Here is a 101149-nt window from a genome sequence, read left to right as displayed (position 1 = left end):
GTTCAAAAAACCCCAGAAATACTTGGTACATAAGTATTTCTGGGGTTTTAACTGTCAAACTTGAGAATATATTTTACCACAAAATCCTATAATTAACTGCACTTTCTCCAAAATTCTGCAGAAAATTTGTCTTTTGGCGGTCATATTGTGACATTTTTTGCAGCAGCTTTTTATGAACGGGGTGAACTTCGGCGGAATTCTCCTCCCACGAGAAAAATCTGTTCCTGGGTTTCAAAATACGAAAAATTATCCTTTTAATATGCGTCGTCCGGACTGCTTTTCCGGATACGTCATGGAGAAAATATGACTGAAAGAGATGCTCGAGAAGTCGTCTCGGGCACGTCATTGAAAGGGAAAGGCACAATAACGTCCGACGGCCCTTGGAATGGTAAAGTTAAGGGTATTGGAAAGCTGAAGTATCGACTCCCGGGAAGACGCTTACTTGTCCAACCGAAAAACGTTTCGTTATAATCCCTTCATGACTAACATTCCGACTGCGGTTCGTTGTCCCTCGCCCCATCCAATGCTATTCGAAAAGCCAAAAGCTCAAGCTGTAACGGCTTGAGCTTTTGGAAGCTATTTTTCACATTTCCATCAAGAAACAGTATGTTTTACATTAACAGCGTTAGGCATCACCTCCTGAAAGTTCGGTTTTTGCCTTTTGGCCGGCTGTTACCCTACCGGTTTTGGTTCACTCTCCTTTGTTGAATCTGTCCGGTATTTTTTTCTTGTTGCTTCTCCCCCGCGCAAATGACGGATAGATTTGTGGTATTCAAGAACCTCCTTTACCTGATTTGCGAGCTCCGGGTTTACTTCCGGTAAACGTTCGGTTAGATCTTTGTGGACAGTGCTTTTGGAAACACCAAATTCTTTCGCTATCACTCGGACGGTTTTTCTTGTCTCAACGACATAATTTCCTATCCTGATAGTCCTTTCTTTGATGTAATCGTGCACACCGTTCGCCTCCCTATGTTGGATATTTCCGAGGTGCGGATGAGACAAGGTGTATTTTTAAGTCGTTGCTTCTATGCTGCTCCAGTGGATTTTATATATATGAGGTTATTATGTATTCGCAAAAATAGCTTTCCCCTTTTTTAAATACCCTGTTCAATAGTTATGGGAATTTTCTGTTTTCTATCTTTATATATATTTTCCCATTAAAAGGGTGATGGAATATGTTACACAAGCTCTCACCTCAGACAATTTGAATGCTTGGTTTGTAACATTTTATTAATCAACACCCGTGTTTATGATTAAATTTGCATCTTTCACCAAAAAGGACAAGGAGTATTTTAAAAAGAGGCTTTGGACATCAGGATTAAGTACAGATATTGGCCGCTGTTTTAGCTGATCAATACCATTAAAAAAACAAGCGGGCCTTTATTATTGTATGCAGTTACATCCGGGACAGGAATTTTTCAGCTGAAAAGAATACAGATTCATGAAGCGATCTTAGCGATCTTATGGATGAAGGTGTATAGTACCATGGGCTGTGTTTTATTGAAGAATAGCATTATTGTGATTTCAAAACAATGGAGCTCTTCGGAAGTTTTTACTATCATGAAATAATCGGGAACGCCGGGAGATATGCTATCAATCTAAAATCTAATGGATATCCAAGGTGGAATAATCCAGCTGTAAATGAAGCAAAATAAAAAGGCATCTATTTTTCAATGCCATATAAGTTTTATTATTTTATAAAAAATGGTTCAATTTTCCCTTCCGGTACCAGAATAATTCTTTCAATTTTTCCTCACTGTTATTGCTTTTATATCTGATTGAGTGTCAATCCAGTTCACCAAGCCATGGATCTTTCATCATTCTTGCTCCAGAACTGTGCCCATCCAGTTCGCCAAGCCAAGGGTCTCCCATTGCCCCTGCTTCAGGGTTATCCCCGTCAAGTTCGCCAAGCCAAGGGTCTCCCATTGCTCCTGCTTCAGGGTCATCTCCATCAAGTTCGCCAAGCCACGGATCTCCCATTGCTCCTGCTTCAGGGTCATCCCCGTCAAGTTCGCCAAGCCACGGGTCCCCCATTGCCCCTGCTTCAGGGTCATCCCCGTCAAGTTCACCAAGCCAAGGGTCTCCCATTGCTCCTGCTTCAGGGTCATCTCCATCAAGTTCACCCAGCCACGGATCTCCCATTGCTCCTGCTTCAGGGTCATCTCCATCAAGTTCACCCAGCCACGGATCTCCCATTGTTCCTGCTCCATGTTCATCTCCATCAAGTTCGCCAAGCCACGGATCAGCACTAACCATTCCAGGGGCAAAAGAAATTCCGAGTACGATAGCTGCAATTAACATCAAAGACTTGTAACTTTTCATTTTATTCCTCCTAAGTTAATTTTTTACTTTTAAGGAAAAATTGAACCATGGTCAACAATGTATTAAATCGTGCGCTGGATACCGGCTGGCTGAATGTCCACCCCGTGATTAATTCACGGGATGTATCCTTATTAGAATAACAGTTTTACTGCATATTTCTTAAAATATTCAACGGTAATTTGCTGAAGAAGTAGTCACTTCTTTTTTCTATAAAATAGCTGTAAGACTGAAGAAGAAGATCCTTATCGCGCTTTGCCTTGCCCAGGTAATACATAACAAAGGGGCTGTCGAGCGGTAATTCACTCAGGATTTCAATAGCTTTTTCATTATTTCCTTTGGCAATCTCAAGATGGGCTTGTTCACTTTTGTCTGGGGTGGTAACTCCATCAGGCTTGTTGAAGTGAGCGGACAGGAATGGAATGGTGCTTCCTTCAATTAGCTGAATCACATTTTTCAGATTATATTTCTTGCCAATTTGCAGTGCCTGCTGTATGTGGTGCATAGCCTGAAAATATGTATCAAATGTGTAGGAAAGCCCCAATCTGACATGTGTGCTCGCTTTTGTTCTCGGACTGAAGGAATGATTCAATACACGATAGCCATATTTTCTTGCCATAATAATTTCATTGCGCATTAAATAGTAGGTCATTAATATTTGGTTTAACCGTATTTTAAAGTAGGACAGCAATAGCTTGTCCCTTACAGCACCAAATAGTTCATGCTGAATATCCAAGAAGTTGCCTATTTTGCTGAATTGATTTAAGTCATAATAAATGGTAACCCTTGTAAATTCAACGATACATTTCAATTCAGGCTCACTGGTTTTGATCTGTTTAATTTGCTGGAGGGATTGATCCGGTGTATAAGATCCGAATCTGCGGTCAACATTAATCTGATAAACTTTTGCCCATAATCGGTTTGAAGCATTTTCCGATTCTTTATTTTTATTAATAAGCTGCTGGAGTTCTTTATAAAACCCATGCATATACAAAAACTCCATGCTTTTTTTCTGAATATCCAACGATTGGGATTCCATGCAATATGTTTTTACCATTTCCGTTACAGTTTCATTATCATGTTCCTGTGTCAACACTTCCATCAGTTCTTCTAATGTTAAATCCTCCTTGTTCGACAGGAAAATTGTCGGCAAGTGCATAAGGCGAACTCCTTTCTTAAGAATACGTATACACGCAGTCATATTCATAAGATGTTGGTTTATTGGACAAAAATAAAATTCGTCATAATTCAGCATTACCTTTTACTTATTGACTATTTTAACATATATTTACCTAATTTCTAGAAAAACCGTTCGACAAAATCTGCACCAGGCCTCCATCTAAAACTGGGATAAACCGCCTGGTGTTCATCAATTTTGAGTGCCGGAAGCACGATTTACCGTCTGGAACTTTTGTCGTGTTTTGGAGAGGCAGTTACAGAAGTCAATTATTAGAAGCACTCTAATCCGAGTAAAATGCGTTAGTTTCTTTTCCTTGCATCATAAAAAAAATACCCCCACCGAATGATGGGGGCTTTCTTTCTTATTCATTTTCTGATTCCGTTTCGTCAGATGGGTCTGTTGCCTCATCTTCCTCCGGATCTTGTACAGGATCCGTTACTTCATCTTCAGATTCACCATCTTCGTCTTCACTGGGGGCAGGGGACGTTCCGGTTTCTTCCTCTTCTGTTGCATCTTCATCCGGCAGGCCGGACTCTTCACTTTCTTCACTGGCATCCGTGTCTTCGGAAGCCTCTTCTGTCAAGCTGCTCAGGCTGCTTACCGGCTGTCCGAAGAATTCTTCCGGATTTACTTCCTGACCATCTTTTCTCAGCTCGAAATACACATGTGTTCCATCGTCTTTGCCAAATAGATTGTTCCCGGCTGAAGCAATCTGTTCACCTTGGCTTACTGTATCACCTGCAGAAACTTGTACATCTTCCAATGCCGCATAATAAGTCATCACATCGTCATCATGTGACATGATAACAACATTTCCTAAAAGCGGGTCTTCCTTGACTTCAGTAACTGTTCCGCTCAATGCGGCAATCACATCAAATGTTTCTCCTTCAGGGGCAGCAATTCCAACACCTGTACTTTGATAGTAGCGGTTGTTATAAAGAACCAGTGCACTTTCCTGATCCTCTTGATCTGCGTTGTAATCATAGAATTTAGTTACGATTTCTGCTTGCTCTTGATCTGCTACAGGCATCTGAATAATTTCCTGCTGGTCCACTACAGGCTGAGCTTCTTCATCATTTGGTGTCGGAGAATAATCATCCGTTTCCACTTCCTGCTCATCCTGCTCTACCTGCGGGATCTGATTATCCAGGTTTTGATACCAGATTACTGCCGTTAATAGAACAGCTGCAATAGTTAAATAAAGCGCCGGGAAAAACCATTTCTTCCGGAAAATGCGTCTCCACTTATTTTTTGAAGCGCCGTTGTTTTCCTCTTTCATATGTTATCACCTCAACAACCATTCTGATCAGAAAAAGGAAAAACTATACATCATTGCATGAAAAATTCTAGTTTTTATGTATTTTTTGAGAGAAACAGGGTAAATTAAGCGTTTATGCGGGACAGAGGAACAGCAAAAAACATCCAGTGGAGAGCTTGTGGCGCTCTTTTATATTCATTGAATGGACAGGAGACAGGGAAAAAGGAATTAACCTTTAGAGAAAGCTGCTCATTTTTATATGTTTACACAAAAGCACCCAAAACATAGTAGATTCACCCATATATACAGAAAAGTGCTCATAGTTTAGCAGGTTTCGCCCATATATACAGCAAAACGTCCATAACATAAATAATTCGCTCATATACCAAAAAATGCCCATAAATTGGTACTGCACCCCGAGAGTTAGAATAAATTACTAACCTTCGGGGTGCAGTACCTCAGCCCATATCCCGTAAAAATTCTTCCAAACAGCACGATCAACTTCTCAAGCCGCTACAAAGGACATGTTTGAACGCTTCAGACCAAAAATATGAAAAGTCCCTGCTTATCTGCTGACGAGGGCTGGCGCGGAATCTGTCACCGTACTGACTTCCACATCCTTGTAGTAATATTTGACGATATCCTGATAACTGTTCCCTTCCTCTGCCATACCATTAGCACCGTACTGGCTCATTCCGATGCCATGGCCATAGCCTTTGGTCGTAAAAATTAAATGATTATCCCGCTGTTTAATTGAGAAATCACTTGATTGCAGCTCCAGTTTCTCTCTTACCTCTCTGCCGGAAAGTTCGTTTCCATTTAATACTAACTGGTCAACCCGCTCACTATCTGTACGGGTAACTTCAATATCAAATGATTCATTGTTTGGAAGTTCAATTTCCAAGGCTTCTTCGACCTGTTCCATGGAAAATGTTTTTTGATCCCTGAATTTTGGGGAATCCTCGTCCCAGCGGCTTTCTACACTTCGCAAATATGGCAGTTCATCTTCCCAGTAATCCTCGGAGTTTTCTGTATAGCCATTACTCGTCGAGAAAAATGCCGGGGTGATCGGCGCATCATTATATGTCAAAATTTCCCCCTGTGTATCATTTACCGCCTCTTTAATTTTGTTGATTTTCCAGTCATAATCGCTTCCCCATTGCTTCTGCAGTTCATAATCATCTTTATACACCTGATGCATCACAGTATCGGTCACATCATACTCATCTGTTTCATCCGTATACAATTTATGGTTTACAATATATGTTCTTGCTGCAAGCGCCTGTGCTTTTAGCGCTTCTGTTTCAAATTCTGCCGGCATCTCGGAGGCTACAACCCGTACGACATATTCTTCCAGGTCCACATTTTCCACCTCATCGTAGGCATGCCGCATTACTGAGACAGAAACAGGGGAAGATGCCAATTCTACAGCCGGTTCTGCCTTTGTTTCCACGGTAGTCGCTTCATGCTGCTGATCTTCGCCAAAAGGGACGACGATTAAAGTTGGGATTACCAGAATAATCAACATTAATGCAGATACGAAGAAGAAAGACGGTATTTTCCAGTTCATTCTTCGTTTCGTTAACATGTGACGGGGTTTAAATTTCCGGGCCGGCTTCTTTCTAGGGATGTCTGCCGTTTTTTCAGCAGGTGTTATCGTTTTTGCTGCAGCCTGCTGCTTTTCTTTAATCTTTTTCAAAACATCGGTTTTCTTCTTCTTTGCTGGATTGATTAAATATTTTCGTTTACTCATCATGGCCCCCTTCTTGGAAATAATCTAGCATTCCTACTATTAACTATATACACAAAAATAAAGTAATAGAACATAAAATTCAATTAAAAAACAGTGAAACAGCGGGACGGTTCCCCTGTTGCAGTGCAAGAGGAGAACCGTCCCGCTGTTCCATTAGACAAGTACTTCCGGGTTATGCTGTATTTTTGCTTTTTCTTTATCCTCCAGTGTTTGGTCATATAAGTGGCATGCTACATAGTGATCCTGGTCTACTTCCTGCCATACCGGTCTTTTTACGGAACAGACTTCCATAGCGAATGGGCAGCGGGTCCGGAATACACATCCGCTTGGCGGATTAATCGGACTTGGCAAATCACCTTCCAAAATAATTCGCTCCCTGCTCTCTTCAATATCCGGATCAGGAATCGGTATGGCAGACAGCAATGCCTGTGTATATGGATGCAGCGGGTTATCATATAACTGGCCGCTTGAAGTCAGTTCCACCAGATTGCCCAGATACATGACACCGATTCGGTCGGAAATCTGTTTAACCATAGATAAATCATGCGCAATAAACAGGAAAGTCAGTCCCTTGTCTTCCTGCAATTCTTTTAAAAGATTGACCACTTGCGCCTGCACGGAAACATCCAATGCCGAAATCGGTTCATCGGCAATAATGAAATCCGGATCCAATGCCAGTGCACGAGCAATGCCGATACGCTGCCGCTGTCCTCCGCTGAACTCGTGCGGATAGCGATTGGCGTGATCCCTGTTAAGTCCTACCTCTTCCAGTAATTGATAGACTCTGTCCATTTGTTCTTTTTTATTTTTATATAAACCATGGACTTCCATCGGTTCCGAAATGACTTCTTTTACAGTGGAACGCGGATTTAACGATGCATAGGGATCCTGAAAAATCATTTGCATTCTGCGGTAGTAATTGAATTTCTCTTTTTCATTTAATGCATGGATATCATTGCCGTCATAAAGCACTTCGCCGTCTGTTTTATCATAAAGACCAAGAATGGTACGGCCGATAGTTGATTTTCCGCAGCCTGATTCTCCCACCAGGCCAAATGTTTCTCCTTTATTCACATGAAAGGTGACACCATTTACTGCCTGAAGAACCTGACCTTTTCCCATCACAAAATGTTTCTTCAGATTTTTGACCTGTAATATTTTCTCGTGCATGATTTTTTCTCCCCTTTATTTCTGCCAGTATCTTCTGGCTGCGCAGAGTTCTTTTTCATATTTTGTACCTTTTAGTTCGGTAATTTCGATGCCTTTGCCGGTTTGCGGAGAATGCAGCATTTTTCCATCACCATAATAAATGCCTACATGATGGAGAGCTCCCTTTCCTTCTTCATAGGCAAAGAAAAGCAAATCCCCCGTTTCCAGTGCATCAAAGGCTACTTCTTTTCCGGCTGCTGCCTGGTCCCCTGCATCTCTGGCAATGTTATATCCATTGGCTTTATGAACTGCGTAGGACAGCCCCGAACAGTCGTAGCCGAAAGAACTCATGCCGCCCCAGAAATAGTCCAGGGAAAGAAAGGGTTCTCCGGCCTTGACGATATCCAACCCGTTTCCTTTTCTTAAACCATCTTCCGTCCGGAAAAGTTCTGCATTATCCCTGGAGATGTAATGATTCCCCAGGGGAGTTACTACTTCTATCCGGTTATCATCCGTGCTTGCTGCCGGCAAAATTGTCATATAGCTGAGCTTCATGACCTTTTCTTTATTTTCATTTTCCAGCCATGCCTTATCCGTGTTCACTGCTGCTGTCTGATCTTTCTGCCAGTCTGATTTTTTTACTTGGCTCAGCTGGTTTAATGGCACCCATCCGGGATAGCCCCGTTCATCCTTTTTAGAAGGCTGGGAAGGGATGACGACATGTGCCCAATCCCCCTTTGTTTCCGTCACAATCACCGGTTCACCGAACAGCAGCTGGGATTGGACCCGGTTTTCCGTGCATAATGCGAGATTCATTTCATAAGAGAGTCCATCAATCCATGCTTCTATATTTGTTGGGTTGGCTGTGCCTGACCGGTCTATTTCTCTGGCCGATGCCGGCTCCGTCCAGACGGTTGCAACCTGAACTGCGGCAACCCACATCTCTTCCGGGAATTGGTCAAACATTTGTTTAGTCATTATAGACACTCCTTTCCGTACTGGAAAATCTGCTTTATTAAAATAAGCAATGATAAAATTAAATCGGATAGATCTTTATTGCCTCTAATTCGAGGAAACTATAAAATCATTATTCAATTTTTCTATTCCCAATCCGGGTCGGCTGCCCCAAGTTATTTTATTCTTTTGGTAGCTGATGCCGCCTTCGATGGAATCGCCCGTAAGCATGAGCGGGGCATCGAAATCATACCTTGTTACATTGGGCTGGCTTGCTGCAAAATGGGCGGCTGCCGTGATGCCAAGCTTTGTTTCTATCATGCTGCCGACCATGCATTTCACCCCATACACTTCCGCCAGCCCGGCAATCTTTAATGCCTGATGGATACCGCCTGCTTTCATTAATTTTATATTAATGAAATCCGCCGCTCTCTGTTCCAGAACATGTCTGGCATCCAGTGGAGAAAAAACACTTTCATCAGCCATGATCGGTGTATCCGTGTTGTCTGTTACATATTTCAATCCTGCAATGTCATATCGCTTTACCGGCTGTTCTATGAGCTCAATATCTAACCCGAGGTCTTCCATTTTCCGTATGGCTCTTACAGCTTCTTTTCTTTCCCAGCCCTGATTTGCATCCAGCCGGATGGTAATCTCATTTCCTGCACGCTTGCGAATGGCCTGAATCCGCGCTATATCCTTATTAATATCGTCTTTTCCTACCTTGATCTTTAAAACATCGAAGCCATTATTATTATAAGTTAAGGCATCCGCTGCCATCTGCTCCGGACTGTTTACACTGACGGTGTAGTCTGTTTCGATTGCATCGGTATAGCCGCCAAGAAGTTGTACAAGCGGCATGTCTGCTTCTTGGGCAATGCAATCATAAACAGCCATGTCCACGGCAGCCTTCGCGCTCATATTTCCTACTAAACTCGTATGTATTTTTTCAAAGACCTGCTCATAATGCAGCAATGATTCTCCCAGCAATACCGGTTTTAGAATTCCATTAATTGCGTATTGAATGCTTGCCAGGCTGTCTCCTGTAATAACATGTGTCGGTGGGGCTTCCCCCCATCCGGTAATACCATTGTCTGCCGTTATTTTTACGATAATGGTTTCCGCTACAGTAACCGTGCGCAGCGCTGTTTTAAATGGCGTATGCAGCGGGATTTGCATATGGTATGTTTCGATTGCTTGTATGTTCATCACGATGGTCCTCCAATTTGCCGGGTATATTTGACCAGAGATAAAACTTATCCGGAAATTTCCGGTTTAATTTATATTTAATGTGCCAGTATCGGAACGGGGAGCGGATTTCCGGCATGCTCGCGCGGGCTGAAGTTGTACAAGCGTAATTTATCCTCTTACTCGAATCGATTTGAAACCAGCCTCGAGCGGTTTTTCGTCATGCTCGATCGATTTGATGTTCCTCCCGATCGATTTTTCCTTCTGCTCGATCGACTCGATGTTCCTCCCGATCGATTTTTCCTTCTGCTCGATCGATTTGATGTTCCTCCCGATCGATTTTACCTCATGCTCGATCGATTTTTCCTTCTGCTCGATCGATTTGATGTTCCTCCCGATCGATTTTACCTTCTGCTCGATCGATTTGATGTTCCTCCCGATCGATTTTTCCTTCTGCTCGATCGATTTGATGTTCCTCCCGATCGATTTTTCCTTCTGCTCGATCGATTTGATGTTCCTCCCGATCGATTTTACCTTCTGCTCGATCGATTTGATGTTCCTCCCGATCGATTTTCCTCTTGCTCGATCGATTTGATGTCCCTCCCGATCGATTTTCCTCTTGCTCGATCGATTTGATGTCCCTCCCGATCGATTTTACGTCATGCTCGATCGATTTGATGTTCCTCCCGATCGATTTTCCCTTCTGCTCGATCGATTTAAAGCCGCATACTCGTATGACTGAGCAAATTATTTTACACCTGGAGCAATTTTTAATGTTTTATCCTTTGCCTGCAGCTGGCCTTTTGCACCAAGCGGTACGGAAAAGTGCGGGAAACAATGACCTATTTTAAAGCCGGATACAACCGGACATGGCAGGTCCTCAAAGTAATCTGAAAATACCTGTGAAACAGTAAGTGTTGTTTTTAAATTGGATTCGGTTTCTGCAAAGTCCCCAATAATAATCCCTGCTGCTTCCTCCAGTTTTCCGGCCAGTTTCAGCTGGTTCAGCATGCTGTCCAGTCTGTATGGTTCTTCTCCAATGTCCTCCAATAATAACAGCTTATCCTTCGTATCAATTTCATATGGGGTGCCGAGCGTACTGGCAATAAGTGATAGATTGCCTCCAACGAGTTCTCCTTCACCTTCACCGGGTACGAGCACATCAAGCGGGGAGATTTTTTCCGTGTAGATAAGTTCAACCGGCTGAAACAGCTGCTTGAAAAGCTTTGCGGATAGTTCATCAAAACCATCCTTAGCAATATCAGATACTGCCATTGGGCCGTGAAATGTGATGAGACCAGTCTTTTGCCTGATAGCGGTATGTAAATAGGTGATATCACTATATCCCCAAATAATTTTTGGGTTGTTTTTCACCAGTGAATAATCAATAGATGGGATAATACGGCCGGCACCATAGCCGCCCCGGGCAAATATGATTGCTTTTACACTATCGTCTGCCAACATAGTATGGAAATCCTGAAGACGTTGGTGATCAGTTCCGGCAAGATAGCCGTTAACTTGATCTATATGCTCACCCAGTTTTACGTGCAGACCCATATTCTCGAAAAACGGCACTGCTTTTTTAAGCTTATCTGTATTTATCGGCCCTGATGGTGTGATAATCCCAATCATATCGCCTTTTTTCAGCCTTTCGGGTAACATCATGGATACTTCCTCCTGACGTAATATAAGAAAAAGGAGCGGCCCATGCAGGAAGATGGGCCATTCTCCCATTTTTATACACCTGAAAATGATTACTGCCTGTTATTCTACATCTGCATATTTCAGATCGAAATAGCCTACCGGGTGGCGCAGAATGCCTGATACTTCATCCGATTCCAGTGCTACTGTATTGTAGTAACGGATTGGCATGGCAATCATTTCATCTGCCAGCATTCTTTCTGCCTCATACAAATACTCCCAGCGCTGTTCTTCATCTGTTTCCGATTTTCCATTTTCAATTAGTTCATCATATTCCTCACTGGAAAAACCGGTCCGGTTCATATAAGAGTCGGTTACAAAGCTTTCCAGGAAGTTTACCGGGTCATTATAGTCATTAATAAATGAGCTCCGGGAGAATTGAAGCTCCAGGTTTTGCTGTGATTCGGCAAAAACGTTCCACTCTGTATTTTCCAGTGTCATTTCCACACCAAGATTTTCCGAGAACATGCTCTGCATTGCTTCTGCCACTTCCTGGTTCAAGTCACTGGTGTTATAGGATAATACAATGTCAGGAAGCTCATCATAGCCTTCTTCTTCCATACCTTCTTCCAGCAGCTGCTGTGCAAGCTCCGGATCAAATGTAACAAGATCTCCATTTTCATCACGGAAATCTGATCCGTCCGGTGCGGTAAATCCTGGTGAAATAAAGCCATATGCCGGCTCTACCCCGTTTTTGACTACATACTGGGCAATGTCTTCCCTATTAACTGCATGTGCAAATGCCTGCCTGATTTTCTTATTCTGGAAAGGCTCTTCCGTTATATTGAAGCGGAAAAACTCCAGACCGCCGTAATCGCCAATAAATACATTATCCCCATCAATCAGCTCATCCGAAAGTTCGGGCGGAATTTCAGCGGTGTGAAGATCTCCGCTTTCAAACATTTGATACTGGGTATTTAAATCATTTACCATGGCAAAATGTACGCCATCCAGCTTAACAGAATCCGCATCCCAATACTCTTCGTTTTTCACAAAAACCATTTCACTGTCATGTTCCCAGGATTCAAGATCAAATGGACCATTGGCCACAAATGTATCTGCTTCTGCATGCCAGGAAGGATTTTCTTCCGCCACCTGATGGTTAACAGGGAAGAATGCCGGATTGGTTAATAAGTCCAGGAAAAATCCTGTTGGAGAATGAAGCACTACTTCCAGTGTTTTTTCATCTACGGCCGTTACCATTACGTCATCCGCAGAACCATCTCCAGTGTTGTATTCCTCTGCGCCTTCAATAAAGTAAGCAAGAAATGCTGCCGGAGAAGCTGTTTCCGGGTCCAGCATATACTTCCAGGCAAATTCAAAATCTGCAGCTGTCACCGGATCCCCGTTGGACCAGTTTGCATCTTCCCGAATATGAAAGGTGTATGTTAACCCGTCATCAGAAATATCCCAGCTTTCTGCAGCCCCTTCCTGTGCTGTATGGTCGTCACCCAGACGGGTTAATCCTTCCATCAGGTTGTTCAACGGATCCCAGGATACCGCATCGAAACCGATGGACGGATCCAGTGAGGATGGTTCTGAAGTATTGTTCAAGCGTAAAATTTTCTCTCCTGAACTCTCAGTATCTGCTGCATCGCCATTCCCATCATCTGTTTCCTCTGCTGCATCGGCATCCCCGGTGTCATCCGGCTCCTGCCCTGCTTCCTCATTTGCCGTACACGCAGCCAAAACCAGTGCCACAAATACGGCAAACAAAACAAGTAAAAACTTCTTCATGCTTAAAGCCCCCTTTAATTATTTTGCTGCTGTTGCAGCTAATAGTTGTTTTGCCCGCTCATCCTGCAGCCAGCAATCCACACTGTGCGAGTCACTTAATGCAGTATTTGCGGGATATACTTTATCACACACCTCCATGGCAAAAGGACACCTGGCTGTAAACGGACATCCTTGGGGAGGTGAGAATAAATCAGGTGGTGTTCCATCGATCGGCGTCAATTTTTCCCCTTCTGTGTCAAGCCGCGGAACAGATTTCAGCAAACCTTGGGTATACGGGTGTTCGCTTTTATAAAAGATTTCCCGTTTTGTTCCTGTCTCGATGATCTTCCCTGCATACATTACAGCAATGCGATCAGCTATTTTTGCAACCACCCCCAAATCATGTGTAATTAAAATAATAGCTACTCCTGTTGCTTCCTGGATTTTTCCAAAAAGCTCAAGGATTTGTGCCTGTATCGTTACATCAAGCGCTGTTGTCGGCTCATCTGCAATCAGCAGCTCCGGTTCACAAATTAAAGCAATTGCGATTACAATCCGCTGCCGCATCCCGCCGCTGAATTGGTGCGGGTATTGTTTCAGCCGTTCTTCGGGGTTGGGGATGCCAACCAAATCCATCATTTCCAACGCTTTTTTCTTCGCCGCTTTCCCGGTAATATTCTGATGCTGTTTCAGCCCTTCCATCAACTGGGTCCCAATCGTCAATGTCGGGTTTAACGCTGTCATCGGGTCCTGAAAAATCATGGAAATATCCACACCGCGAATAGCCCGCATTTCTTTTTCTGATTTTTTTGTTAATTCCTGTCCTTTAAACATGATGCTGCCATTGGATATTTCTCCAGGCGGGCTCGGAATCAGCCGCATAACTGCATTGACAGTTACACTTTTTCCACATCCGGATTCACCTACGATGGCGAGGGTTTCCCCTTTATTCAGGGAAAAATCAACACCGCGAACCGCCTGAACAGTACCGCCATATGTTTTAAACGTGACATGCAAGTCTTTGACTTCCAAAAGTTTTTCCAAGTTTTTCACCTACTTCCTTAACTTCGGATCCAGGGCATCCTGCAGTCCATCACCCAATACGTTAAAAGCAAACATCGTAAAGGAGATGAAGAATGCCGGGAAGAATAATGTCCACCAGTTACCGGATAAAATGGCTCCGAGGGAGTCATTCGCCATCACGCCCCAGCTCGCGTGCGGGGCCTGAATTCCCAGCCCGATAAAACTTAAAAATGCTTCTGCAAATATGGCCGTCGGCACGGTGAGTGTCATTTGCACGATAATCGGCCCCATCGTATTCGGGAGCAGATTTTTCCGGATGATCCTTGGTGTCTTTGTACCAAATGATTGAGAAGCGAGGACAAATTCATAGTTCTTGATTTGCATTACCTGTCCCCGCACAATTCGCGCCATTCCTACCCAGCCCGTGACGGTTAGCGCAATAATGATTGTCGTCAGGCTTGGTCCAAGTACAACAAGCAGCAGAATAACTACAAGCAAATACGGCAATCCGTAAAGTATTTCAATAATACGCATCATGATCCCGTCCGTACGGCCGCCTTTATATCCGGCCACACCGCCGTAAATGATCCCGATGGATACATCAATCAGTGCTGCCATAAAGCCGACGAATAATGAAATCCTTGCTCCGTACCATGTCCGGGTGAACACGTCCCGCCCCAGATTATCTGTACCAAACCAATGCTCCGAGGACGGCGGCTGATACTGATTGGATAATTCCTGTTTATTTACTTCGTACGGTGAAAGGACCGGACCAAATATCGCCATAAAAATAAGTAATATTAAAAATACCAGTCCAAGCATCGCCATCTTATTTTTAACAAGCCTTCTCCAGGCGTCCTGCCAGTAAGAAAGGGATGGTCTGGAAACTGTCTCGCCGGCATCTTTGTCTTTTTCCTTCCAGTCAAACCAATCGTCAGGGACTTGGGAAGGTGAACCGGGAAGGCTGCCCGTTTTATTTGTTTTCATGTTATTTGCCTCCCTTTCTGCCAGCTTTAATTCGCGGATCCAAAATGCCATAGGCCACATCCACTAAAAAGAGCATAATGATCAAAAAGGTACTGTAAAATACAGTAGTTCCCATGATCACCGGATAATCCCGCTGGTTAATGCTTTCTACAAAATATTTGCCCATTCCGGGTATTGCGAAAATTTCCTCAATAACAAAAGTACCGGTTAAAATACTTGCCAAAAGTGTCCCCATAATAGTCACTACAGGCATTAGGGCATTTCGGAGCGCGTGTTTGATAATTATTTTCCATGGTGACAGTCCTTTCGCCCTCGCCATTTTGATATAATCCTGTGTTAACACTTCCAGCATGGTTGACCTTGTCAGCCTGGCAATAATCGCCATAGGCCCCGTGGCCAGCGCAAGTGTCGGCAGCACCATATGGGCCGGACTTGACCAGGTTGCGACCGGAAAAATGGAGAGATTCACCGCAAGCTGCTGAATGAGTAACGTTGCCAAAATAAAGTTGGGTATCGATATCCCGAGAACGGCAAAGCCCATTGCAAAATAATCAATAATGCCGTTATGCCTTAGTGCGGCAAACACACCAAGCGTCACCCCTGAGAGGACTGCTACCAATATTGTGACTATACCCAGCTCGGCTGAAATCGGAAAGCCTCTTCCCAGCAGATCGTTTACCGATTGATCCGGTTTTTTTATGGAGGGGCCAAAGTCGAAGGTAACGATTGATTTAATGTAAAGCAAATACTGGACGTAATATGGTTCATCCAGATTATAATGTGCTTCCAGGTTCGCCTGGACAGTTTCATTGGATGCCCGCTCACTATTAAATGGAGATCCCGGTATGCTGACCATCAGGATAAATGTCAGTGTAACAATGATCCATAATGTAGCAATCATAATGAGCATGCGTTTTAATATGTATCGCAGCATAAGTATGCTCCCCCTTTGGAAAACCCGGCCTGCCTCCCAGCTAACGGGCGGTCAAGCCTTCGTTTCAGCAGACAAGTAATCTTTCCTGCCGTGCTTTGTTATCTATTTTTCTATGAAAATTTGGTTTGCAATGCAAGCTCGATCATCACAAGCATGGCTCGGTATGCTTCCAGTATATCTTTTGCCTGAAACCGGACCGTTGTGGTACCGGGTATAATTTCGGTTCCTGGCATTAAATGTGCCCATTCCGCTTGTCCGTAATTATTGAATTCAATTTTCAGTTCCGGATTTATTGGCGGTTCCAGAGGCTGTATGTTTGCACGATTTTCCAGTGCTTCCTTAACTTTTCCCGCCAGCAGCACTCCCGCTTTTTTCGGTGTCAGGCTTTTAGCAGCAGACCTGGAGATCGATTCTTTTACAACAGCCGTGGCTATGCCCGGTATTAATTCATTGGCCTCTGCTGCTGTTTGTTCATCACCGCTGACGAGAACGAGCGGTACGCCGAAGTAGCCGGCAAAATATGCATTAAAACCCATTTCTCCAATGGCATGATCATTAATAAAAAAATTGCGGACGGCATGGATCATGGAATGGGACATCACACCAGGCTTTCCTGCTCTGGAATGATAACCAATAAACATAGCAGCATCATATGTCTCATCCAGCCCCTGCACCATGGAAAACGGTTTCACATCTCCGGTAATTAAAGCGGCCTCTTCATGAAGATGATCAATTAAGAGATTGTTCATTTTGGAGTGGCTGTCATTTACGAGTATTTCTTTGCAGCCAAATTGATGGGCCGCATCAATGACATAGTTTGTTTCTTCTGTCATAATTTTTCTTGCTCGTTCATAATTATGTTCATTTGCAAGCACATATGTATAATCGGGCATGCCTGTGATTCCTTCCATATCTACCGAAATATACAGTTTCATAAGGTTTACTCCTTTTTATATGTTATAAATTTTTAAAAAACTCTTGTTTGCTTGTCCCTTTTAGTAAATACATTAGTTTTGTTATACTTAAGACTTAAAAGTTTTAGCTTACCCGAATTCAATTATTTACAATTCCACTGTCCCACAATCCGCCGTACTTTGCATCCCCAAATGTGCAAAAAATCTGTAAATTTATGCAAGGGCATACATTGGCAGTCCATTCAAGGGACGTATCAACTATTTATTTGGCAAAACTTCTTAACTGACAGGTTATCATTCTGTAATTTTCATTCAATATTACCATAGATTTATCGTTATGAAAAGTCAATAAATGATAAAAATCGTCATATCTTTTTGGATTTTATGACCCTTGTCATGGGAAGTTTACAATATATTCAGCTAGAAGTGGTACATAGGACACTATCGTTATATACGATATCCCGGGAATCATATCAATTATTGTGTACAATTTTAAGAAAAATGACGTTATTCTTTTATCAGGATGTTTATATTATACTCTGATTTGCTGAATTTGGCTATATGTTTTTGTAATTTTAATATTAGGAAATATTATTTTTGACGATTTTTGCAGAAATAAGGGGGGATCTGCTTGATAATGAAATAATTATCTGCCACATTTATTAACTTATTATAGAAAGTTAAATTTCAATTTGGAGATTATTTTTAGCGGGGATATTCAAGGTGCGTCATAGAGACAAATTTTTTACAAGATTTGCTGTATATGCGCATTAAAAAACAGGCAGAAAAAACTTACCGCCTGTTTTATGCATTATCATAATATACATGTTTTATGAAAGCTCTGCTACAATTCGCTGCGGACGATAATCTACTTGTACAAAAGGTTCAACCTTTTTGCCATTTTCATCCACACGTTCAATATCTGCTCCAAGGGATGCCAGCTTTCCTGTAATATTTACATAGCCGCGGTCAAGATGTTTTAATTCTGTAACGCGGGTAATTCCTTCTGAGCGCAATCCAGCCAAAATAAGAGCTGCTGCTGCACGTAAATCCGTTGCTGCAACCTCAGCACCCTGCAGGTTACTCGGCCCTTCAATAATGACGCTGCGTCCTTCAATTTTTAAGCTGGCATTCATGCGGCGGAATTCCTCCACATGCATGAAGCGATTTTCAAATACGGTTTCGGTAATGACACTGGTGCCATGGGCACTTAACATTAGCGCCATCATCTGTGACTGCATATCTGTAGGAAAACCTGGATGCGGCAATGTTTTAATATCTGTAGCTTTTAACTCTTTCGGTCCGATCACCCGTAAACCATGCTTTTCCTCTGTAACTATAACACCCATTTCTTCCAATTTGGAAATAACGGAACGCAAATGCTCACTTTCTGCATTTTCAATCAAGATATTTCCCCCGGTAATTGCCGCAGCTACCATAAATGTACCGGCTTCCACACGATCAGGTATAATCGCGTGCTCCGTACCTGTGAGCTTTTCTACCCCGTCAATCCGAATGGTTTCTGTTCCGGCCCCTACGATTTTAGCGCCCATTTTATTTAAATAATTGGCCAAATCAACAATTTCCGGTTCCTTGGCGCTATTTTCAATAATGGTTCTTCCTTCAGCCAATGCAGCTGCCATCATGATATTTTCCGTAGCTCCGACACTCGGCATATCCAAGTAAATTTTTGCACCTTGAAGACGCCCATTTACATGAGCTTCTACAAATCCATTTCCTACATGTACTTCTGCTCCCATTGCTTCAAAGCCTTTTAAGTGCAGGTCAATAGGTCTGGAGCCGATGGCACAGCCGCCCGGCATGGCAACGTTTGCGTGTCCGTACCGTGACAGCAGCGGGCCCAGCACCAGTACAGATGCACGCATTTTCCTAACATATTCAAAAGGGGCTTCTGTTTTCAGTTTTGCCGAAGCATCCACATAAACTGTATTATTTTCAAATTCAACATCTGCATTCATATTGCTTAATACTTGATTTATTGTATATACATCAGCTAACTCAGGTACATCAGTAATAACGCTTTTTCCTTCGCTTGCAAGCAAGCTTGCTGCTATAACTGGAAGAACTGCATTCTTTGCACCCTCCACCTTGACGGTACCTTTAAGTTGTTGTCCGCCTTTCACGATGATTTTTTCCATATTTTCAAATCTCCTTCAGATCCAGTTTCACATTATATTAATATTCATTATTCAGGATAGGTGTTCCAATCATGTATGTAACTCTTACGTAGTATCATTTTAGTTACTTTTCGGCATACTGACTGGTTTTAATTTTCTTTCCAGTTGATATATACCCGATAAAAGTTATTGTATGCATGGAAGTACCAAAAATGTCGAATTGTGTCTTTTTTATTCATAAATTTAAGTGCTATACTATCCTTTTTTTTAAAATAACCAATAACCATTATATCATCATAACCAGATGTCAGACAAGCACAATTTTATATTGCCCGCAGTTAAGTGTATTAGCATTTTTACCTATCGAATTTACTGGTTTAACGCTCGATGAGCTTATGATGCTTTTATGCAAACAAATAAATTGGCCTGTGCGCAGTAAATTTTACGGGTCAATATATTATTCGATCATTTCCCTGTGTTTTCGACTAGCTTATCTATAGTTTACCTTATTTTTTGTTTTTATGACAATGTATTGTACTTTTTCTATATAAATTCTCCACCTGCCGTCATTCTGGCTTGAATTGGAATATGATAATAATTTCATAACATAAGCACTTGAAGGAGAAAATATCTGGAGGCTGTAAATTCAGGGTAGAAAAATTTGCATCAGCTTTAGTGAAGGCGTCCGATTGCCTATACATCAGATTTGAAAATTATTCATTGTTTTAATGAAAAATAAAAAATCGGTTATAATAACCGATTTTTCCTTAAAACAAATAAATAAGATCCCTGGACCATTGAAGGATGTCCAGGACAAATCTGCTGACACCCGTACCAATGACGATTGCAATGAACAGGAAGAAAATCCTTGCTTCCTTTGTACGTCCTTTACGGATGATTGGTTCAAAGTTTATACCCAGCATCACTTTCCATGTTATGTAGATGAAAATTAAATGGGATACCATGCTAATGATTGCTAACTGTCCTATTGGAAACATATAAAGCCACCTTTATTTCTTGCTAATTGCAACTTTGCCATGTATAAGGCAGTAAGTCAACTAATAATATAATTGAAAGCATTTTCAGCATGACAATATTAATAATAATATGGCATTATTTATCATTTCCCGGGAAATATCGACAATGATATTGATTTCTCATGGAAAAAATTTACATACAATGCGTTACTGCTTTCAAACGCAATATCCAAAATACAGACGGAATTAAAAAAACTACAGCCTCTTATCAATAATTACTAAAAATCCCTTCCCTTTAGGGATAATATCATAGTAAGAAAACCCGGCGTCATGAGGTAATAAATAAATAATGATGATGGGAAATAATTATAGGGGATTTCTGAACCAATTGTATATCTCTGTCTCTTGTGGCATTTTCCCTAGTTCTTCCCAAATTTGACCTTGAGTTCTCTTATTAAAGACACTTTTACCGGGGTCTTGCTCATTTCTGTCCGCGATAACTCTCCTCAAAGACACTATTACCGAGGTCTTGCTCATTTCTGGCCACGATAACTCTCCTCAAAGACACTATTACCGAGGTCTTGCTCATTTCTGTCCGCGATAACTCTCCTCAAAGACACTATTACCGAGGTTTTGCTCATTTCTGGCCACGATAACACTTATCAAAGACACTTTTACCGAGGTCTTGTTCATTTCTGGCCACGATAACTCTCCTCAAAGACACTTTTACCGAGGTCTTGCTCATTTCTGTCCATGATAACTCTCCTCAAAGACACTTTTGCCGGGTTCTTGCTCAATTCTGTCTACGATAACACGCCACATTCCTTTGCCTTCCTATAAGCTGATGCATTCAAATTTGGCTGCCAAGTTATCCGCAAAACTAAAACATGTAGCGTGCCGAGCACAAGCATAAAAAAATTGCAACAGGAGAACCGTCCCCTTGTTGCAATTTTTTAGTTTCCTACGTTTAGGCGATTCATCGCTCTTTTGAGTGCTAATTCGGCCCTTAGAAAGTCGATATCGTCTTGTTTGGATTGCAGCCGGCGTTCGGCGCGCTTTTTAGCTTCTTGTGCACGTTGAACGTCAATGTCTGCCGGTTTTTCTGCAGACTGGGCAAGAATGGTTACTTTATCAGGCTGAACCTCCATAAAACCGCCATTTACAGCTAATTGCTCCACTTGATTTTCCCGTTTTAAACGAACGGCACTGATGGTTAATGGAGCAACAAGTGGAATATGGCCCGGTAAAATACCAAGCTCTCCGCTTTCTGCTTTACAGCTGACCATATCAAATGTATCTTCCAATACAGGGCCATCAGGAGTAACAACACTCACTGTTAGTGTTTTCATGTAACCCCTCCTCGTCAGGCATGAAGGTGGCTACTGATTACAGACAAAGATGCCTTTACGTAACCACCTTTATTTTTAGGCTGGAATTATACTTCCATTCCTTTTGCTTTTTCAACTACTTCTTCAATACGGCCAACAAGACGGAATGCATCTTCCGGCAGATCATCGTGCTTCCCGTCAAGGATTTCCCTGAATCCTTTTACAGTTTCTTCAACAGGTACATAAGACCCTTTTTGTCCCGTAAATTGTTCGGCTACGTGGAAGTTTTGCGACAGGAAGAATTGGATACGGCGGGCTCGTGCCACGACAAGTTTATCCTCATCCCCAAGCTCATCCATACCGAGTATGGCAATGATATCCTGCAGTTCCCTGTAGCGCTGAAGTGTCTGCTGCACTTCTACAGCTACTTGGTAATGATCCTGACCGACTACTTCCGGGTCAAGTGCACGGGAGGTCGATGCAAGTGGATCCACTGCCGGATAAATACCTTGCTCGGACAGACCGCGGTCCAGGTTTGTTGTTGCATCCAAGTGAGCAAACGTTGTTGCCGGCGCAGGGTCCGTATAGTCATCGGCAGGTACATAAATAGCCTGGATGGATGTTACGGAACCTTTGTCCGTGGATGTAATACGCTCCTGTAATTGTCCCATTTCCGTGGCAAGTGTCGGCTGATAACCAACCGCAGACGGCATACGTCCAAGCAGGGCGGATACCTCTGAACCAGCCTGTGTAAAACGGAAAATATTATCAATAAATAATAACACGTCCGCACCTTTTTCATCACGGAAATACTCAGCCATTGTCAGCCCGGTTAATGCAACACGCATACGTGCTCCAGGCGGCTCGTTCATCTGACCGAATACCATGGCTGTTTTTTCAATAACACCGGAATCTTTCATCTCATAGTAAAGGTCATTTCCTTCACGCGTTCTTTCTCCTACCCCGGCAAACACGGAAATACCGCCATGCTCCTGGGCAATGTTATTGATTAATTCCTGGATCAAAACGGTTTTACCAACACCGGCACCACCGAACAGTCCAATTTTACCACCTTTAATATATGGGGCCAATAAGTCAACGACTTTAATTCCTGTTTCCAGAATTTCAGTTTCTGTGGACAGGTTTTCAAAATCAGGTGTTGGACGGTGAATCGGATCGCGGCGGATATCATCAGCCAGATCCTCATCAAGGTCAATTTTTTCACCCAACACGTTAAACACTCTTCCCAATGTTACATCACCGACAGGGACAGAGATGGGGTTACCCTGGTCCACTACCTGTGTGCCTCTTTGTACACCATCTGTTGAAGACATGGCAATTGTACGTACACTATTATCTCCCAGATGAAGTGCTACCTCCAGAGCAAGCTCTTTTGTACCTTCATCTGATTCAACCTGGACAGTTAAAGCGTTATAGATATCCGGGAGCTGGCCGTCTTCGAATTTCACGTCAACGACAGGTCCCATTACTTGTGTAACTTGTCCTTTGCTCATGGCTTTCCCTCCTAACTAGCTATTCTTGGCAGGAGTTATTCCAATGCTGCTACTCCGCCGCTGATTTCTGTAATTTCCTGTGTAATCGCCGCCTGGCGTGCACGGTTATATGTTAATGTCAGGTCATCAATCAGCTCACCGGCATTGTCTGTAGCACTGCGCATTGCTGTCATACTCGCTGCATGTTCACTTGCTTTTCCATCAAGTAGTGCTCCATATATTAAGCTTTCGGCATACAATGGCAAAAGCACTTCCAAAATCTGTTTTTCATCTGGTTCATATTCATATTCGCTTTCACTTGCTTCATCCTGCATGTTTTCTATCGGAAGTAACTGCGTTGAAGTTACCTTCTGGGAAATAGCACTTACATAATGATTATAAATGATATGCAATTCATCTATTTCCTCATCTGCGTATAATTGTACCGTTTCTTTTGCAAGGTCTTTTATATCGGAAAATTCCGGCTGATCTGCAACTCCAATTATGCTTTTGGCAACAGGCAGGTTTCGTTTTTTACAGTATTCATATCCATTGCGTCCTACCGCAATGATCGTGTATTGGTCAGTTGAACTGTGACGTTCATTGATTGTCTGCTGCAGTTTTCTCAGAATGTTACTGTTGTACGCACCGACAAGCCCCCGATCTGTCGTGATAATAAGGTATCCTGTCTTTTTCACTTCCCGCTTTTCAAGCATGGGGTGGGTAACATCTGTCGAGCTGCCTGCAATATCAGCAACCACTTCCTGTATTTTTTTACTGTATGGAACATAATTTTTTGCATTTTGCTCTGCCTTTGACATTTTGGAAGCAGATACCATTTCCATAGCAGAAGTAATTTTTCTCGTTTTCTTTGTCGAGTCAATTCTTCCTTTAATATCTCTTAGTGATGCCAAGCTTTTCACCGCCCTCTCTTGTTAAAAGGTCGTAAATCAAAGATTAATTATTTTTGCCGGGCAGGAATGTTTTCTTAAATGATTCAATTGCATCATTCATATCATTCTCTTCCGGAAGGTTACCTGTTTCTTTGATTTGATTCAGCAGTTCTTTCCGGTTGTTATCCAGCCATATATTCATTTCCTCTTCAAAACGGGTAATATCCTCTACAGCTACATCATCAAGGAAACCTTTTGTCAATGCATAGAAAATCATTACCTGTTTTTCTACATCCAATGGTTTGTTTAATCCCTGTTTCAGCACTTCTACGGTCCGCTCCCCGCGGTTCAGTTTTGCCTGTGTTGATTTATCCAGGTCGGAACCAAACTGGGCAAATGCCTCCAGTTCACGGAAGGATGCCAGGTCAAGACGCAATGTACCGGCAACTTTTTTCATCGCTTTAATTTGCGCGGATCCGCCGACACGGGATACAGACAACCCGGCATTAATCGCCGGACGCACACCGGAGAAGAATAAATCCGATTGCAGGAAGATCTGACCATCGGTGATGGAGATTACGTTTGTCGGAATGTAGGCTGCGATATCGCCTGCTTGGGTTTCGACAAAAGGCAGGGCTGTTAACGATCCGCCGCCTAAATCATCACTTAATTTTGCTGCACGCTCCAATAGACGTGAGTGAATGTAGAATACGTCACCGGGGAACGCTTCACGGCCCGGCGGGCGGCGCAATAGCAAGGACAGCTCACGATAAGCAACCGCCTGCTTGGATAAATCATCATATACAACAGTAACGTGCTTGCCGTTATACATGAATTCTTCACCCATTGCTACACCTGCATATGGTGCCAGGTATAAAAGAGGGGCAGGATCTGAAGCTCCCGCAGATACTACAATTGTATAATCAAGTGCTCCATGTTTCCGTAAAGTTTCCACCGTGCTTCTTACTGTTGATTCCTTTTGACCAATCGCAACATAGATACAAATCATATCCTGGTCTTTTTGGTTTATAATCGTATCGACAGCTACAGTTGTTTTACCTGTTTGGCGGTCCCCAATGATTAGTTCACGCTGTCCGCGGCCAATTGGCACAAGCGCATCAATCGCTTTAATACCGGTTTGCAGCGGTTCGTGAACGGATTTACGATCCATTACACCAGGTGCCTGTGCTTCGATGGGACGTGCTTTCGTTGTTTCCACCGGTCCTTTTCCGTCTATCGGCTGGCCAAGCGGGTTTACCACGCGTCCCAATAATTCTTCACCGACCGGCACTTCCATAATCCGTCCGGTACGGCGAACTTCATCGCCTTCTTTTATTTCCAGGTATGGGCCAAGTATTACAATCCCGACGTTGCTTTCTTCCAGGTTTTGTGCAAGACCCATGGTACCGTTTGAGAATTCCACCAGCTCACCGGACATGACATTATCCAATCCGTGAGCGCGAGCAATACCGTCACCGATTTCAATAACCGTGCCGACATCACTAACTTCAATTTCTGAATCGAATGATTCAATTTGCTGTTTGATCAGCTTGCTTATTTCTTCAGCTTTTATGCTCATCGCCGTTCACCCCTATCGTCATTTGTTTGCAGTTACAATCTTCCGTTCTATTCTTTTCAGTTTTCCGCTGATAGAGCCGTCAAATATCGTATTGCCCAGGCGTATTCTGATTCCGCCCAAAATAGAAGGATCCACCTTGTTTTCAAGGTATAGCGCATTTTTATTAAAGCGTTTCGCAAAAGCACTTTCCAGTTCCTTCAATTCGGCTGAATCCAGCTCACGTACGGAATAAACGGTTGCTGCTGCAATTCCTTTTGCATCATATACTAATTGGATAAAATGATCAATAATGGATGGTAGGATCTCGCTGCGCTGCCGTTCTACAAGGAGTTTAATTGTATTCACGACATCCGCTGACAGACCTTGAAACACTTCATCAAGAAATTGTTTCTTTTTCTCATTATGAACACGAGGATGCTTCAGGAATGTATTAAAATTGGCATTTGTTTCAAAAACTTTCTTTACCGTACGGAACTCTTCCAAGAGGGAGTCCAGTACCGCTTTTTCATTTCCGAGCTGGAAAAGAGCATCTGCATAACGTTTAGCAACTACAGCTTCACTCATAGCTCTTCTCCTACCTCTTTAATATATTCATTAATCAGTTTCTCCTGATCCTGAGCACTGATTTCTTTTTCAATCACCTTGCTTGCAATGAGTACAGATAGTGATGCCACTTTGTCCTGCAATGCCTGCAGTGCTTTTTCCTTCTCATTTTGTATATCAGCCTGTGCAGCTTCTTTTAAGCGGTCTGCTTCCGTTCTTGCGGATGCAATTATTTTCGCTTCCTGCGATTCCGCAGCTTTCTTTGCATCTTCAATGATCTGTTGTGCTTCCTGTTTTGTCTGATTTAATTGCTCTGTCGCTTTTTTAGATGCTTCTTCTGCTTCCAGACGACTTTGTTCCGCCTGCTCTATTTCGTTTGCTACGTAATTTTCCCGTTTTTCCATGATGTTCATTACCGGACCCCAGGCCACTTTCTTGAGCAAGTACAGCAATAAAATAAAGAAGAATAACTGTACAATCATGTCTCCTACCTGAAACCCGCCCACAGTCGCACCGATTGTCAGAAAATCAATGTATTGGTGCACAGCTTTCACTCCTTTCACACTTGGATAGAGCTTTTTATCTTAAATGAAGTTTCGTTTATCTATCATATGGTTATAGATACATATACGGAATATTTTTCCCATTGCCACACTACATAAAGGAATGGCGAAGATTTCATACGAATGAACTTCGCCACCTTGTGCTTTCAAAAACCTTTATTACATTACCATAAATGCGATAACTACTGCGAAAATCGGAATCGCCTCAACAAGCGCTACCCCGATAAACATGGTAGTTTGAAGCGGACCGCGGAGTTCCGGCTGGCGCGCAATCCCTTCTACTGTTCTGCTTACGATCATACCGTTACCCAGACCCGCACCTAATGCGGCCAAACCAATTGCTATTGCAGCTGCTAATGCTCCCATTTTAAAATTTCCTCCTTTTATAGTAAACCTTTTAATTTTTTCTATTATTAATGGTCTGTGTTCACTTTGTGTGACATGTAAACCATTGTTAACATAACAAAGATAAATGCTTGGATTGTACCAATAAATAGTTTGAAAGCCATCCAGGCCATCATTGGCACTGCAGATATGAGGAATCCTCCAACTCCTGCCATTGCCAGGCCGACAAGAAGTGTCAGCAGAATTTCTCCGGCAAACATATTCCCGAATAAACGAAGACCTAATGTCAATGTGTTGGTGAATTCTTCGATAATTTTCAGCGGGAACAGAAATGGTACCGGCCGGAAATAATCCTTTCCGTATTCTTTAAATCCTCTCAATTTTATTCCATAGAAATGGGTTAATAAAACGACCATTCCGGAGAGGGTTAAAGTGATTGTCGCGTCTGCTGTCGGGGATTTCCACCACAGGTCGTGATCATGTACTACCATCGTGGCTACACCGGATACGTTTCCCACAAATATATAGAGGATTAAGGTTAGACCCAATGGAAGGAAGAGTTTTCCCGTTTTCCAGTCCATCGTATTGCCAATAACCCCTTTAATAAAATCAACAAGCCACTCAATGGCATTTTGCATGCCGGTCGGCTTCATCTGCAGGTTTCTCGTTGCCAATGTTACTAATACAAACACGATGGCGGATACAATAATGATCATCATGACGTTGGATAAATTAAAACTGAGCCATGGAATTCCGAAAACATTTTCAACTATTGGTGCTGTGTGATCCAAATTCTTCACCCCTTTTCAACAAGCATCCTTTTTTTGCAGTGGCCTGAATAAATATCTGCTGTAAGAGCCCCGGGCCAATGTTTGCCCCAGCTGTCTCGAGGCCATTCGCCTTCAAATAAGAAGACAAACCAGGTTTTCTCAGGGAAAATATTCATTTCCTGCTTCCGCTGTCTGATTTGTCGGATTTCATATCATTGCGCAGTGAAAATAAAAGATAGTCCAGCATAATGATAACATAGGAAGTCCCCAGTCCAACAACTACGGCAATAATATGAAAATTTTCTTCAAATCGAAGCGCGATGACTACAGCTAACGCGGCGGCAGCCAGTCTTGAAAAGGTCCCGATGCCCATCATCGAACCCCGTTCGGCGGCAGCCCGGCCAAATTGGCTTGTTTTGCGCTGCAGCAGCCAAAGATTATAGAAACTTACGACACTCCCTAAAAGGAGCCCGAGGAAAACTCGCGGATATGGTGTGAAGCCGGCTCCGAGTACCAATATCGAAAGAAGATACAGCATCCATTTTCGCTGACGTATTGTCATCTTTTCGTATTCCGACATCTTGTCCACTACTCTCATCATTTTTCCCAAATAGCTATTGTGATCGAATGATTGTTTTTCATAGATTCGAGGGTGTAAAGATGATCATATCTTTTTCCATTTTGGCCTTTACAAAAAGGCTTAATCTGTCAGCATTCATTCCGGCAATTGTTTAATGATTTTCAGCTATTTGTTTTAAACTCATTACGAAAATCTTCCTATTAAATGGACCCTTTATCACTGCCATTGCTTCATGCTATTAGAATGATATGTATCAGCTTTATATAGCCCCTTTCGTTTGAAGCCCTTACCATTCCACACTAAGATAGTTTACAATAGCCGGTAGGTGTTGTCAATTACAATAAAGCATGTTTTCTCTTTATTCTACCGGCTTTTTCCGGAACCCCGATTTTCCTGGTATTTTGCCCGTTTCATACAGCCGATTGCATTAGCGGTCCAGTCACAAAAACAACAGTCTTATTTAACCATTTTACTGGATATTCATTATGAAATTAAGTGACATTTTTGTGAACATTGCATGTAATAATTTCCGGGACAGAGTAAGTTTATTCCCTGTCCCGTCAAATGTTATTTTCCGCTTGTCCACGTTATTATTCCGGTTCCATATACAGCTCCATCTGGTAGCTCTCATAGGTGCCGTCTTCCAGTGAAACAGTAATGATTGCGGCATAGTGCCCCGGCTCTCCTGCTTCTGATTTTTTCAGCTGTCCTTCGTTATTTCCAACCTGCACATCTTCCGTGTCCAGTAAATTACGCTCAAACATCAGTGTGTCCGGATCATATAAGTCTATTCTGACCCGTCTTGCCGGATCTGTAATATACAGCTGATAGGCAAAGACTTCATCAGAAAAGGGTTTCAGTGAAAACTCAAAGCCCATAACTTTTGGATTATCTGCTTCCTGATTTACAAATAAATAAGGCAGGTGATAGCTTTTTTCTCTTTCATTCAATGTAAGCCAGCCCTGATGTACACCTTCACTTAAATTGGGCGCTGTCACTTTCACGCGGACCGGAACCTCTCTTTTTTCCTTTGCTTCCAATGTGATTTGCTGCGGCAGTTCCCATGTGATTCCCTGCTGTTTATCCGGATAGGAAAAGTAATACGTCTTTTCTTCCTCTGACATATTTTCGATGGTGATTGTTTCTGATAATTCTTTCGTATACGTATCTGTTTTTCCAAAAGAAAGTAAAGGGTCGTAAATAATTGTATTGGTTTCAATGGCAGCTTCCGGACTAATCTCGCCCATCCCCTGGATAATCGGTTCCAGCGGGGTATGGTCTTCTCCTTTCATTCTGAGGGCGGTTGTTTTTAATGCACCGTGTATTTGTTCATTTGTCCAATCAGGACGGGCTTCTTTAATTAAAGCAATTGCCCCTGTGACATGGGGAGCAGCCATGCTTGTCCCCTGAAGCGCCTGGTAACCGCCCGGCACGGTGCTGACAATATTTGTGCCAGGTGCTAATATATCCGGCTTGATTTTCCAGTTTACCGTGACAGGTCCCCGTGAGCTGAAGGGCGCTGCCCCGCTGGCTACCTCCTTATAATCTGTTTCCAGATATGTCGCTTCTTTATTTAACTGTTCCTCCAGCCATGCTCCATCTTCCTTGGAAATAGCTGCTGCCGGTATGGAGATGGGATGGTTATCATGCTGGACGCTGCCTTGAAATATCCCTTCCTCGTTATTATGAATAATCACCGCAACCGCCCCCTGTTCTTCAGCTGTTTTCGCCTTATCAAACAAAGAAGTTTCGCCTCTTGCTATTAAGGCAATTTTTCCGGCATAGTCATCTTCCTTATTTGTGATTGGATATGCTTTTTCCACATCCCATGGCGGAGAACCAATCATTGGAGCAAAAGATATTTCTCTGTTTTTTTTGGATTCATATAAATAAGGCACCTCCATCTCCGGACTGTATGCCCCGACGGAGAACGCCCCGGCGGCTGCTGCGGGAGATCCTACTGTCCAATCATCCGGTCCGCTGTTTCCATTCGCAGTGACGACAGAGATACCGAGTTCTGCCGCACGATTTACAGCAAGACTTGTCGGATAATCCGGCCCGTTCACATTATTTCCCAGAGATAAGTTAATTACATCTGCACCATTTTCCGCTGCCTTTTCCATGGCGGCAATCACCTGGACTGACGTTCCTCTTCCGCCGGGCCCAAGTGCACGGTACGCATAAATTTCCGCATCAGGGGCAACCCCCTGCAGTTCCCCATTTGCAGCAATAATGCCTGCAACATGGGATCCGTGACTTGTTGGAATGCCTTCTTCAGGTGTTGTTTCCATCGGATCTTCATCCAAATCCACAAGATCATAGCCGCCCCGGTAATTAAGCTCAAGGTCCGGGTGGTTATAGTCAATTCCCGTATCGATTACCGCAACCTTTACGCCCCTACCGGTATAGGAGGTTGTATTTAAATCGGAAGGAAAAACAGTATTTTCACCTAATTCGCCGGCATCTGTAACCGGAGCAGGCAGTGTTTCGTAGGATTGAGCAGTATGCATGCTTTTAATAAATTCCAATGTTTCCATTCGTTCCAGTTTATCCGGAGAGCCTTGTAAAGCCAGCCCATTCAAAAGAATATCGTACGTTGCGACGACTTCAATAAAGGGATGATATGTTTCAATGTACGCTTTATGTTTCTGTGGATTTCCTTCCACTTCAATAATAACTGATTGAACATTCTCTGTTTCCGCTTGTACAGTTTGCGGCAGCAGTGTAAAGAAAATTAATGTCGCTGCGAGGAAGTATAGGCGCATGAATAACCCTCCTTTCCCATTCTAGTTTTTGGAAAAAGCAGGATATTATACACTGATGGGTGCAGCGGCTTTTGTGCAGAATTTTCAGGAGGGTGTATGGTGGGGCACAGCTATGAATTGGTATGTCCTTTTGTTTGGATGTTATTTCGGTTCTCCCAGCCGTGCCGGGGTACTTTTATTATTTTCTTTGTCCGTGGTGCGGTGTATATAATAAATATCTGCCCCCAGACCTCCTTCGCTGATCATATTCTCAATTGCACTAGTTTCATTGCTGTTTGGCCGGGACTGCTCCTCCGTGGACATGAAATTCCTCCCTTCTCCTTTGTGGATATTATTAAAATTGTATTCATGATGGGCATTGATTGTGCTTTATGCTGCATTGATTTATTCTATCGGGGAAAGCAGAACAGGAAAGAGGCGGAAGGTTTAGAGGGGATCTGACAAAAAAGAGACACCAAATATATTATTTGGTGCCGAATAAGCGGTCGCCTGCATCTCCCAGTCCGGGAACAATATATCCTTTTTCATCAAGTCCTTCATCCAATGCTCCCAAATAAATATCAACATCCGGATGTTCATCCTTTATTACTTCCACGCCTTCCGGGGCTGCAACTAAACACATAAGCCGAATGTTTTGTGCACCGCGTTTTTTCAAGGAGTGAATAGCATCATTTGCTGAACCGCCAGTGGCAAGCATAGGATCAATGACGATCAATTCACGTTCATGAATATCAGATGGCAATTTAAGATAATACTCAACGGGCTGTAATGTTTCCGGGTCCCGGTATAAGCCGACATGTCCCACCTTGGCAGCAGGAATCAATTTTAGCACGCCGTCCACCATACCCAGTCCCGCCCGCAGAATGGGCACAAGGCCTATTTTCTTGCCGGCAAGCACTTTTGCCTTTGCTTCCATAACAGGCGTTTCAATTGTTTTTTCCTGCAAAGGCAGATTTCTTGTAATTTCAAATGCCATCAGGGTGGCAACTTCATCAACCAATTCACGGAATTCCTTTGTTCCCGTATTTTTATCACGTATGTATGTGAGCTTATGCTGAATTAACGGATGATCCAGTACAAACACATTGGCCATTGTTGATCACTCCTTATAAATTAGTAACATCTTTCAAATTGTACTTAAAAAATACACTTGTTTCAAGCAGGAGGAAAATCTAATTTTTACTCATTGTTCAAGATGGCGGCCGGTGGATATGAACATGGTACAGTAAATGGCGTTTATACCACTTATAAACTAATGATGCAGTGAAAATAATTTTGTCCGGGCACTTAACTGGGAGAATAAGGCCATTATCGCGTCACTTTTCGGATACCAAAAAAAGATGCCGCATTCGGGCATCCTTTTAAATTTATGCATATATTGGAAATTTATTTGTAAGGGCAAGCACTCGTTCTTTTGCTTCCTTCAGTTTTTCTTCATTATCATGATTTTTTAAGGTAAGGGAAATAATGCCTGCAATTTCCTTCATTTCGGACGCGCCAAATCCGCGTGTTGTCACAGCTGCTGTCCCCATACGAACACCACTCGTAATAAACGGGTTTTCTTTGTCAAACGGAATGGTATTCTTATTTGTCGTAATACCAATATCATCCAATACTTTTTCCGCTGTTTTTCCTGTTAAATCCAATGGTGTCACATCGACAAGCAGCAGGTGGTTGTCTGTACCGCCGGATACCACTCGTACCCCTTCACTTTCAAGCGCATCACTTAATGTTTTTGCATTCTCGATAATCTGTTTGCAATACGTTTTAAAATCATCGGATAATGCTTCCTTCAATGCTACGGCTTTTGCAGCAATAATATGCATGAGCGGGCCGCCCTGCATTCCCGGGAATACGGATTTGTCTATTTTCTTTGCGTATTCTTCTCTACAAAGGATCATCCCTCCGCGGGGACCGCGCAATGTTTTATGTGTGGTCGTAGTTACAAAGTCAGCATACGGAACCGGGTTTTGATGTAATCCGGCTGCAACCAGTCCGGCAATATGTGCCATATCTACTAATAAGTATGCTTCAACTTCATCTGCAATCTCCCGGAATTTTTTAAAATCAAGGGGGCGGGAATAGGCACTTGCTCCTGCCACAATCAGTTTTGGTTTTACTTCTTTTGCTTTTTCCAATACGGTTTCATAATTCAGTTCCTCTGTATCCTTGTCGACCCCATAATCAACGAAATTGTACAGCTTTCCGCTGAAATTCACCGGGCTTCCATGGGTTAAATGACCGCCGTGATTCAGGTTCATGCCCAATACCGTATCACCCGGTTCGAGTACGGTAAAATAAACAGCCATATTCGCCTGTGCCCCGGAATGCGGCTGCACGTTAGCATGTTCCGCATCAAAAAGTTTTTTTGCCCGGTCGCGTGCGAGGTTCTCCACGACATCAACATGCTCACATCCGCCATAATATCTTTTACCCGGATATCCTTCTGCGTATTTGTTCGTTAAAACAGATCCCATTGCTTCCATCACTGCTTCGGAGACAAAGTTTTCCGACGCAATCAATTCAATTTTTTGCTGCTGGCGCTTTCTCTCCGCCTGAATTGCTTCAAATACTTCATTGTCGGCCTGTTGTATGTATTCCATTATGTCCATACCTCCCATATTTGATGTTGCTTATGTTAACGATGCAACACAAGTTTTACATGTAAAAATTAGCATTTACGGCGTTCAGCTGCATGGAGGCAGAAAATAGAATCTTTTTCCCTGTCTGCCTTTTGCAGCTTGTTATTTTCGAAAAACTTCTTAATAAATTCATTTTCTTAATGATTTTATATTATACTATTCCTTCTTCCCGGACAAGGCAATTCACGAAAAAAGTGAAGTATTTTATAGATTTACACAAAAATGTTCGGATTTTACCGATATTCCAACCATTATAAACTACTTACAGCTGTTATTTGCAATTGTTTCCTTATAACGTGCCCTTTGCCCGCCGATTAATTTGGGACGGGTTCTGGCAGCTGTTAATCTGGCATTTCCGATCCAGTTTTTTTTCAGACGCACAGGAACGGCAACATGTTTCAGGTGCATTCCGATCATGGTTTCGCCGATATCGATGCCTGCATCAGCCTGGATATGCTCAGCCAAAACAGGCTCCTGCATACTTTTAAAGGCATAGGAAGCCATGGACCCGCCTGCTTCCGGCACAGGCACGGCCGAGACTTCCGTCAGCTGAAATTGCTTCATTGTTTTTCTTTCCACTACAAGTGATCGGTTTAAATGCTCACAGCATTGAAATGCCAGGTGAATGCCTGCTTTATCCCGCAGCCGCTCCAGCTGACTGTAAACTGTTTCGGCTATTTCTTCACTTCCTGAAGTCCCGATTTTTTCCCCGGCCATTTCGCTTGTGGAACAGCCGATGACAAATACCCCATCTTCATTTAAATAACCGGACTCCAGCCATTCCTCCACAATCGCATTCATATCCTCACTTATTTTTTGTTGAATATCAGCCATAAGGCATCCCTCCATGTTTTTATTTTTAACAGCGTGGCGCAGTAACAGCCGGTGGCAGGGAATGTGTAGCTCCTTACCTGTCCGATTCGCAATTTCCCCGGCACTTTTTAGCAAAGGGGTGTTAATTTCATGGCAAATGTCACTCCCCCTTTAACACATGCAGTGGTGGGGATATTATTTATCACATTGCCAATGCCTGAAAATATAATGGTTTTTCAGTCCTTTGGACAGCATCCTTCACACCGCATGGGAAGATATAACGATACGATTATAAAGCGTTTCCTAAAAGCCCTGGCAAGAAGCTTTATTTAGGAACTGCCAAAAAAGAGGCCGGGACAAAACAATTTTAGTAAGCAGAAACCCGAACATACTTATACACTATGCTTAAAATCCGCTCCGAAAATATACTACGCTTTCACCATTGGCACAAGTGCGACATCCGATCAAACTCCCTTTGGCCGTTATCCCGGTGTCTGCTTTGCCGCGCGCGGCTGGTAAGCCTCCTCATGCGCTTCGTGCTGCAATTATCTCAGTGGTGCAGCACTCCTCGAAAGTAAAGATTGCTGACTCGCTTTAGGGGGCTTACCGATGCCTTTGCTCCCGCTGGAGTCTACGTATATTTCCGGAGCAAATATGGCAGATTGTTCGTCTTTTCTATACTTACTCCGTGTTCTGACTCAGCCTCTTCTAAATATGGAAGTTATTTGTTTTCGTACTCATCTACTTTGCCCAGGCGGTTGGCGTGCCGACCGCCGTCAAAATCCGTTTCCAGAAACACTTCCGCCACTTCCCGTGCCAATCCGGGGCCGACTACGCGTTCTCCCATGGCAAGTACATTGGCATCATTATGCTTACGGGTCATTTTAGCACTGAAGGTGTCATGGGTCAGTGCGCAGCGGATTCCTTTTACCTTGTTGGCGGCAATCGACATGCCGATTCCGGTTCCGCAGATAAAAATACCCCGGTCAAATTCCCCGCTTGCTACACGCTCGGCAGCCGGGAGGGCATAGTCCGGATAATCCACTGAAGTTTCACAGCTGCAGCCTGCATCTTCGTATTCTATTCCTTTTTCTTCCAGTAATTCCTTCACCGCATTACGGATCGTCATGCCTGCATGATCCCCGGTAACGATAACTTTCATTGTTATTGCTCCCTTCCTTGTTCTATCATCATTATATCAGGAAACCTTGAATTGATTGATTTGATTGTTTAACACTTTTGCCTGCTCTTCCAGTTTATGTGCCAGCTCATCTACTTTATCAATCGTTGCAGCCTGCTCATGAATCGCCGCATTCATTTCCTCTGCTCCTGCAGACGTTTCTTCTGCTATGGCTGCCACTTCCTGGGATTGTCTTACTGTATCCTCGATGGATTCCAGCTGCTTGTCCACCAGACTGGAAATGTCATCAATCTCTGCAGCAGTATCTGTCACAGAACCGGCCATTTTTTCAATGGCAGTATTAGTTTTGGCTCCATTTTTAGCTTCTTCCTTTGCAAAACCAACCGTATTTTTCATTTTTACTGTTACACTTTCCACGTCTTTCTGAATGGTTGTCAATAGCTCGGATATTTGGTTGACTGCCTGTGCGCTTTGATCTGCCAGTTTCCGTATTTCTTCCGCTACAACAGCAAAGCCTCTGCCGTGCTCTCCGGCACGTGCTGCTTCAATGGATGCATTTAATGCCAGTAAGTTTGTCTGTTCGGCAATTTCTCCAACCATGGAAATAATCGATTCCACTTGCCTGGCATTTTGATTTAAATGCTCTACATCGGCAAGGGAAACTTCCTGATCGTCGGCAAGGTTTTGAATTCCCTCTACTAATTGGTTTACCACGTCTTTGCTTTTGGATAACGTATCAAGCATGGTAATTGACTTCTCTTTTGACTGTGCAGCTTTATTTTGTACTTGCTTTGCAAGCTCCGTAGCCATTTCAACCGACTCTGCCGTGAATTGAATAGCTTCCGAAGCGTTTTCAGCCCCATTTGAAATATCATCGACGGAGCCGCGGATGAGTGAAGAATGCCGTGCGGCCTGTTCCGATGCCTTTTTCATCCGAGTAACTGACTCATTTGTATTATCAAAATGTCTGTCAATATTATGCACCATACTTGTGAGGCTTTTCAGCATTTTATCAAATGATATGCTGAGCGCACGAATTTCATCATCCGATTTCGGAATATTCACTTTCTGTTTCAAATTGCCATCCGCCGCCTTGGATGCTGCTTCATTCAGCTTTTCCATTGGTTTGGTAATGACCCCTGCAGCAAAAAAGGCCAAAAGCCCTGACCAAATAATTCCAAGTATTAATGTAATGATGGTAAATACTTCTTCTGAAATTTGCCAATAAGCATGTACATAATCATAAATCAAATAAATGAATAATGCACTGGTGCTGTACGTAATGATTGCTAAGGCAGTTGCAAAAAATACTAGTTTTAATCGAAGACTGAAGCGGTATTTTCTTTTCCCCATTTTTGCGTTTCCCCTGTCTATTTATTTATTTTCTCCTTTAACAGATCGACATAATGGGACAACTCATGCAATGTTCTTTCGTATGTCTCCAGGGCACCGCCAAATGGATCGGAAATATCATAATTAATCAGGCTTGCTTCCAGCCTTTTTATTTGTTCCATATCCTCAGCCATATGGTTTTGCAGCTCCTGATTCAGCTGATTATTATCAAGTTTATGCTCATTATCCCTGATAAATAATGCCCTTTTTTCTTCATAATCTGCATAGATCTGTTTTAATTCATCCCATACTTTTTTATCGGCTTCGGAAACGTATTCTTTTAGGGTAAAATATTTATCCTGGTAACCGGGAAACTCCATGATGAGAGATTGTTTGTGCTGTGTTGTCATGGTTAAAACAATATCCGCCCAGGTCAGCAGTGAATCAGTTACAGGCTGGGACTCGTGTTCCAGTTCAATATCATAGTTTTTTAATGCCTCTACCGCTTTTTGACTTGCCCGCTGATGATGCACAGCAAAAATCCCGGCTGACTTTACTTCAGCTTCCGGGATTCTATTCTTTACCAATGCTTCCGCCATGGGACTCCGGCAAGTATTCCCTGTACAGACAAACAATATTTTCATTCATTGAACCTCCACATTTTTTCTCTAAAGTTAATATATCATATTCCTTTACGGTTGTCAGAGTAAAGCTGCAGGTACAAGTAACCCTCAAAAATACAGGAAATCATTAAATCATTGAGGCAGAAGAGGAAGGAGGAAAGCTGCTAACTTTTCCGGATGAATTTCTTGCGTATTATTTGATGAGGGCGGTCCGGGACGAAAGACATATCCTTAACATTCCCCGCTTAGTTTATCTTCCGGAAATATTTTCCGATGTCAGTACGGGCAAAAGGGGCTGGGACAAAAGTATTTTTATCAAAGTAAAATCCGAACAATAATAATTAGCGCCTATAACCCGCTCCGGAAATATACTTAGCTTCAGGAATGCTCCAAAGCTTTAAAGGAAAAACATTTTTTAAGGCGTTTGCAATATTTCCGGCGCTGAAAAGGTGCATTTGCATCATTGCGGATATACGCTTACCCATTTTCGTTATCCATTCCTTTGATCATCTGTAAATGTCCAGGCAATACTGTAATCTCTTTAGGGGTGGTGCCGGAAATTTCTCCGTCCATATCAATATCTTTTTCCGGAGAGGTTATTATTTTTAATTTACTCGTCTGAAAGTGTTCCAGTTCCGTAAACTGCTCCCGGTCTGCATTCGGACTTCTCATGGATATTAGTTCCCGGAAAGCTGCCAGATTGGACTCCTTAATGATTAAAACATCAAACTTACCATCGTTGGCACGTATGGAGGGGACCGGCAATTCCGTTGTTCCGAGAAATTTTCCGTTCAATACCATTATCATTACCGCTTCCCCTTTAGGACTATGTTTTTCGGATATGACTTCATAATGAAAAATTTCCGCTTGATTTACAGTACGGATCGTACTCATCACATAACTGAGCACACCAAGATTTTTCTTCCGATCTTTATCAATGTTTTGTGAAGTTTCCGCAACTAGACCAATGCCCCAGAAATTGAGGAAATACCGGTCATCCGCTTTGCCTATATCCACTTCCGTGACATTTCCTGCTGCAATCGTTCGGGCGGCCTGTTCCAGTTCCTGGGGGATTTTCAGCATCCGGCTGAAATCATTTGCTGTGCCGGCAGGCAAGATGCCGATCACCGGGCGCTTTTTTAAAGGAGCAACTGCATTGATGCATGCATGCAGCGTTCCATCGCCGCCAAATATAATCAACAGATCTATTTCCCCCGAAAATTTCACGCACGATTCTGTTGCTTCTTCAACGCTGCTGGTTTGAATAATCGTCATTACTTTGATGCTTTGGGATAATATAGGCAAAGTTTTAGCAAGTTTTTCTTCCAAATCTTCGCTTCCTGCCCTGCTGTTAAATAAAAATAATGCTTTCTGATACCTTGGCATCTTCATTTCTCCTGACATTTTTATATAAATATTGCCTTTTAGTTGCGTTTGGAAACCTTTTATGATGAAAAAGGGGGAGAAACAATGCAGCTTAATTTTATGTAAAGATTTCCCAGCTCATGATTTACTGTTAAACAGCCTGCAAGCATGGGTGGGGAATAGGTTTTTAAGGGACAGGCTCAATCAATCGGGGAATTTCCTGCATTAAAATATTAAATGCAGTCCAAAACCGATGAGAATGCTTCCTCCAAGCATTTCGCTATAGGCGCCGAGAAAGCCGTACATTTTTCGGCCTGCAATCATTCCCGTCCAGGACAACAGCATACTGGCTGCCCCAATCAGAAGTAATGCCATTACTGTTTTTACACCGGATAAGCCCAGGCTCAAACCAACCGGAAAGCTGTCAATGCTTACCCCAAAAGCCAATAGTAAAAGACCGGTACCGATCGGCTGTATAATTTTTTTCGCTTCATGATTAAAAGCCGAAAATAGCATTTGCGCCCCAATCCCCACCAACAACAAACCGCCTGCCAATACAGTTAATTCATTGATTTGCGTGGAGATGACTTTTCCAAGCATAATTCCCATAAAAGGCATTATAATATGAAATATTCCGATAACAAAACCAATTAACGCCACCCGTTTGAGCCGCAGCCGCTGCATCCCCAGTCCAAGACTGACGGAAAAAGCATCCATTCCCAATGCTAAGGCTAAAAAAATATATGAAACAACCTCGCCAATATATACTGACATCTGCGCATCCCCCTTGGACATACTTGTAAAATATATGCATGTCCAAAAAGGATTATGATGTGCAAGCTAACGTCCCGTGAAAATACCTCATAGAAACGATGGAGGAGTCAAACCCCGATATGTTTCGCTGCCGCTTTTTTCAGTCTGTTCATGATAGCCTGCCCGATGCCTTTTTCGGGCAATGCTTCACATATAATGAGGTCAACATCCCCTTCTTTAAATGTTCTTAACGCATCATATAATTTGGCTGCGATTTCTTCCGGCTGGTTTCCAAGATCAAAAACCTGATCGGCATGGAGTTGAGCTGCCACATTGGTTTGCGCCATCACCCCTATCATTTTTGCATGACTTTTTTCCTTATCTATCATTTCCTGAATCTGCTCTGCCGTCCCTTCTATTAACCACAGGTCTACTTCGGGAGCATAATGCCTATACTTCATTCCGGGTGATCTGGGTTTGCCATGCTCATTCATTATACCGGGGTCAAGCAGCACCTTTCCTGCAGCTTTCTCCAGTTCTTCTTTGGTCACTCCGCCCGGCCGCAAAATAACAGGGATGTCCCCTGTACAGTCCAAAACTGTTGATTCCAATCCAACCCCGGTAGCTCCTCCATCAAGAATGCCGGCAATTTTTCCATTTAAATCAGCCCATACATGTTGTGCGGTTGTCGGGCTAGGTTTTCCGGAAGCATTGGCACTGGGGGCTGCCAGCGGAACACGGCAGGCTGTTAACAAGTCGCGTGCCACAGGGTGATCAGGTATTCTTATAGCGATAGTGGATAACCCGGCTGTCACATTACCTGCACATTTTCCATTATGCGGCAGGATAAAAGTAAGCGGACCCGGGGTAAACTGATCAATTAACTTATCCACATATCCAGGTGTTGATTCGACCAGTCCGGCTAATTGTTCCTTTGCTGCCACATGAGCAATTAAAGGATTATCCTGCGGTCGTCCTTTTGCCTCAAATATTTTGCTTACAGCTTGTTGATTTGTTGCATCAGCGCCTAACCCGTAAACTGTTTCCGTCGGGAAGGCAACGGTTTCTCCCTTTAACAGCAATTCCGCCGCCTCAGAAATGGCACTTTCCGTATATAATGTATCATTTAAGTCCCAATACTTTGTTTCCATTGCTGCAACCTCATTTCTCTCTATTAGTTTAATGGAAAAAAGCAGAATTCGCAAAAATAGCGGAAATGTTTATCCTTGTTTGTGGATAACTTTACCCTTTCCTTCTGAAAATCGATTTTATTAAGAAAAAAGTTATTTATAATAATCTATCCACAGGTTCTACACAATTTATCCTATCTTGGAAAATATATAAAGAATAAATGTCGTTAATGGAAAATCAGTATTAAAACCCAAACAAAGCTGACTTTCCGCTCAATAAAGATGCTTTAAGACAGGTGATATGCCATAGAGCTGCACACGGGCTTTCCCACAGAATATATTTGCTCAAATGCTTTATCGCCATGTTTTCTTACCGCAGTCTTTGCCCCAGCCCCTTATTTGCTGTGGACTTTTCCGTTCTTTCCAGTTCCCCCGGCACCGCTTCCGCTTTACGGTTATTTAATTAAAACAGGCAGTTATAGTTGAACATAAAAAAACACCTAAATAACGCTTTGAATAAATGCTTACTCAGCGTTATCTAAGTGTTTATAGACTTTTTGGAATGAGAGAAAAATGATACAGAAGTTATTCACAGAAATATCGTTTTACACACAAACCTTCCACAGTTTACCCACAACATTTCACATGGGAGTGGGGCCTATTATGAAACTTGGTAAGACCACCAATTTCCTTCCTGATTTGTATGTTTATCCACAAACAGCTTCCCCTTTTGTGGATGAAACTGCAGTGCATCCAAAATAATATCAACAACTGGCTGATGACTGTGCACATATACTTTTTTTGCATGCTGTTCTTTAGCAAGTACCAATATAGATTCCAATAGTACCGGCAATTTTGCTGCTTCATTTTTTGTTATGTACAGCTGCTTCAGCCAATACATTTCATTATCCATTTCTTCCAGTACAAAACACCCTTCGATTTTGTCGTTCAATTCTACTACATATCCATGCTTCATCAGTCCGTCTTTTTTTACATTTTCATTATTCATCAGAAATGCTTCCATTTTTTCTACAGAAACTTGATTCGCTCGGATTAGATTCATCATTTGGTGCGCAGATATGTCTGCACTTTCCTCCTTTCCCTATGTCGCTGGAAGTTTAACTGCCTGCTCTAGCAGCTATGATAGTATCGGCAGCTTTTCTATATTCTATGCATTTTAAGAGGAATTATGACCAGCCCAGCCATTCAAATAAGAAAAATTTCACTTCGGTTTCTTCCGTTTCTTCGGTTTCTTCAGTGCTCTCAGCTTCTTCGGGTTCCTTTGCAGCTGCACTTGCCTCATTGGAAAAATCGAGAAAACATAATGGCGGAAACAGTACACACCACCAGTTGGATCCGCTGCCCTCCCCAATGGTAATCAATACGGCTTCATATTCACCTGCCGGATAAACATAGGGACCGTATTGTCTTGTTGGAAAATCCACATTTTTTCCGTAGTCAACGCTATAATCTCTATCTTCTCCTTTTTCTGCCAGAACATCTTCTACTATATTTTCAATTTGAGGTGTGCGGGACTCTATTAAATTTCTTGCTTGATCAATATCAGTAATATCTTTTACCCATTCCGTAATTTCTTCATTAACTTCATCTCTTACCATATATTTAATTTGCTGATCCTTCTCACTGTCACTATTGGCAAGGATGCGCAGTCTGATTGCTTCATCGGGAATGACCTGATATTCTTCGTCAGTGCTTGCCTCATGGCTCACAGTTTGGGAAGGCAAAGTAAAGAATAATATAAAAGATATGAATACGAATAAAAGAAGTTTCTTCATGATTCCTGCTCCTTTGTTTTTCTGATTTAACATCAGTATGGGCAGGCAGTAAATATTTTAAACTAGCAATCTCTTATTTATTTTTAAATTGTCTTCTAAACCAGATGGAAAGGGTTGGCCAAACACCTTGAAATATAGAAAAGACCGGATTATTCGGCAGAGAGTTTTGCCGAAACAATCCGGTCTTTTCCGTTAATATCTTTGATTACATTCACGGTGCTATTCGGATAAACCTTTTTAATCAGTTGCCGGACTGCTTTTCCCTGCTCATGGCCAATTTCAAATACAAGAAGACCATTTTTATTCAATACAGATGGGGATTGGGCTATGATTTCCTGAAATGCCAAAAGCCCATTTTCACCGGCAAATAATGCGATTTCCGGATCAAAATCCCTAACCGTATCGGCCAGCATCGGTCTTTCCTGTTTGGCAATGTAAGGCGGGTTGGAAACAATCACGTCAGCCTTTATGTCTTGTTTCATAAATGGAAGTAAAAAATCACCCTGTACAAAGGTTACATCCGATTGCAGTTTTTCAGCATTTTCTTTTGCTGTTTTCAGTGCTTTTACGGAAATATCTGCTGCAAACACCGATGCTTTTTCAAGCTCCAGCTTTAAGGTAATGGCAATGATGCCACTTCCTGTACCAACATCTATGATAGAAAGTGGGCGGTTTTTGTTTACCGGCGACTGTTTCATATTTTCCGCTTCCTTAATCACGTGTTGCACAAGCTCCTCCGTTTCCATCCTTGGGATCAATACATTTTCATTCACAAAGAAGCTTCGGCCATAAAATTCCGCATTACCTGTTACATGCTGTATGGGCACTCCGGTTTCTGCATGTTTCCTTATGTCTGCTTCAAATTGGCTTAAAATGTCTTCCGGCACATGCTCCTGCATCTTCGTAAAAAATACCGCTCTTGATACATTTAAATGATGCTGGAGGAGTAATTCCGCCACGCGTGCTTCCCGCCGGTGCTTTTCTAAAAAAAGAGAAGCCCGGCGAAGGACTTCATATTGTCTGGTCATTTTATTCACCTATTTGTTCCAGCTTTTTCGCCTGTTCTTCCAGCAGCAGGGCATCAATAAATTCATCCAGCTTTCCCTGTAAAATCTGGTCCAGCTTTTGGATCGTCAAACCAATGCGGTGGTCTGTCACCCGGTTCTGCGGGAAGTTATACGTGCGGATCCGCTCTGAACGGTCACCGGTACCTACCGCTGATTTTCTGTTTTCATCATACTCCGCCTGTGCTTCCTGCTGGTATTTGTCATAAATGCGCGCACGGAGCACTTTCATTGCTTTTTCCTTATTTTTAATCTGTGATTTTTCATCCTGGATGGATACAATAATCCCGGTCGGCTCATGCGTCAGCCGTACAGCAGACATTGTCGTGTTTACACTTTGCCCGCCGGGACCACTGGATGCGAACGTGTCCACGCGGATATCTTTTTCATTAATATCAACTTCCACTTCTTGTGCTTCCGGCAAAACAGCTACCGTTGCCGTCGAAGTATGGATACGCCCTCCGGATTCCGTCTCAGGCACACGCTGCACACGATGTGCACCATTTTCATATTTCAATCTGGAATAAGCGCCATTGCCATTAATCATAAAAATAATTTCCTTATAGCCGCCTACACCTGTCGTGCTCGCTTCCATTACTTCTGTTTTCCAGCCATATTGCTCTGCATAACGGGAATACATGCGGTAAAGATCGCCGGCAAATAATGCAGCTTCGTCCCCGCCGGCAGCCCCGCGGATTTCCATAAAGACGTTTTTATCATCATTCGGATCCTTCGGCAGAAGCAGAATTTTCATTTTATCTTCCAGTTCATCTATCGTTTCTGTGAGCGCTGCTATTTCTGTTTTTGCCATTTCATACATTTCATCGTCAAGATCATCTTCCAGCATTTCTTTCGCATCTTTTAACTCGGAATCCGCTTCTTTGTATTGACGATAAGCCTGCACCACTTCTTCCAGGCCGGACTGCTCCTTCGAATACTCGCGGAGTTTGTTTGTATCGTTTATGATTTCCGGATCACTCAGCAGTTCATTTAATTTGTTGTAACGATCTTCCAATGATTGCAAACGTTCCAACATCACGATCACCTCTTTCAGACTAACAGTATAATTATAGTATACTCGAGGGGCCAGGTCAAAATTATATTGGAGAAGGTACGGGCTAGTAATAAGCGCTTTTCCTGACTTAATAACGTTTAAAACGGGAATAAAAAGGGGCAGCCTGAAATTTGAGGCATTTCGGGCTGCGGGATATTTCCGATTTACGCACGGTCACCATTGGGTTCAGCGGGAAACGTATTTACTCATTTTTACTGGAGCTTATTTTTTACATTCTCTTTAGACCTTTCTTCCGCTGGAATTTTCCTGTATTTCCGGAGCGGGTTTTAGCGCAAATTTAAGAATGTTTGGATTTCTATTTACTAAAATTGTTTTGTCCCGCCCGCCTTATTCAGTTACAGTTTCTGTCAAACCTTTTGTTATTTTTTTTACTGGCTTATTCGGTACTTCATGATGGTGGCGGCATCTTGGCTCGTAGGATTCGGCCGCGCCGACCAGAATAACAGGGTCATTGTAGGAGGCAGGCTCACCGTTAATGAGACGCTGGGTGCGGCTTGCCGGCGAACCGCATACAGGGCATATGGCGTTTAGCTTTGTGACTGATTCACTCAGCGCCATTAATTTTGGCATCGGTCCAAATGGTTCTCCCCGGAAATCGGTGTCCAATCCAGCAGCAATTACAAGGATTCCCTGATTCGCCAGTGATTCTGCAACGCCGGCAATATTTTCATCAAAAAACTGTGCTTCATCAATGCCAATAATATCAATGCTTTCATCCACATTGTTCAGTATTTCTTCTGAAGATATGACAGGAAGAGCTATGATGGAATTGCCGTTGTGTGAAACAACTGCTTCTTCATTATATCGATCATCGATGGATGGTTTAAATACGCGTACGGTTAAATTGGCAAACGTCGCTCTTTTAATGCGGCGGATTAATTCCTCTGATTTTCCGGAAAACATACTTCCGCAAATTACTTCTACCCATCCATTCTGTTTCATGACGTACATGGTCAAGGTACTCCCTTCCCCTATTCTTTTTTCTGTCAAATAAATGCTGTTTTATGTATTATCGGAAAGTCCGGCACCATAACCCAGTGGTGCCTGCACTTTCCTGATATAACTATCCTGTATACAAAGTAAAAAAACAGGCAAAATATAGACGTTTTGCCTGTCTTCCCGGACTTCGCTAAAAGTCCTTTATTCATTTTGCTTCAGCGTTTGAAAGCGGCCGTCATCAGACAGCAGCTTTTCTGCCGCTTCCGCACTTTATTTCATGTTATATTTTTTCTTGAATCGATCAACACGGCCGCCGACTTTATCGGTTTTCTGCTTCCCTGTGTAGAATGGGTGCGAATCAGAGCTGATCTCTACTCGAATTAATGGGTACGTGTTGCCGTCTTCCCATTCAATGGTTTCTTCAGATGACTGTGTAGAACCGCTTAAGAACTTAAAGTCTGAGCTCGTGTCCAAAAATACAACTTTTCTGTACTCCGGATGAATATCCTTTTTCATGTCTTCCACTCCTTTTTGCCCTGATTCCTTTTGAACCAGAGTTATTGTAAGAGCCGTCACAGGTGAAATACCTTATCAAAACTCACATAAAAAGATTATAACAGTCTCAAGTTTTGAATGCAATAGATGAAATATAAAATAAGTCCTATCCAAACATTTCCTGTTCCTGTAACAAAGCTCCTCTTTTTGCTGCTCCAAAGGTGCCGGCTTATAGAACGGATGCTATCTTTTCATTCCTCTGCGCTTCATTTCCTCTTCCATTTGTGCCAAAAACTCCTCGTTGCTCTTGGATGCTTTCAGCCTTCTCAGGAAGCGGTCAAGAAAATCGTTGGAATCCTGCATTGTTTTGCGGATTGCCCACATTTTATCGAGGTGGCTTTTATCAACCAGCAATTCCTCTTTCCTTGTACCCGATCGTAAAATATCGATAGCAGGAAATATTCTTCGTTCTGCCAGGCTGCGGTCCAAATGCAGTTCCATATTCCCCGTTCCCTTAAATTCCTCGTAAATCACATCATCCATTCTTGAGCCTGTATCAATAAGCGCTGTGGCAAGAATGGTGAAACTGCCGCCTTCTTCAATGTTTCTGGCTGCCCCGAAGAATCGTTTTGGACGGTGGAATGCCGCAGGGTCAATACCGCCGGAAAGTGTCCGTCCGCTTGGCGGGATAACCAGGTTATACGCCCGGGCAAGACGTGTAATACTATCCATCAGCACGATTACATCCCGCTTATGCTCAACAAGCCGCATGGCCCTCTCCAGTACAAGCTCGGAAACTTTAATATGGCTTTCCGGCACTTCGTCAAAAGTGGAACTGACTACATCCACGTCTTCATGAACAGAACGTTCGATATCAGTTACTTCCTCCGGCCGTTCGTCCACCAGCAAAATAATCAGCTTGGCCTCCGGATGGTTTTCGGAAATGCTGTTGGCAATTTCTTTTAACAATGTCGTTTTCCCGGCTTTTGGCGGAGCTACAATTAACCCCCGCTGTCCAAAGCCTACCGGTGTCATTAAATCGATAATGCGTGTCGATATTTTTCTCGTATTCGTTTCCAATGTCATCGCACGTTCCGGGTATAGCGGTGTCAATGCCGGAAAGTGAACACGCTCCTTGGCTGTTTCCGGATCATCCCCGTTCACCGCGTCCACATGCAGCAGGCCGTAGTATCTTTCATTTTCTTTTGGCGGTCTTACCTTTCCGGACACCTTATCTCCATTCCGCAAATCGAATCGGCGGATTTGCGAAGCAGAAATGTAAATATCTTCTGCACTTGGAGAATAATTAATCGGACGCAGGAAACCAAATCCTTCTGAAGGAATGATTTCCAGGATCCCATCCATGAACAGGAATCCGTCTTTTTCCGCCTGTGCTTTTAATATAGCAAATATCAATTCTTTTTTTGTCAATTTGGCATAATAGGAAACTTTATATTCTCTTGCCAATGTATAAATTTCTTTCAATGTTAAGGTTTCCAAATGAGAGATTGTAAATGCCATAAAATCACCAACCTATCTAACTGTTATGTTTTTTAATAATAATTTGACTACAATTCAGAAGCGGCCCAACTGTAACATCTTATCTTTGCTGAGATTCCTTACTGCTATGGAAGGTCATTACAGGATCAGGCAAGAAGAAAAATTTAGAAGCTAGATTAGAAGTCCGTCGTTGAATAAACCGGGCTTTTTGCTGTCAGGTTCAGACTGTGCGCATTCAGACCGGGCTGGCTGCGCAGCTTAATTGCATTAATGCAGGCAAAAAATAAATATATCTTTTATAATGGCGGGTTTCCTCTCTGAACAGACAGGAAATATTGTAAGTAATTAAATCTTACTCTTTTATTTAGTAATATTCAACTCTATTTTAAAATTTAATAGAAAAGGAAGCCAGAAATAAATGGAGGCTTCCTTTTCCTCGATTTACGGCAGGTACTTCGTAAAATAGGAATACTGGGGGATATACTCAGTGTACCCAGTCAAAATGTATTCCATACCTTTTGCCAACTTTTACCCAGGTACCACGGCCGGTAGAAATTATGACTTCATCACAAGATCGGGCTTTTTCTGGAGACTGTGTTCTCCATCGATAAACCTGACTGTTCCGCTTTTAGCGCGCATAACTACTGTTTGTGTTGTTGCTTTGACGCCTTTAAACTGGACTCCCTTTAATAATTCACCGTCTGTTACACCAGTGGCGGCAAAAATGGCATCATCCCCGCTGCAGAAATCATCCATGTAAAACACCGTATTTATATCAGTAATCCCCATGCTTTTGCAGCGTGCTTCCTCTTCTTCGTTTGAAGGCACCAGTCTGCCCTGGATTTCCCCGCCAAGGCATTTCAGTGCAACAGCTGAAATAACGCCTTCAGGGGCACCGCCGATTCCCATTAATATATCAACACCTGTCTCTTCAAATGCAGTATTAATGGCTCCGGCCACATCACCGTTTGGTATTAACTTAATTCTTGCACCTGCTTCACGGATTTCCTCCACCAGCTTATCATGGCGGGGACGGTCAAGCACCGTGACAACAATATCCTCTATATTTTTATTTTTCGCTTCTGCCACTGCTCTCAGGTTATCAATAGTAGGTGCATTGATATCAATTTTGCCGACGGCTTCGGGCCCCACAGCAATTTTATCCATATACATGTCAGGTGCATGCAATAATGTTTTTTCATCTGCAATTGCGATGACCGATAGTGCATTCCAGGTTCCCTGGGCTACAATGGAGGTTCCTTCCAATGGGTCGACAGCTACATCTACGCCGGGGCCATCTCCTGTACCGAGCTTTTCCCCAATATATAGCATTGGAGCCTCGTCCATTTCCCCTTCCCCGATTACTACAGTGCCTTTCATGGGGATAGTGTCAAATACAGTACGCATTGCCGAGGTTGCCGCATCATCTGCTTCCTCTTTTTTTCCTCTTCCCATCCATCGGGCTGATTTTAAAGCTGCAGCTTCCGTCACACGCACTAATTCCATTGTTAAGCTTCTTTCCATGTTTTCCCTCTCCTCGTTAGTAGGCTTTCTTTATGTTGAGCACTGGTAATTAAGAGTTTTGAAATTGAATGATTTCTTCCTCTGTCATTTCTTCATGCCAGACTTTTGCCCCAAGATTGTTTAATTTATCGGTAATCTTCTCATAGCCTCTTTCTATGTGCTCCAATCCGGTTATTTCCGTAATCCCGTTTGCCATCAGTCCGGCAATAATCAAAGCTGCTCCTGCACGAAGGTCGGTTGCTTTCACCCTGGCACCTTCCAGCTGCACCGGGCCGGAGACTATGGCGGAACCGCCTTCTACTTTTATCGATGCATTCATTCTTCTTAGTTCATCAATATGTTTTAAACGGGCGGAATAAATGGTATCGGTCACCACGCCTGTGTTGATTGCTTTAGTCAATAGTGAGGTGAATGGCTGCTGAAGATCGGTGGGAAAACCGGGATAAACGAGCGTCTTAATATCAACACTTTTAAGAACCTTTCCAGGCTTGACCAGTAATTGTTCATCGCTTTCTTCTACAGACACTCCCATTTCGCGCAGTTTCGCCAGAAGTGATTCCAAGTGCTGCGGGATAACATTATCAATGATCACTTCTTTTCCCTGGGCTGCAGCGGCAATAGTATATGTACCAGCTTCAATCCGGTCGGGTATAATCGTATGTTTACAGCCGCTTAAAGATGGCACACCTTCAATTCGGATTACGTCGGTTCCCACACCTTTAATTTTTGCGCCCATGTTGGTAAGAATAGTAGCTACATCAATAATCTCCGGCTCTTTTGCTGCATTTTCAATAATCGTTTTTCCCTTGGCTTTTACTGCAGCAAGCATAATATTAATTGTCGCGCCCACACTTACCACATCAAGGTAAATTCTCGCCCCTTTTAATTCATCTGCACGCAAATAAATAGCACCCTGTTCATTTGTTACCTCGGCACCAAGTGCTTCAAACCCTTTAATATGCTGGTCAATGGGACGCGGCCCTAAAAAACATCCTCCTGGAAGTCCGATTACAGCTTTTTTAAACTTCCCGAGCATGGCACCCATAAAATAATAGGATGCACGGAGCTTCTTGACTTTGCCATTGGGCAACGGCATGGAAACCATATTTTCCGGATTTATATGAACAGTTTGCCCGTCCCAGGAAACGGAACCGCCAATTTCTTCCAGTAATTCGCCAAGTGTGTACACATCGGAGATATCCGGCAGCCCTTCAATCGTCACGCCAGAATCAGCCAAAATAGCTGCCGGCAATAAAGCAACCGCACTGTTTTTCGCTCCGCTGATCCTCACCTGGCCATGAAGTAAATGGCCGCCTTCCACTAGCATCTTTTGCATCTATTATACCCCGCTTTCATGGGGGCTGACCCCTCATTTCAGGTTTTTCATTAAAGAAAATGCCCCATTATGCATTTTGGATTTATCTATAGTTTGGTCATGTTTTCCTTAATTTATGAGTGTTTATGCCTTATTCCAGTCAGCAAGAAATTTTTCAATCCCCTGATCGGTCAGCGGATGTTTAACAAGCTGCTCCAGCACTTTAAATGGAATCGTTGCAATATGTGCACCATTAACTGCGGCATCGATGACGTGTAATGGATGCCTGATGGACGCGGCAATAATCTGGGACTGGATATCATGCTTATTGAATATCTCCGAAATCGTTGCAATCAGTTCCATTCCATCATGGCCTATATCATCCAGACGGCCGAGGAATGGGGATACATAGGATGCACCTGCACGGGCAGCAAGCAGTGCCTGATTGGCATTAAAAATAAGTGTGACGTTTGTTTTTATGTTTAAATCACTAAAAGTCTTCACTGCCTTTAATCCTTCCAGTGTCATTGGCACCTTCACCGTAATATTAGGGGCGATGGCAGCCAGTTCTTTCCCTTCGCTGATCATTCCTTCTGCATCTTCGGCGATGACTTCCGCACTCACAGAGCCTGATACTTCATCGGTAATTTCGCGCAGGCGGTCATGGAAGGAGACGCCTTCTTTTGAAACAAGGCTTGGATTAGTGGTTACACCAGCCAAAATTCCAAGTTCATTTGCCTTTTTTATCTCTTCAATATTTGCTGTATCTATAAAAAACTTCATAGGGAAAATCCTCCTTTTAAACTATGTATGGGCACGCAGCACATGCCATATGAATATAATTTTCCTTTAGGCTACGCGGCGAATTCCATTCTCCTGTGACAGTCCGCATATGTCCCAATATTAGAATACCAACAACGAGGCGTATAAGCAACAGTCCCGGAAATCATCCGATTATTTTTTTGACGTTTCCCACCAGCTGCTGAATGTCAAAAGGCTTTCCCAGGACTTCTTTTACAAGTTGAAATTCACTCAGTTCCTTCTCTATTTCATCAGCCAGTCCGCTCATGACAATGATCGGTACATTTATATTATCCTGTTCAAGCTTCCGCAGAATTTCCACCCCGCTTATGATTGGCAGTTTATAATCCACAAGCACTGCATCGTACCTGTTTTCATATAGTTTTTTTATTGCTTCTTCCCCATCGGCCGCTGTTGTTACTTTATATCCTTCATTTTCAAAAACATCTGTTAATAGCATTCTAATTCCAGGCTGGTCATCAATGATCAGTATTTCTTTATGCATAGCCAAGCTTCTTCCCCCCAAATAACTTCCCCTGCTGTTCCCCCAAGTATATGGAGAATTATACTATCCTTTTCTTATTTTTCTTTATATATCTATTCTATATCTTCAGGGAAAAATCCTGCCAGACTGATTAATTTAGCATAAAAACGAAAGACTGCTTAATCAGATTTAAACAGTCTTTCGCAGCCAACTATTTATTTGTTTGCCGATTCGCGATGTGTTACTGATGCACCGATAAACCCTTTAAATAAACCCTGTGGTCTCGTTGGGCGTGATGTAAACTCAGGGTGAAACTGACAAGCTACAAACCATGGATGTCCTTCAATTTCTATTGTTTCCACGAGCCTGCCATTCGGACTCAGACCGGAAAAAATAAATCCATTTTGTTCCATTTGATCCCTGTATAAATTATTAAATTCATACCGGTGGCGGTGCCTTTCATGGATGACGTCCTGTTCGTCATAAGCAGCTTTTGTTTTTGTTCCATCCTTCAATTCACATGGGTAGATGCCCAGCCGCAAAGTTCCGCCCATATCTTCCACATCTTTCTGTTCCGGCAGCAGATCAATGATAGGATGTGCAGTAGCCGGGTTTATTTCAGTCGAATGTGCTCCCTCCAGCCCGAGTACATTTCTGGCAAATTCTACGGTCGCAAGCTGCATGCCAAGACATATGCCCAAAAATGGGACATTATTTTCCCTTGCATACTTGATAGCGGAAATTTTCCCTTCAATTCCCCGGTCTCCAAAACCGCCCGGGACAATAATGCCATCAACTTTAGAAAGTGCTTCGCGAATCCCGTCTTCTGTTAATTTTTCCGAATTAATCCAATGCACTTTAATATCTGCATCAAAATCAAATCCTGCATGCTTTAAGGCTTCCACTACGGAAAGGTAGGCATCAGGCAGTTCCACGTATTTTCCGACAAGCCCGATCTCCACGCATTTGGACAGATTATCCACTTTTTTCACAAGCAAATTCCACTCATCCATTTTCGCTTCATGGCAGTCAAGATTAAAGTGGTCGCAAGTAATCTGGTCCAGATGCTGCGCCTGCAGGGAAAGGGGAACCTGATATAAATTTTCTGAATCCTGCATTTCAATGACGGATTGCTTGTTGATATCACAGAACAAGGCAATTTTTTCTTTCATTTCTTCACTGATTTCCTGTTCTGTGCGCAAAACGATAACGTCCGGCTGGATTCCCAGAGAACGCAATTCTTTAACACTATGCTGGGTTGGTTTTGTTTTCATTTCACCTGCTGCTTTAATAAATGGAACCAATGTACAGTGAATGTACATCACCTGTTCTCTTCCTGCATCATTTTTAATCTGGCGGATCGCTTCCAGAAATGGCAGAGATTCTATATCCCCAACCGTGCCGCCGATTTCTGTTATAACTACATCAGCATTGGTTGCTTCACCGGCACGAAATACCTGCTCCTTGATTTCGTTTGTAATATGCGGGATCACCTGGACGGTACCGCCAAGATAATCGCCGCGCCGTTCTTTTCTGATGACACTGGAATATACTTTTCCAGTTGTAATATTGCTGTATTTATTTAAATTAATATCTATAAAGCGTTCATAATGTCCTAAATCCAAATCTGTTTCCGCACCATCTTCGGTGACAAATACTTCGCCATGCTGATAAGGACTCATGGTGCCGGGGTCGACATTAATGTACGGATCAAACTTTTGAATCGTTACTTTCAACCCCCGATTTTTTAATAAGCGGCCCAGAGATGCAGCTGTAATTCCTTTTCCCAGTGATGATACTACGCCACCTGTTACAAAAATATACTTCGTCATGATTCATCCTTCTTTCCTGCCGTATTCTATTTTCGTATTCCTTTTTTAAAAAAGCGCATGATAATTGCAGGGTGCTATTCACCTTTTACTATAATTACTTCCTGTCCTATTAAAAGGATGTGCAATAACCCAGGTAAGCATGAAGATTTTATTAAGGATTCTTCAAATAAATGCCGGAGGCGCCCGGATACTTCTATTTTCGTAGACTGAAAAAGTTTTTCTTTCCCAGAAAAACCCCGGGAATACGAAAGGCTTTATGTTCCAGGTAAATACTACATGCTATAAAAGAGCTTCTGTATAATACGGTAAGGAACGCGTTTGTTTGCTTTTTCATCTTTTTACATTTTTACTATGTTTCCCGGGTTAATGTAAATAGAAAACCATTTTATGCTTGTCCTGTGTCAACCGAATGTATTAAAGGTTTTTTGCATGAAGAAGATACATAGTGCAAGGTCTTTTTAAAAAATAAAAGCGTCTCCCCCTCATACCATGGGGGAAACGCTATAATTACACTTATAGAGCCCAATAAAAATTGTACTCATCCTGCCTGTAAAAGTCAAGCCGGCTTATTATTAAATTTTATCTTCTTCTTCCTCTTCAAATTCAGCATCTGCATCCAATTCATCGACGACTTCTTCTTCCTCTTCATCATAATCATCAATGATTTCATCCATCTCTTCATCCGGAATATCCAATTCTTCCTCTTCCAGTCCTACATCCTCTTCTACCGCAGCTGCTGCTTTTTTCTTTTTCTTCTTTTTCTTTTTTGGAGCAGCTGTTACTTCTTCATCGATTTGGTCTACCGGATACCAGCGCTTAAGTCCCCATTTGTTGGAACCAATCGTGAGAAAGCGGCCATCCACATTTAGATCTGTATAAAATTGGGAAATTCCTGTTTGCTTATCTGTTTCGGATAAATTTTTCACTTCGGCAATTTTTTCAAAAATCTCTTTGAAATCCATTGCTTTTTTCTCTTCCATCAGTACTGCATTTGCCAGTTCAATCATGGACATTCTTTCCAATTCATCGTGGCTGTAATTTTTCAAGCTCACGGTCATGCACTCCCTTTACTCTTATATTGAAGGCTGTTGCCATGGTTATTCATAAAAATATTTTTCTCAAAGTATATTATTTTCCCGGACTTCAGCTAAACCATACCATACATTATAAACAAATACTCGCCGATTATGCCAGAAAAAAATTTAAAAAATCGGCTTTTTTTAGCATGTTTTTTACATGGGAGGATAAGAAACGCACTTTGTTTGTTCCGTTTGCAGGGTCCGGCAGCTCAATCCTGCTTAAATGAAAGCTTCCTGGCACGCTGCCTTCGCCGTAAAAAATTACCCTCGATGATAAAAACGTATCCGCACACTGAAATTAACTTTCCCCAGGTGCAAAAAAAGTTGAGAAAACCACTTTCCTCAACTTTTTTTGTTTCATTTTTTTTTCCGCAGTTCGCTGCCGTAATTCGTAGCATCCGCTTCAGCAAATAGAATGTGGTTCTATTTCATGTACAGCTGTGGAACTGCACAACCACTCTTTTACATATTCCTTCGGTACTGTCCGCCAACTTCATAAAGCGCTGTTGTAATCTGGCCAAGACTTGCCACTTTTACCGTTTCCAGCAATTCGGCAAAAATATTTCCTCCGGAAGCCGCTACTTCTTTTAATCTGTTTAAGGCTTCTTCTGTTTCGTCTTTATGCGTTTCCTGGAATTTACGCAGCTCGCTGATTTGATGTTCTTTCTCCTCTTTTGTTGCCCGGGCTAGCTCCATGGAATTAATTTCATCCTCGGATGGCGGATTCGGGTTAAGGTACGTATTCACCCCGACAATCGGCAGTTTACCGGAATGCTTTTTGCCTTCATAGTAAAGGGATTCTTCCTGGATTTTTCCGCGCTGATACTGCCGTTCCATCGCTCCGAGCACGCCGCCGCGGTCGTTCATTTTTTCAAATTCCTGCAGTACAGCTTCTTCCACAAGGTCTGTCAATTCTTCAATAATAAACGAGCCCTGCAGGGAGTTTTCGTTTTTCGTCAGGCCCAGCTCTTTATTGATAATCATCTGGATGGCCATCGCTCTTCTTACCGACTCTTCCGTTGGTGTTGTAATCGCTTCATCATATGCATTTGTATGCAATGAATTCGTATTGTCCTGAATGGCCAGGAGTGCCTGCAATGTCGTACGGATATCGTTAAAATCAATTTCCTGTGCGTGCAAAGAACGGCCGGAAGTCTGAATATGGTACTTCAATTTCTGGCTGCGCTCGTTTGCCCCGTATTTATCACGCATCGTAATCGCCCAGATTCTGCGGGCAACACGGCCGATTACGGAGTATTCGGGATCAAGCCCATTGGAAAAGAAGAAGGACAGGTTTTGCGCAAACTTATTTACATCCATGCCCCTGCTCAAATAATACTCCACATAGGTGAACCCGTTGGCCAATGTGAATGCAAGCTGGGTAATCGGATTTGCCCCCGCTTCTGCAATATGGTAGCCGGAAATGGACACGGAATAATAGTTTCTGACATTTTTATCAATAAAGTACTCCTGAATATCCCCCATCATTCTTAAGGCAAACTCAGTGGAGAAAATGCAGGTGTTTTGTCCCTGGTCTTCTTTTAATATATCTGCCTGCACCGTACCGCGGATGACAGAGATCGTTTCCTCTTTAATTTTTTCATATTCTTCCTGTGTCGGTTCCCGATCCTGTTCTTCTTTAAATTTAGTCACCTGCTGATCCACAGCCGTATTGAAATACATGGCCAGAATAATCGGTGCCGGACCATTGATGGTCATGGAAACCGATGTGGTTGGACTTGTCAGATCAAAGCCATCGTACAGCTTCTTCATATCCTCCAGCGTACAAATGTTTACACCGCTTTCCCCGACCTTTCCGTATATATCCGGACGGTGTGCCGGGTCTTCCCCGTACAGTGTTACCGAATCAAAGGCAGTGGACAGGCGCTTTGCCTCTCCATCTTTCGATAAATAGTGGAAACGGCGGTTCGTGCGTTCCGGTGTCCCCTCTCCGGCAAACTGGCGGGTAGGATCTTCGCCTTTCCGTTTAAACGGAAATACACCGGATGTGAACGGAAATGCACCTGGCACATTTTCTTTCATCAGCCACAGCAAGCGTTCTCCCCAATCCTGGTACTTCGGAAATGCCACTTTCGGGATTTTCAGGCCGGATAGGGATTCTGTTACAATATCCATTTCAATTTCTTTATCCCGCACTTTGAATGTCATCTTTTCCTTCCCGTAGCTTTTCTTTGTTTCGTCCCATTTGTCAAGCAGGTTTCTCGACCGGGCATCAAGGCGTTCTTCATATTGATCAATCGTTTGATCAATAATTTCTGTGCCGTCTTCTGTGCCGATGGCTTCTTTGGCTCCTTCCAGCTGATAAAGCTTTCTGGCCGCATCACTCTGTTCTCTCGCATGTTTATGATAGTTGCGCACGTGAGCTGCAATTTCCCGCAAATAATGTCTGCGTTCATTGGTAATAATCATATTATCCTTTTCGGCAATGACATGCCTTTCGAAATCAACTGCTTCGTTCCAGTCATATTTTTCATTTAATGTATCAATGATGGAGGCAAATAAAGCATTTGTCCCTGCATCATTGAATTGACTCGCAATTGTACCGAATACAGGAAATTTCGTTTTGTCCTCATGAAACAGCATATGACTGCGCTCATACTGTTTACGCACCTGGTTCAGTGCATCCTCAGAGCCTTTTTGTTCGAATTTATTAATGACAATAAAGTCCGCAAAATCAATCATATCAATTTTTTCCAGTTGGGTCGGCGCACCAAATTCTGCTGTCATCACATACATGGAAAGGTCTGTGACGTCGGTAATTGCGGCATCCCCCTGACCGATCCCGCTTGTTTCCACGATGATAAAATCATAGCCGGATGCGCGTACAACATCAATAACTTCCTGAATGGCTTTGGAGAGCTCATCCCGGGAATCCCTTGTTGCAAGGGAACGCATATAAACGCGGTCGGTGAAGATGGCATTCATGCGGATACGGTCCCCGAGGAGCGCGCCGCCTGTTTTCTTTTTCGTCGGATCGATGGAAATAATCGCAATTTTTTTATCGGGAATTTCGTTGATAAACCGGCGGATCAATTCATCTGTCAGGGAACTTTTCCCTGCACCGCCTGTACCTGTGATGCCTAAAACGGGAATGTTTTTATTTCCTTTTTCCCGCAGGTCGCTAAGTACCTTCTGTTTATCTTCCTCACTGACCGATTCACTTTCCACGTAGGTAATAAATTTGGCAATGGTTTTTCTGTCTCCTTTTGCCAATTGCTCCTGGTCTTTTACGACATCAATTGGCGGTACAAAATCACATTCCTCCAGCATGAGATTAATCATGCCCTGCAGACCGAGCTCACGGCCATTATCCGGTGAAAAAATACGGGAAACGCCGTATTCCTCCAGCTCTTTAATCTCCCTTGGGATGATGACCCCGCCGCCGCCGCCGTATACGTTAATATGGTCAGCTCCCAGCTCTTTCAGCAAATCGACCATGTATTTAAAATATTCGACATGCCCGCCCTGATAGGAAGAAATCGCAATCCCCTGCACATCCTCCTGTACGGCTGCATGGACAACATCCTCCACACTGCGGTTATGCCCGAGGTGGATGACCTCTGCTCCGCTTGACTGAAGAATTCTCCGCATAATATTAATGGATGCATCATGTCCGTCAAACAAACTCGATGCGGTTACAAACCGCACCGGATTTTTCGGTTTATAAATGGTTGGCTTCTCCATTTTATGCCCCTCCTTTGTTAGTTTCCGTCATGTTCTCTGACTCATTCAGACCGACCGCTTTTAAAATAAATTCAATCTGACTGTCCATATATTCTTCCAGTGTAAATTCTTTTTGCAATATCCAGCGGCGGAAGCCCCACATTTGCCCCTGTACAAAAATATTATTTGCCAAAAGAACGGCATCCTGACTGTTGATCCTGTCGGGCAGAGATGTGTTGATCGCCCGTTCCAGCATCTTTACCATGTCGCGTTCTTTTTCCATCACATAGTCTTTCGTTTCTTTTTTTAGTGATTTCACTTCCTGATACATAATCAGGATCTCTTCCTGCATTTCATCCATCAGGTGAAAATAGGATTTAATCAGGGATACCAGATTGTTTACAGATGGCTTTTCCAGGTTGATCGCTGACCCAAGTCGTTTTCTGACCTCTTCATAAATGGAGTCGCAAACTAAAAAAAGCACATCCTCTTTCGTACGGATATATTCATATAACGTGCCAATGCTGAAACCGGATTCTTTGGCAATTTCCCTTGTGGTTGTCCGGTGGTAGCCTTTTTCTTTGAAAAGGGTAATCGCCCCCTGGATCATTTGATTCCGCCGTTTTTCCACGAGCTCCCTGTCTTTTATGGAGGATAGAATTTGATCTTCGCTCATGTAGCATCCCCCTTCCATTTTTCAAATAATACTCTCGCCAACTGGTAAGGGTCACTGTCTGCATCAATTGACGGCAGCCCTTCCTCATTTTCTATATATGCTTTCACCTCACGCCAGATTTCTTCCCGGATCAGTTCGTATACTTCCAGTTCCTGCTGCTGGGTTCTTTTCCGCGTTCCTTCATCTGTGCTGTATAAATAGCTGTGGTGTTCTTTGACTTTTTCCCATAGCTTGTCGATACCTTTATTTTCCGTTGTAATTGTTTTGACAATAGCTGTTTCGTGTTCTTCGTTTTTGGACATCATGACAAGCTCTTTGAGCAGGGCTTTTAATTTGCCAAAACCGGGCAGATCAGCCTTGTTAATGACGAACAGGTCTGCAATCTCCATGATCCCTGCTTTAAAAATCTGCAGTACATCCCCGCTGTTTGGGGTTAATACAACTGCTGTCGTGTCGACAATTTTCATAATATCCAGCTCAGATTGGCCCACCCCGACCGTTTCAACGATAATAACGTCAAACCCGTAAGCATCGCATATCCGGACTGCGTCTTTTGTTGCCCGAGCCAATCCGCCAAGGCTTCCGCGCGTTGCCATACTGCGGATATATACACCGTCATCGGTAAAATGCTGATTCATGCGGACACGGTCCCCAAGCAATGCACCGCCGCTGAATGGACTGGTCGGATCCACAGCGATAACCGCAACGGTTTTCCCTTCATTGCGGACATGGGTAATTAGCCGGTTGACGAGTGAACTCTTTCCGGCACCCGGCGAGCCGGTCAGCCCAAAATAAAGCGCGTGTTTCTTCAGGGAAAATACATCACTCAGAAGCTCCAGTTTTTCCGGGTGATCATTTTCCACCATGGTAATCGCCCTGGCTAAAGCGCGTATATCTTTATTTCTCATCCGATCGACGATCTCGTGCATGGTTATGCACCCCTTTCTGTTGCTCCAGAGTAAAATTATTTTGGAATCGCTCTGACTTGATTGCTTTCCCGATCGATTTGGTGCCGGTCCCGATCGATTTGACGCTTTCTCGATCGAATTTGCGCCGGTCTCGATCGATTTGACGCTTTCTCGATCGATTTGGCGCTTTCTCGATCGATTTGGTGCGGTTCCCGATCGATTTGGCGCTTTCTCGATCGAATTTGCGCCGGTCCCGATCGTTTTGGCGCTTTCCCGATCGATTTGGCGCCGGTCTCGATCGATTTGACGCTTTCCCGATCGATTTGACGCCGGTCCCGATCGATTTGGTGCGGGTCCCGATCGATTCGAATTTTCCGCATACAAATCGCGCCGGTTCCGGGTATGATGCAGCCGGTTTATTTCGTCAGCATGCGGCCGATGACGAGCCGTTGTACTTCGTTCGTTCCTTCGTAAATTTGTGTGATTTTGGCATCCCGCATATACCGTTCCACCGGATAGTCCTTCGTATATCCGTAACCGCCAAATACCTGCACAGCCTCGACAGTAATCCGCATTGCCGCATCTCCCGCAAATAATTTAGACATGGCAGAAGCTTTTCCATAAGGCTGACCCTGTGACTCCAGCCATGCTGCCTGGTAAGTCAAGAGTCTGGATGCTTCCACTTCGGTCGCCATATCGGCCAGTTTAAAAGAAATACCCTGATTCGCCGCAATTGGCTTGCCGAATTGCTCACGTTCTTTGGCATAATCGACGGCAGCATCCAGTGCCCCCTGTGCGATGCCGAGTGCCTGGGCGGCAATTCCGTTACGGCCGCCGTCAAGGGTCGTCATGGCAATTTTAAAGCCTTCTCCTTCTTTTCCGAGCATATTTTCTTTTGGGATACGGCAGTTTTCAAAGATCAGTTCTGTTGTCGGAGAGGAACGGATTCCCAGCTTCTTCTCTTTTTTACCGAATGTAAAGCCTTCTGTTCCTTTTTCTACAATAAATGCACTGATTCCTTTATGTTTTGCGTCTGCATCTGTTTTGGCAAAAACAATATAAATATCCGCAACACCGCCGTTGGTAATCCACACCTTGTTTCCATTTAATACATATGCATCGCCATCTTCTTTTGCCGTCATTTTCATGGATACCACATCACTGCCTGCGCCGGGCTCGGAAAGTGCATATGCGCCTAGCGCTTCCCCTGTTGCCAGACGGTAGAGAAAGTCCTTCTTCTGTGCTTCATTGCCATATGTGTAAATCGGCCAGCTCGCCAAAGAGAGATGTGCCGATAACGTCACTCCGGTGGATGCACAAACACGTGACAGTTCTTCTACGGCAATGCAATAGCTGACATAATCTGCACCGATTCCGCCGTATTCCTCCGGCCATGGGATCCCTGTCAGGCCAAGTTCACCCATCTTATCAAAAATCTCCCTGTCAAACCGTTCTTCTTCATCCCGCTCTGCAGCGGTCGGTTCCACTTCTTTCGCGGCAAAATCACGTACCATTTTACGCAGCATTTCCTGTTCTTCTGTCAGTTGAAAATTCATCTTTCTTCCTCCTCATCGGATTCCTAGTTATTCAGTAAATTTTTTGCGATAACAACATGCTGAATTTCATTGGATCCTTCATAAATTTCGGTGATTTTCGCATCACGGAAAAACCGCTCTGCCGGGTAATCCTCTGTATAGCCATAGCCCCCGAATACCTGAACTGCTTCAATTGCTGTATTTACCGCGGTTTTTGAAGCATACATTTTGGCCATGGACGCCTCTTTCCCGCATGGAATTCCTTGGTCCACCAGAGAGGCAGCATGATATACGAGCAGCCTGGAAGCTTCTGTTTCAGTTGCCATGTCTGCCAGTTTAAAAGAAATACCCTGATTCGCTGCAATTGGTTTTCCAAATTGTTCCCGTTCTTTGGCATAGGCAGTGGCATGTTCAACTGCCGCTTCGGCAATTCCAAGCGCCTGGGCAGCAATACCGATTCTGCCGACGTTCAAGTTTGCCATCGCGATTTTAAAGCCTTCCCCTTCCTCGCCGAGCAGCTGTTTTGCAGAAACTTTGCATTGGTCAAAATTCAAGGAAACCGTATTGGAACCGTGGAGCCCCATTTTCCTTTCTTTTTTGCCGATGACAAGTCCCGGGGTATCTTTTTCAACAATGAATGCACTGATTCCTTTTGTACCTTCTCCTGTCCGTGCGAAGGTAATGTATGTTTCCGCTTCTCCGCCGTTTGTAATAAAAACCTTTGATCCGTTTAATATATAGCTGTCCCCTTCTTTAACTGCTTTTGTCTTAATATTGGCGGCATCCGAACCTGCACCGGGTTCTGTCAGGGCAAAAGCACCCAGATATTCTCCGGAGGCAAGCTTTGGAAGATACTTGTTTTTCTGTTTCTCATTTCCGAAATAAAGGATGGGATTGGTCCCGACAGAGGTATGTACAGAAAGTATAACACCAATTGTCGCACTTACTTTGGAAAGTTCATGGATGGCGGTAATGTAGGATGTGAAATCCATGCCGGTTCCGTCGTATTTTTCCGGGAGCGGGATCCCCATGAGGCCGAGTTCGCCCATCTTTTGGATAATCTCTCTTGGAAAACGGTCCTCTCGTTCCATCCGTTCGACTTTCGGTGCTATTTCTTTCTGGGCAAAGTCCTGTACCATTTTCCGCATCATATTCTGTTCTTCTGTAAAAGTCATGTTCATCGCTGTAATGCCTCCTTACCTATCTTAGCTGTAAGTTTAATTGTATTGGTAAAAACCTCTGCCTGACTTTTTGCCCAGCCAGCCGGCTTTCACATACTGACGAAGCAGCGGACATGGACGGTATTTGCTGTCGCCAAAGCCTTCGTGCAGCACTTCCATAATGTAGAGGCAGGTGTCCAGCCCAATGAAGTCTGCCAGTGTCAGCGGTCCCATCGGATGGTTAGTACCAAGCTTCATAACGGTATCAATATCTTCCGGGGATGCAACGCCTTCATATACAGTATAAATCGCTTCGTTGATCATCGGCATAAGCACGCGGTTGGAAACAAAACCTGGAAAGTCCTTTACTTCTACAGGTGTTTTGTTTAATGATTTGGCCATATTTTCAATTGCCTGATAGGTTTCATCACTTGACTGGAGCCCCCGGATAATTTCCACCAGTTTCATGACAGGCACCGGATTCATAAAGTGCATACCGATAACCTGACTCGGACGATTCGTTGCTGCAGCAATTTCCGTGATCGGCAGGGATGATGTATTGGATGCCAGGATCGCATGCGCAGGTGCGAATTTATCCAAATCGGCAAACACTTTCGTTTTTACATCCATATTTTCTACAATGGCTTCAATGACGATATCACAGGAGGATGCATCACTCAGGCTCCCTGAAGCCGTTAATCTATGTAACGTTTCCGTTTTCTCTGATGCTGTCATTCTCTCCTTCTCTACATTCCGGTTTAACCGTTTTTCAATATTTTTCATGCCTTTATCCAAAGCCTCTTCATTCATATCATGCAGCAGGACATCATACCCCGATTGCGCACACACCTGTGCAATCCCGGAACCCATCTGCCCCGCACCAATAATCATCACCTTATTTATCTCCATAAAAATATATCCTCCTTGCTTGGAAACAGCGGGACGGTTCTCCTGTTGCAAGAGTCTTTTTACATAGAACAGGAATTTCTTTGCTAAACCGCCACCGCGCTTCTTTTTGTAAATCTTCCAGCTTCATTCATGATCGTTCGGTATTTCCATTAAAACCCGGTTTCCGGTACCAGTAAGCTCAGGTGAGCTTTCCTTCCCTACTGTTTCGGCACTTCTATTAACACGGCATCCCCCTGACCGCCGCCACTGCAGATTGCAGCAATGCCGAGACCGCCGCCGCGGCGTTTTAACTCATGAACCAGTGTAAGAATGATACGTGCTCCGCTCGCACCGATCGGGTGTCCCAGTGCTACCGCTCCACCATTTACGTTTACTTTTTCAGGGTCAATGCCGGCAATTTTTCCGCTGGCTAAAGATACTGCTGCAAATGCCTCGTTAATTTCAAACAGGTCAATATCTTCTTTTTGGTGTCCTGTTTTTTCCAGCAGTTTATTGATTACAAGACCAGGCGTTTGCGGGAAATCCTTTGCTTCCACAGCTACCTCGGCATGGGCATGAATGGTTGCCATTGGTGTTTTTCCAAGTTCTTCCGCCTTTTCATCGGACATGACTACAAATGCACATGCGCCGTCATTTACACCTGGTGCATTTCCCGCAGTGATCGTTCCATCCTTATCAAATGCCGGACGGAGTTTTGCCAGCTTCTCCACGCTCGTATCCTTCCGTGGTGCTTCATCTGTATCAACAACAATCGGTTCTCCTTTGCGCTGCGGTACCTCCAGCGGCACAATTTCCTCGGCAAATTTGCCTTCATCTATCGCTTTTCCGGCACGCTGATGACTCCGGTATGACCATTCATCCTGTGCTTCTCTCGTCAGTTCAAATTCTTCTGCCGTGGAGTTGCCATAGGTGCCCATATGAACACCTTCAAAAGAGCATGTAAGACCATCATGCACCATCATATCCACTACTTTCCTGTCTCCCATGCGATGTCCCCAGCGGGCATCCGGCAGAATATAAGGCGCATTGCTCATGCTTTCCATGCCGCCTGCTACAATCACATCTTCATCTCCAAGGCGAATAAGCTGATCCGCCAAAGTCACACTGCGCAGTCCGGAAGCACATACTTTATTAATCGTCTCCGTTTTTACATTCCATGGGATGCCTGCTTCACGCGCTGCCTGGCGTGAAGGGATCTGGCCCTGTCCTCCCTGCAGGACATTTCCCATAATAACTTCATCGATTTCCGAGCCTTCCATGCCGGCCCGCTCGAGTGCTTCTTTGATCGCCTTTCCGCCTAATTGCGATGCTGTAAAGTTCTTAAGTCCTCCGCCGAATTTTCCGAATGGGGTTCTTGCACCTGAAACAATTACTGTTTTTCTCATTGTTTAACTCCTTTTTATTTTATTAAGGGGAGGCCCCTATTTTTAATAGTTTAAAAATCCGGAGTTGCTTTGTTTGCTGAGATTAGAAATGCTCGCATTCGCGCCCTCTAGCAAATCCAGCTCTTTTTATACTTGACATTTAAAAATTTGATGCTTTCATAACGTATAAAACAGCATTCCTATGTATCTGTTAACCGTTGTGGAGGCATCTGCTGCAAGCTTGAAATGTACCCTTCATTGAGAACGCTTACCTTTTGGTTTGCAGCAAGGGAACCGTCCCGGTGTTGCAGTACGCTGATTGAACGCTCGCTCAATTGCTGTTTGAGAAAGAAGAGGGGTATGTTTTTACCCCTCTATGTTGTTATTATACTGGAAATCTCCTTTGGAAGGAAAGTATTATATATTATTCTATTGATCTATTATGCTGTTTTCTGTTCATCTTCCACCAATACAGACAGCGCCAGAATTTCTGCTACGTCCATGGTGCTGATATCTTCTTCCACTTCTTTCGCTTTAGTTCCGTCACTTAACATTGTTAAGCAGAACGGGCAGGCACTTGAAATCATATCAGGTTTTACTTCCATGGCCTGTTCTGTGCGGGCTACGTTAATGCGGTTCCCTGTTGTTTCCTCTGTCCACATCAACCCGCCCCCTGCACCGCAGCACATGCCGTTTTCCTTGCTTCGTTTCATTTCCACCAGTTCAAGTCCCGGAATGGATCTCAGGATTTCCCTTGGCGGATCATAAACGCCATTGTATCTTCCCAGGTAACAGGAGTCATGATAGGTTAAACGCTGATTTATTTCACGCTGCGGCTTCAGTTTGCCGTTCATCACCAGGTCAAACAGCATTTGCGTATGGTGATAGACTTCTGCTTCAAAGCCAAAATCAGGATATTCGTTTTTAAAAATATTATATGCATGCGGGTCAATCGTTACAATCTTTTTCACGTCATGCTTGTTGAATTCTTTAATGTTTTTCTCTGCAATTTCCTGGAACAGGAATTCATTTCCGATGCGGCGTGCCGTATCCCCGGAGTTCATCTCTTTATTCCCAAGGATGGCAAAACTTACACCTGCCTGGTTCATTAATTTTGCAAATGCCAGCGCAATTTTCTGGCTGCGGCTGTCAAAGGAACCCATAGAGCTTACCCAGAAAAGGTATTCGAAGTCTTTTCCTTCTTTTTTAAGCTCTTTGACTGTTGGCACATAGGCAGTTTCATCTTCTTCGCGCCATTTGATGCGGTCTTTTTTGGAAAGCCCCCAAGGATTTCCCTGACGCTCGATGTTCATGACTGCACGCTGAATTTCCGGATCCATTTTACCTTCTGTCATCACCAGGTAACGGCGCATATCAAGGATTTGGCTGACATGTTCGTTGCTTACCGGACATGCGTCTTCACAGTTTCGGCAAGTGGTACATCCTGCCAGTTCTTCTTCAGTAATGACATCGCCGATCATGCTTAAGTTTTGTACAGTTGCTGCTGCTTCCCCGCCGGCACTTGCCTGATTTCCTGCAGTGCCTGCAAATGCATAAGATGGCACCCAGGCTGTTTTTCCTGTAATGGCTGCACCTTTTTCCGTTAAGTGGTCACGAAGCTTAATCATAATGTCCATCGGAGACAGCATTTTTCCTGTGCCTGCAGCCGGACATACGTCTGTACAGCGTCCGCATTCCACACATGCATAGAAATCCAACATTTGGAATTGGTCAAAGTCTTCTACTTTTCCAACGCCAAAAGATATATCTTCCTCATTCTCTGCAGCGTCTTCATCGATATCAAAGTCAATTGGCTTCAGTTTCCCTGGTACACGCTTGCTCAAAAACACGTTGATTGGTGCCGCAATTAAGTGAGCGTGCTTGGATTGCGGGATGTATACAAGGAATGCCAGTATGGTAAGTGTATGAATCCACCAGAATACATAGTACAATACCATTGCAGCTGTTGGTGATAACCAGCTGAATGCTGCGGCTATTAAACTTGCCACAGGCTCTGTCCATGTCAAAGCTTCCCCGTGCCAAATGATGGCCATACCATTTCCAAACAGCACGGAAATCATTAATGTCCCGATAAACAACAGGACAACTCCTGCTTTAAAGCCGCGCTTTAAGCGAACGAGCTTTTCCATGTAACGGCGGTAAAATGCCCATGCCACTGCTACGAGGATCATTAATGTTACAAGTTCCTGGAAAAATGTAAACCCTGGATAGAAAATGCCCAGCGGCAGGTGATTTCCCGGTGAAAGTCCGGCGATAAACATATTAATCGCGCCAAACTGCACCAGAATAAACCCATAGAACATCATCACGTGAATAATGCCCGATTTCTTATCCTTTAATAGTTTGGACTGGCCGAAAACGATGACTCCGACTCGTCTGAACCGTTCTTTAAAGTCCCGGTCAAACTCCGGCTTTTCCCCAAGCCGGATATAAGCGACGCGTGTAGCGACTACTTTAGCGAATAAATATATCCCATAGATGGTGACTGCAAGAAATGCAATCCAGTTGACCAATAAAAACGTTTCCATTATCCGCTCCCCCTTTTTCCTTTAAAACTTGCAAACTATTATACTTAAACTCTTGCCCTGAGGCAATATAACACCGATTGCATTCTGTAGTAATAGTAAGCTTCTTTCTAACTGTATATCTATACTTTAAATCATGAATGATCATTCAGTCAACTGATATTCGACAATTTTCTTCAGTTAAAATACCGATAAAAAAGGCTGATTCCTATTTTTTATAATATTTATGCGCTTACAACATGTCCTTATACAAAGTCAGCCTGTCTATTTTACAAGTGGCAAATACCTTTTGCTTCACTGGCAGGGAGCGTTAAAATCATACTCCCTGCTAGCTGCATTTGTATATTACATTTTTTCGGGTGCTGTTACTGCAATCAGCTGCAGCGCATTTGCCAGCGTTATTTTGACTGCTTTCATTAAAGCAATTCGCGCATTTGTTCTTTCCCTGTTATCCTGATCAAGCACCTTTTCTGCATTATAAAAGCTGTGCAGCAGGCTTGCCAGTTCAAATACATATTGGGTCACTTTATGCGGGGTGGACATTTGTGCTGCATCTGCCACCATCTGCGGAAACTCACCCAGTTTCTTCATCAAGTCCATTTCTTTTTCCGTTGTTAGGTGTTTTGCATCAAATGCCGCGTTCAAATCAAATCCTTTTGCTTCCGCCTGTTTCAGCATGGTGCATATCCGCGCGTGAGCATACTGCACATAGTAAACAGGGTTATCGTTTGATTCAGAACGTGCGAGATCCATATCAAAGTCAAGCTGGGTATCGTTTGATCTTGTAATAAAGTAATAACGGGCTGCGTCCACGCCAACTTCATCCATCAGCTCCCTTAACGCCAATGCATTTCCCGTGCGCTTGCTCATCTTTACTTTTTCTCCCTTTTCAAAAAGGCTCACCATCTGAATCACTTTTACTTCAAGCGTGTTTTTGTCATAGCCCATCGCCTGAATCGCAGCCTGCATTCTCGGAATATAGCCATGATGGTCCGCTCCCCATACATTAATCAGCTTGTCAAATCCCCGGTCCAGCTTGTTTTTATGGTAAGCAATGTCCGGGGTCAGGTAGGTATAGCTCCCATCCTGCTTTATTAATACACGGTCTTTATCATCGCCAAAATCCGTGGTTCTGAACCAGGTTGCCCCGTCTTTTTCATAGACGTAATCATCCAGTTTTTTCAGTGCTTGTTCAATTTGACCATCTTCATATAATGATTGTTCGGAGAACCACTGGTCAAACTCCACACGGAATTCCGATAAATCTTTCCGGATCTTGCCGAGTTCATATTTTAATCCGTACTCCCGGAAAAATGCCACCCGTTCTTCCCTGTCCTTCTCCTTCCATGCGGTACCATATTCCGCTGCCAATGTTTTTCCGATTTCTATAATATCCTTCCCGTGATAGCCATCCGCAGGCATTTCCGCATCCTCGCCAAGGGCCTGCAAATAACGGGCTTCCACCGATAAAGCCAGGTTGTCAATCTGGTTGCCGGCATCATTGATATAATACTCTCTCTTTACATCATAGCCGGCCGCTTCAAGTAAGTTGGATAAAACGTCGCCATATGCTGCTCCGCGGCCGTGTCCGAAATGAAGGTCCCCGGTCGGGTTCACAGATACAAATTCAACCTGCACTTTCTCGCCTTTGCCTGCATCTGTATGGCCATATTTCTTTCCCGCTTTTAAAATCGCCGGAATAATTTCACCAAGAAAATCATCCTTCATAAAAAAATTGATAAATCCGGGGCCGGCAATTTCCACTTTTTCAATCGAAGCCTTTGTTTCATCAAGCGCTTCGACAATATCTTCCGCAATTTTCCGTGGAGCTTTTTTTGCTATCCGGGCCAGCTGCATGGCGATATTGGCGGCAAAATCTCCATGCGCCTTATCCTTTGGCTTTTCCAAAATAATTTCCGGTAATTCTTCTGCTTCTGCAAGTCCTGCTCTGGTAACTGCTGAAGCAATTTCCTGTTTAAGTGTTTCTTCTGTTTGCGCCAACACATTCATTGGGGAATTTCCTCCTTTATTGTTAACATCAAATCATGTTTGCGGTTCTTTAAACCATTTAATTTTACATGATAGGAGATTTGCAGGCAGCCATCTTTCTTTTTTCCCGGGGGCTGATAACGGATGGAATCAGTAAATGTTTCCATATGTATCGTGCCGTGGGGGTGATGGTACACATTTTCCGTTATTTTATTTGCCTGAAACTTTTGGTTCATTGAAACAGCACCTGTCCGTTTAATCGTAACTTTCTCTTTTTGCAGTGTTATCAAGTTACGGACCTTCCCGCCCGTTTCCAGCTGCTCATCAAACTTGATGACATCAAAGGTCTGATTACGATAAAAATATCCATGATGAGAAAGTTCATTTTTTTCGGTATCACCTTCATCGGTAATAATGGTGCGGAGAATCATTCTTACTTTTTTATGTTCAGCTTCCATAATACCGCCTCTATCTGCGTCTTCATATAATTTCCTATTATAGCTAACATTGTTCGCTAAGCGCAATAATATTTGCGAATAATGCCGAATAAGCTTCATTGTAACATTTTTTCCTTCCCCAGCCAGACACATAAACAAAAATATGGTTTATTTCATCAAAAATTCTCCCATAATGTTAATAACCAAAAATGATGGAGCAATCAATAATGAAAAGCATATTTTCTTATATAAAACACCCGCTGCCGGTCAAAATTGCGGTAAGCATTTGTCTGGCTGCAGCAGGGGGGATTTTCAGCGTTTATCTTATCAGCTTTCTTATGGGACCGCCGAGTCTTGCGAATGACCAAAATACAATCTATTACAGCAGGCACGGTGAAATGATCGGAGAAGAGCGCGGCACGGAGTACAGGAGATGGGTGCCGCTGGAGGATATTTCCGAAGATGCCATTGATGCGACATTAGTGGTCGAGGATCAGCATTTTTTTGATCATTCCGGTTTCGATTTTAAACGGATTATCTCTGCACTTATCACAGATATCAGAAACTGGTCCCTGAAAGAAGGAGCAAGTACATTATCCCAGCAATATGCGCGAAATCTATATTTAACACATGAAAAAACCTGGACACGAAAAATAAAAGAGGCATTTTATACGATTCGGCTGGAGATGTTTTACTCCAAAAAGGAAATCCTGGAAGGCTATCTAAATACAGTTTATTACGGACATGGATCCTATGGGATTGAAGCTGCCAGCAATTATTTTTTCAATAAGCCTTCCTCTGATCTGTCACTGGCTGAAGCAGCTATGCTGGCAGGAATCCCAAGAGGTCCCAGCTACTACTCCCCTCTTGCGGACAGACAGCGGGCAGATAATCGCCAGAAGCGGATTCTAAACTTGTTGAATGAGCATGGGAAAATTAACGATCAGGAGCTGTTTCTTGCAGCCAGGGAAAACCTTGCTTTTCAAAAAGTGAAAAGCAACAGCGAGACGATGATTGGAGGCTATTTTCAAGATGAAGCTTTAAAAGAGGCTGCAGAACTTTTGGAACTTGACACGGACGAAATCCGGTCGGGCGGCTATGAAATACACACCACTTTACATGAATCTTTTCAACAAAATCTGGAAGACGAAATCAAGGATACAATCCATACGGAAAGTGATATTGAAGCAGGTGCTGTCGCCATTGAACCACAGTCAGGGGAAGTGCTTGCCATGATTGGCGGACGCGATTACAGGGAAAGTCCGTTCAACCGGGCTTTTCAGGCAAAGCGGATGCCCGGTTCCGCGTTTAAGCCGTTTCTTTATTATGCTGCCCTGGAAAATGGCTATACCGCAAATACGATGCTGATGAGTCAGCCGACTGCCTTCCAGCTTGACGATGACGAGGTGTACCAGCCGAGCAATTTTAACGGATATTATGCAAACGATTCTATTACTCTGGCACAAGCCATCGCTCTCTCAGACAATGTGTATGCGGTGAAAACCAATATGTATTTAGGTGCAGAAAAACTCGTGGAAACCGCCCGGAGCTTTGGCCTAACGAGCGATTTGCCCGCCGTCCCATCACTGGCTCTCGGAACAGCCGCTGTATCTGTGAAAGAAATGGTAACAGGCTACGGCACACTTGCCAATGGCGGCAAAGAAATTAATGCCCATTTGGTGAAAAAAATTGTCGATCGAAATGGAAAAACTGTTTTTGAGAGAAAAGAACAAGAAGGTAAATTGGTACTTGACCCTAAAAAGACATTCATTTTAACACATCTTTTAACTGGAATGTTTGACAGTGAACTGGATGGTTATATGGCCGTAACAGGTTCGACCATAGCGGATAATCTCACCAGGCTGTATGCCGGCAAATCAGGAACAACCACTTCCGACAGCTGGATGATCGGCTATAGCCCCTCCCTGGTGACAGGGGTCTGGCTCGGTTATGACGATAACCGCCCGATGGAACTGACAGAGGAAAAGGATTATGCCAAAATCATCTGGGCCAACTTTATGGAAAGAACACATGAAAACCTGCCACAGGAAGCATTCCCGCAGCCACCGGGACTGGTTGCCGTCCCGGTAGATCCGCAAACAGGCCAGCGGGCAACTCCCTATTGTGAACAGAGCCGTGTCATGTATTTTGAAAAAGGCACAGAACCATCCGCTTTCTGCACGGATCACTTTCATGAAGAAAATCAAACAGATGACAAAAGCATGGTTGAACGACTGTTTGAAATGTTTGGCGGATGATTGCAGCAGGAAGATTTTCTGAATGATGAGTGATCTTCCCGGAATATAAGGGAATACACGGGATTATAGGCAATTTCCCAGGGGTTACAAGTGAATTACCTTTCGTTTTGTCCGCTTTTTCCTATCAATTAAAAAGAAGCCGACCCTGCAATGAAAGGTCGGCTTCTTTTTTGTCCTAGTAATACATGAGTAGCCCATGTACTCATATTTTACAAATTAATCATCCAAAGTACAAGATATTCCCGTTCAGTTTTCATTACGTCACAAAATGTTCATAATTTAACTTTATTCCGGCAAGGCCGTTTTCAGTTCTTCGGTAGAGTTATTCCACATATCCTCATCAAATTCTACGAGAAAATCTTTCAGCAGCTTTTTTGAGTGTTCATCCATATGCTCGACAACAATCTTGCCTTTCAGGGATTTCTCCATATGTGTAACATGCTCCGGCATGGATTTATAGGCCCGTTTAATGGAACGGTCCACCCTCAGTTCACTTCCTGCCACTCCTCCATAATAAGGACCATGCTCGCCGCGCTCCACATTGACCCAGACGATCCAGTACAATTTTCCGTTCGGTACTTCCTCTTTATTCGGCAGGTATTTCACCCTGCGTTCAATTTCACTGCGGGCATGCATTGCTGCCATATCGACATATGCTTTATTTTCATTCGGGTCAACAATGACAGAGGACATATTTTCCAGGCTGATGGCTCCGCCTCCATAGCCGCCATGACCGTCTGTAGAGTCATCTTTTATAATCGTAAATGTATTTTTCTTTTTTTTGTTTGGAGATTGATCTGCACTCATCTCATGGATCCTCCTTCTTCTCTTTTGTTTCCCATTGTAGCATAGTTGCATCGTCTTTTTCATTTTCCGACTTTTATCTGATATTGGTGTTCCGTATTTAATTGGATGCCTTTCCTGCAAGCAGGTGAATAAAGTCCCAGGCCTGCTCGATTTCTTCTTCTGAATAGTTCTGCTTCGATTTAACCTTATGGATTTTTTCGGCCACCTCAGACTTTGGCAGTTCATCAAAATACATTATCGTTGCAACCAGTTCCAAAAATCGGGAACTCTGTTCGTTCAAGAGATTCACTTTTTCTTCCAAACCAGGCAAGTGGGAAGCAAACTGCTGCAAAAAAGCTTCGCCATCCCCGGTAATACTGTAATGATATTGAAAATAACTGCTTTTCTCTTCCTTAAGTTCCTCTAAAAACCCTAAATTACACAGTTCTTCCACCCTTAGTGTCAGTTCTTCAGAGTACGGGCCATAAAAATGATATTCAAATTTCTCTTCAAAAGGAAGCCTGCATTTTTTCAGGATATAAATCATTTTCTGCAGTTTTTTTCTCCCGGTAATTTCCCCTGCAATAGAAAAAAACTCCATCAATTTAGCATGTTTTGTCAACATTTCACACATCTCCCGTTACGTTAAAAAACTTGGCTTGCCACTACAGGATGCTTAAAAACGGCTGTTGCCTTCTTCAAAGCCCTTACACTTTGGAATGCAAGCTTGTTTATCATATGCCCCCTGCTTCGGCGCTGCGTGGCTGTAAAGCTTTATACTTATTATCTTTATTCCGGCAGTCCTAAAATTTCCGAGATCCGCTTTTTTACATGTTTATCCGGCAGCTTCTCCACGAAATCATTTGGAAAATACAGTTTATGATCTGTCCGTTTTTTTCCGGAAATGGATTCGACAATATCCGAATTTCTTGATAACTCTTTTAAACTGCCATCCGGCATGAGCAGATGAATCGGCAAACGCTCTTCTTCTTCCCCGGGACGGTAAAAGTCATACGGCAGATCTGAAGAGGAATCGACGACAAGATAATAGTCCGGGTCGATTCCAGCCTCCTTAAATAATCCATACAGTTCCATCCACGTATTCATCTGGAGATTCGGATTAAATTCAATATATTTAAACAGGCGGCGATTGACAAACCGTTCACATAAATCCCGCAAAATGGCATCATCTTCTTCCTGCCATAACTGAAAATAATAAGAAACAATTCCTTCATCGAGTTTCAAGTATTCCTCCAATTGTACGTCTCCGGTAAAAAAAGACATAAAATGGGTGGGTTTCAGTTTAAATGTAAATGCATCCGACTCAAACAAATATTTGGCCCGCTGCAGAATTTTTGATAGAATTACCTCTGCGCTGCGAGTGACCGGATGGAAATAAACTTGCCAATACATCTGATAGCGGCTCATAATATAATCTTCCACTGCATGCATGCCCGTTGATTTAATCACAACCTGGTCCTCCATCGGCCGCATAACACGCAGAATCCGCTCCATATCGAAATGTCCATAGCTTACACCGGTAAAAAATGCATCCCGCTGCAGATAGTCCATCCGATCTGCATCGATCTGGCTGGATATCAGACTGACCACAAGCTTATCTTCATACGTCTTGGCAATGACATCTGCCACTTTCTGCGCGAATCCGGGCTCTACCCGTTCTAAAATGGCATTTATTGTTGTATCCCTGAGAATGATTTCCCTTGTAAAATGTTCATGATCCAATTTAAACACTTTCTCAAAGGAATGGGAAAACGGTCCATGTCCCAAGTCATGCAGGAGTGCTGCACATAAACAAAGCAGGCGTTCATCGTCATTCCAATTCGGCCTGTTCTTGAAATTATATAGTATCCTTCTGACAATCTCGTAAACACCAAGAGAGTGATTAAACCGGCTGTGTTCTGCACCGTGAAAGGTTAAATAGGTCGTGCCGAGCTGTTTAATCCGCCGCAGCCGCTGAAATTCAGGTGCCGCAATCAAATCCCAAATCACCCGGTCCTTTACATGCACATAGCGGTGTACCGGGTCTTTAAACACCTTTTCCTCATGCAGCTGTTCATCTTTATAAGCCATTTGCTTCATCCGTTCTTTTCCCCAATTTGTTTTTATTATATAATAGTTGAAGCATAGACGAAAAGAAATGTCACTTATGATTTTGTCAAGGAGTTATTATGAAAAACTGGAAAGAAATCATTCAGCAACAAATATTTCGTTACGTGGATCATACAAACATAGCGTATTTCAGAGACGAGCCCTATACGGCAATTACTTCATTTGCGATAGATGATGCTCTCGCCATCTCTGTCAGTGATCAGCTCTCCCCTCCCGTCATGCGTTTATGGGTTCACCCCAAAACGATCGTATTGGGCATACCAGATGCCAGACTTCCGTTTATTGAAGCGGGCATTGAACATCTCAAAAAACAGGGCTATCATGTTATCGTCCGCAACTCCGGCGGTCTTGCCGTGGCACTTGATGATGGGGTGCTGAATCTATCCCTCGTGCTGCCGGACGTAAAGCAGATTTCCATTCATGACGGATATGAAGCGATGGTCCGTTTTATTCAGCATATGTTCCGGGATCTTACCGGTCAAATCAAAGCCTATGAAGTCGTCGGGTCCTATTGTCCGGGAGATTATGATTTAAGCATAAACGGGAAAAAGTTTGCGGGTATTTCCCAGCGCCGTGTAAAAAATGGAGCCAGCATACAGATATATTTGGATATAGAAGGAAACAGCTTTGAGAGAGCCGCACATATTCGTGATTTTTATCGTACAAGCAAACAAGATAGGCCGACTAAATTCAATTACCCCGATGTAAACCCGGAAGTAATGGGGTCCCTGTCAGATTTGCTCAATGTGCCTTTAACTGTGGAAGAAGTGAAGCAGAGGGCATACCAGGCTTTAACAGATTTTTCTGTTCAGATTGCCAGCAGGGAGTTTTCCGCTGAAGAAATTTCCTTCTTTAATAAACGGCTGGAACAAATGAAAAAGCGGAATGAGAAAATAGCAGCATTGTAATAAGTACAATACCTGAAAGTCCATTTGGCTAAGTCCGGGTCACGCCTTTGGATCTGCGCGTTTTCCTTCCACAGCATAATGGCCCGGACTGCATAAAATGCCAGGCCCTCCGTAAAGGTATGCCAGTTAATGGTTAATGACCGATTACGGTTAATATCTTTGACCGTATCCGCGGTCACAAAGTTTAAATATAAATACCTTGCAACAGAGCTGCTTTTCCTCTATTGCAAGGTATATTATTTATACATCTGATTGTACAGCTGTAATTAACGCCAATTTATAAACATCGTCCACACTGCAGCCGCGGGAAAGATCATTTACCGGTTTTTTCAAGCCTTGCAAAACGGGACCGACCGCTTCAAATTCCCCTAAACGCTGGGCAATTTTATAGCCGATATTCCCCGCTTCCAAACTTGGGAATATAAAAACATTTGCATCCCCCTGTAATATGGAATCGGGCGCTTTTTTTCTGGCAACATCAGGAACAAATGCCGCATCAAACTGAAATTCTCCGTCAATCACAAGGGATGGATTGCTTTCTTTGACTATTTTTAATGCCTCCACTATTTTTTCCGTTTCCGCTGATTTCGCTGACCCTTTTGTAGAAAAACTGAGCATGGCAATTCGCGGGTCTATACCAAATAGCCTGCCTGTTACTGCGCTTTCCGCTGCAATTTCTGCAAGATCCTGGCTGTCAGGGCTAATGTTAATTGCACAGTCTGCAAATACATATTTTTCTTCACCGCGAACCATGATGAATACCCCGGAAGTTTTTTGGATGCCTTCTTTTGTTTTGATTATCTGCAAAGCCGGACGAACCGTATCAGCTGTAGAATGTGCCGCTCCGCTTACAAGCCCGTCAGCCTGATTCATATAAACAAGCATGGTGCCAAAGTAATTTTCATCCTGCAAGATTTTTTCCGCGTCTTCCCGCGTCACTTTACCTTTCCTGCGTTCTACAAATGTCTCCGCCATGAGAGGAAAGTCGGGATAGCCGGATGGATCCGATATGACACAGGAGGATACATCCACACCTATTTCTCCTGCCTTGCTCATTATTTTATTTTCATCTCCAATAAGGACAGGTGTAAGTATACCTGCTGCACTCAATTGGCTCGCCGCTGTTAAAATTCGCTCATCTGTCCCTTCCGGAAAAACAATCCTTTTATTTTTGCCCGCAATGCTTTTCGTCAAGCCCTCAAATAATCCACTCATTTTTACAAACCCTCCTAGTTGGTTATAATCAATTATAGATGAATGATGGCAAATATGCAGGTACCAGGGCAAAACCAGTTTTGCCGAATTTGTGACAAAACATTGGAATGCGGCCTGTTTTTCACGCTGCTGAAGATACATGTTTCATGAATATCATACCCTATTTATGCTATAGTAAAAATGAATGTATTCCTGAGAATTTACCTTATAGCCGAATTTTTTAAATCAGCTTAAAGCTAAAGTAAAAGAAGGAGAGATAACGATGGTAGAACCGGTAGAAACAATGGATGGCTGGTACAGCCTGCATGATCTGCGGACAATCGATTGGAACTCTTGGAAAATGGCTTCAGAAGAAGAGCGGAAGAATGCATTGCACAGCTTTGAACAATTGCTGACAAAGTGGGAAGCGGTGGAAGAAGAGAAAAATGGCAGCCATGTGTTATATAAGGTGGTAGGACAGAAAGCGGATTTGATGTTTATGTTTTTACGTCCAACGATGGATGAGCTGTCCGATATGGAAACAGAACTAAATAAATCAAAAATGGGTGAGTTTTTACTGCCTGCCCATTCCTATGTATCTGTTGTAGAGCTTTCCAAATACCGGCCGCAAAAAGAAGGGGAACCAGATCCTGAAACCCTGCCGGAGACACAGGCCCGTCTAAAGCCGATCCTTCCAAAATGGGAGCATATTTGTTTTTATCCCATGGACAGACGCCGTGAAGGTAATGAAAACTGGTATACCCTTGAAAAAGATGTACGCGGCAAGCTGCTTTATGAGCATAGTATGACAGGACGGAAATATGCCGGTAAAGTGAAGCAAATCATCACGGGTTCGATCGGACTTGATGATTGGGAATGGGGAGTTACCTTATTCGCCCATGAACCACTGCAATTTAAAAAGATTGTTTATGAAATGCGCTGGGATGAAGTAAGCTCCCGCTACGGGGAATTCGGGGAATTCTTCGTTGGAAATCATTTTCCAAAAGAAAAGCTTACAGATTATTTTTCTGTTTAAATAAATCAGCTAACAGTCGAAAGTAACTTGATCATCACTAAACAGCACGTGGAATCTCCTTGATTTCACGTGCTGTTTTTTTTCCGTAACATTTCCGGATGATTTCCTTGTCATCTTTTCCGGGCGAATTACATACATATAATTAGAATGTTTTGCATCCAGACTGAACAGAAATGAGGAATGTTTTTATGGCTGTTGTTGCACATACGGAAAATGATGTTGCATTGCTGGCAAGGCTGATGCGTGCTGAAGCTGAAGAAGATGGGGATTTGGGTATGCTTATGGTTGGCAATACGGGAGTCAATCGTGTCATTGCAGCCTGCCTGGATTTTACCGATATCCGCAATATCAATGATATGGTATTTCAAAGTCCCGGAGGATTCGAAGCAACACAAAAGGGTTATTTCTATCAGCGGGCCAGGGAATCGGAAAAACGATTGGCACGAAGGGTAATCCAGGGAGAACGCCAGCATCCTGCCACCAATTCTCTGTGGTTCTTTCGGCCTGAAGGAGCCTGCCCTGCCCAATGGTTTGATCAATGGAACACCGGAAGGTTTAAAGCGCATTGTTTTTACAGTCCTACTATGTCCGATTGTCCGCAGGTTTTTCGTTAAGACTATTATCAATTAATAGGAACAGATATGAGATGGAGCATTTAGCGATATTTTAAATTTTTATAAGGAGGCTTTTATATGAGCGAAAATGATGACAGGCAAAATCAGCAGCAGTCAGCCAACCCTTATCAGGCTTATCCGTACTACTATTATCCAGCAGCATCCCCAGCATATTATCCCATGTATCATTACCGTCAGGATCCCCAGTCCCAGCAATTTACACAGCAGCAGCAGGCACAGCAAATCCCGCAATTTCAGCAGCAGGATCACGGAATGCTGCCGCTGCAGCAATCATTCATCGAAAATATTCTGCGGCTGAATCGGGGGAAACTGGCTACAGTCTACATGACCTTTGAAAACAATAACCAGTGGAATGCCAAGGTTTTCAGGGGTGTGATCGAGGCTGCAGGAAGAGATCATTTAATTTTAAGTGATCCCGACACGGACAGAAGATACCTGTTATTAATGGTATATCTGGATTATGTTACATTTGATGAAGAGATCAACTACACATATCCTTTTGGAGCAGGGAACCAGCAATTATCATCCTACGATCCGCGCTGACAAGGGGTGATTTGACAGAGGAAAGGATGACACACAGGTACTGGTGTCATCCTTTTCCATATGGGAAAGGGGCAGTAATGTGAGACATCCTTACGAAAAATACATCCGCCTGGAATTCATTACCATCGTTTTAGTCGTTATATTAGCTTTATTTGCCATCATCCAAAGCTATCTGCTTTTCATATTTCTTGGACTCTACCTTTTGGCAATCAGCTATATTTTAACTGCCCTGATTGAATTTCATACATACCGCACACAGGTAGCGATGAAACATGCTTTGCGTGCTGCACTCCTATTTGTTTTAGCAACATATCTAATCTTTACGATGTAATATGTATTACAGGTTTCTGACGATTACCGTGCCAACCAGCACCCAGCCGATTAAAAAGGCAACACCGCCAAGTGGTGTAATCATAGCAAAAGTGCGAATGCCGGTTGTCGCATAAATATAAAGACTTCCGGAAAAAAGGATAATACCTGTCAAAAACATCCATCCTGCCCAATTGAGGCCCCCTGCATTCATTTTTGCCAGCAAGAGACCTGTGAAGAGAAGTGCCATGGTATGGAACATTTGATAGTTTACTGCTTTTTCCCATGTTCCAAGAGACTTTTCCGAAATTCTCCCCTCCAAACCATGCGCCCCGAACGCACCTAAAGCTACTGCCAAAAATCCATTGATTGCACCGAGCAATAAAAATATTTTCATTTTTGTTCACCTCAATTAGAATTGCTTATCCAAAAATACGGGCCTTCCCGGTAACGGGCTAAAAATCAAAAATGGAATCCCCATTCGCCCCATCATGATCGATTTGTGCATTTTTATCCTGCTGTTTGTATTTCTCCGCCTTATATGCCCTTTCCCCGAGCATGGCCTTCATTTCCGCCTCTTCTATGCCGGCAGGTTGTATTTGCGGTTTTACCGCTGCCTGGGCATCATCGTCCAAAAACAAATCACAAAGCAGGCGAATGTGCCGAATATGCTTTAGCATGGCTGCATCGTCATCTTTCAATTGTTTGGCCAGCTGCAGCTCTGTCATCATTTTTTGTAATACTTTCCCATTATCAACAGCCATTTCGTCCGCTCCTTTGCATTTTTGACTGGTTTCATTGTACATGATAATAGTTTTGGAGGGCAATATTCTGCCTGTAACAACTGCGCGGGGAGCTCTGTTTTTCACATGCAAAAACGCATGGAATACAATTGGTCCATGCGTGAGCCTTTCATTGCAACAAAAGAACCGTCCCCCATGTTGCGTTTATGCTTTTATATTTGCTCTTCTTCCGAGCAGGCCGATTATTAGTGAGACTACAGCTGCACCGAGGGCTGCCGGAAATATGTAGTAGCCGCCGATTGCCGGTCCGAGTTCCCGGATCAGTACGTCACCTATCCATGCGCCTAACAGACCTGCTACGATGGCACCAATCCATTTACCGGGATATTTGAAGCCAAATAACGCTGCCATGATTAATCCTACAACGATAGCCACAATGATATAGACTAAGAGCTGCATTGCAATTAATTACCTCCTATACAATTATTGGCTCGTTGCCCCCTGGATTTTCTTCTTTTCTTCGTCTTTGTAGTTTTCATACATCCATTGCAAAAATGCTTTTTCGTTTTCCTGCAGCTGCCGACCCAGTTTTTCCCTTGTGTTTTCACAAAGTTGTACAAAACTTTTCATTTTGTACATCCCCCCATACCAACACCTGTTGTATTTTTATACATTGTAACGTGTAGAGAGGCAGAAATCAACTAAATTATATAAAATAAGCTGAATTTACAGATAAATACCTTTTTTGACATTCCATAAAATAATTTTCCGACAGGTAACGTAGCTTTGGATACTATTGACTCCATTTTTCTCTGTTTATCGCTATATTTCAATAATAGGAGATACCGGATGAGAGATTCCTTATTTTGTCCTTTCCGGAAACGGGGCTTCAATCCGGCAAACTCCGGGTTCTCTTATAAATCGTTTTTATCCAGCATTGCTTCAAGCTGGGTAATTCGTGCACGCAATTCATTAATATCCTCTTTTGTAGCCAGCCCGATATCTTTTGCGAATTTTTGAGCCTGCTCATATTGTTTGGAATTCCATTCATCTTTTTTCATTTCGCCTTTATCCATAAAACCCTGCATCACTGATTTTGCTTCTTCCTGGGTCAATTCATTCTGGTCCACCAATTCCTTCAATTTTTGGTCAAATTTCTCTTTGCTTGTTACAGCCGCTCCCAAACCAAGAAGAAATCCTTTTTTTATTAAATCATTCATCAAAAACACCCTTTCCATTATTTTATCGAAGCAAAACATCCTATATTATAAGTATAACAAATATAAGGCACACAATGGAGTAAATGACAGATGTGCCAGAAAAAAATCATTAAAACCCCTAATTTCCATTACAAAAATTTCATGGTTATTTTTCAATTGTTCCCCATTTTTTTGACGGTTTAACATGTAAAAAAACTTTCATTTGCATAACTTTTTAAAAAAATAGATGGATATATACCGTTACTTCACTTATAATAAGAAAAAAACACATTATTTTTTAGGATGGGGGTTTACGATGAAAAATAACTATAGCGCCGGTGATCATTTGCGGTTTATTATACCTTCTTTAATAGGAATTTTTCTATTTATTACACCGGTCAGTACAGGGGATGGATACACGATACCAATTGCTATCCTGGCAAACTTTGTCCAGGATCTTCTGGCGGGGCAGCTGTCAGCAATTATGATGATTATTATTTTAATCACAGCAATTATGACAGTGATCGCAAAGGTTAGAGGAGAAGACGCGTTTAGTAAGACACCATTTTTCCATAACTTATTCCATACGAGTACATTCTGGACGATAACCAGAGTAATTGCAGCTGTTTTTGCTGTCATGGTGTTTTTCCGTTTAGGGCCGGAAGCGGTACATGGCCCCAATACCGGCCAGCTGCTCTTGGATGATTTACTTCATGTTTTATTTGCTGTATTCTTATTTGCCGGACTATTTTTGCCTTTACTGATGAATTTCGGTTTGTTGGAGTTTTTCGGCAGTTTGATGACAAAAGTGATGCGGCCGTTATTCCGCCTGCCGGGACGTTCTTCGATTGATTCCCTGGCCTCCTGGGTCGGAGATGGAACGATCGGGGTACTATTGACAAGTAAACAGTATGAGGACGGGTTTTATACAAAACGCGAGGCTGCTGTCATCGGGACGACTTTCTCGGTCGTTTCGATCACGTTTTCCATTGTCATTATTTCAGAGGTTGGACTTGAGCATATGTTTGTGCCGTTTTACTTGACTGTCATTGCATCCGGACTCATTGCTGCACTGATTATGCCAAGAATCCCGCCGCTTTCCCGTAAGGCAGATACCTACTATAATGAAAAGGCGGAAGGGATTAAAGAAGAAATTCCGGCAGGCTATAATGTCGTTACATTTGGCTATGAAAAGGCACTGGAAAGAAGCAGCAAACAAAGAAGCGTGTACCGTTTCTTTAAAGAAGGCGGACAAAATATTTTGGACATGTGGATGGGTGTCGCACCGGTTGTGATGGCGATTGGTCTGGCCGCCCTGATTATTGCCGAATATACACCATTGTTTCAATGGCTCGGAATGCCATTCGTTCCATTGCTTGAATTAATGCAGGTGCCATTTGCCCAGGAAGCATCAGAAACAGTTCTAATCGGATTTGCCGATATGTTTCTTCCTGCCATTTTTGCATCAGGGATTGAAGCGGAGATGACCCGGTTTATCATTGCCGCCCTGTCGGTAACACAGCTGATATTCATGTCTGAAACAGGCGGTTTCCTGCTGGGCTCGAAAATTCCGGTTTCCTTTAAAGATCTGGTACTGATCTTTCTATTGAGGACCATCATCACCCTGCCTATCATTACACTGATTGCGCATATGATATTTTAAGGTGATCGTGGATTGCGCTGCATGCTCTCCACGCCGAGTAGAATTTGGAATTTTGGGAAGAAGCATTTCCAAATCCCGTGCGTTTAAGAAAAAAACCAACAGACGGCCTGAAATTGGCCGTCTGTTTTTAAATTAAAAGGGGGTAATTATAATACGTTTCAACCTCTGTTTTTGTTTCAGTCTTTATGATGTTTTCATCAGATAATATATCTTCTTTCTTATGACTCTGTTTTCGGCTGGTTTTTCCATTTATTCGTGAATGCACGTTTCAAAATCGAGAATCTACCTTCAATCAATGGCTGCCAGATCCCTACAATCGGTCTGCTGGATAACAGGAAAACAAGTGCTGCCGATAATGCAGCAAGCCCCAGAACATCAATCAAATTGTTCACCTCAAACAATTCGGCCTGGCGAAAGAATTGAATAAAAAATCCGTGCAGCAAATACACATATAATGTCCGGGTGCCAAGTTTTGTCCATTTATAATGCTTCTCAGGGATCCACGCAAAAATACTTATTACCATAAGGGCGGCAATAGTATATACAAGCAGCCGCATCAGGCCGCCGTATTCCGCCATCCCGAGATCGCTGTAGGAACTCGACGCAAGCAGCCATCCTGTTTGAAAATCAGGCAGCACATAAATGGCAGCTGCCAATACAGCCATAATACCGATGGACATAAATTTCACTTGTTTATTTTTAACCACCTTCAGCAGCTGTTTTTCCGTCACCCAATAACCAATCAGGAAAAACGGAAAAAATACAAAAGTCCGGGATAAACTGAAGGTATGTCCAATTTCTCCAAAATAACCTACTATTAAACCGATCTGCACCGCAATTGTAATGCCCAGGGCCGGCGGAATTTTTTTAAACCAGTACAGCAGCATATGCCAGCAGAATAAGCTGAATAAAAACCATAACGACCAGTGGGGGCTGAATAGTTCTGTCTGCCAGCCCGGCTTGCCGATAAGATAATAGTACCCGGAGTAAATAATTTGAAAAATTATATAAGGTACAATTAATTTTTTCATTAAATTAATAATATATTTAAAATTGCCGTATCCCTTTGCATATAGTCCGGCCAGCAAAATAAATGCCGGCATGTGGAAAGTATAAATCCACATGTACAGTGTGTTCATTGGAGCAGATCCACTGACAAAGGGCTGGATCATGTGTCCAAACACAACAAGAAAAATTAAAATAACTTTCGCGTTATCAACAAATGCATTTCGTTCCACAGTTTCTCATCCCTTTACTTGGTATACTCCTTCCATACCCTATTCTACATGCAAAACAGTCTAAAATAAGCCTATTTCACTGACTTGTAAGTAATTTGTAAATTAAATGTAAAAAGTGTGGCAAAATTAGGGACACCCCTCCCGTTACAGTGAGCCAGGTGACAGGTGGAAATGGTTCCCGTGCTGCAAAAGGCGAATAATCCCTATAAATGCGGGTATTGGACAAAAGCCGCCAATAGTAATTGTTGAATTTCTTCGAGAGGTGATTTCCCGGAATAAAATTACGACAAACGCGGTGTAAAAAAATGACTACGGCTGCAGTCATTTTTTTACCTTTACGTGCCTGTTTGTTTCTTGCGGGAGGTGGTTTTTTTCTTTTTTTTCTGTGGCTGTTTTGGTTTCGGCTTTTCTTTTTTCGCCTTATCGAGTGAAGCCTGCAGGGCATCCATTAAATTATCGGCACCGGTTGGAGCTTTTGGCTTAACATCTTTGGCGGTAGTGATTTCTTCATTATTTTTCTTCTGTTCGATCAGCTCAAGCAGTGCTGTTCTATATTCATCCGTATACTTTTCAGGTTCGAATTCCGTTGTCAGCTGATCAATCAGCATTTTTGCAGTATCTATTTCCTTTTTGGCCGTCTCCACTTTCTCGGGAACATTCGGCACCTCCTGAACATCGCGGACTTCATCAGGATAATGGATCGTTTCCACTACGAGTGTATTTTCATAAACCCGGATGACCGCAAGCTGCTCTTTCGAACGGATCATCATCTTGGCAATGCCGATTTTCCCTGTATCTTTCAGGGCGGTTCTCAGCAATCCGTATGCTTTTGATCCCCCATCATTTGGTGATAAATAATAGCTTTTTTCAAAATAAATCGGGTCAATTTCCTCCAATTTAACAAAGTCCATAATCTCCACTGCCTTATCCCCTTGTTCTTTCTGTAAGGCTTTCAATTCCTCTTCATCCAAAATGACAAATTTATTTTTGGCATATTCATACGCCTTTACAATTTCATCATTTTCTATTTCCCGGTCACATACCGGACAGACTTTTTCGTATTTAATCGGTGACTCGCATTCCTTATGCAGCTGTCTAAGCTTCACATCTTTATTTTCAGTCGCCGCATGCATTTTCACAGGAATATTGACCAGCCCGAAGCTTATCGTTCCTTTCCACATCGTATGCATATTTCCAAACCTCCTTTTTTATAGTTTGCCGGCACATTGGCATTTTATCCTTTTCCTCCGGGTAATTTTTTTCAATTGAGCCATGTTAAAAAATGAGGTGCTTTTATGAAGATCATGAAACCAATCAGAGCAGAGGTAATTCCAACAGGGGATGCATGGATATATGAGATAAAGTATGACGGATTCCGCTGTATTTTGGACTGGGAAAAAGATAATATCCGGCTTATCAGTAAAAATGGAAAAGAGTTAACTTCCCGTTTTCCGGAAATTGTGGAGGAATGCCTTAAAAAGCAAAAGGACTTGAAATCTCTCTTGCCAATCAAGCTTGATGGAGAGCTGGTTGTCTTGAACAATGATTTCCAGGCCAACTTTTCCTGGATACAAAAGCGCGGCAGATTAAAAAGCAAAACATCCATTGATCAGGCTGCCAAAGTCAGGCCGGCAAGTTTTATGGCATTTGATTTACTGGTGATGAACGGGAAACCCCTGGATCAGCAAAAACTTATGGAAAGAAAGAAGCAGCTGCAGCAAATCTTTCAAAAATGGCATGACCATAATTATGTCCATTCAGTAAAATACTATGAAAGCAAGGATGAGTTAAAAGACATTGTTTTTTCATTTAAGGGAGAAGGGATTATTGCAAAGCGGAGGGACAGTCGTTACGTTTCCGGAAAAAACCATCATGACTGGCTGAAGATAAAAAACTGGCGGAATGTACAGGGATTTTTGACAGCATATAATACGGAAAATCAATACTTCACCGTGGAAGTGTTTGATGACTCTTCTACGCTGGAAATAGGAAAATGCAAGCACGGAATGGATGAGGACACACGGCAAACAGTGAAAAAGTTATTTACCGGACAAGGAAAAAGACATGATAACACCTATACTTTGCCTCCTGCCATCTGCGCTTCCATTCGTACGCTTGACTTGTATGAAGATGAATTCCGTGAGCCGGAATTCCTGAAGCTTCTTCCCGAGACTGCACCGGAAGCATGTAATTTGAAACAAATGGAGCTCGATTTGGCAATGCTGCCTTCTCATGTGGAATATACAAACACGGACAAGGTGTTCTGGCCGGAAGATGGCTATACGAAGGGGAATTTATTGATCTACATACGTGAGATTTTCCCTTACATGATTCCCTTTTTGACGCATCGCGCCTTAACTCTTATCCGTGCCCCGGATGGAGTGGAAGGTGAATATTTTTTCCAAAAACATTTGCCTGACTATGCTCCGGACTTTATGGAATATGTGGAAACAGAAGACGGCAAACTAATTTTGGCTGATGATTTACCCGCGGTTGTCTGGCTGGCAAACCATGGGACAGTGGAATTTCATATTCCATTCCAAAAAGCGGAAAGCACGAACCCGCTGGAAATAGTCTTTGATCTCGATCCGCCCGACAAAAGCAAATTTCAGCTGGCTGTAAAGGCAGCCCGGTTAATTAAAACATTATTGGATGAATTAGACCTTGTTTCTTTTGTTAAGTTATCCGGCAATAAAGGACTCCAGGTTCATATCCCAATTCCGGCGGGAAGCATGCGTTATGAAGAAACCGGCTTGTTTACACAAGCCATTGCCTATACCGTGGAAGGGGCTTACCCGGAAATATTTACTACCGAACGGATGAAGAAAAAAAGAAACGGCAGGCTTTACATTGATTATGTACAGCATGGTAAAGATAAAACATTAATTGCACCTTACTCCCCGAGAAAAACGAAGGAAGCTACCGTCGCTGCCCCTTTGTTTTGGAAGGAAGTGGAAGATGAACTGCGCCCGGAACAATTTACGATAAAAAATGTTATGGATCGGGTACAATCACTGGGATGTCCATTTGCAAATTATATGGAAACAGGGGAAAAGCAAAACTTATCCAAGTTAAAAAAACTGATTCAGGGATGAGCTTACTTCTGCCATTAGAAAAGAAACATTATTGGGGAGTAAATAATAAAGCATTTGATCAAATACCAGCCCCTCCTTCCATTCTATATTCGAGACCCGGGATCACTGTCGAGGACTTCATTGTAGATTTTTCCAGCTTTGACATACCTGAGATATTCCCTCGGGTGCCTCATTTTCATATTTTACGGCGGTGACATACCTGGGACATTCCCTCGGGTGCCTCATTTTCATATTTTACGGCGGTGACATACCTGAGACATTCCCTCGGGTGCCTCATTATCATATTTTACGGCGGCGACATACCCGAGATTCCCTCGGGTGCCTCACTTTGGTGTATCTTTTTCATAAAAATGCTGCCCCAATAGGAGCAGCATTTTTTATTAAAGCGATGCTGATTCTTCAATTGCATTTTTATCTTTGAAAATTTTCATATTAAAATTTTTCAAGATGCGTGATGTTAATGTGCCGGAAACCATGGATCCATTAACATTGACAGCAGTACGCCCCATATCAATGAATGCTTCAATGGAAATCAAGAGACCAGCCAGTGCTACCGGCAGGTTCATGGATGACAGCACGATAAGCGCTGCAAAGGTTGCCCCGCCGCCGACACCTGCCACCCCAAAGGAACTGACCCCAATAATTAAGACAAGCGGGATAATAAATCCAGGTGTAAGCGGGTCAATACCAACAGTGGGGGCAATCATAACCGCAAGCATAGCGGGGTAAATTCCCGCACAGCCATTTTGCCCCATGGTGGCACCGAATGAAGCTGACATATTGGCAATTCCCTGTTCTACCCCAAGGGATCTTTTCTGTGCCTGGATATTCAGCGGAATCGTTCCCGCGCTGGAGCGTGAGGTGAAAGCAAAGCCAAGTACAGGTATGGCCTTCCGCAAATACGTCATTGGATTTAATCCGGATACACCAACCAATGCCAGCTGAATCACAAACATTATCAGCAATGCCACGTAAGATGCAAGAACAAATTTACCCAGTTCCATAATGCCGGCAAAGTCCGTACTTGCCACCGTGTTGGCCATCAATGCCAGTATGCCAAATGGCGCCAACCGTAAGATTAACGTAACGATCCGCATAACTACAGCGTAAACCGCATTGACTATATTGGTAAACCTCTCTGCCTGTTCCGGATTCTTTCTCCGAAGCCCCAACACAGCAATACCGACGATAATAGAAAATATCACAACCGCAATGACAGAAGTGGAGCGTTCACCCGTCATATCGAGGAAAATATTATTAGGGATAAAATTAAGAATTCGCTGTGGCATGGATTGTTCTTCCACCTCCCCCAGCCTTGTCTCCATCATGGTACCCCGTTCTGCCTCTGCCTGCCCTGCTTCAATTTGATCTGCGTTTAAGTCAAATATAAACGCCGCACCAATGCCAATTAACGCTGCTACCATGGTAGTCGAAATTAAAATACCGATAATCCAGCCTGACATTTTGCCGAGCTGAGCTGTTTTTTCCAAATTTATAATGGATTGAATAATCGATACCATAACAAGCGGAATAACAATCATCATTAGCAAGCGAATGTATCCGCTGCCGACGATACTGTACCAATCCGTAGTCCGAGTCAATACTTCAGCCCCGCTGCCATAAATCATCTGCAATGCCGCACCAAGCAAAATCCCGGCTCCAAGACCTGCAAATACCCGTTTCGTAAATGAATAATGCTTTTTCTGCATCCAAATAAGTAAACCTATAATCGCCAATAAAACCGCAATATTCAGTACGATATAAAATATATCCATAGTAATGCCTCCTTTTAGTTTTCAGCAATACCGCTTCATATTAGTATATGTAAGCATGCGGTCATTTGCCCCAATATATTATATTATTCCGATATAACTTATATGAATTAACCTTGTATACGATTTTTAAAAGTGTGTCAAGATTATAATTTAGTAACATTATAGAATGGATGAATTTTTCGGAAGTGCGTCCGGAACATAAGCGTACCGCCCATTTAGGGAAGTAACGACTTTGCCGAGCCCCGCAGCGAAGAGAGTGCCATTCCTTAAGACGGATAAATAACCCGGTCAAATTATCACAGGCTTGATAGTTTGTTATGCAAGAACTTAGGTGCAAGCTGCCGGTCAATGACATATAGTATGCGCCTGACCATACAAGGCGGGTCAGTTTCAGGACTGCGGTACATTGTTCCTCGTCCCACCGTAAAAATTCGCTGCCGCCGGCCGCTGAAGCTCAACGAGGCTAAAAACTTTGTCAACTTACATACAGCTTATTTTTCCAAAGCTAAAAAAACGATTTCACTGCTCGGGTTGAACAATGAAATCGTATAGATGATCAGGTTCTCAGTCATTAAACTCCAATATTACTTCCACATTTCCCTTGATTGCACGGGAAATCATGCAGCTTTTTTCTGCTTTTTCAATCAGTTTTCGGAGTGTTCTATGTTCCTTGTCCGTTGCTCCGGATTTTAAAGAAACTGCAGGTCTGTGAATAATTTTTTTGTACGTAAACACGCCATTGGTTACATCTACAATGCCTTCCGACTCCAGGCCCATTTTATCCAGGGGCAATTCCGCACGCTCAATCATTGCGGCCAGCGTAATAATATAGCAGGTAGCCGCTGCCCCAAGCAGCATCTCATCCGGGTTGGTACCGATTCCCGGCCCATCCATTTCCGGCGGGATGGAGATTTTCGTTTTTAAATTTCCTGCTTCTATATAGCCGTCACTGTTTCTCCCTCCCGGCCAGTCTGCTTTCAAATGAAAATGATGCTCTGCCACAAAATCACCTCATTCCAAAAATTTCATTGCAATAACATGCCATAGTATCACCTAGTATAACGCCTTTGCGGACGATCATCCAGACAGGCACCTGCCGGATGTGCACCTGGTCAAATAAATCGCATACCAAATCAGCTGAACAGTTTACATAAATTTTTTACTGCCTGTCCAAAATTTCTTTTAGTACGGTCGCCTGATTGTATTTTTCTTCCTTGGCAGCAAATAGCAATGTCACTTCTTTATCATGTTTTTTCGTCAATGTTTTCAGCTTATCCAGTGCTTTCTTCTGCTCTCCACTTTCCAATTCCTTTTTGTACTTCTCCTTGAATACTGGAAATTTTTCCGGGTCATGGCCAAACCATTTTCTTAATTCATTGGATGGGCCAGCCTCCTTCACCCATTCATCCAGGGCAGCATCCTGTTTGGACACTCCCCTCGGCCAGACCCTGTCAACAAGTATCCGAATACCGTCATCTTTATTTTTTTCCTCATAAATGCGTTTAATTTGTACAGGCATGACCTATCACTCCTCGTAAATTTGCTGACTAAAAAAAGAAGAAGCAAACATCTGTCTGCTTCCCCTTGTCAGTTAGCCATTTTCTTTTACCTTTTTCAAGCTGCGTCCTGATAAAAACCAGCCCGCTGCTGCGATAGCAATTAATACAATATAGAAAGTGAGCTTCCATCCAATGGATTCCGGGAAGCCATGCGGAATCCAGGCAATATCCGGATGGGCAAGCACAATCATGGTTAATTTCACACCTACCCAGCCAACGATTAAGAAGGCAGCAATTTCAAGACCGGGCCTTTTATGCAATAATTCCACAAAAATATTCGCTGCAAAACGCATGATGATCAAGCCTATCATTCCACCGGCAAATACTACAAAAAACTGGCCGGAATCCAGACTTCCTATCGTTCCCAGTCCGGTAGGCGGCAATGCAACAGCTAATGCCACAGCAGCCAGTATCGAGTCCACAGCAAAAGCCAAATCGGCAAATTCAACTTTTACCACAGTCATCCAAAACCCGCTTCCTTTTTGTTCCTTCCCTTTCATATCCTCCTGCACTTCTTTGGCAGGTTTCAATTTATCATATAAATGCTTGAAGGCAATAAACAAGAGATAGGCCGCCCCCAGAGCTTGTACCTGCCATACGTCCACAAGAAAGGAAATAACAAATAATGAACCCAGCCGTAATACAAAAGCTCCCGCCAATCCGTAAAACAATGCTTTTTTACGCTGTTTTTCCGGCAAATGTTTTACCATGATGGCGAGTACCAATGCATTATCCGCAGCCAAAAGACCTTCCAGACCAATTAAAATGATAAGCACCCATAAATATTCAATAAGCAATGCGCTGTCCATTGTTTCTCTCCTCACTAAAAATGGTCTCACCCACGGGCAAGACCAATAAAAAAGAGACCTTACCCGCTCGTGGTAAAGGTCTCGCAAACAACGTGAGTTGCCAATCAAGCCGGAGATCTATTATCCCGTGAAATGACGACTTGGATTGTACAGCTACTCCCCTTTAATCTACTCTTATTAAACCGCGAATAAAGGAAAATGTCAACAAAAACTTATTTATTCTTCCATAGTGAATCAGCACTTTAACTATGAAATAATCTGCTGAATGATTTCATCCATGGCTTTTTTCAGCAAAGCAAGTTTTTCTTCACTTTCCTTTGCCGTTTTTCCGCGGACACCATAATAATATTTAATTTTCGGTTCTGTTCCAGATGGACGGAGACAAACCCAGCAGTTATCTTCCAATAAGAATTTCATCATATTTTCTTTTGGCAGATCAATCATCTCTTTTGTTTGCTGCCCGCGAAGGAATATCCTCTCCCCTGCTGCATAATCCTCCATGATTTCTACCGTCATTCCCGCAATCTCCACTCGCGGCGTCTTGCGAATTTCCGACATAATTTGGTTGATTTGTTCTGTGCCTGCCTTCCCTTCCATCTTCAATGATGACAGACCTTCCAGGTAATATCCGTGCTTTTTGTACAATATATTCAAAGCATCAAGCAGGGTTTTCCCTCGTTTTTTCCAAAAATATGCCATTTCTGCAGCCATAGCAGCAGCTTGAACCGCATCCTTATCTCTTGTAAATGCATCGATTAAATAACCGTAGCTTTCCTCATAGCCAAACAGAAAGTTTTCTCCAGTAGTTTCAAAATGGCGGATGTTTTCGGCAATATATTTAAAACCTGTCAGCGTGTTGATCGTTTTTACGTTATATTCGTCGGCAACAGCACAGCCCAGTTCAGAGGTTACCACTGTTTTTAGCATTCTTCCGTTCTTGAGTGATTGCTCTTCACTATGGGATAAAATATAATCAAGCATTAGCGCCCCCAGCTGGTTGCCTGTTAAAACCCGATATTCGCCATCCGCATCTTTCACGGCAACACCCAGCCTGTCTGCATCAGGATCTGTTCCAAGCAAAATATCCGCATACATTTGTTTTCCCTGTTCAATTGCGAGAGTAAAAGCCTGGTGTTCCTCCGGATTTGGCGAGGAGACCGTGGAAAATTCCGGATCGGGCCTTGCCTGCTGTTCTACTACTTCCACACGGGAAAATCCGAGCTGTTGGAGTCCTTGCGTTACCAAATACAAGGCAGTACCGTGCAGCGGAGTAAAGATAATATTTATATTTTTGTCTTTTGATTGCTCTTGTGCACTCATTTTGGAAATGTTCTTTAACTGTTCCAGATATGCTTGATCGACTTCTTTTCCAAGCCAAATAAGCTGTTTTTCTTCCTCCAGCTCTCCAGCATCTTTAAAAGGAATCGTTAATTCATTCTCTATTTCCTGAATGGCTGCAATAATATCCCCCGCCTCATCAGGTGTAATCTGACCTCCTGCTTCATTGTAGACTTTAAATCCATTATACTCCGGTGGGTTATGGCTTGCGGTAATCATAATCCCTGCGGATGTCCCCAGATAACGCACTGCATAGGAAAGCAGCGGGGTGGGTCTTAAAGTATCAAACACAAACGTGCGGATACCGGATGAACCAAGCACTTTCGCCGATTCTTCGGCAAACTCTTTGGACATATGTCTGGAATCATATGCGATCACTACCCCGCGCGCCTTTGCGTCAATTTTTTCATTCAGCAAATATTTTGCCAGACCGTGCACCGCTTTTCTTACTGTATACACATTCATGCGGTTTATGCCAGGTCCAAGAATCCCCCGCATGCCGCCGGTCCCAAATGCCAGTTCTTTATAAAAAGCATCTTCAAGTGCCTCTCTGTCATTTTCGATTTCCGTTAAATGCTGCTTTAGTGATGGATCCAAATTTTGAAATGTCCGCCATTTTTGATAAACTTTTTCCCAATCACTCATAATCTATTCCTCCAACTCTATGTATGGCTTGATTTTAGCATAGCTACAGGAAATATTCCATGCCATCGTTTACTTTGTTCAGTTTCAGGTAAAGATAGATGGAGAATACTTTCTATTACGTTTATTTAAAGGTAGAATAAAAGAAATGAAACTTATATGGAAACATGTTCGTTATAATTATGTGGGTAAATAAGCCGAAAGTAGTGATGATATTGGTTCAAAAACGATGGTTTCAGATTATGCTCTTTTTTATTATGTTTTTTCTTCTCGTATGGCTCATTTCCATTACAGATTTTCTTTTTATCCCTGTAGCCAGGCTGATTGGTGCAGTCGCTTTGCCAATCATAGGGGCAGGTATTCTGTTTTATTTAACAAAACCATTAATGAATCTATTTATGCGGTTTAAAATTAACCGGATTGTTTCTATCATTCTTGTTTATTTGACTATTATAATTGTAGTTTCATTATTTATTGTTTATATCTGGCCGATCGCACAGCAGCAGATATCCAATATGGTTGATAATATACCCCAGATGGTCAAATGGGCAGAAGAGACATTCCAGTGGTTTCAATCAAATTACCAGACCTTTCCGGATGAGGCGGTCACCATGGTCAATGATTTCATCGGAAATATCCCGCAGCACCTGGAAACAATCACAAATAATCTTTTTGGCGTGATTGGCGGCTTCATTGGCCAAGTTGTATCTGCTGTAATTGGGATTTTTCTTATTCCTTTCTTCCTGTTCTTTATGCTGAAGGACGGACATAAATTATCACCCTTTATTACACAGATTTTCAGTAAAAAGAAGGCAGAAAACATCAAAAGCTTAATGGCAAAAATGGATAATGTCCTTTCCTCATTTATACAGGGGCAGCTGCTTGTCAGCTTTTTCGTCGGTATATTATTGCTGATAGGCTACCTGATTATCGGCCTGGAGTTTGCACTGGCATTTGCATTATTTGGGATGCTCACTAATGTTATTCCGTTTCTTGGACCTTATTTGGCGGTTATTCCCGCCTTAATTGTCGGAGGAATACAGGACCCGTGGAATCTGGTGTGGATTTCCCTTATTATGTTTGTTGCACAGCAAATTGAAAGTGCCCTCATTTCCCCCAATGTCATGGGACAGGTGCTTAAGCTTCACCCATTGACGGTCATAACGGTCGTTTTGGCAGCCGGAAGCATTGCCGGATTCATTGGCATCCTGTTTGCCGTACCATTCTATGCACTGGTCCGGACGATCATTATTCATTTTTACCAAACATACAGAAAATCGAAGAAAGATGAAGAAGATGCACTGATTTAAATTAGTTGCTGACTATAATTAACTTACACAGGGCACGTGAGGCGCGCCCTTTCTCTTTGGCTGTATATTTGTGTATCGGAGAAAGGAAGCATTCTATGGTCCGGGGGTTAGCAGAATTTCGAGACAGCATGCTGCAGTAGAGCCAGTCAGTCTATGATACACGGGGAAGCTGAAAAAATGGAGAGAGGTATATTATATAGTCACTCTATGATGATAAACAGGGAGGATGAAACCTGCAGGAACATCTCCTATAGTTACACCCTCCTCCCAAAATGGAATCGTATTATTCCCCTTCTCCAAAATGAAAAACAATGGATGAACCTACTACTTCATAGCCGATTTTTTTATAAATACTATTCGAAGTTGGGTTGGCTTGATCCGTATATAGGCTGCAAAACTGAAAACCTTCGTCAAGCAGCTGCTTGCTCAAGGCTGCTACTGTATTTGTGGCGTAGCCCTTCCGCTTGTACTTATCCGGGGTGAAAACTGCATTTATTGTGGCTCCATTTTTGGTTTTCCTTGAAATATTCGCCATGGAAACAAATTGATTGCCAACTTTCCATAAATATACGGAGCCGTTTTTCACAAATTGCCGGGCCAGATGTTCAGCTCTATCAGCCACGGTCGCTTCGTTTGCCTCCCTGGCAAATTGAATGAGCCAATCAGTAATCAAATCCTGTTCCTGTTCTGTTGCTTTGAAAAGTTCTCCATTTCCTGAAGGGGTGACATTCACTTTATCCAGCTGATAAATTAATTGATTCATATGAACGGCTGCAGTCATGTTTGTCAGGGCAGTCCATCTTTCGGTAAATTTTTTCGCAGCAGCAATGGGGCCTATTACTCCCGGGGATTCCATTCCCTTTTCATAAATATAGTCTGCAACAGCACCATTGACATCCGGGTCCGTATGATCAATATCTGCTATGATCCAATTATGGGGAGGTGTCCTCATAAATGCTGCGGCGACCCTGTCATTGTCTTCCACATGACCAAGGGAACAGTCGATATTATTTGTATGCAGTCTATGGAGTATGCCCAGCATCAAATTATTGCATGCTTCTTTTTTCATTAGTATTTTTTCCACTTTCTCCGTATAGGATTTAACAGATGTATCTATTTTTATTTGCATAGACTCTCTCCTTTTTTTCAATTTATGTTACTCGAAATGCTTGTTTTGTAAAGTACTATTCCGCTAAACTGATAGTGAGGTGATAAGAATGACCAAAAAAGAACTGGAGCAGAAACTGGATGAATTGAAATCAGACTACACCCGGATTCAAGGTGATATGGATAAATTGGAATATGTTCGCGGCAGGGTGTCCTCTGCTGAAGAACAGTTAATTCGGCTGGAAAGAGAAATCAGCGAGACAAACCGTCAGCTAGAGGAAATGAAATAATATATGGGTTCTTATATAAAAAGCCCTTCTGCCTGCATAGGCAGAAGGGCTTTTCATTAATTGCAACATAAAATCATACTAAGAAACCTTCCCGGCCATCATCGGACCTTACTCATTATTATTCTTTCCTTCCCCATTGCGCTGGACTTCTATTCTTTCCTTTATTTTAGCTTTTTCTTTTGTCGGCGGAGTCAGACTGATAATTGTATCTCCAACCGCCGGTACTGTCCGCATCTCCTCTGAATAAAATTTCAGCTGTCCGGACGGCTTGATCAGATAAAGAAAAACAGTTGAATTATCTTTATCCTCCACATATTGCATATAATTATATTGGGGGGTCAATGTCGTTTGACGAAAAACATAGCCGTTCTCCAACTTTTCATTCAAATCCTCCATAGGAAACTTCTTATCAAACAATATTCTTCCTCCTACTTTGGAAACGATCTCCGGTTTGCCGTTTTTATGTTTGCGGAATGGACTTACCTTAAATACATTCGTCCTGCCGTATTCCGGCATAAATGTCGTACAGACCAATGAGTTATAGGCATTGTCATCTGTTGCAGCCAGTAAATATTCATAAGGAACCGTGTCCAGATTATATTCCGTTTGCTCGGAAAGAATGCTTCCATGATAAAATGGCAATCCGGCTTTTCTTACTTCGCTCAGTCTTCTATAGGAGGAATCCACAATAATTGTCGGAATACCTGCTTTCCTTAATGACTTTGAAAGTTCCACAGTAAATGGATTTGCACCGACAATCAGCGCGCCGGGACGTCCCTCCATGGATAAATTCAGTTTTTTGGAAAGCCAGCCAATGGAGAAGCCATGGGCAAGGACCGTGAAAAATACCAGCCCAAAAGTAAGCGTCGTCAGGATTTCTGCATCTTCATAGCCGGCTTCCAGCAATACTCCTGCAAAATAGCCCGAAACAGTCAGGGCAACAATTCCTCTTGGCGCAATCCATCCGACCAAAACTTTTTCATTAACAGATAGCCCGGAGCTGATGGTAGATAAAAATATGGATAATGGCCTGACGATAAACATCATTAATAATACATACCCGATAATGTTCGGGCTGAATATCTGCATCAGTGTCTCCAGCTGCAATGAAGCTGTAAGCATTATAAAGATGGCTGAAATAAGCAAAACGGAAATATTTTCCTTAAAATGGCGCATATCCGAAATCGAACTGATTCCCATGTTTGCCAGTGTGATCCCCATAGCAGTAACAGACAGCAATCCAGTTTCATGCATGATTTCATCTGCAACGGTAAAACATAGGATCACTACTGTAACAACAGCAGGGGATTTTAAAAACTCCGGTATATGTCCTGTCTCAAACATCCAGCCAAGTCCCTTGCCGCATGCCCAGCCAAATACTGCAGCAAACAGGGAAGCAGCAAAGAAGAGCAGCAATTTTGTCACGTCCGGATCATTGGCAGATAAAAATGTTATGATTTCAAACGCAAATACAGCTAATAATGCACCAATCGGATCAACAATAATACCTTCCCATTTCAGAATTTTGGCCGGTCTTGGCCGAAGTTTCGCCTGCCTTAGCATTGGCATGATCACAGTGGGGCCTGTAACGATAAATAACCCCCCGATGACAAAGGCTACTGCCCATGATAATCCGGCAACATAATGTGCTGCCAAGGAACCAAGTATCCAGGCAATAAAGGCACCTACAGAGGCAATCCGGAATACGGGCTTTTCCAGCCCCCTCAGTTCCTTAAAGCTTAAGCTCAAACTTCCTTCAAATAAAATAATTGCTACAGCCGCAGAAATGATTGGACTATATAATTCCCCAAAATCCTCTTCAGGATTAATAATCCCTAAAAATGGCCCTGCAAGCAGCCCGGTAATGGACATAATCACAATGGCAGGCATGCGAAAACGCCATGCGACCCACTGGGAGCCTATTCCTAAAATGCCTATCAGCATGATTTGAAATAACAGTGAAGGTTCCACGCTTACCCTCCTTTTGAACCAAATATAGAAAACCATTTTAACTTTGCCTGCACATAAAGTAAACAATTTTTGCTTGAAAATTTTTCTCTTTTTTTTGTATGGAACGGAAAAGGCTGTATAGAGCCGGTTTATATTGTTCTCTTAAATGAGCATTTTTATTTTTTTCCCCGTGTCTTTTAACTTTATGAGGATTATATTAAATTATTGATTAAAGATTTATCCAATGCTTATGCAGACATTGTTGATTTGTCATATTATTGTCGGTTTTCACAAGCACAAGTCATTGACTTGCTCTTGAATTTTTTATAAGCTTGCTTCGCGAACTAAAAATTAGGCTGACTTGGTTTGTATACCGCTTTTATTATCTGATAATAATGAAAACGTAACTTATTTTGATTGCTTTACATTTTTGTTTCAACCGGCACTGGATATGGATTTCGGGTAAAAATTGGTTTTTTCAGCTCGCACAGTAAAATCAGGGAAATAACTTCAGACATTTTTCACTAATACATAAAACGAAGCAACATTTTGTAAGCGTTTCAGCAACTAATTGAATTGGGGGATGGCAACATGAATAGAGACATATTTATTATTGGATTTATGCTGTTTGCATTATTTTTTGGAGCGGGGAATCTCATCTACCCACCTATTCTCGGGATGGAATCAGGTACCTCCTACTTGGCTGCAATCAGCGGGTTTGTTATTACAGGGGTCGGGCTGCCAATCCTGGCTGTGACAGCTATCTCATTTGTTAAAGATGATGCAAGAGAGCTTGCTGATAGGGTGCACCCGATGTTTGGACTTATCTTCACATCGGCTGTCTATTTGGTGATCGGTCCATTTTTTGCTATACCGCGTGCAGCCACAGTAGGATACGAAATGAGTGTAGAACCATTTTTAAATGATTCTTCAGCCATAATCCTGCTGGTTTTTACTATTTTTTTCTTTGTGCTGGTATATTATGTCAGTCTAAACCCTTCCAAAATGGTGGATCAAATCGGAAAGTATTTAACACCGATTTTACTTGTTGCGATTGTAGTACTAAGTATTGGCGGGTTTTTACTGCTTACTGTCCCTTTGGAAGGACCCGTGGAAAGATATTTGGATGCACCATTTTTTACCGGTTTTGTGGAAGGTTATCTAACGATGGACGCTATTGCAGCACTTGCATTCGGTATTGTCGTTGTCAGCGCATTTAAAGAACGCGGTATTTCTGCAAGGGAAGATATGATAAAATCCACGCTAAAGGCTGGCCTCATTACTGGTATAGCGCTGATTGCCGTGTATGCCTCCATTGGGTGGATCGGAGCAAAAATGGCATCACAGGGTACATTCACCAATGGCGGGGAAATATTATCTGCTGCAGCCGATCAGATGTTTGGCGTTTATGGTGCTCTTTTACTTGGGGTCATTGTTACATTGGCATGTTTTACTACATCGGTTGGTCTGGTAGTAGCTGTTGCTCAATTTTTTGCTAAAATAACTTCCATGTCCTATAAAATGCTTGTCCTGATTGTTACGATTATCAGTTTTGCGATCTCAAATCAGGGTCTTGACACTATTATCGGCTTATCGGTGCCAGTACTTACGTTTATCTATCCGATTGCCATTATATTGATCCTGCTTACTTTCCTGCATCGCCTGTTTGGCGGTGTACAGGCTGTTTATCGTTCAGCCATCCTGGTTACAGCCATTATTAGTTTGTACGACGGTATAGTGGCGTTCGGTTTTGAACTCCCGGGGGCAGGCACCTTCATGGAAAGCCTTCCGTTATACGACATTGGTCTCTCCTGGCTCATCCCAGCTATTGTTGCAGGATTCATCGGCTGGCTGATCGGAAAAAACAAGACTGGTGAAGTACCACATTAATGGGCGCGTCAATGGGCGCGTCGACTGCATTTGATTGAATAACTCTTGGAAAAATCATTAAATGTATTGGGTTGTTGTGAAGGCTTAACGGATAGGGTTTATGCCGAAAAGCTGCCAGGGGTGGCATTGCTTGAATTATGCATGATGACATGCACAGAGAACTTCCCTCGGGGGCGTCATCGAGTGGATTCTACGTGATGACATGCCCGAGAACAGTCTCTCAGGGTTGTCATTGCACGGATTCCTCCTGTTGACATACCCGAAAACTTCCCTCAAGGGGGTCATCGCACGGATTCTACACGATGGCATACCCGAGGACCTCTCTCAGAGGCGTCATCGCACGGATTCTGCACGATGGCATACCCGAGAATCGCTCTCAGGGTTGTCATCGAGCGGATTCCTCCTGTTGACATACCCGAAAACTTCCCTCAAGGGGGTCATTGCACGGATTCTGCACGATGGCATACCCGAGAACCTCTCTCAGAGGCGTCATCGCACGGTTTCTACACGATGGCATACCCGAGAACAGTCTCTCAGGGTTGTCATCGAGCGGATTCCTCCTGTTGACATACCCGAAAACTTCCCTCAAGGGGGTCATTGCACGGATTCTGCACGATGGCATACCCGAGAACCTCTCTCAGAGGCGTCATCGCACGGATTCTGCACGATGGCATACCCGAGAATCGCTCTCAGGGGGCTCATCGCACGGTTTCTGGATAAAATCCATATAATTGTGTAAAAGAAAAAATTAGGTCATCTTTCAGACCCATGTTAAAATATT

At 43.0% G+C, this 101149-nt stretch carries 91 protein-coding genes; 14 read left to right on the top strand and 77 right to left on the bottom strand.

Annotation, left to right across the window (positions count from 1 at the left end; all coding sequences use genetic code 11):
- Window positions 1-672: 672 nt before the first annotated feature.
- The 8 genes from spoIIID to GHD25_RS13515 all read right to left on the bottom strand — a co-directional run bounded on the left by spoIIID (window position 673) and on the right by GHD25_RS13515 (window position 9822).
- Entirely contained in the window at window positions 673-954 is a 282-nt protein-coding gene (gene spoIIID, locus GHD25_RS13550) for a sporulation transcriptional regulator SpoIIID (protein WP_164217703.1), read from the bottom strand.
- An 831-nt stretch (window positions 955-1785) separates the two neighbouring features.
- On the bottom strand, window positions 1786-2322 hold the full coding sequence (locus GHD25_RS13545) for a hypothetical protein (protein WP_164217701.1): 537 nt from the start codon (window positions 2320-2322) through the stop codon (window positions 1786-1788).
- Window positions 2323-2467: 145 nt separating this feature from the next.
- On the bottom strand, window positions 2468-3478 hold the full coding sequence (locus tag GHD25_RS13540) for an AimR family lysis-lysogeny pheromone receptor (protein WP_164217699.1): 1011 nt from the start codon (window positions 3476-3478) through the stop codon (window positions 2468-2470).
- A 382-nt stretch (window positions 3479-3860) separates the two neighbouring features.
- A complete protein-coding gene (locus GHD25_RS13535) occupies window positions 3861-4778 on the bottom strand; it encodes a M23 family metallopeptidase (protein ID WP_164217697.1) in 918 nt (305 codons plus the stop codon).
- 544 nt (window positions 4779-5322) lie between these two features.
- Window positions 5323-6510, bottom strand: coding sequence for a stage II sporulation protein D (gene spoIID, locus GHD25_RS13530; protein WP_164217695.1), 1188 nt, complete (start codon window positions 6508-6510; stop codon window positions 5323-5325).
- Between the two features lie 153 nt (window positions 6511-6663).
- The gene (locus GHD25_RS13525; RefSeq protein ID WP_164217693.1) at window positions 6664-7680 is read right to left on the bottom strand and encodes an ABC transporter ATP-binding protein; all 1017 of its coding nucleotides are present in this window, start codon (window positions 7678-7680) and stop codon (window positions 6664-6666) included.
- A gap of 15 nt (window positions 7681-7695) precedes the next feature.
- Entirely contained in the window at window positions 7696-8637 is a 942-nt protein-coding gene (locus GHD25_RS13520; protein WP_164217691.1) for a C40 family peptidase, read from the bottom strand.
- 84 nt (window positions 8638-8721) lie between these two features.
- Window positions 8722-9822 carry a dipeptide epimerase gene (locus GHD25_RS13515; RefSeq protein ID WP_164217689.1) on the bottom strand — a complete coding sequence of 367 codons (1101 nt, stop codon included), beginning with the start codon at window positions 9820-9822 and terminating at the stop codon, window positions 8722-8724.
- A gap of 135 nt (window positions 9823-9957) precedes the next feature.
- On the opposite strand from GHD25_RS13515, the gene GHD25_RS13510 reads away from it, so the two are divergent.
- Window positions 9958-10437 (top strand): hypothetical protein, encoded by a 480-nt coding sequence (locus tag GHD25_RS13510; protein ID WP_164217687.1) that lies wholly within the window; start codon window positions 9958-9960, stop codon window positions 10435-10437.
- Window positions 10438-10548: 111 nt separating this feature from the next.
- Here the strand turns inward: GHD25_RS13510 and GHD25_RS13505 are convergent, their stop codons facing one another.
- From GHD25_RS13505 to GHD25_RS13400, 22 genes are all read right to left on the bottom strand, one after another.
- Window positions 10549-11466, bottom strand: coding sequence for a S66 peptidase family protein (locus tag GHD25_RS13505; RefSeq protein WP_164217685.1), 918 nt, complete (start codon window positions 11464-11466; stop codon window positions 10549-10551).
- 99 nt (window positions 11467-11565) lie between these two features.
- Complete coding sequence (locus GHD25_RS13500; protein WP_164217684.1) at window positions 11566-13239, bottom strand: peptide ABC transporter substrate-binding protein; 1674 nt, start codon at window positions 13237-13239, stop codon at window positions 11566-11568.
- Between the two features lie 18 nt (window positions 13240-13257).
- Complete coding sequence (locus GHD25_RS13495; RefSeq protein ID WP_164217682.1) at window positions 13258-14262, bottom strand: ABC transporter ATP-binding protein; 1005 nt, start codon at window positions 14260-14262, stop codon at window positions 13258-13260.
- 9 nt (window positions 14263-14271) lie between these two features.
- Window positions 14272-15228 (bottom strand): ABC transporter permease, encoded by a 957-nt coding sequence (locus GHD25_RS13490; protein WP_164217680.1) that lies wholly within the window; start codon window positions 15226-15228, stop codon window positions 14272-14274.
- Window position 15229: 1 nt separating this feature from the next.
- Window positions 15230-16162 (bottom strand): ABC transporter permease, encoded by a 933-nt coding sequence (locus GHD25_RS13485; RefSeq protein ID WP_164217678.1) that lies wholly within the window; start codon window positions 16160-16162, stop codon window positions 15230-15232.
- A gap of 110 nt (window positions 16163-16272) precedes the next feature.
- Window positions 16273-17097, bottom strand: coding sequence for a M55 family metallopeptidase (locus tag GHD25_RS13480; RefSeq protein WP_164217675.1), 825 nt, complete (start codon window positions 17095-17097; stop codon window positions 16273-16275).
- Between the two features lie 809 nt (window positions 17098-17906).
- Window positions 17907-19235, bottom strand: a complete 1329-nt coding sequence (gene murA, locus GHD25_RS13475; RefSeq protein WP_164217673.1) for a UDP-N-acetylglucosamine 1-carboxyvinyltransferase — start codon at window positions 19233-19235, stop codon at window positions 17907-17909.
- A 746-nt stretch (window positions 19236-19981) separates the two neighbouring features.
- Complete coding sequence (locus GHD25_RS13470) at window positions 19982-20212, bottom strand: DUF1146 family protein (RefSeq protein WP_164217671.1); 231 nt, start codon at window positions 20210-20212, stop codon at window positions 19982-19984.
- A gap of 932 nt (window positions 20213-21144) precedes the next feature.
- Window positions 21145-21540: a F0F1 ATP synthase subunit epsilon gene (locus GHD25_RS13465; protein WP_164217669.1), complete on the bottom strand. Its 396-nt coding sequence runs from the start codon at window positions 21538-21540 to the stop codon at window positions 21145-21147.
- An 86-nt stretch (window positions 21541-21626) separates the two neighbouring features.
- Window positions 21627-23033, bottom strand: coding sequence for a F0F1 ATP synthase subunit beta (gene atpD / locus GHD25_RS13460; RefSeq protein WP_164217667.1), 1407 nt, complete (start codon window positions 23031-23033; stop codon window positions 21627-21629).
- 35 nt (window positions 23034-23068) lie between these two features.
- Complete coding sequence (atpG, locus tag GHD25_RS13455) at window positions 23069-23926, bottom strand: ATP synthase F1 subunit gamma (RefSeq protein WP_164217665.1); 858 nt, start codon at window positions 23924-23926, stop codon at window positions 23069-23071.
- Between the two features lie 43 nt (window positions 23927-23969).
- Window positions 23970-25484 (bottom strand): F0F1 ATP synthase subunit alpha, encoded by a 1515-nt coding sequence (gene atpA, locus GHD25_RS13450; protein WP_164217663.1) that lies wholly within the window; start codon window positions 25482-25484, stop codon window positions 23970-23972.
- Between the two features lie 18 nt (window positions 25485-25502).
- Entirely contained in the window at window positions 25503-26048 is a 546-nt protein-coding gene (locus GHD25_RS13445) for a F0F1 ATP synthase subunit delta (RefSeq protein WP_164217661.1), read from the bottom strand.
- Entirely contained in the window at window positions 26045-26572 is a 528-nt protein-coding gene (gene atpF / locus GHD25_RS13440) for a F0F1 ATP synthase subunit B (protein WP_164217659.1), read from the bottom strand. Before atpF ends, GHD25_RS13445 begins: the two co-directional genes overlap by 4 nt.
- A gap of 177 nt (window positions 26573-26749) precedes the next feature.
- Window positions 26750-26956, bottom strand: a complete 207-nt coding sequence (gene atpE, locus GHD25_RS13435) for a F0F1 ATP synthase subunit C (RefSeq protein ID WP_066188092.1) — start codon at window positions 26954-26956, stop codon at window positions 26750-26752.
- 47 nt (window positions 26957-27003) lie between these two features.
- Window positions 27004-27726, bottom strand: a complete 723-nt coding sequence (gene atpB, locus GHD25_RS13430; protein WP_164217657.1) for a F0F1 ATP synthase subunit A — start codon at window positions 27724-27726, stop codon at window positions 27004-27006.
- Between the two features lie 151 nt (window positions 27727-27877).
- On the bottom strand, window positions 27878-28306 hold the full coding sequence (locus tag GHD25_RS13425) for an ATP synthase subunit I (protein WP_462943763.1): 429 nt from the start codon (window positions 28304-28306) through the stop codon (window positions 27878-27880).
- Between the two features lie 569 nt (window positions 28307-28875).
- Entirely contained in the window at window positions 28876-31050 is a 2175-nt protein-coding gene (locus GHD25_RS20195; RefSeq protein ID WP_164217655.1) for a S8 family serine peptidase, read from the bottom strand.
- Between the two features lie 141 nt (window positions 31051-31191).
- Window positions 31192-31353, bottom strand: coding sequence for a hypothetical protein (locus tag GHD25_RS13415; RefSeq protein WP_164217653.1), 162 nt, complete (start codon window positions 31351-31353; stop codon window positions 31192-31194).
- A 160-nt stretch (window positions 31354-31513) separates the two neighbouring features.
- Window positions 31514-32143, bottom strand: coding sequence for a uracil phosphoribosyltransferase (gene upp / locus GHD25_RS13410; RefSeq protein WP_164217651.1), 630 nt, complete (start codon window positions 32141-32143; stop codon window positions 31514-31516).
- 274 nt (window positions 32144-32417) lie between these two features.
- Window positions 32418-33653 (bottom strand): serine hydroxymethyltransferase, encoded by a 1236-nt coding sequence (locus tag GHD25_RS13405; protein WP_164217649.1) that lies wholly within the window; start codon window positions 33651-33653, stop codon window positions 32418-32420.
- Window positions 33654-33950: 297 nt separating this feature from the next.
- Window positions 33951-34493, bottom strand: coding sequence for a TIGR01440 family protein (locus tag GHD25_RS13400; RefSeq protein WP_462943771.1), 543 nt, complete (start codon window positions 34491-34493; stop codon window positions 33951-33953).
- A gap of 162 nt (window positions 34494-34655) precedes the next feature.
- On the opposite strand from GHD25_RS13400, the gene GHD25_RS13395 reads away from it, so the two are divergent.
- Window positions 34656-34838 (top strand): hypothetical protein, encoded by a 183-nt coding sequence (locus GHD25_RS13395; protein WP_164217645.1) that lies wholly within the window; start codon window positions 34656-34658, stop codon window positions 34836-34838.
- A 388-nt stretch (window positions 34839-35226) separates the two neighbouring features.
- Here GHD25_RS13395 and rpiB read toward each other — a convergent pair whose 3' ends face one another.
- The 29 genes from rpiB to GHD25_RS13250 form a co-directional block, all read right to left on the bottom strand.
- A complete protein-coding gene (gene rpiB / locus GHD25_RS13390; RefSeq protein WP_164217643.1) occupies window positions 35227-35667 on the bottom strand; it encodes a ribose 5-phosphate isomerase B in 441 nt (146 codons plus the stop codon).
- A gap of 36 nt (window positions 35668-35703) precedes the next feature.
- Window positions 35704-36999, bottom strand: a complete 1296-nt coding sequence (locus tag GHD25_RS13385; RefSeq protein WP_164217641.1) for a methyl-accepting chemotaxis protein — start codon at window positions 36997-36999, stop codon at window positions 35704-35706.
- A 17-nt stretch (window positions 37000-37016) separates the two neighbouring features.
- Window positions 37017-37622: a low molecular weight protein arginine phosphatase gene (locus tag GHD25_RS13380; protein ID WP_164217639.1), complete on the bottom strand. Its 606-nt coding sequence runs from the start codon at window positions 37620-37622 to the stop codon at window positions 37017-37019.
- Between the two features lie 456 nt (window positions 37623-38078).
- Entirely contained in the window at window positions 38079-38987 is a 909-nt protein-coding gene (locus GHD25_RS13375; protein WP_164217637.1) for a diacylglycerol/lipid kinase family protein, read from the bottom strand.
- Between the two features lie 204 nt (window positions 38988-39191).
- On the bottom strand, window positions 39192-39740 hold the full coding sequence (locus GHD25_RS13370) for a manganese efflux pump MntP (protein WP_164217635.1): 549 nt from the start codon (window positions 39738-39740) through the stop codon (window positions 39192-39194).
- A 107-nt stretch (window positions 39741-39847) separates the two neighbouring features.
- A complete protein-coding gene (locus tag GHD25_RS13365) occupies window positions 39848-40870 on the bottom strand; it encodes an L-threonylcarbamoyladenylate synthase (RefSeq protein WP_164217633.1) in 1023 nt (340 codons plus the stop codon).
- Between the two features lie 640 nt (window positions 40871-41510).
- Window positions 41511-41915: a GNAT family N-acetyltransferase gene (locus tag GHD25_RS13360; RefSeq protein ID WP_240452366.1), complete on the bottom strand. Its 405-nt coding sequence runs from the start codon at window positions 41913-41915 to the stop codon at window positions 41511-41513.
- 121 nt (window positions 41916-42036) lie between these two features.
- Window positions 42037-42645 (bottom strand): stage II sporulation protein R, encoded by a 609-nt coding sequence (gene spoIIR / locus GHD25_RS13355; protein ID WP_164217631.1) that lies wholly within the window; start codon window positions 42643-42645, stop codon window positions 42037-42039.
- A 149-nt stretch (window positions 42646-42794) separates the two neighbouring features.
- Window positions 42795-43673: a peptide chain release factor N(5)-glutamine methyltransferase gene (gene prmC / locus GHD25_RS13350; RefSeq protein WP_164217629.1), complete on the bottom strand. Its 879-nt coding sequence runs from the start codon at window positions 43671-43673 to the stop codon at window positions 42795-42797.
- Between the two features lies 1 nt (window position 43674).
- Window positions 43675-44745 (bottom strand): peptide chain release factor 1, encoded by a 1071-nt coding sequence (gene prfA / locus GHD25_RS13345; protein WP_164217627.1) that lies wholly within the window; start codon window positions 44743-44745, stop codon window positions 43675-43677.
- 366 nt (window positions 44746-45111) lie between these two features.
- Window positions 45112-45735 carry a thymidine kinase gene (locus tag GHD25_RS13340; protein WP_164217625.1) on the bottom strand — a complete coding sequence of 208 codons (624 nt, stop codon included), beginning with the start codon at window positions 45733-45735 and terminating at the stop codon, window positions 45112-45114.
- Window positions 45736-45993: 258 nt separating this feature from the next.
- Window positions 45994-46239, bottom strand: coding sequence for a type B 50S ribosomal protein L31 (locus tag GHD25_RS13335; protein WP_164217623.1), 246 nt, complete (start codon window positions 46237-46239; stop codon window positions 45994-45996).
- Between the two features lie 222 nt (window positions 46240-46461).
- Window positions 46462-47739, bottom strand: a complete 1278-nt coding sequence (rho, locus tag GHD25_RS13330) for a transcription termination factor Rho (protein WP_164217621.1) — start codon at window positions 47737-47739, stop codon at window positions 46462-46464.
- A 534-nt stretch (window positions 47740-48273) separates the two neighbouring features.
- Window positions 48274-49242 (bottom strand): class II fructose-bisphosphatase, encoded by a 969-nt coding sequence (gene glpX, locus GHD25_RS13325; RefSeq protein WP_164217619.1) that lies wholly within the window; start codon window positions 49240-49242, stop codon window positions 48274-48276.
- A 49-nt stretch (window positions 49243-49291) separates the two neighbouring features.
- Complete coding sequence (locus GHD25_RS13320; protein ID WP_164217617.1) at window positions 49292-50578, bottom strand: UDP-N-acetylglucosamine 1-carboxyvinyltransferase; 1287 nt, start codon at window positions 50576-50578, stop codon at window positions 49292-49294.
- 123 nt (window positions 50579-50701) lie between these two features.
- Window positions 50702-51340, bottom strand: a complete 639-nt coding sequence (fsa, locus tag GHD25_RS13315) for a fructose-6-phosphate aldolase (RefSeq protein ID WP_164217615.1) — start codon at window positions 51338-51340, stop codon at window positions 50702-50704.
- A gap of 163 nt (window positions 51341-51503) precedes the next feature.
- The gene (locus tag GHD25_RS13310; protein ID WP_164217713.1) at window positions 51504-51863 is read right to left on the bottom strand and encodes a response regulator; all 360 of its coding nucleotides are present in this window, start codon (window positions 51861-51863) and stop codon (window positions 51504-51506) included.
- 194 nt (window positions 51864-52057) lie between these two features.
- Window positions 52058-53674 (bottom strand): CTP synthase, encoded by a 1617-nt coding sequence (locus tag GHD25_RS13305; protein ID WP_164217613.1) that lies wholly within the window; start codon window positions 53672-53674, stop codon window positions 52058-52060.
- A gap of 572 nt (window positions 53675-54246) precedes the next feature.
- On the bottom strand, window positions 54247-54732 hold the full coding sequence (gene rpoE, locus GHD25_RS13300; RefSeq protein ID WP_462943753.1) for a DNA-directed RNA polymerase subunit delta: 486 nt from the start codon (window positions 54730-54732) through the stop codon (window positions 54247-54249).
- A 483-nt stretch (window positions 54733-55215) separates the two neighbouring features.
- Window positions 55216-58458 carry a fused isobutyryl-CoA mutase/GTPase IcmF gene (gene icmF, locus GHD25_RS13295; RefSeq protein ID WP_164217609.1) on the bottom strand — a complete coding sequence of 1081 codons (3243 nt, stop codon included), beginning with the start codon at window positions 58456-58458 and terminating at the stop codon, window positions 55216-55218.
- 1 nt (window position 58459) lies between these two features.
- Window positions 58460-59113 (bottom strand): TetR/AcrR family transcriptional regulator, encoded by a 654-nt coding sequence (locus GHD25_RS13290; protein ID WP_164217607.1) that lies wholly within the window; start codon window positions 59111-59113, stop codon window positions 58460-58462.
- Window positions 59110-60042 (bottom strand): methylmalonyl Co-A mutase-associated GTPase MeaB, encoded by a 933-nt coding sequence (gene meaB, locus GHD25_RS13285; RefSeq protein ID WP_164217711.1) that lies wholly within the window; start codon window positions 60040-60042, stop codon window positions 59110-59112. Before meaB ends, GHD25_RS13290 begins: the two co-directional genes overlap by 4 nt.
- 395 nt (window positions 60043-60437) lie before the next feature.
- The gene (locus GHD25_RS13280) at window positions 60438-61577 is read right to left on the bottom strand and encodes an acyl-CoA dehydrogenase (RefSeq protein ID WP_164217605.1); all 1140 of its coding nucleotides are present in this window, start codon (window positions 61575-61577) and stop codon (window positions 60438-60440) included.
- 23 nt (window positions 61578-61600) lie between these two features.
- Window positions 61601-62737, bottom strand: coding sequence for an acyl-CoA dehydrogenase (locus GHD25_RS13275; RefSeq protein ID WP_164217603.1), 1137 nt, complete (start codon window positions 62735-62737; stop codon window positions 61601-61603).
- A 36-nt stretch (window positions 62738-62773) separates the two neighbouring features.
- Complete coding sequence (locus tag GHD25_RS13270; protein ID WP_164217601.1) at window positions 62774-63625, bottom strand: 3-hydroxybutyryl-CoA dehydrogenase; 852 nt, start codon at window positions 63623-63625, stop codon at window positions 62774-62776.
- Window positions 63626-63822: 197 nt separating this feature from the next.
- Window positions 63823-65010 carry an acetyl-CoA C-acetyltransferase gene (locus tag GHD25_RS13265; RefSeq protein ID WP_164217599.1) on the bottom strand — a complete coding sequence of 396 codons (1188 nt, stop codon included), beginning with the start codon at window positions 65008-65010 and terminating at the stop codon, window positions 63823-63825.
- A 419-nt stretch (window positions 65011-65429) separates the two neighbouring features.
- Complete coding sequence (locus GHD25_RS13260) at window positions 65430-67538, bottom strand: (Fe-S)-binding protein (RefSeq protein WP_164217597.1); 2109 nt, start codon at window positions 67536-67538, stop codon at window positions 65430-65432.
- Between the two features lie 342 nt (window positions 67539-67880).
- Window positions 67881-69545 (bottom strand): arginine--tRNA ligase, encoded by a 1665-nt coding sequence (argS, locus tag GHD25_RS13255; protein WP_164217595.1) that lies wholly within the window; start codon window positions 69543-69545, stop codon window positions 67881-67883.
- A complete protein-coding gene (locus GHD25_RS13250) occupies window positions 69542-70081 on the bottom strand; it encodes a YwiB family protein (RefSeq protein ID WP_240452365.1) in 540 nt (179 codons plus the stop codon). The genes argS and GHD25_RS13250 overlap by 4 nt, the downstream gene beginning before the upstream one ends.
- 107 nt (window positions 70082-70188) lie before the next feature.
- Between GHD25_RS13250 and GHD25_RS13245 the strand changes: the two genes are divergently transcribed.
- A complete protein-coding gene (locus tag GHD25_RS13245) occupies window positions 70189-72219 on the top strand; it encodes a transglycosylase domain-containing protein (RefSeq protein ID WP_240452364.1) in 2031 nt (676 codons plus the stop codon).
- Between the two features lie 285 nt (window positions 72220-72504).
- On the opposite strand, the gene GHD25_RS13240 is transcribed toward GHD25_RS13245, so the two are convergent.
- From GHD25_RS13240 to GHD25_RS13230, 3 genes are all read right to left on the bottom strand, one after another.
- Entirely contained in the window at window positions 72505-73026 is a 522-nt protein-coding gene (locus tag GHD25_RS13240; RefSeq protein ID WP_164217591.1) for a YwhD family protein, read from the bottom strand.
- Between the two features lie 97 nt (window positions 73027-73123).
- Window positions 73124-73630 carry a YwgA family protein gene (locus tag GHD25_RS13235; RefSeq protein WP_164217589.1) on the bottom strand — a complete coding sequence of 169 codons (507 nt, stop codon included), beginning with the start codon at window positions 73628-73630 and terminating at the stop codon, window positions 73124-73126.
- A gap of 164 nt (window positions 73631-73794) precedes the next feature.
- Complete coding sequence (locus GHD25_RS13230; RefSeq protein ID WP_164217707.1) at window positions 73795-75096, bottom strand: HD domain-containing protein; 1302 nt, start codon at window positions 75094-75096, stop codon at window positions 73795-73797.
- 98 nt (window positions 75097-75194) lie between these two features.
- On the opposite strand from GHD25_RS13230, the gene GHD25_RS13225 reads away from it, so the two are divergent.
- Entirely contained in the window at window positions 75195-76043 is an 849-nt protein-coding gene (locus tag GHD25_RS13225) for a lipoate--protein ligase family protein (RefSeq protein WP_164217587.1), read from the top strand.
- Window positions 76044-76283: 240 nt separating this feature from the next.
- Here the strand turns inward: GHD25_RS13225 and pta are convergent, their stop codons facing one another.
- Window positions 76284-77258, bottom strand: coding sequence for a phosphate acetyltransferase (pta, locus tag GHD25_RS13220; RefSeq protein WP_164217585.1), 975 nt, complete (start codon window positions 77256-77258; stop codon window positions 76284-76286).
- Window positions 77259-77520: 262 nt separating this feature from the next.
- On the opposite strand from pta, the gene hemQ reads away from it, so the two are divergent.
- The 4 genes from hemQ to GHD25_RS13200 all read left to right on the top strand — a co-directional run bounded on the left by hemQ (window position 77521) and on the right by GHD25_RS13200 (window position 79782).
- A complete protein-coding gene (gene hemQ / locus GHD25_RS13215) occupies window positions 77521-78273 on the top strand; it encodes a hydrogen peroxide-dependent heme synthase (RefSeq protein ID WP_164217583.1) in 753 nt (250 codons plus the stop codon).
- A gap of 188 nt (window positions 78274-78461) precedes the next feature.
- Window positions 78462-78887 carry a cell wall hydrolase gene (locus GHD25_RS13210; RefSeq protein WP_164217581.1) on the top strand — a complete coding sequence of 142 codons (426 nt, stop codon included), beginning with the start codon at window positions 78462-78464 and terminating at the stop codon, window positions 78885-78887.
- A 78-nt stretch (window positions 78888-78965) separates the two neighbouring features.
- Window positions 78966-79451, top strand: coding sequence for a spore coat protein GerQ (gerQ, locus tag GHD25_RS13205; protein ID WP_164217579.1), 486 nt, complete (start codon window positions 78966-78968; stop codon window positions 79449-79451).
- Between the two features lie 79 nt (window positions 79452-79530).
- Window positions 79531-79782, top strand: coding sequence for a hypothetical protein (locus tag GHD25_RS13200; RefSeq protein WP_164217577.1), 252 nt, complete (start codon window positions 79531-79533; stop codon window positions 79780-79782).
- A gap of 6 nt (window positions 79783-79788) precedes the next feature.
- Here the strand turns inward: GHD25_RS13200 and GHD25_RS13195 are convergent, their stop codons facing one another.
- From GHD25_RS13195 to GHD25_RS13175, 5 genes are all read right to left on the bottom strand, one after another.
- Window positions 79789-80157 carry a DUF423 domain-containing protein gene (locus tag GHD25_RS13195; protein WP_164217575.1) on the bottom strand — a complete coding sequence of 123 codons (369 nt, stop codon included), beginning with the start codon at window positions 80155-80157 and terminating at the stop codon, window positions 79789-79791.
- A 58-nt stretch (window positions 80158-80215) separates the two neighbouring features.
- Window positions 80216-80524 carry a DUF5327 family protein gene (locus tag GHD25_RS13190; RefSeq protein WP_164217573.1) on the bottom strand — a complete coding sequence of 103 codons (309 nt, stop codon included), beginning with the start codon at window positions 80522-80524 and terminating at the stop codon, window positions 80216-80218.
- 183 nt (window positions 80525-80707) lie between these two features.
- A complete protein-coding gene (locus GHD25_RS13185) occupies window positions 80708-80962 on the bottom strand; it encodes a GlsB/YeaQ/YmgE family stress response membrane protein (RefSeq protein ID WP_164217571.1) in 255 nt (84 codons plus the stop codon).
- Window positions 80963-80986: 24 nt separating this feature from the next.
- A complete protein-coding gene (locus GHD25_RS13180) occupies window positions 80987-81133 on the bottom strand; it encodes a hypothetical protein (RefSeq protein WP_164217569.1) in 147 nt (48 codons plus the stop codon).
- 284 nt (window positions 81134-81417) lie between these two features.
- On the bottom strand, window positions 81418-81723 hold the full coding sequence (locus tag GHD25_RS13175; RefSeq protein WP_164217567.1) for a phasin family protein: 306 nt from the start codon (window positions 81721-81723) through the stop codon (window positions 81418-81420).
- Window positions 81724-82018: 295 nt separating this feature from the next.
- Here GHD25_RS13175 and GHD25_RS13170 point away from each other — a divergent pair, with 295 nt between their 5' ends.
- Complete coding sequence (locus tag GHD25_RS13170; protein ID WP_164217565.1) at window positions 82019-83365, top strand: YjiH family protein; 1347 nt, start codon at window positions 82019-82021, stop codon at window positions 83363-83365.
- A 218-nt stretch (window positions 83366-83583) separates the two neighbouring features.
- On the opposite strand, the gene GHD25_RS13165 is transcribed toward GHD25_RS13170, so the two are convergent.
- Together GHD25_RS13165 and ku are read right to left on the bottom strand one after the other, a co-directional pair.
- The gene (locus GHD25_RS13165; protein WP_164217563.1) at window positions 83584-84603 is read right to left on the bottom strand and encodes an acyltransferase family protein; all 1020 of its coding nucleotides are present in this window, start codon (window positions 84601-84603) and stop codon (window positions 83584-83586) included.
- A 335-nt stretch (window positions 84604-84938) separates the two neighbouring features.
- Window positions 84939-85793 carry a non-homologous end joining protein Ku gene (gene ku / locus GHD25_RS13160; RefSeq protein ID WP_164217561.1) on the bottom strand — a complete coding sequence of 285 codons (855 nt, stop codon included), beginning with the start codon at window positions 85791-85793 and terminating at the stop codon, window positions 84939-84941.
- A 105-nt stretch (window positions 85794-85898) separates the two neighbouring features.
- On the opposite strand from ku, the gene GHD25_RS13155 reads away from it, so the two are divergent.
- Entirely contained in the window at window positions 85899-87698 is a 1800-nt protein-coding gene (locus tag GHD25_RS13155; RefSeq protein ID WP_164217559.1) for a DNA ligase D, read from the top strand.
- Window positions 87699-88078: 380 nt separating this feature from the next.
- On the opposite strand, the gene GHD25_RS13150 is transcribed toward GHD25_RS13155, so the two are convergent.
- Window positions 88079-89473: an L-cystine transporter gene (locus GHD25_RS13150; RefSeq protein ID WP_164217557.1), complete on the bottom strand. Its 1395-nt coding sequence runs from the start codon at window positions 89471-89473 to the stop codon at window positions 88079-88081.
- A gap of 348 nt (window positions 89474-89821) precedes the next feature.
- On the opposite strand from GHD25_RS13150, the gene GHD25_RS13145 reads away from it, so the two are divergent.
- Window positions 89822-90025 (top strand): hypothetical protein, encoded by a 204-nt coding sequence (locus GHD25_RS13145; protein WP_164217555.1) that lies wholly within the window; start codon window positions 89822-89824, stop codon window positions 90023-90025.
- A 12-nt stretch (window positions 90026-90037) separates the two neighbouring features.
- Here the strand turns inward: GHD25_RS13145 and GHD25_RS13140 are convergent, their stop codons facing one another.
- From GHD25_RS13140 to GHD25_RS13125, 4 genes are all read right to left on the bottom strand, one after another.
- Window positions 90038-90475 (bottom strand): OsmC family protein, encoded by a 438-nt coding sequence (locus tag GHD25_RS13140; RefSeq protein ID WP_164217553.1) that lies wholly within the window; start codon window positions 90473-90475, stop codon window positions 90038-90040.
- 157 nt (window positions 90476-90632) lie between these two features.
- On the bottom strand, window positions 90633-90992 hold the full coding sequence (locus tag GHD25_RS13135) for a DUF488 domain-containing protein (RefSeq protein ID WP_164217551.1): 360 nt from the start codon (window positions 90990-90992) through the stop codon (window positions 90633-90635).
- Between the two features lie 72 nt (window positions 90993-91064).
- Complete coding sequence (locus tag GHD25_RS13130) at window positions 91065-91841, bottom strand: TerC family protein (RefSeq protein ID WP_164217549.1); 777 nt, start codon at window positions 91839-91841, stop codon at window positions 91065-91067.
- A 246-nt stretch (window positions 91842-92087) separates the two neighbouring features.
- Entirely contained in the window at window positions 92088-93824 is a 1737-nt protein-coding gene (locus tag GHD25_RS13125) for a phospho-sugar mutase (protein WP_164217547.1), read from the bottom strand.
- A gap of 179 nt (window positions 93825-94003) precedes the next feature.
- On the opposite strand from GHD25_RS13125, the gene GHD25_RS13120 reads away from it, so the two are divergent.
- Window positions 94004-95131: an AI-2E family transporter gene (locus GHD25_RS13120; RefSeq protein ID WP_240452363.1), complete on the top strand. Its 1128-nt coding sequence runs from the start codon at window positions 94004-94006 to the stop codon at window positions 95129-95131.
- Window positions 95132-95414: 283 nt separating this feature from the next.
- Here GHD25_RS13120 and GHD25_RS13115 read toward each other — a convergent pair whose 3' ends face one another.
- Window positions 95415-96260 carry a GNAT family N-acetyltransferase gene (locus GHD25_RS13115; RefSeq protein ID WP_164217545.1) on the bottom strand — a complete coding sequence of 282 codons (846 nt, stop codon included), beginning with the start codon at window positions 96258-96260 and terminating at the stop codon, window positions 95415-95417.
- Window positions 96261-96348: 88 nt separating this feature from the next.
- On the opposite strand from GHD25_RS13115, the gene GHD25_RS13110 reads away from it, so the two are divergent.
- Window positions 96349-96528, top strand: coding sequence for an SE1832 family protein (locus GHD25_RS13110; RefSeq protein ID WP_164217543.1), 180 nt, complete (start codon window positions 96349-96351; stop codon window positions 96526-96528).
- A gap of 108 nt (window positions 96529-96636) precedes the next feature.
- Here the strand turns inward: GHD25_RS13110 and GHD25_RS13105 are convergent, their stop codons facing one another.
- A complete protein-coding gene (locus tag GHD25_RS13105) occupies window positions 96637-98499 on the bottom strand; it encodes a cation:proton antiporter (RefSeq protein ID WP_164217541.1) in 1863 nt (620 codons plus the stop codon).
- Between the two features lie 570 nt (window positions 98500-99069).
- Between GHD25_RS13105 and brnQ the strand changes: the two genes are divergently transcribed.
- Entirely contained in the window at window positions 99070-100368 is a 1299-nt protein-coding gene (gene brnQ / locus GHD25_RS13100; RefSeq protein ID WP_164217538.1) for a branched-chain amino acid transport system II carrier protein, read from the top strand.
- Window positions 100369-101149 lie beyond the last annotated feature (781 nt).

Origin of the sequence: Virgibacillus aidingensis (assembly GCF_010994035.1) — a bacterium.
Taxonomy (GTDB): Bacteria; Bacillota; Bacilli; order Bacillales; family Amphibacillaceae; genus Virgibacillus_N.
Note: the sequence above shows the minus strand (reverse complement) of the source record. Positions and strands in the feature narration are given on the sequence as shown.

What these genes read in the sequence shown, in the direction of transcription:
- GHD25_RS13370 (WP_164217635.1), bottom strand. Translation starts at nt 39,740, where the DNA reads ATGTCAGTATATATTGGCGAGGTTGTTTCATATATTTTTTTAGCCTTA.
- prmC (WP_164217629.1), bottom strand. Translation starts at nt 43,673, where the DNA reads ATGACCAGACAATATGAAGTCCTTCGCCGGGCTTCTCTTTTTTTAGAA.
- GHD25_RS13280 (WP_164217605.1), bottom strand. Translation starts at nt 61,577, where the DNA reads ATGAATTTTCAACTGACAGAAGAACAGGAAATGCTGCGTAAAATGGTA.
- GHD25_RS13375 (WP_164217637.1), bottom strand. Translation starts at nt 38,987, where the DNA reads ATGCCAAGGTATCAGAAAGCATTATTTTTATTTAACAGCAGGGCAGGA.
- GHD25_RS13405 (WP_164217649.1), bottom strand. Translation starts at nt 33,653, where the DNA reads ATGGAATACATACAACAGGCCGACAATGAAGTATTTGAAGCAATTCAG.
- icmF (WP_164217609.1), bottom strand. Translation starts at nt 58,458, where the DNA reads ATGGAGAAGCCAACCATTTATAAACCGAAAAATCCGGTGCGGTTTGTA.
- GHD25_RS13120 (WP_240452363.1), top strand. Translation starts at nt 94,004, where the DNA reads ATGTGGGTAAATAAGCCGAAAGTAGTGATGATATTGGTTCAAAAACGA.
- rho (WP_164217621.1), bottom strand. Translation starts at nt 47,739, where the DNA reads ATGGCATTTACAATCTCTCATTTGGAAACCTTAACATTGAAAGAAATT.
- murA (WP_164217673.1), bottom strand. Translation starts at nt 19,235, where the DNA reads ATGGAAAAAATCATCGTGAAAGGCGGACAACAACTTAAAGGTACCGTC.
- GHD25_RS13130 (WP_164217549.1), bottom strand. Translation starts at nt 91,841, where the DNA reads ATGGACAGCGCATTGCTTATTGAATATTTATGGGTGCTTATCATTTTA.
- GHD25_RS13485 (WP_164217678.1), bottom strand. Translation starts at nt 16,162, where the DNA reads ATGCTGCGATACATATTAAAACGCATGCTCATTATGATTGCTACATTA.
- GHD25_RS13180 (WP_164217569.1), bottom strand. Translation starts at nt 81,133, where the DNA reads ATGAAAAGTTTTGTACAACTTTGTGAAAACACAAGGGAAAAACTGGGT.
- GHD25_RS13525 (WP_164217693.1), bottom strand. Translation starts at nt 7,680, where the DNA reads ATGCACGAGAAAATATTACAGGTCAAAAATCTGAAGAAACATTTTGTG.
- atpA (WP_164217663.1), bottom strand. Translation starts at nt 25,484, where the DNA reads ATGAGCATAAAAGCTGAAGAAATAAGCAAGCTGATCAAACAGCAAATT.
- gerQ (WP_164217579.1), top strand. Translation starts at nt 78,966, where the DNA reads ATGAGCGAAAATGATGACAGGCAAAATCAGCAGCAGTCAGCCAACCCT.
- hemQ (WP_164217583.1), top strand. Translation starts at nt 77,521, where the DNA reads ATGGTAGAACCGGTAGAAACAATGGATGGCTGGTACAGCCTGCATGAT.
- atpE (WP_066188092.1), bottom strand. Translation starts at nt 26,956, where the DNA reads ATGGGAGCATTAGCAGCTGCAATAGCAATTGGTTTGGCCGCATTAGGT.
- fsa (WP_164217615.1), bottom strand. Translation starts at nt 51,340, where the DNA reads ATGAAGTTTTTTATAGATACAGCAAATATTGAAGAGATAAAAAAGGCA.
- GHD25_RS13515 (WP_164217689.1), bottom strand. Translation starts at nt 9,822, where the DNA reads ATGAACATACAAGCAATCGAAACATACCATATGCAAATCCCGCTGCAT.
- glpX (WP_164217619.1), bottom strand. Translation starts at nt 49,242, where the DNA reads ATGGAAAGAAGCTTAACAATGGAATTAGTGCGTGTGACGGAAGCTGCA.
- GHD25_RS13265 (WP_164217599.1), bottom strand. Translation starts at nt 65,010, where the DNA reads ATGAGAAAAACAGTAATTGTTTCAGGTGCAAGAACCCCATTCGGAAAA.
- rpiB (WP_164217643.1), bottom strand. Translation starts at nt 35,667, where the DNA reads ATGAAAGTTATCGTTACCGGGGATCATGCAGGCATGACGATCCGTAAT.
- GHD25_RS13400 (WP_462943771.1), bottom strand. Translation starts at nt 34,493, where the DNA reads ATGAATGCGATTGTGGAGGAATGGCTGGAGTCCGGTTATTTAAATGAA.
- rpoE (WP_462943753.1), bottom strand. Translation starts at nt 54,732, where the DNA reads ATGACCGTGAGCTTGAAAAATTACAGCCACGATGAATTGGAAAGAATG.
- GHD25_RS13335 (WP_164217623.1), bottom strand. Translation starts at nt 46,239, where the DNA reads ATGAAAAAGGATATTCATCCGGAGTACAGAAAAGTTGTATTTTTGGAC.
- GHD25_RS13520 (WP_164217691.1), bottom strand. Translation starts at nt 8,637, where the DNA reads ATGACTAAACAAATGTTTGACCAATTCCCGGAAGAGATGTGGGTTGCC.
- GHD25_RS13385 (WP_164217641.1), bottom strand. Translation starts at nt 36,999, where the DNA reads ATGGGGAAAAGAAAATACCGCTTCAGTCTTCGATTAAAACTAGTATTT.
- GHD25_RS20195 (WP_164217655.1), bottom strand. Translation starts at nt 31,050, where the DNA reads ATGCGCCTATACTTCCTCGCAGCGACATTAATTTTCTTTACACTGCTG.
- GHD25_RS13135 (WP_164217551.1), bottom strand. Translation starts at nt 90,992, where the DNA reads ATGCCTGTACAAATTAAACGCATTTATGAGGAAAAAAATAAAGATGAC.
- GHD25_RS13235 (WP_164217589.1), bottom strand. Translation starts at nt 73,630, where the DNA reads ATGTTGACAAAACATGCTAAATTGATGGAGTTTTTTTCTATTGCAGGG.
- GHD25_RS13425 (WP_462943763.1), bottom strand. Translation starts at nt 28,306, where the DNA reads ATGATGAGAGTAGTGGACAAGATGTCGGAATACGAAAAGATGACAATA.
- GHD25_RS13365 (WP_164217633.1), bottom strand. Translation starts at nt 40,870, where the DNA reads ATGGAAACAAAGTATTGGGACTTAAATGATACATTATATACGGAAAGT.
- GHD25_RS13540 (WP_164217699.1), bottom strand. Translation starts at nt 3,478, where the DNA reads ATGCACTTGCCGACAATTTTCCTGTCGAACAAGGAGGATTTAACATTA.
- upp (WP_164217651.1), bottom strand. Translation starts at nt 32,143, where the DNA reads ATGGCCAATGTGTTTGTACTGGATCATCCGTTAATTCAGCATAAGCTC.
- GHD25_RS13110 (WP_164217543.1), top strand. Translation starts at nt 96,349, where the DNA reads ATGACCAAAAAAGAACTGGAGCAGAAACTGGATGAATTGAAATCAGAC.
- brnQ (WP_164217538.1), top strand. Translation starts at nt 99,070, where the DNA reads ATGAATAGAGACATATTTATTATTGGATTTATGCTGTTTGCATTATTT.
- GHD25_RS13250 (WP_240452365.1), bottom strand. Translation starts at nt 70,081, where the DNA reads ATGAAGCTTATTCGGCATTATTCGCAAATATTATTGCGCTTAGCGAAC.
- GHD25_RS13290 (WP_164217607.1), bottom strand. Translation starts at nt 59,113, where the DNA reads ATGAGCGAAGATCAAATTCTATCCTCCATAAAAGACAGGGAGCTCGTG.
- GHD25_RS13470 (WP_164217671.1), bottom strand. Translation starts at nt 20,212, where the DNA reads ATGTTTCCAATAGGACAGTTAGCAATCATTAGCATGGTATCCCATTTA.
- GHD25_RS13310 (WP_164217713.1), bottom strand. Translation starts at nt 51,863, where the DNA reads ATGCATAAAGAAATACTGATCATTGATGACCAGCCTGGAATTAGAATG.
- GHD25_RS13155 (WP_164217559.1), top strand. Translation starts at nt 85,899, where the DNA reads ATGAAGATCATGAAACCAATCAGAGCAGAGGTAATTCCAACAGGGGAT.
- GHD25_RS13190 (WP_164217573.1), bottom strand. Translation starts at nt 80,524, where the DNA reads ATGGCTGTTGATAATGGGAAAGTATTACAAAAAATGATGACAGAGCTG.
- GHD25_RS13230 (WP_164217707.1), bottom strand. Translation starts at nt 75,096, where the DNA reads ATGGCTTATAAAGATGAACAGCTGCATGAGGAAAAGGTGTTTAAAGAC.
- GHD25_RS13395 (WP_164217645.1), top strand. Translation starts at nt 34,656, where the DNA reads ATGGCAAATGTCACTCCCCCTTTAACACATGCAGTGGTGGGGATATTA.
- GHD25_RS13465 (WP_164217669.1), bottom strand. Translation starts at nt 21,540, where the DNA reads ATGAAAACACTAACAGTGAGTGTTGTTACTCCTGATGGCCCTGTATTG.
- GHD25_RS13535 (WP_164217697.1), bottom strand. Translation starts at nt 4,778, where the DNA reads ATGAAAGAGGAAAACAACGGCGCTTCAAAAAATAAGTGGAGACGCATT.
- argS (WP_164217595.1), bottom strand. Translation starts at nt 69,545, where the DNA reads ATGAATGTGTTGGCGCAAACAGAAGAAACACTTAAACAGGAAATTGCT.
- GHD25_RS13185 (WP_164217571.1), bottom strand. Translation starts at nt 80,962, where the DNA reads ATGCAGCTCTTAGTCTATATCATTGTGGCTATCGTTGTAGGATTAATC.
- GHD25_RS13170 (WP_164217565.1), top strand. Translation starts at nt 82,019, where the DNA reads ATGAAAAATAACTATAGCGCCGGTGATCATTTGCGGTTTATTATACCT.
- GHD25_RS13270 (WP_164217601.1), bottom strand. Translation starts at nt 63,625, where the DNA reads ATGGAGATAAATAAGGTGATGATTATTGGTGCGGGGCAGATGGGTTCC.
- prfA (WP_164217627.1), bottom strand. Translation starts at nt 44,745, where the DNA reads ATGTTGGAACGTTTGCAATCATTGGAAGATCGTTACAACAAATTAAAT.
- GHD25_RS13240 (WP_164217591.1), bottom strand. Translation starts at nt 73,026, where the DNA reads ATGAGTGCAGATCAATCTCCAAACAAAAAAAAGAAAAATACATTTACG.
- pta (WP_164217585.1), bottom strand. Translation starts at nt 77,258, where the DNA reads ATGAGTGGATTATTTGAGGGCTTGACGAAAAGCATTGCGGGCAAAAAT.
- spoIIR (WP_164217631.1), bottom strand. Translation starts at nt 42,645, where the DNA reads ATGAAGAAACTTCTTTTATTCGTATTCATATCTTTTATATTATTCTTT.
- spoIID (WP_164217695.1), bottom strand. Translation starts at nt 6,510, where the DNA reads ATGAGTAAACGAAAATATTTAATCAATCCAGCAAAGAAGAAGAAAACC.
- GHD25_RS13125 (WP_164217547.1), bottom strand. Translation starts at nt 93,824, where the DNA reads ATGAGTGATTGGGAAAAAGTTTATCAAAAATGGCGGACATTTCAAAAT.
- GHD25_RS13480 (WP_164217675.1), bottom strand. Translation starts at nt 17,097, where the DNA reads ATGAAACTGTATATTTCGGTAGATATGGAAGGAATCACAGGCATGCCC.
- GHD25_RS13275 (WP_164217603.1), bottom strand. Translation starts at nt 62,737, where the DNA reads ATGAACATGACTTTTACAGAAGAACAGAATATGATGCGGAAAATGGTA.
- GHD25_RS13340 (WP_164217625.1), bottom strand. Translation starts at nt 45,735, where the DNA reads ATGTACGTCATGAAACAGAATGGATGGGTAGAAGTAATTTGCGGAAGT.
- GHD25_RS13490 (WP_164217680.1), bottom strand. Translation starts at nt 15,228, where the DNA reads ATGAAAACAAATAAAACGGGCAGCCTTCCCGGTTCACCTTCCCAAGTC.
- GHD25_RS13175 (WP_164217567.1), bottom strand. Translation starts at nt 81,723, where the DNA reads ATGAATGATTTAATAAAAAAAGGATTTCTTCTTGGTTTGGGAGCGGCT.
- GHD25_RS13210 (WP_164217581.1), top strand. Translation starts at nt 78,462, where the DNA reads ATGGCTGTTGTTGCACATACGGAAAATGATGTTGCATTGCTGGCAAGG.
- ku (WP_164217561.1), bottom strand. Translation starts at nt 85,793, where the DNA reads ATGCATACGATGTGGAAAGGAACGATAAGCTTCGGGCTGGTCAATATT.
- GHD25_RS13245 (WP_240452364.1), top strand. Translation starts at nt 70,189, where the DNA reads ATGAAAAGCATATTTTCTTATATAAAACACCCGCTGCCGGTCAAAATT.
- GHD25_RS13445 (WP_164217661.1), bottom strand. Translation starts at nt 26,048, where the DNA reads ATGAGTGAAGCTGTAGTTGCTAAACGTTATGCAGATGCTCTTTTCCAG.
- GHD25_RS13225 (WP_164217587.1), top strand. Translation starts at nt 75,195, where the DNA reads ATGAAAAACTGGAAAGAAATCATTCAGCAACAAATATTTCGTTACGTG.
- GHD25_RS13415 (WP_164217653.1), bottom strand. Translation starts at nt 31,353, where the DNA reads ATGTCCACGGAGGAGCAGTCCCGGCCAAACAGCAATGAAACTAGTGCA.
- GHD25_RS13505 (WP_164217685.1), bottom strand. Translation starts at nt 11,466, where the DNA reads ATGATGTTACCCGAAAGGCTGAAAAAAGGCGATATGATTGGGATTATC.
- GHD25_RS13380 (WP_164217639.1), bottom strand. Translation starts at nt 37,622, where the DNA reads ATGAAAATATTGTTTGTCTGTACAGGGAATACTTGCCGGAGTCCCATG.
- GHD25_RS13150 (WP_164217557.1), bottom strand. Translation starts at nt 89,473, where the DNA reads ATGGATATATTTTATATCGTACTGAATATTGCGGTTTTATTGGCGATT.
- GHD25_RS13320 (WP_164217617.1), bottom strand. Translation starts at nt 50,578, where the DNA reads ATGCAAAAGATGCTAGTGGAAGGCGGCCATTTACTTCATGGCCAGGTG.
- meaB (WP_164217711.1), bottom strand. Translation starts at nt 60,042, where the DNA reads ATGCACGAGATCGTCGATCGGATGAGAAATAAAGATATACGCGCTTTA.
- GHD25_RS13500 (WP_164217684.1), bottom strand. Translation starts at nt 13,239, where the DNA reads ATGAAGAAGTTTTTACTTGTTTTGTTTGCCGTATTTGTGGCACTGGTT.
- atpD (WP_164217667.1), bottom strand. Translation starts at nt 23,033, where the DNA reads ATGAGCAAAGGACAAGTTACACAAGTAATGGGACCTGTCGTTGACGTG.
- GHD25_RS13305 (WP_164217613.1), bottom strand. Translation starts at nt 53,674, where the DNA reads ATGACGAAGTATATTTTTGTAACAGGTGGCGTAGTATCATCACTGGGA.
- GHD25_RS13260 (WP_164217597.1), bottom strand. Translation starts at nt 67,538, where the DNA reads ATGGAAACGTTTTTATTGGTCAACTGGATTGCATTTCTTGCAGTCACC.
- GHD25_RS13360 (WP_240452366.1), bottom strand. Translation starts at nt 41,915, where the DNA reads ATGATGAATCTAATCCGAGCGAATCAAGTTTCTGTAGAAAAAATGGAA.
- GHD25_RS13145 (WP_164217555.1), top strand. Translation starts at nt 89,822, where the DNA reads ATGACATATAGTATGCGCCTGACCATACAAGGCGGGTCAGTTTCAGGA.
- GHD25_RS13115 (WP_164217545.1), bottom strand. Translation starts at nt 96,260, where the DNA reads ATGCAAATAAAAATAGATACATCTGTTAAATCCTATACGGAGAAAGTG.
- GHD25_RS13545 (WP_164217701.1), bottom strand. Translation starts at nt 2,322, where the DNA reads ATGAAAAGTTACAAGTCTTTGATGTTAATTGCAGCTATCGTACTCGGA.
- GHD25_RS13195 (WP_164217575.1), bottom strand. Translation starts at nt 80,157, where the DNA reads ATGAAAATATTTTTATTGCTCGGTGCAATCAATGGATTTTTGGCAGTA.